Below are 111,506 nucleotides of genomic sequence, written 5' to 3'. Positions count from 1 at the left end.
TTCCTGCTGTCGGATCGCATCGACCTGATGAAGGACACCAATGTCGTCAACGTCTCGGCCGACGACGTCTTCGTCAGCGTCACCATCGAGGAGAAGCAGGCACTGGTCGGCACCAGCCGGCTGCTGCTGATGTTCGGCGCCAAGGACGGCCAGTTGAAGCAGTGGACCGTCACCGATCCGCAAGGATACGACACCACGATCGCGGTCTACAATCTGGATTCGAGCAAGAAGCTCGATCCCGGTATGTTCAAGATCGATTTCACCAATTACGGCCCGGCGCCGGGTTGAATGCCGTAGGGTGGGTTAGCCGAAGGCGTAACCCACCACCGTTTGTCTCCGCGGAAAGCAAGTCGGTGGATTACGCTTCGCTAATCCACCCTACAATTTGCCGCCCATGCTAAGACGCATCTCTCATGCGTTTTTCCCTGACAACCTGGAACATCAATTCGGTGCGGCTGCGCATCGATCTGGTCGCGAAGTTTCTCAAGAGCGCGCGGCCGGACGTGCTGTGCCTGCAGGAGACCAAGTGCATCGACGATGCGTTTCCACTGAAGCGCTTCAAGCGGCTCGGCTATGAGCACGTAGCACTGAACGGGCAGAAGGGCTATCACGGCGTCGCCATCGTCTCGAAGATTCCATTCGAATCGACTGATATCCGCACCTTCTGCGACAAGGTGGATTCGCGTCACATCTCGGTGTCGTTCGGCGAGAAGGCCAATATCGCAAGGCCGCTGGTGGTGCATAATTTCTACGTCCCCGCCGGCGGCGATATTCCCGATCCCGCGCTGAACGAGAAGTTCGATCACAAGCTCCGTTTCCTCGACGAGATGAAGGCGTGCGAGCCGCTGCATCCGCGCGGCGAGGATCGCCACATCCTGGTCGGCGATCTCAACGTCGCCCCGCAGGAGAACGACGTGTGGTCGCACAAGCAGCTTCTGAAGGTGGTCTCGCATACGCCGGTCGAAACCGAAAAGCTGGAGGCCGCACTGGCCGCGGGCGAATGGGTCGACGTCGCACGCGACCGGATTCCGATGTCGGAAAAAGTCTACACGTGGTGGAGCTACCGCTCCGCCGACTGGACCGTCGGCGACCGCGGCCGCAGGCTCGACCACATCTGGGTCTCGCGCGCGCTGAAAGACGCGGTCAGCGATTTCACGATCCTGCGCGACGCGCGGAGCTGGGAGCGGCCGTCGGACCATGTCCCGGTGACGGTGACGCTGGAGGTGTGATCGTCATTCCGGGGCGCGCGTAGCGCGAGCCCGGAATGACAGCGGAGAGACTCACGATGTCAGCTTCGCACCCGCCATCAGGATATCGCTGGCAATCTGGCTGGAGCGGATCGCAAATTCATCGCGCAGCCGAACCGCAGCGGCCGGATCGCTTTCGAGCACGCGCTGGAACAAGCTGCGCGCGACGCGGATGACGGAGGAATGCTCCAGCGCGATCGCGCTCGACGGCCGTTTCATCGGCACAACCAGCGCGAGCTCGCCGATCAACGCTCCGGGACCCGCGATCATCTCGGCGCCTGCGCCGTCATCAACCCGGAAGGCGCCGCGCTGGACCACGAAGCCGGCATCGGCGTCGTCGCCGAGATTGAACAGGGTATCGCCGCGGACGAAGTTGCGCTGCTCGGAGCCGATCGCCAGCATGCGCAACGAGGCGTCTCCCAACAGGCGCAGTGTCGGGACTCGCTCGAGAAGCGCTACGTCGTCGTCGATTGACATTCAGATCCGAGGCTCAAAGGCATGCGATCTAAAACGATTCGCACGCCCTTCGAGCGTATCACGGCACCAGCTTGTAGCCACCGGCTTCCGTAACCAGGATTTCCGGGTTGGCGGCGTCCTTCTCGATCTTCTGGCGAAGGCGGTAGATGTGGGTTTCCAGCGTGTGGGTGGTGACGCCGGAATTATAGCCCCAGACCTCCTGGAGCAGGGTCTCGCGCGAGACCGGCATCTGGCCGGCGCGGTAGAGGAAGCGGAGAATGGCGGTCTCCTTCTCCGTGAGCCGCACCTTGCGCGCATTGGCGGCGGTGAGCATCTTGGAGCCGGGCCGGAAGGAGTAGGGGCCGACCGAGAACACCGCGTCCTCGCTGGCCTCGTGCTGGCGCAGCTGGGCGCGGATGCGGGCCAGCAGGACGGCGAAACGGAAGGGCTTTGCGACATAGTCGTTGGCGCCGGATTCGAGCCCCAAAATCGTATCGGAATCGGTGTCGTGCCCGGTCAGCATGATGATCGGGGCCTTGAAGCCGCCTTTGCGCAGGGAGCGGACCACCTCGCGGCCGTCGGTGTCGGGCAAGCCGACATCCATCAGGACCAGATCGGGGGAATTGGCCTTTGCGGCGCTGGCGCCCTTGGCGCCGGTATCGACGGCGGAGGCTTCGAATTCTTCGTGCAGCGATAATTGCTCCACCAACGTATCGCGCAGATCGGTATCGTCATCCACGATGAGGATCTTGCGGGCATTGGCCATAGGGGGTCATCCTTTTGGAGTCCGACTCGGCGCGCATGCATGCTGCACCCAATCGGGAGGGGAAGTTTAGGGGTCGCCGTTATTATTGTTGTTCGTGTTGAAGTAGTGGGCTGTTACCGATTCACAAGCCGGAAGCACTCTAACTCAGAATAGCAGGCCGGTTCGATGAATGTCCTGTAATGAATTCGACATTGCACGTTCACATGAAAAATAAAGCAGCTTCAGCTAGTTACGTCACCAATCGACGGGCCGGACCGCTGTCCGCGATCCGCGTTAAGCCTGCGGCCGGGAATCCGCGCCGGGGATGGCTGTCGGCAGGAACGCTGACCATTCCGGTGGCACTGGGCCGGGGCGGCATTCTCGCCAACAAGCGCGAAGGTGACGGCGGCACCCCGAGGGGCAGCTTCCGTCCCAAGCGCCTGTGGTGGCGGGGCGACCGGCACAGCCGGCCGCGGACCTTCCTGCCGGCCCGGATCATCACCGGCGAGGACGCATGGTGCGAGGACCCCAAAGACCGCCATTACAACCGGGGAATCCGGCTCGGCGCGGGGCAGGGCGGCGACCGGCTCAAGCGGGCCGACCATCTCTATGACTTCATTGTCGAAATCGACCACAATACCAGGCCGCGCATCGCCGGCCGTGGCAGCGCGGTGTTTTTGCACTTGGCCCGCGACAATTTCGGTCCGACCGCGGGCTGCGTCTCGATGACGAAATCTGCGATGCTGCAATTGCTGCGGCGATTGGGACCAGAAACAAAAATCATCATCGGGTGAGGGTACATGCTCGACAGGGATCAGATCGCAGCCGCCGCGCGCGTGCTCGTCCAACATTGGCGCGACGGCACCAAGCTTGACGCGCTGGAGCCACGGCTGCGGCCGCAGAGCCGCACCGAGGGCTACGCCGTTCAGGCAGCGCTCGAAACATCGTCGCCCGGGACATTGTTCGGCTGGAAGATCGCGGCCACGAGCGTATCGGGACAGAAGCACATCAACGTCACGGGGCCGCTGGCCGGTCGCATCATGAGCGACACTGTGGTCGCCGATGGCGGCACCGCGTCGATGAAGGGCAATCAGATGCGCGTCGGCGAACCGGAGTTCGCCTTCCGCATGGGACGCGATCTGCCGCCGCGCGCAACGCCCTACACTGTCGACGAGGTGCTCGCCGCCGTCGAGACCTTCCATCCTGCGATCGAGATTCCCGATTCGCGCTTTGCCGATTTCGCCAGAGCGGGCGAGGCGCAGCTGATCGCCGACAACGCCTGCGCGCATCTGTTCGTGCTGGGTGCGGCGACGACTGCGAATTGGCGTGCGATGGATCTCGTCGAGGAACGGCCACAGATCACGCTGCGCGGCGAGCGCCATGTCGGCCACGGCAAGAACGTGCTCGGCGACCCCCGCGCCGCGCTCGCCTGGCTCGCCAACGAGTTGCGCGGCCTCGGACTCACCTTGCGAGTAGGGCAGGTGGTGACCACAGGCACGTGTCACCCGCCGCTGCCGATCCAGGCCGGCGATCATTTCGCGGCGGACTTCGGCGTGCTCGGGAAGGTGTCGGTGGGGTTCGCATGAAGTAGCTTTATGCTCCGCTGTCGTCCCTGCGTTCGCAGGGACAACAATCACCTGTGCCCAAAAATCGCACTCCCCACGCGGACATGGGTGGCACCCAGCATGATGGCGTTGGCGAAATCTGCGCTCATGCCCATCGAGAGATTGGTCAATCCGTTGCGCGCGGCGATCTTGGCGGTCAGCGCGAAATGCGCCGCCGGCGGCTCGTCGACCGGCGGGATGCACATCAATCCGGAGATGGTCAGCCCGTAGGTGTCGCGGCAGCTGGCGAGGAAGGCGTCGGCCTCGCCAGGAGCGATGCCGGCCTTCTGCGGCTCCTCGCCGGTGTTGATCTGAACGAAGAGTTGCGGGTGCTTGTTCTGGGATTCGATCTCCTTGGCTAACGCCTGGCAAATGCTCGGGCGGTCGACCGAATGGATGGCGTCGAACAGCGCGACCGCCTCTTTCGCCTTGTTGGACTGCAGCGGTCCGATCAGATGCAGCGCGATGCCCGGGTAAACGGACGTTAACGCAGGCCACTTTCCTTTGGCCTCCTGCACCCGATTCTCGCCGAACACGCGCTGTCCGGCGTCGATAACCGGGATAATTGCATCCGCGTCGAAAGTCTTGGACACCGCGATCAGCGTCACCGAGGCGCGATCGCGTCGCGCATCACTGCAGGCGCGGGCGATTTCGGCTTCGACCGCGGCGAGCGCGTTTGGTGAATGGCCGGTTACCGGCTTGTCGTTTTCATCTGTCATGACGGCGATTGATCAAGGTCGTAACCTGGGTAAGTCCAATTTTACCGAGTTCAAGAAAGAGTTTTTGAACCCTTCGCTTTACCTTGGTGGACGGGGTGGGGTAGCGAAGATGGCAAGCGTCAGTTTCAACCGCAAACGAGCGAAACTCAAGCAGGTTCTCGGAATCCGGGCGCGCCTTGCACTGCTCGCGGTGATTCTGGTGGCGCCCTTGATGCTGGAGCGCATCCGTTCGCTGGAAGACACCCGCACGCGGCAGATCGCGCAGGCCACGGCTGAATTCAACACCGTCGCAAGACACAGCGCGGATGCGCAGCGCGAGGTGATCTCGTCGGTCGAGACCATCCTGAAATCGGAGGCCTTCATTCGCGCCTCCGCCGGCGGCGTCAGCAAGAGCTGCGACGTGCTGCGCGCCAGCCTGCCGTCGAACCTGCCCTGGATCCGCACGCTCTTGATCGCGGGCGCAGACGGGCGCATCCAGTGCGCGACCAACAACATGTATGTCGGCCTCGACCTGAGCGACCGGCCCTACTTTCAGCAGGCCCAAACGAGCGGCCGCTTCGTGCTGAGCGATTTCATCCTGTCGCGACCGGCGCAGACGCCGACCGTGATGGCTGTCTATCCGGTCTCCGCCTTCAGCGGCACATCCGACGCCGTCGTGCTCGCCACGGTCAACCTCGACTGGATGTCGAAGGTCATGAACAATCTCGGCGGCCGCGCCGGCATCACCGCCGTGCTGGTCGACAGCGCAGGCACCGTGCTGGCCGCGCCAGCCGATCAGCACAGTGCGGTCGGCCGTCCGCTCGACAACATGCCGCTGATGTCGGCGATCGCCGACAGGGCGCTGCGTTCCGACCAGGATGAAGGCTCATTGTCCTTCCTCGCCGCCGACGGCTCGCGTCGCGCGGTCAGCTACATCCGCATCTCAGGCACCAACGCCCGCCTGATCGCCAGCATCGACGAAGACAAGGTGTCGGCGGCGGTCAACCGCGACATCCGTACCGCCTATCTCCAGCTCGGTTTCGTCGTCGTGTTCGTCCTGCTCGGCGCGCTGATCGCCGCCGAGAAGCTCGTCATCAACCCGATCGAGATGCTCGCCGACATGGCCAAGCGTCTCGGTGAGGGCGATCTGTCGGCCCGCGCGGCGCGCAACCGCCTGCCGGCCGAGTTCGTGCCGCTGGCCCGCGCGTTCAACGCAATGGCGGCGCAGCTGAGCCAGCGTGAGCGCGAGCTGATCGCGAGCAACGACCGGCTGACGGTGATGGCCTCGATCGACATGCTGTCGGGGCTCAACAATCGCCGCGGTTTCCAGAGCCGCCTCGACTTCGAATGGATGCGCGCGCAGCAATATGGCAGCGACCTCGCGCTGCTGATGATCGACGTCGACCACTTCAAGCTGTTCAACGACACCTATGGCCATCTCGAAGGCGATTCCTGCCTGACCCGGCTCGGCGAATCCCTGTCCGGCATCGCCGCCGACACGATGGGTTTCGCGGCCCGCTATGGCGGCGAGGAGTTCTGCCTGCTGCTGCCGAACACCGACGTGAACCGCGCCGTCGAGATCGGCGAGCAGGTGCGCGCGGCGGTGCTGAGGCTGTGCCTACCGCACATCACCTCGGCCCACATGATCGTGACCGTCTCGATCGGCGTTGCCGCAGCGAAGCCCAACGAGGCCTTGCGTCCCGGCGACCTGATCGAAGCCGCCGACGCCGCGCTCTACGCCGCAAAACACCGCGGCCGCAACAAGGTCGTCGAGCACGGCGTTCAGGCAACCGAGACCGGCGCCGCGGACATGATGATGGCGGGCTGATCTTCAGCCAAGGCCGACGTCGTCGTCGGCACGCCCCGCAACAGGCTAACCCGCAGTCCCCGCGCGATCGAGCTCGGTCTCCGTCACCACGCGATTGCGGCCGCTGCTCTTGGCGAGATAGAGGGCGCGGTCGCAGCGCTCGATGAGATCGGCGATAGCTTCGCCGGCCCGGTATTGCGCCACGCCGATCGACACGCTGATGCTGGGCAGGACCTCTCCGGTCGAGCGGCGGGTGATCGTGCACTCGGCGAGCGCGTGCCTGATGCGCTCGGCGAGATCGGCACAGGTGGCGAGATCGGCATCCGGCAGCACCGCGATCAGCTCCTCGCCGCCATAGCGCGCCGGCAGATCCTGCTCGCGAACCTTTTCGCGCAGCACCTTCGCCATCAGACGCAACACCTGGTCGCCGACGCCGTGGCCGAAATTGTCGTTGAACGCCTTGAAGTGGTCGATGTCGAGCATCAGCATGCTGAGCGGCTCGCCCCACGCCGCAGTCGCCTGCGCCTTGCGCAGGAATTCGTCGAGCGCCCGCCGGTTTGCGAGGCCGGTCAGCGTGTCGGTCCGGGCGCGCTCCTCGGACCTCGATAGCGAATCGCGGATGACATCGAGCTCGCGGGTCTTTTCCGCAAAGCCCGCTTCCAGCCGTGTCGCCCGCGTGGCGGCCCGTGCCAGCTCGTTCATGAGCTGGGCGACCAGCGCCTTCGGATCGACGCCGGCCTTGCCCTGGTCCGCCACCTCGCTGATGACCTGCATCTGCGAATGGTTGTCGGCGATCGCGGTCGTCAGAAATTCCTTCGCGGCCCCCATGAGCGCCTGCAGCCGCTCGGACGTGTGCACCACGGCGGCGGCACTCACCTGGGGCGCGACATAGGTCTTGAACAAGTCCTGATTGGTCCTGCTGTCGAAGGGACGATTGTGGTCGATCAGGAGATCGACGGCGTTGCGCAGATCGTCCTGGCCGCCCGCGAAATACAGGAACCAAACGGCAAAATTGGCCGGGGTCGGCGCAATCCGCTGTTCGGCCATGCTCCGCATCGCCCGTCCGGCGACGGACGCGGCATAGTCGTAATCGGGTTCGTCGAAGCTGGAATCCATCGTGCTCATGCGGTCTCGTCGGGCCGCAAATTGGCATCGAGCCCTTAATCCCACCCCAACGTGGGCCCTCGTAGTTATGCGGAGACGCCGGGCAAAGTTCCAAATCGCGGCAACCCATTGACCCCTTAAGGACTTCTATGGCCTAGTCCGCCGTCTTGAGACGGCCGAACCCACGAAAACCCCAACGATTCCATGACCTCCGAACGCTATAACGCCCGCGACGCCGAACCGCGCTGGCAACGCCTCTGGGACGAACAGGCGATCTTCGTCTCCAAGAACGACGATTCGCGGCCGAAATACTATGTGCTCGAGATGTTCCCCTACCCGTCCGGGCGCATCCATATCGGCCATGTCCGGAATTATACGCTCGGCGACGTGCTGGCCCGCTTCATGCGCGCCAAGGGGTTCAACGTGCTGCATCCGATGGGCTGGGATGCCTTCGGCCTGCCGGCCGAGAACGCCGCGATCGAGCGCAAGGTCGCGCCGAAGGCCTGGACCTACGACAACATCGCCGCGATGAAGAAGCAGCTCCGCTCGATCGGGCTGTCGCTGGACTGGTCACGCGAATTCGCGACCTGCGACCCCAGCTACTACAAGCACCAGCAGAAGATGTTTCTGGACATGCTCGCCGCCGGTCTCGCCGAGCGCGAGAAGCGCAAGCTGAACTGGGATCCGGTCGACATGACCGTGCTCGCCAACGAGCAGGTGATCGACGGGCGCGGCTGGCGCTCCGGTGCCGTCGTCGAACAGCGCGAGATGAGCCAGTGGGTCTTCAAGATCACGAAGTACTCGCAGGAGCTGCTGTCCGCGCTCGACGGGCTCGATCGCTGGCCCGACAAGGTGCGGCTGATGCAGCGCAACTGGATCGGCCGCTCGGAAGGGCTGCTGGTCCGCTTCGCGCTGGATGCGGCGACGACGCCCGCCGGCGAAAACGAGCTGAAGATCTTCACGACGCGCCCGGACACGCTGTTCGGCGCAAAGTTCATGGCGATCTCGGCGGATCATCCGCTGGCGCAGGCAGCCGCCGCGAAGAACCCGAAGCTTGCGCAATTCATTGCCGACATCAAGAAGATCGGCACCGCGCAGTCGATCATCGACACCGCGGAGAAGCAGGGTTTTGACACCGGTATCCGCGCGGTCCATCCGTTCGATCCGACCTGGAAGCTGCCGGTCTATGTCGCCAATTTCGTGCTGATGGAATACGGCACCGGTGCGATCTTCGGCTGCCCGGCGCATGACCAGCGCGACCTCGATTTCGTCAACAAATACGGCCTCGGCAACATTCCGGTGGTCTGCCCCGAGGGCCAGGATCCCAAGACGTTCGTCATCACCGACACCGCCTATGACGGTGACGGCCGCATGATCAATTCACGCTTCCTCGACGGCATGACCATCGAACAGGCCAAGGACGAGGTCGCCAGACGGCTGGAAAGCGAGCTGCGCGGCAATGCGCCGGTCGGCGAGCGTCAGGTGAATTTCCGGCTGCGCGACTGGGGCATTTCGCGCCAGCGCTATTGGGGCTGCCCGATTCCCGTCATCCATTGTCCGAAATGCGATGTGGTGCCGGTACCGGATGCCGACCTGCCCGTGGTGCTGCCGGAGGATGTGAGCTTCGACAAGCCGGGCAACGCGCTCGACCATCACCCGACCTGGAAGCACGTGACCTGCCCCAAATGCGGGGCTAAGGCCCAGCGCGAAACCGACACCATGGACACCTTCGTGGATTCGTCCTGGTATTTCGCGCGCTTCACCGATCCCTGGAACGAGAGCGCGCCGACGACGCCCGCGGTGGCCAACCGGATGCTGCCGGTCGACCAGTATATCGGCGGCGTCGAGCACGCGATCCTGCATCTGCTCTACAGCCGCTTCTTCACCCGCGCGATGAAGGCGACCGGGCACCTCGCACTGGACGAGCCGTTCGCCGGCATGTTCACGCAGGGCATGGTGGTGCACGAGACCTATCAGAAGGCCGACGGCACCTATGTGCAGCCGGCCGAGGTCAAGGTCGAGGTGGGCGGCAATGGGCGCCGCGCAACGCTGCTGACGACGGGCGAAGACATCCAGATCGGTCCGATCGAGAAGATGTCGAAGTCGAAGAAGAACACGGTCGATCCCGACGACATCATCGAGACCTACGGTGCGGACGTCGCCCGCTGGTTCATGCTGTCCGACTCCCCGCCCGACCGCGACGTGATCTGGAGCGACGAGCGCGTCCAGGGCGCCTCGCGTTTCGTGCAGCGGCTGTGGCGGCTGGTGAACGATTCCGTCGAACTCGGCAACGCCGCGCCGGCGGCCCGGCCGGCCAGCTTCGGTCCGGACGCGACGGCCCTGCGCAAGGCCGCCCATGCCGCGCTCGACAAGGTCACCACCGGGATCGAGCGGCTGCACTTCAACGTCTGCCTGGCCCATATCCGCGAATTCGCCAATAGCTTCTCGGAGATCCTGCAGCGACCCGGGCAGCCGGCAGGCGATCTCGCCCCAGATCTGGCTTGGGCGATCCGGGAAGCCAGCCAGATCCTGGTCCAGCTGTTCTCCCCGATGATGCCGCACCTCGCTGAGGAGTGCTGGCAGGCTCTCGGCCAGACCGGGTTGGTTTCAGAGGCCAATTGGCCGCAAATCGAACGCGATTTGCTGGTCGAAGACAGCGTGACCCTGGTGGTCCAGGTTAACGGCAAGAAGCGGGGTGATGTCACAGTTGCAACAGCGGCCCAGAATCCGGAAATCGAGGCTGCCGTTTTGGCGCTCGATGCGGTAAAGCTGGCCCTGGACGGCAAGCCCGTCCGCAAGGTGATCATCGTCCCCAAGAGGATCGTGAATGTTGTCGGCTAGGATCCGCATCGCAGCCCGCTTGCTGGCGGTCGCCGCCTTGGCGGCGCTGACGGCTGGCTGCTTCCAGCCGATGTATGCCGAGCGCGGCGACGGCACGCCCGGCTTGCGCGAGAAGCTGATGGGGGTGGAGCTGCCCCCGATCAACAAGCCCAATGCCTCGCGCGAGGCCCGCGTCGGCGTCGAAATCCGTAACGCCCTGGCCTTCAAGCTTTACGGCAGCGCCACGGGCATGCCGCCGACCCACAAGCTGGAAATCCGCTTTACCACCAGCCGTTCCTCGCTGATCGTCAGCGCCACGACGGGACTGCCGACCAGCGAAAATCTCGGCATCGACGCCCAGTACAGGCTGGTCGAGGTTGCCACCGACAAGCCTGTCATGACCGGCACGACCTTCTCACGCGTGTCCTACGACATGCCGGGGTCCTATCAGCGCTTCTCCCGCACCCGCGCCGTGCGCGATGCCGAGGATCGCGCCGCCAACGAGATCGCCGAGAACATCACCACCCGGCTCGCCTCGTTCTTCACGGCAGGCACCTAAATTTGCTCCCTCATTTCCGGGCTTGACGACATCGCGAGCCGGGCAATGACGTCCTTGAGGCCCGATGGTTGCGCTGCGTGGAAAAGAGATCGACGCCTTCCTCGCCCGCCCCGATGCGGGCCGTCCAATCATCCTGCTCTACGGTCCCGATGCCGGCTTGGTGCGTGAGCGCGCAGACGCGCTGATCGCCTCTGCCGTCGATGATCCCAACGATCCATTCTCGCTGGTCAAGCTCGACGGCGACGAGCTCTCCGCCGAGCCCTCGCGCCTCGTCGACGAAGCCATGACGGTGCCGCTGTTCGGCGGCCGCCGCGCCATCCGCATTCGCGCAGGCTCGCGCAGCTTTGCCAGCGGCATCGACACCCTGGCCGAAATGAACGTGAGGGATTGCCGCATCGTGATCGAGGCCGGCGAGCTGCGACCGGAATCGCCGCTGCGCAAGGCCTGCGAGCGCGCCAAGGCAGCCGTTGCGATCGGCTGCTATCCCGACACCGAGCGCGACCTTGCCAAGTTGATGGAAGACGAGCTCCGCATCGCAAATTTGCGCATCGCGCAGGATGCCCGCGCGGCGCTGATGTCCTTCCTCGGCGGCGACCGCCAGGCCTCGCGCAACGAGCTGCGCAAGCTGGCCCTCTATGCCCATGGCAAGGGCGAGATCACGCTGGACGACGTGATGGCGGTGGTTGCGGACGCGTCCGAGCTCAAGCTCGACCCGATCGTCGACGGGGCCTTTGCCGGCCGGCCCGACATTGTCGAGACCGAATTCGCCAAGGCCATGATCGCCGGCACTTATCCCGGCGTCATCATCTCCGCCGCGCAGCGCCAGGCTGCGTGGCTGCACAAATCGGCGCTCGCGATCGCCGACGGCCAGCCTGCTTCCGCCGTGCTCGACGGCGGTTATCCGCGCCTGCATTTCTCACGCAAGCCAGCGGTCGAAACGGCACTGCGCAATTTCAGCGTGGCGCGGCTCGCCGCCATCATCGAGCAGCTCGCGAGCGCGGCGCTCGACACCCGCAAGCAATCGACGCTGGCCGCAGCCATCGCCCAGCGCACTCTAATGGCGATCGCCGCGAACGCGAAGCGGCGGGGATAGCCGCTGTCTCGTGCCCCGGACGCAGCGCAGCGCTTCTTGGCGGTGCGCTGCAGAGCCGGGGCCCATGCGTCTGCGATTTCGTTCTTGGCTATGGGTCCCGGCTCTGCGCAGCAACGCTGCGCGTTGCAGCGCGTCCGGGACACGAGAACGGCGAGCACTGCACTCGCAATGACGGAAACCTACAGCGCGCCCTTGGCCAGACGCTTCATCACCTCGTCGAGCTGATCGAGGTTGCTGTAGCTGATCTGGACCGAACCGCCGGGATCGCGGTGATTGACGGTGACCTTGAGGCCGAGCGCGTCGCTGACACGCTTCTCGAGATCGATCGTATCGGGGTCTTTTTCCTTGCCCCCGGTGGCGCGCGCCTTTTGCGGCTTGCGCTCCGGCACGCCCTCTTCATGTGCGAGCGCCTCCGCCTGGCGCACGTTGAGGCCCTCCTCGACGATGCGCTTGGCAGCCGCGAGCGGATCGGGCACGCCGATCAGCGCGCGGGCGTGACCGGCGGTCAGCTCGCCGGTCGCGATGAAGGCCTGCACTTCGGCTGGCAGCTTGGTAAGCCGCATCATGTTGGCGACGTGGCTGCGGCTCTTGCCGACGACTTTTGCGATGTCTTCCTGGCTGCGTTTGAACTCGTTGGCGAGCGCGTGATAGCCCTGCGCCTCTTCCATCGGATTGAGATCTTCGCGCTGCACGTTCTCGACGATCGCGAACTCCAACGCGTCGCTGTCGCTGATGTCGACCGGGACGATCGGCACTTCATGCAGGCCGGCCATCTGCGAGGCGCGCCAGCGCCGCTCGCCGGCGATGATCTCGAAGCGATCCTGCGCGCCCTTCACCGGGCGCACCACGATCGGCTGGATCACACCATGCTGCCTGATGGACTCGGAGAGCTCCTTCAGTTCGGTGTCCGAAAAGGTGCGGCGCGGATTACGCGGATTGGCCTTGATGAACTCGATCGGCACCTTGCGCTGCGCGCGCGGCCGATCGACATGCTGAGCCTCGCCACCGACATCACCGATCAGACTTGCAAGACCCCGGCCCAGTCGCGAACGCGCTTCGTCGGCCATCGCCAGCTCCCTTGGATTCACGCTGCAGCACTCCAGAACTGAATTGTCGTAGGGTGGGCAAAGCGAAGCGTGCCCACCAGTTGTCTATGTGCGTAAGATGGTGGGCACGGCGAAGGCGCCTTTGCCCACCCTACGGCACCGTCAATGCGTGACGCGCAGCTCGCGCTCGCGCTGGATCACTTCGGTGGCAAGCCGCAAATAGGCTTCGCTGCCGACGCATTTGAGATCGTAGACCAGCACCGGCTTGCCGTAGGACGGCGCCTCCGAGATGCGGACGTTGCGCGGGATCATGGTCTTGTAGACCTTCTCGCCCATGAACTGCCGGACGTCGGCGACGACCTGATTGGAGAGGTTGTTGCGCGAGTCGAACATGGTCAGCACGATGCCGTGGATCGACAGATTCGGATTGAGCGTCGAGCGCACCTGCTCGACCGTCTGCAAGAGTTGCGACAGACCTTCGAGCGCGAAGAACTCGCATTGCAGCGGCACCAGGATCGCGTCCGACGCCGCCATCGCGTTGACCGTGAGCAGGTTGAGCGAGGGCGGGCAGTCGATCAGCACATAGGTGTAGTCGGCATCCGGCGAGACGTTGTTGTTGAGCGCGCCGATGGCGTCGCGTAGCTTGAAGGCGCGGCCGGGCGTGGTGCCGAGCTCGAGCTCAAGACCGGAGAGATCCATGGTCGAGGGCGCGATGTGCAGCCGCGGCACCGCGGTCGACACCACAGCTTCACGCAGGCCGGCTTCCCCGATCAGCACGTCATAGGTCGAGCAGGAGCGGTTGCGGCGGTCGATGCCGAGGCCGGTCGAGGCATTGCCCTGCGGATCGAGATCGACGATCAGGACCCGCTCGCCGATCGCGGCGAGTGCCGTGCCGAGGTTGATCGCTGTGGTTGTTTTTCCCACACCGCCCTTCTGATTCGCCAGCGCCAGGATGCGCGGGTGGCCGTGCGGGACCTCGGAAGTCTGCTCTTGCTGCGGCTCGTCAATCGCGCTCATCGAAATTCCCCACTCGGCCCCTGACGCCTCACCCGCGCCGTTCGACGGACATCAGCTCGACGATCCACCCGTCGCCAGTACGGCTTTTGTGGAGCTGCGGCTGAATATTCCAATATTTAGCGGCTTCGGTCAATTCAGCCTCTACATCTTGACCCTTGAGAAACAGCGCCTTTGCGCCCTGGCGCATCAGCGGCTCCGCAAAACCGATGAGTTGATGTAGCGGAGCCAAGGCACGCGCGGTGACGCAATCGACGGGGCCGGTGATTCTATCCACATTATCCCCGATCTCAGCCAGATGTACGACTCCCGGAGATGTGGTGACGCGGACCGCTTCGCGCAAAAACGCGGCCTTCTTGGCGATTCGCTCGACAAGATGAACGCTAGCGCCTGGAGTCCCTGCCATGGCGCAGGCAAGCACGACGCCGGGGAAGCCGCCGCCGCTACCGAGGTCGGCCCAGCGCTTTGCGGACGGCGCGAGATCGACGAGCTGAAGCGAGTCGGCGATGTGCCGGGTCCAGAGCTGCGGCAAAGTCGAGGGAGCGACCAGGTTGGTCTTGGCCTGCCACTCCCGGAGCAACGCGATATAGCGGTCAAGCCGTGCTTCCGTTTCATGTGAAACAGGCGCGAGCTTCAGCGCCTCGCCCTTGTCCGCGGCAATGACGGAGTCGAGCGCCTGATCGTTGGCGCTGGCCTTGTCGATCTTCGGCTTGGCCGGTCCAGGGTCAGGTCGACGATCCGCGCCCTCGCCTGTTCCGGGTCGTCGCGTTAGCGGTCTGTCGCCGCCCGGTCCGCGCTGTTTCACGTGAAACGCCTATGCGATTGCTTTGGAGGTCTTCCGGGCCTCGCGGCGGAGATAAGCTGCAAGGATCCCGAGCGCGGCCGGCGTCATGCCGTCGATCCGGCCAGCCTGCCCGACGGTGAACGGCCGTGCCTTCTCCAGCTTGGCGCGGACCTCGTTGGAGAGCCCGGGCACCTGCTGATAATCGACCTCCAACAGGACCAGCCCCTCGTCCCGCCGGAAGGCTTCGACGTCCGCGCTCTGGCGCTCCAGATAGACGTCGTACTTGGCGTCGATCTCGAGATGGGTGGCGATGACGGGGTCGATCGCGGACAGCTCCGGCCAGATTGCCCGGACCTCGCTCCAGCCGATATCCGGATAGGCCATAAGCGAGAATGCGGACCGGCGCTGCCCATCCCGGTTCAGGGACAATCCGTGCTTGATCGCCTCGTTCGGGGTGATCGTCAGCGACTTCGACAGTGTTCGAGCCGCATTCAAAGCGTCCATCTTGGCGCGGTGATGCCGGATCCGCGCATTCCCGACGCAGCCGAGCGCGATTCCCTTCTCGGTCAGACGTTGATCGGCATTGTCGGCCCGCAGCGTCAGCCGGTATTCGGCCCTGGAGGTGAACATCCGATAGGGCTCGCTGATCCCGCGGGTGACGAGGTCGTCGATCATCACACCAAGATAGCCGTCCGCGCGGTCGAACACAGTCAGTGCGCCACCGCTCGCAGCCAGCGCCGCATTCAAGCCGGCCACGATGCCCTGCCCGGCGGCCTCTTCGTACCCGGTGGTGCCGTTGATCTGTCCGGCCAGGAACAGGCCGCGCAGGCGCCTGGTCTGCAGGGTCGGGTCCAGCTCGCGGGGATCAATGTGGTCGTATTCGATGGCATAGCCCGGCCGGACCATCTTCACCCGTTCCAGGCCGGGAATGGTGGCAAGGATCGCGAGCTGGACCTCCTCGGGGAGCGAGGTCGAGATGCCGTTGGGATAGACGGTGCTATCGTCGAGACCCTCCGGCTCCAGGAAGATCTGGTGGCCGTCGCGGTCGCCGAAGCGGACGATCTTGTCCTCGATCGAGGGGCAATAGCGCGGGCCGGAGCTCTTGATCTGGCCGGAATACATCGGCGAGCGATGGACATTGGCCCGGATCACCTCATGGGTCGCAGCCGTGGTCCGGGTGATGCCGCAATGGATCTGCGGCGTCGTGATCCGCCTGGTCATCACCGAGAACGGCTCCGGCGGTTCGTCCCCGGGCTGCATCTCGACCGCCGACCAGTCGATCGTGGCGCCGTCGAGGCGCGGCGGAGTGCCGGTCTTCAGCCGTCCGAGGGTGAAGCCGGCGCGCTCGAAGGAGGTGGAAAGACCCATCGCGGGCGCCTCATCGACGCGGCCGGCTGGCCAGTTCTTCTCTCCCAGATGAATGAGACCGCGGAGGAAGGTGCCTGTGGTGACAACCACAGCCCCTGCCCGAAGCTCTCGACCGTCGGCCAGGCGCAGACCGGTGACGCGGCCGTCGACCACGATCAGTTCGTCTGCCTCACCTTCGATGACCGAGAGACCCTCGGTCTGCCCGATCGCGGCCTGCATCGCGACGGCATAGAGTTTTCTGTCCGCTTGAGCTCGAGGGCCGCGAACCGCAGGACCCTTCCGCCGGTTCAGGACACGAAACTGGATGCCGCCGGCATCGCCCACGCGACCCATCAGGCCATCCAGCGCATCGACTTCGCGAACGAGATGTCCCTTACCAAGGCCGCCGATTGCGGGATTGCAGGACATCGCGCCGACGGTGGAGAAACGATGCGTCACCAGAGCCGTCGCAGCGCCCATCCGCGCAGATGCAGCCGCGGCCTCACAGCCGGCGTGGCCGCCGCCGATCACGATGACGTCGAAGCTCTCTCGCTCTGTTCGCATGAATGGACTTCTAGCTCAGAGGCCGCTGGGCCGGAAGTGGAAACTAATGAAGCGGATGTTTCACGTGAAACACCGATCCTGGCCGGGGGGCAATTTTTGCGAAAACAACCCCATGCACAGTAGGACGGGCATTGAATCGTCTCGCGTTTCACGTGAAACGAACTCGGGCCTCACGGCGGAAAAGACGCCCGTTGGGACCCGCAAGAGCACGTTCAGTCCTCGCGAGCGCAGCTAGTAACCCCCGGCCTTCCACGGCGGCGATCCGGATTCCTCGCGCCAGGACTCCTCGTCATGATGAGGTGAGCGCGACCGACCTTGCACTCGCGGACTGAAAGACCCTCAGTTGGTCCCGCCACCCGTCCGAGTAATGTTTCACGTGAAACAGCGGCGAATCCAAGACGGCGAAAGAGCCCGAGTCCTGCGTGCGCTGCGCTATCCGCCCAAGCCGGGTTCCCAAACAGGGACCAAGCGATGGATGTTTCACGTGAAACAAAGGAATGGAACAAGCGCTAGTTCTACACTCAAGAACTAGTCCTACTTTCCGATGCAAAACTTCTGAAAAATCGCGCCCAAGACGTCCTCGACGTCCACCCGGCCAAGCAGCCGGCCCAAGGCATAGGCCGCTGCGCGCAGCTCCTCGGCCGCGAGCTCCTCGCCGTCTTCTACAAGGTCCAGACTCCGGCGCAAGCTCTCGGATGCCCGGCTCAACAGGTCCCGCTGGCGAGCCCGGGTCACGACTGCGCCCTCGGTGGCTCCGAAAAACTCGGAAGCGAATTTCACCAACGCATCGACCAGCTCCGGGATGCCGTCGCCACGCCCCGCCGAGATCCCGAACTCACCGCTCGGTCTGGTACCGCCAGCCATGAGATCGATCTTGTTACGGACGATCCAGACCGATCCCTCTGACCGATCGCTGTCTCCGGATTTCCAAAGGGAGCGCATCGCGTCCGGATCGACGGCTTGCTCTCCCTCCATCAGCCACAGCACGAGGTCGGCATCCTCGGCCCGAGCTCGCGCGCGGCGAACACCCTCCTGCTCGACCGGATCGTCCGTCTCGCGAATACCGGCGGTATCGATGATCGTTACGGGATAACCATCGAGATCGAGCTGGACCTCGATCACGTCACGCGTGGTGCCGGCATGCGGCGAGACGATCGCGACCTCGCGACGTGCGAGCTGATTGATCAACGTCGACTTGCCGACATTGGGCTCGCCGGCGATGGCAACCACGAGGCCGTCACGCAGGCGTTCAGAATGTCCCTGTGCCGCAAGGACTTTTGTGATTTCACCGTGCAGCGTTTCGATCGCCTTGATCGCCGGCGCCCTCAACTCCGCCGGCACATCGCCTTCATCGGAAAAATCGATGCCGGCTTCGATCAGCGCCGACGCCTCGATGACGCGCTCACGCCAGTCGCGCGCGCGGTCACCGAGCAGGCCTTGTAGCTGCCGCAGCGCCTGGCGACGCTGGCGGTCCGTGTCGGCGTGGATGAGATCGTCGAGGCCCTCGGCCTCGGTGAGATCAAGCTTGCCGTTCTCGAAGGCGCGCCGCGTGAACTCGCCCGGCTCGGCGGCCCGAATATTCGGAATTACAGCAATCTCGGCAAACAGCACCGACAGCACGGCGCGGCCGCCGTGAACGTGGAATTCGGCGACATCCTCGCCGGTCGCGCTGGCCGGTCCCGGAAACCACAGCACGACCGCATCGTCGATCGGCTGGCCCGCGCCGTCACGAAGCAGCCGGCGACTGGCCTGCCTCGGTGCCGGCAGCTTCCCCGCCAAGGTCGTCAGTGCCAGGCCGGCTTGCGGGCCTGAGACGCGCACCACGGCGATCGCACTCGGCGTCCGGCCGGACGATAACGCAAAGATGGTCTGGTCCCGCGGATGCATTGACCTATTTGTCCGGCCGGCGAAGAAAAGGCAAACGGCCCGTTCCTGGACCACGGCGGGCCGTTTTGCTGCGCCCTTGCTGCAGCAAAGATCATACTGCAATGCAATATGATCCCCGCCATTCTGCTGCAAAAACCTCCCCGCCTGAGGAACATCTGCAAAATTTTATCAAGAATTATGTAGCCATATCAGCATCTTCTTGGAAAATCGGATCCACCCTTCCCCACGGTTGCATGCTGCGCCTTCGCTGCAGCAGGCCGCACAACGAAAAAGGGCGCCCGAAGGCGCCCTCTAACTTATTGCTGCACTGCACTCAGGTGTTCATGGAGTCGAAGAACTCCGAATTGCTTTTCGTCGAGCGCAGCTTGTCGAGCAGGAAGTCGATCGCATCCATCGTGCCCATCGGGTTGAGGATGCGGCGGAGCACGTACATCTTCTTGAGCACCTGCGGATCGGTGATGAGCTCCTCCTTGCGCGTGCCGGAGCGCGAGATGTCGATCGCCGGGAAGGTGCGCTTGTCCGAGACCTTGCGGTCGAGGATCAGCTCCGAGTTACCGGTGCCCTTGAACTCTTCGAAAATGACTTCGTCCATGCGGCTGCCGGTATCGACCAGCGCGGTCGCGATGATGGTCAGCGAGCCGCCCTCCTCGATGTTACGGGCGGCACCGAAGAAGCGCTTCGGCCGCTGCAACGCGTTGGCGTCGACACCGCCGGTCAGCACCTTGCCGGATGAGGGAACCACGGTGTTGTAGGCGCGGCCGAGGCGGGTGATCGAATCGAGCAGGATCACGACGTCGCGGCCGTGCTCGACCAGGCGCTTGGCCTTTTCGATCACCATTTCGGCGACCTGGACGTGACGCACCGCCGGTTCGTCGAAGGTCGAGGAGACGACCTCGCCCTTCACCGAGCGCTGCATGTCCGTGACTTCTTCCGGACGCTCGTCGATCAGCAGCACGATCAGATAGCATTCGGGGTGGTTGTGCGTAATCGAGTGCGCGATGTTCTGCATCAGCACGGTTTTACCCGTGCGCGGCGGCGCCACGATCAGCGCGCGCTGGCCCTTTCCGATGGGCGCGACAATGTCGATCACCCTTGCAGAAAGGTCTTTTCGCGTCGGATCGTCGATTTCCATACGGAAACGCTGGTTCGGAAACAGCGGCGTGAGGTTGTCGAAATTGACCTTGTGCTTGGCCTTTTCCGGGTCCTCGAAATTGAGTGTGTTGACCTTCAGCAGCGCGAAATAGCGCTCGCCCTCTTTGGGGCTGCGGATGTGGCCTTCGATGGTGTCGCCGGTGCGCAGGCCGAAACGGCGGATCTGCGACGGCGAAACGTAGATGTCGTCCGGGCCCGGCAGATAGTTCGCATCGGGCGAGCGGAGAAAGCCGAAGCCGTCGGAGAGAACCTCGACGACACCCTGGCCGACAATGTCGGTCTCGGCGAGCGCGAGCTGCTTGAGGATGGCGAACAGCAGTTCCTGCTTGCGCATCGTGCTGGCATTCTCGACCCCATTCTCCTCCGCAAACGAGACGAGCTCGGCCGGGGTTTTGGACTTGAGGTCTTCGAGTTTAATTTCCCGCATTGGGGTGGTCCTGTGGGGTAACCTTGGGAGGGGGTGCGAGGAGGCTCTGAAATGCGGACGCGTGAAGATAAGGTCCGCAGGTCTGGCAAGGTTAAGTGCCGATGAGGCTTCAAACCTGATGCGGTGTCCGGCCTCTGGAAAGCTCAGACACAACCACATCCGCCTGCGTTGGGTGGGATATCGACAATATAGAAAATCGCTCGCCACTCCGCAAGCCGAAGCGCTGAGCGTTTCGTCGTGCTGTGCCTAGAACGGCTTCACGATCACCATCACGACGATGATGATCATCAAAATGGTCGGCACCTCATTGATTATCCGATAGAATTTCTGGGTCCGCGAACGCCGGTCGGCGGCGAAGTCCTTGACCCAGCGGGAAAAAAAGCCGTGGACCCCCGACATCGCCAGGACCATTGCCAGTTTTACGTGCAGCCAGCCGAATGAAAACCAGTGGCCGGACCAGGCAAGGTAGAGCCCGGCGAGCCAAGTGACGATCATGGCGGGGTTGATGATCGCCTTGAGCAGCCGGCGTTCCATGACCTTAAACGTTTCCGACTGCTTCGAGCCGATCTCGGCCTCGCAGTGATAAACGAACAACCGCGGCAAATAGAGCATGCCCGCCATCCAGGCGATGACCGCGATCACATGCAGCGCCTTGATCCAGAGATAGACGTCTTCGAACATTTTGGGCGCCCGGGGTTTCTACCAGCGAATGGAACTGGGGATAGTAAGAACTCGTTAAGGTCTCACCTGCACACATAGTCCATCTGGAGCGCCCCTTCTCCAATAAAGAATCTTAGATTCTTAAGGTTTGAGTCTATGTGACCGTGAATTGGACTCACAAGATTCCGTCCGCACGTTCGCGCTCGTTTGTTCACATCCATCAACATATCCCCGGCAGCTCTGGCGGTTTGCGATAAGTCAGCCAGCTTCAAAGGCTTGCGTGCTTCTGTCGGCAGCTTATTAAGGGGGTTGTCCGCGTCATCCCGTTTCCCTCCTGACGGGCCGCTGAACTTATGCCAGCGGGCAGTGGTGTGAAGAAAATCGGCACTTGTCCCGCCCTCGGTGTCGCGCATCCCTTTCCGAGGGGTTAAGGTCCACAGAAATCCACAAACCACACCGACTCCATACAAAGGGATTTTGTGCCGACCTCGAACAATTATTTCCATCTGCATCTGGTGTCCGACTCAACCGGCGAGACGCTGATTACGGTGGCGCGCGCCGTCGCTGCGCAATACGCCAACGTCACCCCCGTCGAGCATGTCTATCCGCTGGTGCGCAGCCAGAAGCAGCTCGACCGCGTGCTCGACGAGATCGAGGAGGCGCCGGGGATCGTGCTGTTCACGTTGCTGGAGAAGGATCTGGTTGCCCGCCTCGAGGACAAGTGCAAGGGCATCAACGTTCCGAGCCTGTCGATCATCGGTCCGGTGATGCAATTGTTCGAGGCTTACCTCGGCGCTGCGACCACGGGCCGGGTCGGCGCCCAGCACGTCCTCAATGCGGAATATTTCAAGCGCATCGACGCGCTGAACTACACGATGATCCACGACGACGGTCAGCATGTCGAAGGTCTTGACGATGCCGATGTCGTGCTGGTCGGCGTGTCCCGCACCTCCAAGACGCCGACGTCGATCTATCTGGCCAATCGCGGCATCCGCACCGCCAACGTGCCACTGGTGCCCGGCATTCCCGTGCCGGAGCAGCTGGGGAAGCTGACGCGGCCACTGGTCGTCAGCCTGCATGCGACGCCGGAGCGCCTGATCCAGATTCGTCAGAATCGCCTGCTCTCGATGGGATCCGATTCGGGCAACGAGACATATACCGACAGGCAGTCGGTGACCGAGGAGGTCGCGTTTGCGCGCAAGCTCAGCGCCAAGCACGATTGGCCGCTGCTCGACGTCACGCGTCGCTCGATCGAGGAAACCGCGGCGGCGATCATGAAGCTCTACAGCGATCGCCAGCGCAACCGGCCTTCCGGATAGTCCTTGCGATGGGTCTGTGGCTCGGCAAACATCCGTTGATCCTGGCCTCGCAAAGCAGCGCCCGGAAAATGCTGTTGGCCAATGCCGGGCTGGAGTTCAAGGCTGTTACTGCCGATATCGACGAGCGCGGCATTCAATTGGCTTCGGCGCTTTCAAATCCGCGCGAGATCGCTCTGCTGCTGGCGCGCGAAAAGGCCAAAGCGATCTCGGCCAGCTATCCCGGGAGCTACGTGATCGGGGCCGATCAGACCCTGGCTCTTGGCAACCGTCTTTTCAACAAGCCGGCGGGCCGGCCGCAGGCATTGGCGCAATTGCGCGATCTCGCCGGCAACAGCCACGAGCTGAATTCCGCGGTGGCCGTGGCGCATGATGGCCAGATCGTTTTCGAAGACGTCTCGGTTGCCCGCATGACCATGCGCGAGATGACCGAGGACGAGCTTTCAATCTATCTGGACGCTGCCGGCGACGCCGTCACCACCAGCGTCGGCGCCTATCAGCTTGAAAGCCTGGGCATCCATCTGTTCGAGCGGATCGAGGGCGATCATTTCACCATTCTTGGCCTGCCGCTGCTGCCGCTGCTTGCGTTCCTGCGACGCGAACGGCTAGTTGCCGTGTGAATGGCAGACATGTGAATAACAGACTTGGCTGGACGCTGATGCGGATCCTGGGACTGACCGGCTCGATCGGGATGGGAAAATCCACCACCGCGAAACTATTCGCAGAGGCTGGTGTGCCCGTCTACGATGCCGATGCCGCCGTGCATCAGCTCTATGAGGGTGAAGCGGCGCCCGCGATCGAGGCCGCCTTTCCCGGCACCACCGTGTACGGCAAGGTGGACCGGCCAAAACTGTCGGCGCGCGTCGTGCATGATCCCGCTGCCATCAAGCACCTCGAGCAGATCGTCCATCCCATGCTCGGCGCGTCCCGGCAAAAGTTCTTCGCCGAGGCGGAAGCCGCCAAGGCGCCGGTCGTGGTGCTCGACATTCCGCTGCTGTTCGAGACCGGTGGCGAGAAGCGCGTGGACGCCGTGGTCGTGGTCTCGACCTCGCCGGAACTCCAGCGTGAGCGGGTGCTGGCGCGCGGTACCATGGACGAAGCCAAGCTCGATGCGATCATCGCCAAGCAGACGCCCGATGCCGAGAAGCGCAAGCGGGCCGATTTCGTGGTGGATACGTCACACGGACTTGAACCGGTGCGCGCGCAAATCGCCCACATCCTGGCCGAGGTGGTTAAGATGCCGCAGCGGCGAGCCTGATTCGCCGCCTCAGACGGCTCTCAAGACACCGATCTCAAGGCATGCGCGAAATCGTTCTCGATACCGAAACCACTGGCCTCGATCCGCTTCGCGGCGATCGTCTGGTCGAAATCGGCTGCGTCGAGATGCTCAATCGCATGCCGACGGGACAGACCTACCACGTCTATATCAATCCTGAACGGGACATGCCGGCGGAAGCCTTTGCGGTGCATGGGCTGTCGGCCGAATTTCTGTCGACCAAGCCGCTGTTCCACGAGGTCGCCGATGCGTTCCTGGAGTTCATCGGCGATGCGCCGCTGGTGATCCACAACGCCTCGTTCGACATCGGCTTCATCAATGCCGAGCTCGACAAGATCAAGCGCGCGGCGATTCCGCGCGAACGGTTGGTCGATACGCTGCTGCTGGCGCGCCGCAAGCATCCCGGCGTGTCCAACAGGCTCGACGATCTCTGCTCGCGCTATGCGATCGACAACTCACGCCGCACCAAGCACGGCGCGCTGCTGGACGCCGAGTTGCTGGCCGAGGTCTATGTCGATCTGGTCGGGGCGCGGCAGTCGCAGCTGCTTCTGGCGTCGGAGGCTCAGGAGATTCGCGTCAATGCGGCTGGCGATGCGCCGCGGCGGCAACGGCTGGTGCCGCTCGCGCCACGGGTTTCCGATGCCGAGCGCGAGGCCCACCGGGCCTTCATCGCGACGCTCGGCGACAAGGCGATCTGGAACGAGTTTTTGCCCGCTCCAGCTCCTCCGGCTGGTTAGGCTTGGCCTATGCTTGGCCGCTCGTCGGGGCGGCCATTTGCCGCTCCATGTTCTGACGATAGAGACCGACGAAGTCGACCGGGTCCAGCATCAGGGGCGGGAACCCGCCGTCGCGCACCGCCGTCGCGATGATCTCGCGGGCAAACGGGAACAGCAGGCGGGGGCACTCGATCATGACCAGCGGATGCAGATTTTCCTTCGGCACGTTGGCGATGCGGAACACGCCGGCATAGGCGAGCTCGAACGAGAACATGATCTTGCCCGCGGTCTCGGCCTTGCCCTCGACCGACAACGTCACCTCGAACTCCTGTTCGCTGAGGTTGTTGGCGCTGACATTGATCTGGATGTTGATCTGGGGGGGCTGGCTCTGCTGCTGGAGCGAGCTGGGCGCGTTCGGATTCTCGAACGAAAAGTCCTTGGTATATTGCGCCAGCACGTTGAGCTGGGGAGCCTGGGCCGCCTCGGGAGGGGTGCCGTTACCGTTGGTCATGAGATTCTCTCCTTACCCGATTTGGGCTGAATTTCGCGGCGGTTGGCTAACATAGGGCCGCCTCATTCCACAAGGACGAACGGTCCCGGAGGCGGGATTGCGGCCGCGCCGCAACTGCCGCGTTGATCCGGCCTTTTCCGCTAAACTGCGCCTTAAATGATTGAAGATGCGCGATTTCCGGACAGGATCGGGTTTCCCCTTAAGCATAAAACGCGCTACACTCGGTGCTGTGCCAAAAGGCGCCATTGGCCCGGCAAGATTTCGTGCCTACATCCCACGGACCTGACGCGGCCCTAAAATGGTGATGTAGACTTGCCGTTCCCGTATGGAACGGTCTACTGGCCGGATTGATTTTCCCGGCGACGACCCCAAAGCGTGGACCCAGAGCAAAGACCAGAAAGCGAATCCGACGTGGACATCTACACCATTATCTTCCTGGCGCTGGCGGTCTTCATCTTTCTGCGGCTGCGCAGCGTGCTCGGGCAGCGGACCGGCAACGAGCGGCCGCCGTTCGATCGGACCGCCGCCCGCAATGCGCTCGGGAGTGCCCAGGACAACAACGTCGTGACCATGCCGGGCAAGGTGATCGACCAGGCCCCGCTGGCGCCGACGGCCGAGCCGACCCCGCCGTCCGACCGCTGGAAGGGTCTGACCGAGCCGGGCACCGCGCTGGCGCAGGGCCTGGATGCCATCGTCGAGAAGGATTCCACGTTCGACCCGCGTCATTTCATCTCGGGCGCCAAGGGTGCCTACGAGATGATCGTGCTGGCCTTTGCCAATGGCGACCGCCGCGCGCTGCGCGACCTGCTGTCGCCAGACGTCTATGAGAGCTTCGAGGCCGCAATCAAGGAACGCGAGACGAAAGAGCAGAAGACCGAGACCCGCTTCGTTTCGATCGACAAGGCCGAGCTCGTTGGCGCCGAGCTTCGCGACCGTACCGCCCAGCTCACGATCCGCTTCGTCTCGCAGATGATCTCGGCCACCCGAGACAAGGCCGGCAACATCGTCGACGGCAGCGCCGACACGGTTGCCGACATCACCGACATCTGGACTTTCGCCCGCGACATCACCTCCCGCGATCCGAACTGGAAGCTGGTTGGCACCGGAAGCGCGAATTAAGGTCTTTCTGAAGACCGGCGCGACCGCGCTTTGCGCAGGCGTCGTCGCGCTGTCCTCGTTTTCGCTCGGCGCCGAAGCGGCGCGGCGCCACTATCGCAGCCATCACCATCATCTGCCGCAATTGCCTGCCGCTCCGCCGCGTGCCTTGCCCTATCCGCAGCTCCCGCTGCCGTTCGAAATTCCGGGCGCGCAATATCTGCCGCTGGCCTGGGCGGACGTGAAGGGCTGGAGCGATGACAATCACCTCGCGGCGTACAAGACGTTTCGCGCCAGCTGCAAGCCGATCAATGCACAAACCGGAGCGACTGAACCGAAGGCCGAATCAAAAGCAATTGGAGGTTCGTTGAGCGAACCTTGCCGGGTGGCGAAATCGCTCGAGCTCGGCGACGACGCCAAAGCAAAGACCTTCTTCGAGGAGAATTTCGCGCCGCTGCGAATTTCGCGCCTGGGCGAGCCCGACGGCTTCGTCACCGGCTATTACGAGCCGGTTCTGGAGGGATCGCGTACGCAGACCGACGTCTTCAACGTGCCGGTCTATCGCCGCCCCTCGAATCTGTTCGTGCGCGGCTACAAGCAGGATTCGGTCAGCCTGCCCAACAAGGGTCCGGTCTATCGCAAGATCGGCCGCCGCAAGCTGGTACCCTATTACGACCGCGGCGAGATCGAGGACGGCAAGATCGCCGGCCGCGGGCTGGAGATCGCTTGGTTGAAGGATCCGACCGACCTGTTGTTCGCGCAGATCCAGGGCTCGGCACGGATCAAGTTCGACGACGGCGGCACGGTCCGGCTGAATTACGACGCCTATAACGGCTATCCCTATACCGCCGTCGGGCGCGTCCTGATCGAGCGCGGCATCATTCCGAAGGAAGAGATGTCGATGCAGAAGATCAGGGAGTGGATGGCGCAAAATCCCGACGGTGCCAAGGATCTGCGTCGCCAGAACCGCTCCTACATCTTCTTCCGCGAGGTCAATCTCTCCGACAAGGAGGAGGCGGTGGGCGCGCAAGGTATTCCGCTGACGGCGGGACGCTCGATCGCGGTCGACAAGGCGCTGCATGTCTACGGCACGCCGTTCTTCATCGAGGGCGAGTTGCCGATCGATTCCGAACGCTCGAAAACACCGTTCCATCGGCTGATGATCGCGCAGGACACCGGCTCGGCTATCATCGGTCCCGCGCGCGCCGATCTCTATTTCGGCGCCGGCGCGGATGCCGGCCGCGTCTCCGGTCGGCTGCGCCATCCCATGCATTTCGTGATGCTGGTGCCGAAGGGTCTCGATCCCTCGGCGCGAGCTGCGCGGCTGCCGGTGCCTGATCCGCGCCCCTCGGAGAAGATCGCAAAGCTGTTTCCGCAAACCGATCCCGGGAAGGAAACGGCGAAGCCGGCCGCCGCGTCCGGCCCCGCGGAAACCAGGAGCGACACGGTCGCCATCGCGGGTCCAGTCCCGCTGCCGGCGCCACGTCCGGTGATCGAGGCCGATCGCGAACCGCAGCGGCCAGCGAAGAAGCGTCCCCATCGGCAGCAATGAAGCGATCGTCCCGTCCGCCCGTGCTGGAGCCTCGCCCCTCGCCGCGCCGCCGCGCGCTGAGCGAGGAGGAGCGCGCGCTGTGGGAGGGCGTTGCCAAACAGGTGAAGCCGCTGAGGAAGCACCGCGCGGCGAAGGCGCATGCCGCTCCGCGCGCCGAGCCTTCGCCCGCAACACCGGTCATGCGGCCTGCGTCATCGCCACGGCAAGTTGCCGCTGCACCAGCGCCGCCGCGCGCCGCAAAACCGGCCGTCCCGCCCCTGGCGCCGCTCGGCAAGCGCGAGCGGACGAAACTGTCGCGCGGCCGCAGCGAGATCGAGGCGCGGCTCGATCTCCACGGCATGACCCAAACCCGCGCGCATCGCGCCCTGACCGGCTTCCTGCACCGCGCCCATCACGACGGCCTGACCTTCGTGCTCGTCATCACCGGCAAGGGCCGCAGCGGCGGCGAAAGCGGCGTGCTGCGCCGTCAGGTGCCGGAATGGCTGAGCCTGCCGGAATTCCGCAGCTTCGTCGTCGGCTTCGAGACGGCCCATATCGGCCATGGCGGCGAGGGCGCGCTGTATGTGCGGATCAGGCGGGCGAGGGGGTAGGAAATCAGCCGAGGACCGGGCTCCCTTTGCCTCTCCCGCTTGCGGGAGAGGTCGACGCGCGGAGCGCGCGGCGGGTGAGGGTTCTCTCCTCTTGGGGATTCCCGCTGCGGAGAAAGCCCTCTCCCCGACCCTCTCCCGCAAGCGGGAGAGGGAGCACACCGTCTAGAACGGCCGGACGATTCCGACGCGCGGGATCAGCGTGATGATCAGGCCGAAGACGTTGGTCTTCCGATCCTCCGCCGGAATCAGTGGCGTCTCCCGCGCAGCCGGCAGCATCTTCACGGCGTGCAGGATCAGGAACATGCAGACCGCCCAGTTCGAGATCCAGCGCGAATAGTCGAACACCATCGCGAACATCACGAGGTAAGCGAGGCTGACCCCGATCAGCGCCGCGAGCACGAGGCGGCGGTGCGTCTCGCTTGCGAGCGCGCCGATCAGGTTTGCGAAGAAGCGCCACAGCGGCGTGTGCAGCCAGATCAACAGCGCGAACACGGGCACGCCGAGGATGTTGTGCGGCAGGCGGCCCCAGGTGTCAGAGACCTCTTTGGCCAGCGGTTGGTACCAGATATAGGCGAATTGCAAGAGATCCGTGCGGGACGGATCGGCCATCCGCGTTTTCAGGTACGCAACGAAGTCGGCTTCAGGGATCGGCATCGTTCCCAAAAACTGTGCGGCGAAGAACAGCGCGGAGACGATGGCGAGGGCGACGATGCCGAAGGCGACATTGCTGCGGTTGAGTCCGCAAGCGAGATAGTGCCTGATCACCACGATGGTGACGATCGTCGGCACATACATCAGCAGATGAATGTGGTGGATCAGGACGAGCACGATCGAGAACAGTGCTGCCGTTGCCACGAACAGCAATGAGCCAGCCGGCATCAGCAGCAGGACGAGCGCCAGCGCACAGCCATAGATGTCGAAATGGCCGAGCGTGTGCATGAAGTTCTTCAGGAAGAACGGCGAGCCCGCGATGAAGACGAACAGCGGCAGCGTTTTCGCGGTGAAGCCAAAGCTCTTCTGAAAGAGCCTTGCGTAGAGGGCCAGCGTCACCAGCCACGTCACCCCACCGATCGCGAACACCGACCAGACCGGCACCTTGTCCGTGAACACCGCGACGATGGCCCCGATCAGTGCGCGCTTGATGAAGCCGAAATGGTAGTCGACCAGGAGATGGATATAGGGGACGTAAGGCGGCAGCTGGATCTTGTGGACGAACACGCCGACGATGACCGCCGCGTTGATCGCGAGCAGGAGCCGCCAGGGATTTTGCAGGATGCGTACGGTCACGCCGCATCAATAGCGTGACCGCTCCAAATTACAAAATGAACCGGCTCAGATCGGCGTTCTTGGCGAGGTCGCCGACGTGCTTCTGCACGAAATCCGCATCGACCCTGACGGTCTCGCCGCTGCGGTCGGGGGCGGTGAACGAGATCTCGTCCAGCACCCGCTCCATCACGGTCTGCAGCCGCCGCGCGCCGATGTTCTCGACGGTGGAATTGACGGCGACCGCGACGTCGGCGAGCGCGTCGATGGCGCCGTCGGTGACGTCGAGCGTCACGCCCTCGGTCTGCATCAAGGCGACATATTGCTTGATCAGCGAGGCCTCGGGCTCGGTCAGGATGCGGCGCATGTCGTCGCGGGTCAGCGCCTGCAACTCGACGCGGATCGGCAGGCGGCCCTGCAATTCCGGCAGCAGGTCCGACGGTTTGGCGACGTGGAAGGCGCCGGACGCGATGAACAGGATGTGGTCGGTCTTGACCGCGCCGTGCTTGGTCGAGACCGTGGTGCCTTCGATGAGCGGCAACAGATCGCGCTGCACGCCCTCGCGCGAGACGTCGCCGCCGGCACGGCCTTCGCGCGCGCAAATCTTGTCGATCTCGTCGAGGAACACGATGCCGTTGTTCTCGACCGCGTTGATCGCCTCCTGCGTCAGCTGATCCGTGTCCAGCAGCTTGTCGGATTCCTCGTTGACGAGAATCTCGTGCGAGTTCTCAACCGTCAGCCGCCTTGTCTTGCTGCGGCCGCCGAGCTTGCCGAAGATATCGCCGATCGAGATCGCGCCCATCTGCGCGCCCGGCATGCCGGGGATCTCGAACATCGGCATGCCGCTGCCGGACGATTGTGTCTCGACCTCGATTTCCTTGTCGTTGAGCTCGCCGGCCCGCAGCTTCTTGCGGAAGGATTCGCGCGTCGCGGAAGAGGCGTTGGCTCCCACCAGCGCATCGAGCACACGTTCCTCGGCGGCGAGCTGCGCGCGGGCGTGCACGTCCTTGCGCTTCTTCTCGCGAACCTGGGCGATCGCGACCTCGACGAGATCGCGCACGATCTGCTCGACGTCGCGGCCGACATAACCGACCTCGGTGAATTTGGTCGCCTCGACCTTCAGGAACGGCGCATTTGCGAGCTTGGCGAGCCGCCGCGCAATTTCTGTCTTGCCGACGCCGGTCGGGCCGATCATCAAAATGTTCTTGGGCAGCACCTCTTCGCGCAAGGAGCCGGTGAGCTGCTGCCGCCGCCAGCGGTTGCGCAGCGCGATCGAGACGGCGCGCTTGGCATCAGCCTGGCCGACGATGAAACGGTCGAGTTCGGAAACGATTTCACGGGGAGAGAAGTCTGTCATGGGACCTTAGCTAGGGTCAGATGCGGGGTAGGACAAGCCGGATTTTGCGTCAGATGATGGGCGGGCCGGATTGCCATTGCTTTACGGCCTCGATCGGATGGATCAGCATCAGGATGTTGAGTGTCAGATTGTCGCGAATGTGCAGCGCCAGCATGATCTCGAAGGCAAGTCCGAGCAGGATCGTCACGCTGACAGGCAGCACGCGTGCGGCGAGGAACCCCAGCATCATGGCCAGATTGTCCGAGACCGAATTGACGATGCTGTCGCCGAAATAATCCAGCGAGATCGTACCGGCGCGGTAGCGCTCGATGATGAAGGGCGAGTTCTCGACGATCTCCCAGGCGCCTTCGATCAGCATGGCGATGATCAGTCGCGCCGGCCACGACAAGGACAGGAACGGCATCCGCACGAACAGAAGCCAGGTAAGGCCATAGAACAGGAAGCCGTGCAGGACGTGCGAGAAAGTGTACCAGTCGGCGATGTGCTGGGAATTCTCCGAGCTGTTCACCACGCCGTGCCACAGCTTGACATAGCCGCAGGTGCAGATCGGCACGCGCCCCATGCCGAACAGGATGGCGGCCTGCAGCGCCAGCAGCAACAGCGCGATGCCGACCCAGGTGGCTGGGGGGATCGTCGTCTTGATGCTCTGAGGCGCGAGGGTCATGAGGGGGCCGTCTCGCAGTCCAAGCGGCGGTGCGCTCCCTCTCCCGCTTGCGGGAGAGGGTTGGGGAGAGGGTGCCTCCACATTGGGACAGCCCCCAAGAGGCGAGAGCCCTCACCCGGCGCTACGCGCCGACCTCTCCCGCGAGCGGGAGAGGTTACACCGAATCCTGAGCGCCGCCGTTCGATCACAGCTCTAGCCGGTCGCCAGCGCTTCGACGGTCAAATTCCGGTTGGTGTAGACGCAAATATCCGCAGCGATATCCAGCGACCGGCGGACGATGGCCTCGGCGTCCTTGTCGGTGTCGAGCAGCGCCCGTGCCGCCGCCAGCGCGTAATTGCCGCCGGAGCCGATCGCCATGACGCCCGCCTCGGGCTCCAGCACGTCGCCGGTGCCTGTCAGCACCAGGGAGACGTCCTTGTCGGCCACGATCATCATGGCCTCCAGCCGGCGCAGATAGCGGTCCGTGCGCCAGTCCTTGGCGAGTTCGACCGCGGCCCGGGTCAGCTGCCCCGGATATTGCTCGAGCTTGGCTTCCAGGCGCTCGAACAGGGTAAAGGCGTCGGCGGTCGCGCCGGCAAAACCGCCGATCACGTCGCCCTTGCCGAGTTTCCGGACCTTTTTGGCGTTGGACTTGATGACCGTCTGACCGATCGAGACCTGACCGTCGCCGCCGACCACCACCTTGCCGCCCTTGCGGACCGTCAAGATCGTGGTGCCGTGCCAGCCCGGCGAGCTGTTTTGGGAAGCCTGCATGAATGATCCTCGCTATCCGCCTGATTTAGGCGGTCCGGCGCAGGCGCACAACGGGCCGTTCCGGGCCGAATTTCGCTCACCATAGGTGGAAGTGCCGGCCTGCCAAGGCGATCCCGCGGTAGCGAAGGCGTCATTTGGCTGTTAAAAGACCGGCGTTTTCGGCCCCGAGCCAATGAGAGCTAGTTTCAATGCGCACCGCGACGATCAAGCGCAAGACCAAGGAAACCGAGATCGAGGTCACCGTGAACCTCGATGGCACCGGCGCGGCTGATATCGCGACCGGCATCGGCTTTTTCGACCATATGCTCGATCTCCTCGCCCGCCATTCCCGCATCGACCTCACGGTCAAGGCGGTCGGCGATTTGCACATTGATTATCACCATACCACCGAAGACACCGGCATCGCGCTCGGCCAGGCGGTCAGGCAGGCGCTCGGCAACATGGCGGGCATCACCCGCTATGCCGGCGTGCACATGCCGATGGACGAGACGCTGTCGCGCGTGGTCATCGACATCTCGGGCCGCCCGTTCCTGGTGTTCAAGGCCGACTTCCCCCGCGACAAGATCGGTGAGTTCGACACCGAGCTGGTGCGCGAGTGGTTCCAGGCCTTCGCCATGAATGCCGGCGTGACTCTCCACGTCGAGACCCTATATGGCGATAACAGCCACCATATCGCCGAGTCCTGCTTCAAGGGGCTGGCTCGGGCGCTGCGCACCGCGGTCGCGATCGATCCGAAAGCGGTGGGAGAGATCCCGTCGACCAAGGGCTCGCTCGGCGGCTGACGTCTTTCGGCCGGCGGCACGCGCCGCTTGCGGTATCACTGAATTCCTGGAAACGGGGCATCACCATGCCTGTCTATACAATTCATGCTCCCTCCCCCGCCGGAGCCGATCTGCGCGCGACCGACAAGTTCGTGTTCGTGCGCGACGGATTCCATTTCTGGGCGATGATCTTCGGTCCGCTCTGGCTGCTGTGGAACAGGCTGTGGCTGGCGCTGATCGGCTATCTGGTCTTCGTCGCCGCGTTCAACGCGGGGCTGTCCAGCCTCGGTGTCGGGCGCGCTTCGATCTTCTTCGCCGATGTCATCGTCGCGCTCCTGACGGGCTTCGAGGCCTCGAGCCTGCGCCGCTGGACGCTGTCGCGCGGCAAATGGCGGCAGCTCGACGTGGTGGTCGCCGATGACGAGGACACCGCCGAGCGCCGCTTCTTCGAGCGCTGGAGCCAGAAGCAGCGCGGCATCGTCAACGATCAATGGGCCGTCGACCGCGGTGGCCCGCCACCGACCCGCAGCGTGCCGGGTCAGCAATTCTCGAACCCGCCGCCGATTCCGGCCGGTGGCATCATCGGGTTGTTTCCAGAACCGGGAGGGTCAAGATGAGCGTCGCCATCATCGATTACGGTTCCGGAAATCTGCATTCCGCCGCCAAGGCGTTCGAGCGCGCCGCGCGCAGCCTCGAAAATCCGCAAAAGGTTTTCGTGACCAGCGACCCAGATCAGGCCTACGAGGCCGACCGACTGGTGCTGCCGGGCGTCGGCGCCTTCGCCGATTGCCGGCGCGGGCTGGATGAAGTCAACGGCATGGTCGAAGCAATCACGGAAGCGGTGCGGGTCAAGGCGCGGCCGTTCTTCGGTATCTGTGTCGGCATGCAACTGATGGCGAGCCGCGGCAAGGAGCATGTCATCACCGAAGGTCTGAACTGGATCGGCGGCGACGTCGAGAAGATCGCGCCGCGCGACGAGAGCTTGAAGATTCCGCACATGGGCTGGAATACGCTCGACGTCCTGCGCGAGCACCCGGTGCTGGAGAGGCTGCCGCTCGGCCCCAAAGGCCAGCACGCTTATTTCGTGCACTCCTACCACCTCAATGCTGCCAACGAGGCGGACGTGCTCGCGCGCGCCGACTATGGCGGGCCCGTCACCGCCATCGTCGGCAAGGACACCGCCATCGGCACGCAGTTTCACCCCGAGAAGAGCCAGCGTTTTGGATTGGCCCTGATCTCGAACTTTTTGCGATGGAAACCGTGATTCTCTTTCCCGCGATCGATCTCAAGAACGGCCAGTGCGTGCGCCTCGAGCAAGGCGACATGGCGCGCGCGACCGTGTTCAACCTCAATCCGGCCGCCCAGGCGCAGAGCTTCGTCGAGCGGGGTTTCGAGTATCTCCACGTCGTCGATCTCGACGGTGCGTTCGCCGGCAAGCCGGTGAATGCCGAGGCCGTCGAGGCGATGCTGAAGACGATCAGGATTCCGGTGCAGCTCGGCGGCGGCATTCGCGATCTCGAGACCGTCGAAGCCTGGCTCGACAAGGGCATCACCCGCGTCATCATCGGCACCGCCGCGGTCCGCGATCCGGAGCTGGTGAAGGCTGCCGCGAAGAAATTCCCGGGCCGCGTCGCGGTCGGGCTGGATGCGCGCGACGGCAAGGTCGCGGTCGAAGGCTGGGCCGAGACCTCGCAGGTGACGGCGCTGGAGATCGCGCAGCGTTTCGAGGATGCCGGCGTTGCCGCCATCATCTTCACCGACATCGCGCGCGATGGCCTGCTCAAGGGCCTGAACCTCGACGCGACCATTGCGCTGGCCGACGCCATCTCTATTCCCGTCATTGCCTCCGGCGGCCTCGCCTCGATCGAGGACGTCAAGGCGATGCTGACGCCGCGGGCGAAAAAGCTCGCCGGCGCGATTGCCGGCCGCGCGCTCTATGACGGCCGGCTCGATCCGGCCGCCGCCCTCACCTTGATCCGCAACGCGCGCGCGCCCGGGAGCTGAACATGTTCAAGGTGCGCGTGATCCCCTGCCTCGACGTCAAGGACGGCCGCGTCGTCAAGGGCGTCAATTTCGTCGATCTCCGGGATGCCGGCGACCCCGTCGAAGCGGCGATCGCCTATGACGCCGCCGGCGCCGACGAGCTCACCTTCCTCGACATCACCGCGACCCATGAGAACCGCGGCATCATGCTGGACGTGGTCCGGCGCACGGCGGAAGCCTGCTTCATGCCGGTGACCGTCGGCGGCGGCGTGCGTGAGGTCAATGACATCAAGACGCTGCTGCGCGCCGGCGCCGACAAGGTCTCGATCAACAGCGCGGCGGTGTCACGGCGCGAGTTCGTCAAGGAAGCGGCCGAAAAATTCGGCGAGCAATGCGTGGTGGTCGCGATCGATGCCAAGCGGGTCAAGCGCGCCGGCGGCGGCGAGCGCTGGGAGATCTTTACCCATGGCGGCCGCAATTCGACCGGCATCGACGCCATCGAATATGCCCAGGAAGTGGTCTCGCTCGGCGCCGGTGAAATCCTGCTGACCTCGATGGATCGCGACGGCACGCGGCAGGGATTCGACATCCCGCTGACCCGGGCGATCGCCGACAGCGTTGCCGTGCCCGTGATCGCCTCGGGCGGCGTCGGCAATCTCGATCACCTCGTCGACGGGATCCGCGACGGCCACGCCACGGCCGTGCTGGCCGCCTCGATCTTCCATTTCGGGGAATTCACCATTCGCGAAGCCAAGGAGCACATGGCCCGGCGCGGACTGGCCATGCGCCTCGATGCCTGACGACTCCCGTTCATAAAAGTGCTACATGAGGTAGCGGGGAATGGTCTCCATGGCCAAGTGTGTTGCCAAGTGTTCTGACAAGCGTGTTTCCGAGTAATTCCGATGCCGCGTTTCACGATCCACGATCTGGCCGAGACCATCGACGTCCGCGCAGCGGCCGGCGGCGAAGCGTCCTATACCCGCAAGCTTCTCGACAAGGGCGCCGAGCATTGCGCCAAGAAGTTCGGTGAGGAAGCAGTCGAAACCGTAATCGCAGCAGTCGAAAACGATCGCGCACATCTGATCGCTGAAGGTGCCGATCTGCTCTATCACTTCCTTGTGCTGCTCAAGTCCCGCGGCGTAAAGCTGGAAGAGGTGGAAGCCGCGCTCGACAAGCGAACGAATATGTCGGGGTTGGAAGAGAAAGCGTCGCGTAAGGGCTGACATAGCCCCAACGGAGAAGGTCGCGTCATGGATATCCGCGCACCCGAGCAGCAATATAATCCGTACCGCATCTATACGCGCCAGGAGTGGGCGCGTCTGCGCGACGATACGCCGATGACGTTGGAGCCGGGCGAGTTCGACCGGTTGCGCTCGCTGCACGATCGCCTCGATCTCAAGGAAGTCGAGGACATCTATCTTCCGTTGTCGCGCCTGCTCTCGATCTATGTCGACGCGATGCAGCGCCTGTATTACGCCGAGCGCCAATTCCTTGACATCCGCGACCGCAAGGTGCCCTACATCATCGGCGTCGCCGGATCGGTCGCGGTTGGGAAATCCACCACGGCTCGTGTGCTTCAAGCGCTGCTGGCGCGCTGGTCGCCCCGGCCGAAGGTCGAGCTGATCACGACCGACGGATTTCTCTATCCCAACGCGGTGCTCGAGCGGCAGGGCATCATGCAGAAGAAGGGCTTTCCGGAGAGCTACGACCTGCCGCTGCTGCTCAGCTTCCTTTCCGACATCAAATCCGGCCGCCGTCACGTGCGCGCCCCGGTCTATTCACATCTGACCTACGACATCGTGCCGAGCCAGTGGGCCGAGATCGATCAGCCCGACATTCTGATCGTCGAGGGCGTCAACGTGCTGCAGACCGGCAAGCTGCCGCGCGACGGCAAGGCGGTGCCCGTCGTCTCCGACTTCTTCGACTTCTCGGTCTATATCGACGCCGACGAAGCGGCGCTGCGGCAATGGTACATCAAGCGCTTCCTGGCGCTGCGGGACACCGCGTTCACCAACCCGAAATCCTATTTCAATCGCTACGCGCTGCTGTCGGACGAGGAAGCCACCGCCACGGCGATCGCAATCTGGGAGCGCACCAACCTCGCCAACCTCGAGGACAACATTTTGCCGACCCGCCCCCGCGCGACGTTGATCCTGAAGAAGGGCGCCGACCACACGGTGGAGAGCGTGGCGCTCAGGCGGCTGTAAGCGCCGCGGCGGGCGGGGCCCCAGCGCATTCGCGCAGGAGTGTCTTTTATTGCAGACCGGCAAAAGGTATTGAGTTATGACCTTCGAAAACGCGAGGGTTCGATGGTTGATCGTCTCAGAAGCGCTGCGGAACAACTCGAAGCACCGACCTGCCCGGATTGCCATGTCGAGATGCGGTGGTACCGTTCGGAGCTGCTCGCGGACGAGCCGGTTCCGGTGATCGCGCATCTGTTCGTCTGCCCGCATTGCAAGCGCGCGGCAAAGACCGACACGATATTCGAGGACACTCAGGGGCCGCCCGAGAAGCTCTCCGCGCCGCGCTTCATAGCCTACGCCGCGTAGCAGGTCATTTGCGGACTTCCCGTTGCTTTTTCGAGCGGACGAAGACCTGCCAGGCCGTCAGGAACATGGCGGCGACGAGTGGGCCGATGACGAAGCCGTTCGCCCCGAAAGCCGCGAGACCGCCCAGGGTGGCGAGCAACACAATGTAGCTCGGCATCCGGATCGACTGTCCCACCAGGATGGGGCGGAGAAAGTTGTCCGCGAGGCCAATCACGAAAGTGCCGAAAGCGAGCAGGATGATCCCCTTCGTGACGGGGCCGGCCACAAGCAGATAGAGTCCGACCGGAGCCCAGACCAGGGCGGAGCCGAGCACGGGCAGAAGTGAAAGTAGCGCCATGATGGCGCCCGCCAGCAGCGGCGCAGTCAGGCCGAGCAGCCAGAAGATCACTCCGCCAAGCGCGCCCTGAATCAGGGCAACCAGGATGATTCCCTTGATCGTCCCGCGCACCGCGAGGGTGAACGCATCCATGATCTCGGCGGTGTGGCTCGCCCGCAGCGGCACCGCGCCGCGGATGCGCAGGTTCAGCTCATCCCCGTCGCGCAGCAGGAAGAACAGCACGTAGAGCATCACGAGCACGCTCGCGACAAACTCAGCCGTGAACTGACCTATGTTGAGCGCGTGCCCCGCCAGCTGCTGGCCGGCCGGGACCACCAGGCTCGACAGGCGTTCTTTCAGGGATGTCAGATCGATGCCGGCCAGGCGATCCGACATCGACACGGCCCAGTCCGGCAGCGCGGCTTTCAGTTGCTGTAGCGGATGAGTCAGATCGATCTCGCCGGTCTGAACGCGCTGAACCACCTCGCCACCTTGGTCGACGAGCGAAGCGATCACGACCCCGATGGGGATCAGGACCATGACGACCACGACGATCACGGTGAAAAGTGCGGCGAGATTATGCCATCCCGGCAATGTTTCCAGGCACCGTCGATAGAATGGCGCGAAAATGATCGCCAGCAGCGTGGCCCACAGCAATGCGCCGGAAAATGGCCAAAGCACCCAGCCGAACGCGATGGAGATGACGCCAAGCCAGACCAGGAATGAGCGGTCTTCCGATGTTTTCACGTGTCGCCGGTCCTCCAGTCGCACCCATCGGGACGTTGGTATCACAGGACGGAGGCGGAGCGGCAAGTCACGCTCCGCCTCCGTCGCACCGGCCGCCGCGTTCGGTCACTTGCCGGTCTTCGCTGTCCAATCGGCGATTTTGATGCGTCCAGCAAAGGTGGCGGAGCCCGAGGAGCCGGCCTTGTAGACGAAAGCTTCTCCTTCCTGCACGTCGCCGGCCTCCTTACCGAAGGCATCGGCGATGTTGGTCTTGTGGGTGACCAGGAAGGTGTTGGTTCCGGCACTCGGCGGCGCGTCGACGAGCTGACGCACAGCCTGTCCGGCCTTTGCATTGGCACCGGTCGGGTTTGCCATTCCCGATGCGCTGGCGTTGCTGCTGTCCGTCAAGGCGTCAACCGGCTTGACCTCGCGGCCGGTGATCAGTTTGCCGGCCTCGATCGCGCGGTTGAGCCGGCTGGTATAGACATCGCCGATCGGGATCGCACGCTCCTTCACGGCCGTCCCAATCTGTCGTGCCATGTCCCTGCCCTTGTCGCTGAGCTGGCGCTGCGCGCTCATGTCGTCGAACTTGAAGGGGTAAACATCCTTCTGGCTGTCGTCGGTGGCGGTGTGCCGAAAGATCAGGACAAAGCCGCCTTGCTTGAGCGAGGCGATGAGCTCCGGCGTATCGGCTACGGCGGGGCGGGACATTCCAGCGAGAAAAACAACGAGTGCGAGGCGGCAAAGCACGTTCATGCGCAAAGTCCTTCGTTGCAAAACGCCCCCAGCTATGGTGACGCGCAATGCGGCCGATTTCAATTATCGATTGTCGCCGCGATGAAGGTTCCCGCGAAATTCCGGATCAGACGGCCAGCCGCCGTGACGCCGCAAGACCTGCCAGCGCTTCGTCCAACTTGTCGCGATCGAGCGGCTTGATCAGGAATCCATTCATGCCTGCCTCGAAGCAGGCATAGCGATCCTCCACCAGAGTATTGGCGGTGAGTGCGAGGATCGGCGTGTGGTGGCCGCCGGTCGCGGCCTCATGCGCGCGGATGCGCTTGGTCGCCTCGATGCCGTCGAGCTGTGGCATCTGGATGTCCATCAGCACGAGATCATAGGGCGTGCCGGCCGATGATGCGGCGAGCCAGGACTCCAGCGCGGCCTCGCCGTGCACCGCGATGACGACGCGATGGCCGAGCTTCGTCAGCAGCGAGCGCATCAACAGCGCATTGATCTCATTGTCCTCGGCGACGAGGATCGACAGGCCTTTCGAAGCGGCCGCGCCGGCGGCGTCAGCCGGCGGTTCCGGCGCGAGATCTGGTGAGGCGACCTCCGGCGTCAGCGCGAGGCGCGCAGCGAGCGAGGCCGCCCGCAACGGCTTCACCAGAAAGCCGGTGAAGGCCGGCGACAGCTTTTCATGGCGCGAGCCCGACGTCAGCAGCACGAGACGCTGCAGCGCATGCGCACGGGCCATTTCGCCCAGCTGGTCGGCCGCGGCGGGGCCGACCGCACGATCGATCAGCACCGCGTGCCATGAGCGTTCCGGCAGCAGCGCTTCGGCGACCGCCACATCCGCAACCATGCAGGTCTGGCCACCCCAGCGCTCGAGGCGTCGCGCGATCAGCGAGGCCTCGATGCCGTCGGCGACGAGAAGCATCGACTTGCCGGCGAGGTCGGGGCTTGGAAAGGCCGTCTGCCCCGCGCTGGCTTGCGACGGCGGTAGCGGCACCGCGATCTCGAAGGTCGAACCTTTGCCCGGCTCGCTCACGAGCGTGATCCGGCCGCCCATGCGCTTGACGATGCGCTCGCTGATGGAAAGGCCAAGCCCGGTGCCGCCATAGGTGCGGGCGATGCGTTCGTCGGCCTGCTCGAATTCGCGGAAGATGCGCTGCTGCGCCTCCGGCGCAATGCCGATGCCGGTGTCGCGGACCAGGAAGCTGATCTCGTTCGGCCAGATGCCTGGCTCGACGATCAGCGCGACGCCGCCGATGCTTGTGAACTTGATGGCGTTGCCGGCGAGGTTGAGCAGCACCTGGCGCAGCCGCGCGGCATCGCCGACCACCTCGAGCGGCAGGCGTTCGTCGACATAGGCGGCGATCTCGAGCGACTTGGCCTGCGCGCGCGGCGCGAGCAGCTCGGTGATCTCCTCGATCAGGGTCGAGAGCGCGAAGGGACGCTGTTCGAGATCGAGCTTGCCGGCCTCGATCTTGGAATAATCGAGCAGTTCCTCGATCAGCGCCATTAAGGCTTCGCCCGAGGTTTTCACCGCTTTGGCATAGGTCGCCTGCTCCTGGGTCAGCGTGGTGTCGAGCAGGAGGCCGCCCATGCCGATGATGCCGTTCAGGGGGGTGCGGATTTCGTGCGAGGCCATCGCGAGGAAGCGCGATTTGGCACGGTTGGCGGCGTCGGCCTGGTCGCGCGCGTCGGACAGGGCGCGTTCGGTCTCGGTGCGGTCGGTGACGTCGCGCCCCACGCTCTGCAATTCGGCGGGCTGTCCGGCATCGAGGCGGACATAGCTTTCGCGCCAGGCGATCCAGCGCGCGCCGAGCGGGGTTGCGATCTTCTGGTCGTGGATGCGTGTGCCGCTGCTCTCGCGGGCGCTGTCGCCCTGCTCCAGCAGGTCGAAATCGAAACGCGTGCCGACCAGCGCGCTGCGCGCCTGTGCTGCCAGCGTGCAATAGGCGTCGTTGGCAAAGGTGATGCGGCCATCGGTAGCGCGCAGCACGATGAGGTCGCCCTGCTGCTCGAACAGGCTGCGGGCGCGTTCTTCCGCTTCCTTCAGCTCCCAATTGCGATCGATCAGCGCCTCGTTGTGGGCGGCAAGCGTACGCAGCCGCTTGTTCACGAAGCGCAGGCGCATGCTCAGCGTCGCAAGACCGAGGCAAGCGAGCGCGAACAGGAAGCTCGCGCCGATCGCAAAGGTGTAGGGATCGTAACCGGAGTTCTCGGACCGGCTGCCGGACACGAAACCGTAGGCGCCGCCGAAGGTCGCCGAGAAAATCATGAAGGAGCGGATCGCGAAGGCGATACGGGGATGCTGTCGCCTGAAGCGGCGCATGCGCACCTTGATCCGGAACGTCCGACCCATCGCCACCGACCCCGACTCTTTTTGTGGAATCCTGCCACCCGCCGGCTGCGACGATGTCGCGCCGACCTTGCGAACAGCTTGAGGCTTTGGCGTCGCCTCCAAACAGGGTTGACGAGGTGTTAACGCCTCAAGATCCCGGCGCGCGTCAGAGCGAAGCGGCCTGAAGCGGGAGCGGGCGATGGCCGCCATGGGCGCCGACGATCAGCGCCGCGGCCTCGCGCTGCGAAAACGACTTCGAGCGCACATAGATGCGGTAATCCGCCGGACCCTCAGTGGAGAGATAGATCACCTGGCCGCCATCGACGGGCTGAGCGGCAATCGAGACCAGGCGCGTCGAGGGATTGGCCTGGCAGGACTCCGGCTCGGACCCGAGACCGTCGTCGACCACGACAAAGTCCGCGGCGTCGGCATCGTCGGTGATCTGAACCCGCACCGTGGCCCGGGCGGGATCTTCGGTGAAGGCGACATGGACGCCGGCGGTCCAGAACAGCGAGGTGAGCTCGATCGAGGTTTCGCCGAGGGCGATGCAGGGATGCGAGACCGATCCGATCTCCGAGCGCGCGAACACCGCAGCCGCCAACAAGGGAACAACCGAGGCCAGGATCTTGAAACGCAACATGACGCTCTACTCGCCGGGCCCGGTACGGGAACTCAGTGGGCCTTATGGTTTGCAGAGCGTAAAGGAAACTCGTTACCGCCGGGTTGATGGCGTGGAATGATCAAGCCAGCTGCCGCACATCCTCCGCGAGTGCGCGGTAGGACAGCGCTTCGGCCAGATGCAACCGGCCGATCTTGTCGGCGCGATCGAGGTCGGCGAGCGTGCGCGCCACCCGCAGCACGCGGTGATAGCCGCGCGCCGACAGCCGCATGGTTTCGGCGGCTTCGCGCAGCAGCTTCTGGCCTTGCGCGTCCGGCTTTGCGATCTCTTCCAGCACGGAGGCCGGGGCTTCGGCATTGGTGCGAACCTTGGGCAGGCCGGCATCGGCATAACGCGCGAGCTGGATGTCGCGCGCGGCCGCCACACGGGCGGCGACTTCGGCGGAGCCTTCCGCCGGCGGCGGCAGGATCAGATCGGCGGCGGTCACGGCGGGAACTTCGATGCGCAGATCGATCCGGTCCATCAGCGGGCCGGAGATGCGCGCCTGGTAGTCGCCGGTGCAGCGATCGAGGCGGCCGCGCTTGCAGGCATAGCCGGGCTCGAAGGCGTTGCCGCAGCGGCACGGATTCATCGCTGCGACCAGCATGAAGCGCGCGGGGTAAGTGACGCGATGATTGGCGCGCGACACCGCGACCTCGCCGTTCTCCAGAGGCTGCCGCAGCGAATCCAGCACGCGCGGATCAAACTCCGGCAATTCGTCGAGGAACAGCACGCCCTGATGCGCCAGCGAGATCTCGCCGGGTTTTGCGCGCATGCCGCCGCCGGTGAGCGCGGCCATGCTCGCGGAATGATGCGGCGAGCGGAATGGCCGCCGCGCGGTCAGCGCGCCGTCCTTGATCTCGCCGGCCACGGAGGCGATCATCGAGACCTCCAGCAGTTCGCCCGGCGACAGCGGCGGCAGGATCGAGGGCAGCCGCGCCGCCAGCATCGATTTGCCGGCGCCGGGCGCGCCGATCATGAGCAGATGATGGCCGCCTGCGGCCGCGATCTCCAGCGCCCGTTTGGCGCTTTCCTGACCCTTGATGTCGCGCAAATCGAGTGTGGAGGCGGCGGGCTCGTGCACCTTCGGCGACGGCCGCGACAGCACCTGCGTGCCCTTGAAGTGGTTGGCGATCTGGATCAGCGAGCTTGCCGCGATGATCTGGATGTCCGGGCTCGCCCACGCCGCTTCGGAACCGCACGAGGCTGGGCAGATCAGCCCTTCCTCGCGCATATTGGCGCCGAACGCGGCGGGAAGAACGCCGGCCACGGGCGCGATCGAGCCGTCGAGACCGAGCTCGCCGAGCACGGTGAAGCCGGTCAGTGCATCCGGCGGGATCGCGCCGATCGCCGCCATCAGCCCGAGCGCGATCGGTAGATCGTAATGGCTGCCTTCCTTCGGGAGGTCGGCCGGCGCCAGATTGACGATGATCCGGCGCGCCGGCAGCGCCAGCCCCGAGGCGATCAGCGCCGAGCGCACCCGCTCGCGCGCCTCCGACACCGCCTTGTCCGGCAGGCCGACGATCGCGAACGCCGGCAAACCGGGCGCGACCTGCACCTGCACGTCGACCGCACGGGCCTCGATCCCCTCAAAGGCGACGGTGGAAACCCGCTGAACCATGCTCAAACCAGCCTGCCCCTTTTCACAATTAGGGGTAGCATAGCCGGCCACCTTGCGCAAGAACAATACGGGAACGATCCTGCGCGGCGACCAATCCTCTAACCAATCGTAAACGCCACGCCGACACTACGCCTCGAATGCAACCGGCTCCACTCAGCACATCCCAACAATTGTCAGCTACTCCTACGCTTGCGGGATGGGCCGTGGTCAACGGGTGAACAGTTCAAATGCTTGCAAATCGCCGGAGAAGCGAACGTCGGATGTGCAGCCGGCTCGCCAAGATCCATTTTGGCGCGGGCTCGCTGCCGCGGGACTGCACGATCACCGATATTTCGGATGGCGGCGTGAAAGTGGTAGCGGAATTCCTGGAAGTGCCGCCGCAATTCACCATCATCTTCGCCCCCGACTATTCCCGCCAGTGCCGCCTGCGCTGGCGCATCGGCTGCGAATTCGGTGCCGAGTTCACCGACTGAGCTCTCGCAGGCCGCTTCCTTAACGGGACTTTAGCGTTAATCGGTAAGCATCTCTGATCTGTTGCCGAGTGATCAGAGTATGTCCAAGCGTTCGCCCCTCGCCTCTCCCCCGGCGAGATTGCTGTTTCCCGCCTTTCTCGCCCTAGCCCTCGGCGGCTGCCAGACCGCGGGCATCGAGGATGTGACCGGCGCGCTTGGTGTCAGATCGGAAACGGCTGCCAAGGCCGACGCCAGGCCCGAATTGGACGCGTTGCGCGAGCGCTATCGCGCCAAGCCCAGTGATCCCAACGTTGCGCTCGCCTACGGCAAGGCGTTGCGCGAGAGCGGCCAGCGCGCGCAGGCGGTTGCGGTCATGGAGCAGGCGGTGCTCGCCCATCCCAGCAACAAGGCGCTGCTCGCCGGCTACGGCCGCGCGCTCGCCGACAGCGGCAGTTTCCAGCAGGCCTTCGACGTCCTCAGCCGCGCGCACACGCCCGAGGATCCGGATTGGCGCATCCTGTCGGCGCAGGGTGCGGCGCTCGATCAGCTCGGCCGTAACGAGGAGGCGCAGCAATATTATGCCGCGGCGTTGAAGATCGTGCCGGACGAGCCGACCGTGCTGTCCAATCTCGGCCTGTCCTATATGCTGGAAAACAATCTGCCGAAGGCCGAGCAGGTGCTCGGCCGCGCTTATCAGCGCAATCAGAACGATGCGCGGATCCGCGCCAATCTCGCGCTGGTGCTGGGATTGCAGGGCCGTGAGGCCGAGGCCGAAATCCTCGTCAAGGCAGATTTGCCGCCGGACCAGGCAGCCGCCAAGGTCGCGGCGCTGCGGCAGTTGCTGGCGAAGAAGCAGCAGCAGCGGGCGGACAAATAATCCGCCCCTTTCTGTGTACCCTTATGACGCCTTGCGATGCGGCGCGGAGTTGCGGCTTGACCTGCCCTTCAGCTTCTTCAGCAGCGGCCCGAGCAGCGAGCGCTTCGGCTTCTTGACCTCGCCGCGGCCGGCGAGGCGGTTCGCCATGTTCTGGAACAGCTCGGTGGTGCGGTGGCTCTTGGAGACCTCCGCGATCATCTGGCCGTTATTGGCCGCGGTCGAGAACAGTTTCGAATCGAACGGGATCACCGCGATCGGTTGGCTTTCCATGGTCTTGGCGAACGATTTGACGTCGATCTCCGCGCGCTTGTGCATACCGACCTGGTTGATGCAGTACAGCGGCGGCCGGTCGTTCGGCCGCGCCGCCTTCAGCACACTCAGCATGTTCTTGGTGTTGCGCAAATTGGCAAGATCCGGCTCGGCCACGATGAGGATGTCGTCGGCGTTCACCAGCGCGCGCCGGGTCCAGCCGGACCATTGGTGGGGGACGTCGAGCACGATGCAGGGCGTGGTCATGCGCAGCGTGTCGAACACGGCGTCGAAGGCTTCGGCGCCGAAATCATAGACGCGGTCGAGCGTGGCGGGCGCCGCGAGCAGGCTGAGACGCTCGGTGCATTTGGAGAGCAGGCGCTCCATCAGCGCGGTGTCCGGCCGGTCCTGCGACAGCACCGCGTTGGCGATGCCCTGCACCGGGTCCTGGTTGTAGTCGAGGCCCGCGGTGCCGAAGGCGAGGTCGAGGTCGATCACGACGGAATCGAGCGCGAGGTCACGCGCGATGGTCCAGGCCAGATTGTGCGCGACGGTGGAAGCGCCGACGCCGCCCTTGGCGCCGACCACCGCGATGACGCGGCCGGTGATGATGGCCTCGGAGGCCGAGAACAGGCTGCAGATCGAGCGGACGACGTCGAGGGTTTCGACCGGTCCCACCACATAATCGTTGACGCCGCGGCGCACCAGCTCGCGATAGGGCGCGGTGTCGTTGGGATTGCCGATCACGACCACGCGGGTGCCGGGGTCGCAGACGCCGGCGAGGTCGTCGAGTCCCTCGAGGATGTCGCGGGTGCCGTCGGATTCGATCACGATCACGTTCGGCGTCGGCATCGTTTCATAGACTTCGATCGCCGCGGCAAGGCCGCCGTCCTTGGCGGTGAGGTGCGCCTTGGCCAGCCGGCGGTCCTGCCCCGCCGCGGTCACCGCGGCGAGCGTCTTCTCGGTCTCGCAAAAGGCCTGCACCGAGATGCGGGGAACCGGCGCAATGTGTTCCTCGGGGTGCTGCGGATCGTCCGCTTCTTCGTCGTGGATAACGGTCATTTGCCTGTGTCGCTGAGCTTGGCCTTGTCGGATTCAGAATTGGGAGTCGAGATCGCAGTGCCCTTGCGATAGCGGTCAAAGGCGATGTCGCGCCGCGCGGTATAGGCCGGCGTCTCGGATCGCGGCTGCTCGAGGTCGGCCGGATTGTCGATCATCGCGGCGAGATTGCGCTGGCTGGCGCAGCCGAGATTGAAGTAGGGGCGGTTTTCGTTGTAGCCGGGATCGAGGATCGAGGGGCCGAGGTCTTCCGGCCACAGCCCGCAGGGGCCGGCCACCGCGGCCATCTTCGAATAGCTCAGGCGGATGGTGGGCAGCAGCCCAGGATCTTCGGGACGGTAGGGATGCTGGACGATGGCACGCGACGGCACGCCGCCGGATGCGAGCACGGAACGGATTTCCTGATAGGTCGCGGCCGCCGCGCGCGAATTCGAGCTGTCGACGGGAACGTCGACGACGACGGAGCCGGTGCCCTCGCGCACCCAGTCCCGGGCGATGCCCGCGACGTCCGAATGCTGCGGGGGCGACAGGCCACCCCTCGCCTTGCCGACGAAGATCACGATCGACTTCTTGCCTTCCTGCACCGCGATCGGGTGGCGCTGGCGATAGTCGGTCGGCACCGTCTGGGTGACGATCTCGCCGGTGGTGTTGCAGGCGCCGAGCATGACGGAGAGCCCCGTCAGTGCCAGCGCGATCTGCAGCTTGCGACGTCGATCGGCAGATGTTGTCGTCATCGCCTCATCCCCTCTTGCCCGAATCCTGCCCGTTCCCCAGCCGTCCGTTCGCCTCAGTCGATGATGAAGCCGAAATCGCCCGGCGTGCCGGCGATCGGGTCGACACGGCGCGCGACGCCATAGAGGCGGTTCATGCGGCCGAGCAGTGCGGTCTGCGCATCCGAGGCCGGCGCGAAGCCGTCGTCGGGCCGCGCCAATTCCTTCTGGGCGACCGCGCGCACCACGTAGGGCGTCACGATCACCATCAGTTCGGTCTCGTTGTTGACGAAGTCCTGGCTGCGGAACAGTGCGCCGATGATCGGCACCTGGTCGATGCCGGGAAGGCCGTTGATCGCCTGCTTGGTCTGCTGCTGGATCAGGCCGGCCATCGCCATCGAGCCGCCGGAGGGAATCTCCAGTGTCGTCTCGGCGCGGCGGGTCTGGATCGAGGGGATGGTGATCGAGTTGCTCGAGGTCGAGGACACCGCCTGCGTCAAGGTGATCGAATTCGTATTCGACAACTCCGAGACCTCGGTCATCACGCGCAGGCTGATGCGGCCTTCGCTGAGCACGACCGGGGTGAAGTTCAGCGAGATGCCGAACTTCTTGTAGGTGATCTGGGTGGTACAGACGTGGGTGACGGGATCGCAGGAATAGCCTGCTGGAATTGGGAATTCGCCGCCGGCGATGAAGGTGGCGGATTCGCCCGAGATCGCGGTCAGGCTTGGTTCGGCGAGCGTGCGCATGACGCCGGCGCTTTCCATCGCGCGCATGGTGGCGCTGACGGTGGCGATGCCCTTGGTGACGCCGGAGACACCGAGCCCGTTGCTCCCGACGATCGGCCCGCCCGAGACCGAGAACGGGTTGGAATTGTTGAAATTCACCACCGCGGTGCCAGCGTTCAGGCTGGCGCTGAGATCGACGCCGAGCTGCTTGACGATGTCGCGGCGCACTTCTCCGACGACGACCTTGAGCATCACCTGGTCGCGGCCTCGCACGACGATGTTGTTGACGACCTTGTCCGAACCGCCGACCAGCTTTGCGGCGACGTCGCCGGCCTGCTGGGCCTCGACCGGGCTCGACACCGATCCGGTCAGCATCACGCTGTCGCCGACGCCTTCGATCTGAACGCCCGGCAGCGACTGGCGCAAGGCCGCGCGCATGCCGTTGAGATCGCGCTTCACTGCGATGTCATAGGCGGCGACCTGCTGGCCGTCGGCGGTGAAGAACACGACGTTGGTCTGGCCGACCTGACCTCCGATGATATAGGCGCGCTGGGCCGAGCGGATGACTGCATTGGCGATCTTGGGATCAGCTACCAGCACGTCCTTGACCTCGCGCGGCAGGTCGATGACGACGGATTTGCCGACGCCGAGCGAGAGAAAACGCGTCCTCGTCGGCGCGATCGTCGCAACCGACGACACGCCGAGATCCGGTGCCTGCATCGGCGCCTGGTCGCCGACCGGCGCATCCCCCGCACTGACGAGGTCTGGGGCCGCGAGCAGCCCCAGCATCAGCATCGTCCCCGTCCAGAACGAGCGCGTGCGCTTCCCCCGAAGGCGCAGGCCCGTCCGATCATCCCCGTAGTTCATGCGATTCCCACCATCACTTCTGTGACGTCAATTGCCGTGCCTGCACCCCGTAACGGATCACGTTCACGCCGCCCGCACGCTTGATCCCCTGGTCCTCAGGCGTGCCGTCCACTGCGTTGGCATCGACGATGCTCCGCAGCGCGAGCTGGAGCGTGCCGCCCTGGCGCGCGGCTGCGAGGACTGCGACCTGGTCGGGCCGGAGCTCGAGCGTGACGGTCTTGCCGACGACGGCGTTCTGGCCGTCCTTCTCCTTCGGCGCCTGATCGATCGCGAGCACGCGGATATTGGTCAGGATGACCTCGGACAGGACGAGGTCGTTGCCGCCGGTCGGACCATTGTTGTTGTTGGCGCCGTCGGGGTTCTTCAGGCGGCGGGTCAGGACGATGTCGACGCGGTCATTCGGAAGGATGAAGCCGCCGGCGGCGGTCTCGGCTGAAATCTCGGTGGAAACGGCGCGCATCCCGGCGGGCAGGATCGCGGCCATGAAGCCGGAGCCGTCGGCCTTGACCAGCTTCTGCTCGCGGATCGGCTCGCCCTGCATCAGCGGGACGCGGGCGATCGAGCCGGCGATCTGGGTCTGCGCCTCGGGCCTGCTGTCGCGGCGGATGAAGGCGCTGCTCGCAGTTGCCGCAGGCCAGGCTTGCCATTGCAGGTCCTCGGGCTTCACGGCCTGCCCGAGCCCGATGTCGGACTTGGCGACGAGGACCTCGACGGTTGGCAGCTTCTCGGCGGCGGGCAGGACGGGCGCGGGCTTGTTGTCGAAGCCGCTCGCCAGATAGGCCGCGACGCCGCCGGCGCCCAGCGCGATGACGAGAACGACGATACGTGCGGTGTTCATACGCTTTTACTCATACGCGGGGCACTCGAACCGCACGTGGCGGGTTCCCCGACGTCGATGAGTAGGTTGTAAAAGTATAAGGGGTGTTGCGAGGCTGAACGCGACGGCCAGCCACGATGCTGGTTCTCGGCAGATGGTGAACGAGGCGTTATTCGGTCGGCCAGCGGCCCCGTAGATTCACGCAGTGCGGCAAGTTCGTTCGAATGACACGCACGGCATCATGGTGAATGGGCGGTTAGCGATGAGGGCGGTTGCGTGCCGCCGGGATCGCAGCTGCGCTCCACGACGCCCGGCGTTCGCCGGGGCGACGTTGAGGAGAGTTCGCGCTCTCCTCAACGCAGTCATTGCAGAGTGCTACTACTTTCTCTTCTGCTCGATGACGTCCCAGACTTTCGCCGCGACGTCTGGCCCGCCGAGGCGCGCGATAGCGCGGATGCCGGTGGGCGAGGTCACGTTGATTTCGGTGAGGTTGCCGTTGATGACGTCGATGCCGACGAACAGCAGGCCGCGCTCGCGCAGCGCCGGGCCGACGGTGGCGCAGATCTCGCGCTCGCGCGGGGTGAGTTCGGTCTCCTGGGCCGCGCCGCCGCGCACCATGTTGGAGCGGAGGTCGTCGGCGGCCGGCACGCGGTTGACCGCGCCGGCGAACTCGCCGTTGACCAGGATGATGCGCTTGTCGCCGTGCCTCACCTCGGGGATGAATTGCTGGATCACCCAGGGCTCCCGGAACGTCACCGAGAACATGTCGTACAGCGAGCCGAAATTCATGTCCTGCGGCATCACGCGGAACACTGCCGCGCCGCCATGGCCGTGCAGCGGCTTCATGACGACGGCACCGTGCTTGTCGCGGAAGGCGTTGATCTCGTCCAGGTCGCGCGAGATCAGGGTCGGCGGCATCAGCTGCGGAAAGTTCATCACGAACAGCTTTTCCGGCGCGTTGCGCACCGAGGCGGGATCGTTGACCACCAGCGTCTTCGGATGGATGCGCTCCAGAAGATGCGTCGAGGTGATGTAGGCGAGGTCGAACGGCGGGTCCTGGCGCAGCAGCACCACGTCAAAGCCGTTCAGCGCCTCGCGCCTGGGTTCACCGAGCGTGAAGTGATTGCCGGGCTCGTCGCGCACGGTCAGGAGCTGAACCGGCGCCACGATCTCCTCGCCGACCATCGAGAGCTTGTCGGGCGTGTAATAGGACAGGCCATGGCCGCGCTTCTGCGCCTCCAGCAGCAGCGCAAAGGTGGAATCGCCCTTGATGTTGATGCGGGCGATGGGGTCCATCTGGACGGCGACGTTCAGTTTCATGGTCTGCCTTTCAGGTCGAGGCGTCGAATGCCGCCAACACATGGCGCGGAAGTCGCTTCGGCGCAATCAGCATGGCGTCGAATCGCAATTCGAATTCGGCATGCTCGGGATGCGCGACGAGCCAGCCTTGCGCGGCATTGATGATGCGCTGCTGCTGGCGCGGCGTCACGGCGAAGGCGGCGTCATCCAGCGTGGCGCGCGCCTTGACCTCGACGAAGGCGATCAGATTGCGGCGGCGCGCCACGATGTCAATCTCGCCATGCGGGGTGCGGTAGCGCTTGGCGAGGATACGATAGCCCTTGGCCATCAGATAGGCGGCTGCGCGGCTCTCTGCGGAGATGCCGGTATGGAACGCGGCGACGCGCTCGGGCGAGGCGACCTTCGGTTCCGCCGGGACCTCAGTCTTCACCATCGCCGCCCCTCAGGTCTTTGGCGAGCTCGAGCGCGCGGGCATAGACCTCGCGTCGCGGCCGGCCCGAGAGTGCGACCGCGTGCGCCACGGCATCCTTGACGCTGTGCGCGGCAAGCTGCTCGCGCAACAGATCGTCCAGCGCATCCGATGTCAGCATCTCGGCGTCGGCCGCCGGCGGAGCGATCACCAGAACGAACTCGCCGCGCGTCTCCAGCGTATCGGCTTCGCGCGCCAGCTGGCTCAACGGTGCGCGCGAGATCTCCTCGTGCAGCTTGGTCAGCTCGCGGCAGATCGCGGCCTCGCGCGTACCCATGATCTCGGCGAGCTCTGCGAGTGTGTCCTGCACGCGGTTTCCGGAGTCGAACATCACCAGCGTGGCGTCGATGCGCGCAAGCTCCGTCAAGCGCGCCTTTCGCGCGGCTGACTTCGCCGGCAGGAAGCCTTCGAAAAAGAAGCGGTCGGTCGGCAGTGCCGCGACCGACAGCGCCGCCAGCACCGAGGATGGGCCAGGCAGGGCATAGACCGCATGGCCGGCGGCGCAGACCTCGCGCACCAGCTTGAAGCCGGGATCGGAGATCAGCGGCGTGCCGGCATCCGAGACCAGTGCAATCGAGCCACCCTGCCCCAGCGCCTCCAGGATTTTCGGACGCGCGGCTTCCGCATTGTGCTCGTGATATTGCTTGAGCTGCGCCGCGATGGCGTAGCGCTCGGTCAGGCGCCGCGTGATTCGGGTGTCCTCGCAGGCGATGACGTCGACGCCGGCGAGGGTCTGGAGCGCCCGCAACGTGATGTCGCCGAGATTGCCGATGGGGGTTGCGACCAGATGCAGGCCCGGTGCCGCCTTCGGCGCCGCAAGGCGATGGGCATCGATGGAGAAACCGCGCGAGGCGGCGTCTTGAGCTTCAGGCGTATTTATCGGGGCCGGCTTTGCGCGCATAATGAAGTCAACTTAGGCACGATCCGCAGGGCTGGGAACCGGCTCGCCGAAAAAGATCGTGCCGAGGTGAGGGGTGGGGAACGGACGGGAATGTGATCGATTCAGGATCGCGTCGAGAGGCAGTGAGGGCTCTCGCGCCATATTCGCGACCGAAACACCGCCTTGATGCTGAATGAGCGAGGGCAAACAGCTGCTGGAACAGGAAAGCGGCCGCGTTAAGCGGCTATTATCCTTTTGTTTCGGTTAACTATTTGCCGACAATATGCCTGAATCCGCGGCTTGTGTCGTGGAAAGAATATCGTGACCGGCCGGCGCCGGCGGGTCAGAAGAGAAGCTGCATGGTGGGCCCGCGTTATCCAAAATCTCCCGTTCCGGGGCCCCTGATGTCAGGGGCGACCCGCCGGAGCGCGCTCGGCCTGCTGCTCGGCGCGCCCCTGCTGTCGGCCTGTGCCGGCGTGCAGCAGAGCCTGAGCCAGTTCTCCAGCCCGTTCTCGAGCTCGACGCCGCCGGCTCAGCCGGCAGGTCCCCCGCAACAGGCAACGACCGCGGGCACCGGCGGCGTCAAGGTCGCCGTGATCCTGCCACTCTCGGCCGCCGGTAATGCCGGCCTTGCCGCGCAATCCATGCGCAACGCCGCCGAGATGGCGCTGGCCGAGTTCCAGAACCCGAACATCCAGCTGCTGATCAAGGACGACAATGGCAGCCCGCAAGGCGCGCAGGCTGCCGCGCAGCAGGCTGTCGACGAAGGCGCCGAGATCATTCTGGGACCGCTGTTCGCGCAATCGGTGCCGGCGGTGGCGCAAGTCGCGCGCACGCGCGGCATCTCGGTGATCGCGTTCTCGACCGATTCCAGCATCGCCGGCCGCGGCGTCTATCTGCTTTCCTTCCTGCCGGAGTCCGACGTCAACCGCATCGTCGAGTATTCCGCCAGCGTCGGAAAGCGCTCCGTCGCCGTGCTGGTCCCCGACAATGCCTATGGCAACGTCGTCGAGGCCGCGGTGAAGGCGGCCGTGCCACGCCGTGGCGGACGCATCGTCGCCTTCGAGAAATACGGCGCCGATCGCGCCACGCCGGCGCGCACCGTGGCGCAGCAGCTCGGCAGCGCCGATGCGCTGTTCATCGCCGATGACGGCGATGCCGTGGTGTCGGTCGCAGATGCGATGACGGCGGCGGGCGCCAACTTGCGCAACATCCAGCTGCTCGGCACCGGCCTGTGGGACAATCCCCGCGTCTATGCCAATGCAAGCCTGCAGGGCGGCCTCTACGCCGCGCCAGATCCGGCCGGCTTTCGCGCGTTCTCCGGCCGCTACCGCACCAAATACGGCGCGGAGCCGATTCGCACCGCGACGCTGGCCTATGACGCGGTCGCCCTCGTCGCCGCGCTGGCGCGTACGCAAGGCACCACGCGCTTCTCGTCTGACGTGCTCACCAATCCGTCGGGATTCGCCGGCATCGACGGCCTGTTCCGCTTCCGCGCCGACGGCACCAATGAGCGGGGGCTCGCGGTGATGAAGGTGACGCAGGGTGGCGGCGTTGCGGTCGCGGGATCGCCGAAGAGCTTTGGGGCGTAGGTGGTTCACCTCTCCCGATTGCGGGAGAGGTCGGCGCAAAGCGCTGGGTGAGGGTTCTTTCCTCTAGGGGATTGTCCCGTTGCGGAGACACCCTCTCCCCACCCCTCTCCCGCAAGCGGGCGAGGGAGCGCACCGCCGACTTGGCTTAGACTTACGCCGCGAGATCCGCGACCACCGCATCGAGCACCGGAAATCCACTGCTCGTCACGCGCAGGCGGCCCGTCGCATCGACCGTGATCGCGCCCTCCTCGCGCAGCAGCGCGATGCGCTTGGGGTCGAGCGGGCGGCCGGAGAGAGCTTTGTAACGCTCGGGGTCGATGCCCTCGGCCAAACGCAATCCCATCAGCAGGAATTCGTCGGCGCGCTCTTCGCTGTTGAGGAGATCGTCGGTGACGACACCATGGCCGTTGGTCTCGACCCGCATCAACCAGGCCTCGGGACGCTTCTCGGTGGCGATGGCATGCCTGATGCCGTCGATGTCGAGCCGGCCGTGGGCGCCCGGGCCGATGCCGGCATATTCCTCGCCGCGCCAGTAAACCAGATTGTGCCGGCACTCGGCGCCGCGCCGCGCGTGATTGGAGATCTCGTAGGCGGGCAGACCGAGCTTGTCGCAGGTTTCCTGCGTGACGTCGTAGAGCGCGCGCGCGACTGCTTCGTCCGGCGTCTTCAGCTTGCCGGCCTGGTGCAGGCCGAAAAACGGCGTGCCTTCCTCGATCGTCAATTGATAGAGCGACAGATGCTCGGCGGCTTCATCGATGGCGAGGCGCAATTCATCGGCCCACATCGCCGGCGTCTGGTCGGGGCGGGCGTAGATCAGGTCGAACGAATAGCGGTCGAACGAGCGGCGCGCGATGGCGACGGCGTCGAGCGCCTCGCGCGCGCTGTGCATGCGGCCAAGCGCCTTCAGCGAGGCATCGTCGAGCGCCTGCACGCCGAGCGAGACACGGTTGACGCCGGCTGCGCGATAGCCGGCAAAGCGCGTGGCCTCGACGCTGGTCGGATTCGCCTCAAGCGTCACTTCGACGTCGCCGGCGACGGTCCAGTGCTTGCCGATGGCATCGAGCACCGCGCCGACGGTTGCCGGCTGCATCAGCGACGGTGTGCCGCCGCCGAGAAAGATCGAGGTGACCTCACGGCCCGGCGAGCGCTGCGCGGTCGTTTCGATCTCGCGTGCGAAGGCGGAAGCGAAGCGCGCCTCGTCGATCGCGGCGTGGCGGACGTGGCTGTTGAAGTCGCAATAGGGGCACTTCGACAGGCAGAACGGCCAGTGCACGTAGACGCCGAAGGCTTCGGATTCTTGTTGTGACGCGTTTTCCTGGCGCGAACCGGTATCCACTTCGCTCGAAAACGGTCTAGCGCGGCTCAAGGCAGATCTCCGCAAGTTTCACGAAGGCGCGGGCGCGATGCGACAGGCCGAGGCCGAGCGGCGGCAGGCCGTGCTTCTCGATGCTTTCCATCTCGCCGAAGGTGCGGCTGTGGCCGTCGGGCAAGAACATGGGGTCATAGCCGAAGCCGGCGGTGCCGCGCGGCGGCCAGACCAGCGTGCCGTCGGCGCGCGCCTCCACCTCTTCGAGATGATCGTCGGGCCAGGCGACGCAGAGCGCGGAGACGAAGTGGGCCTTGCGCTTGTCCGGTGTGGTCGCGCCGCGCTCCTGCAACAGGCGCTCGATCTGCGCCATCGCCGCGTTGAAATCCTTGGTCGGGCCGGCCCAGCGCGCGCTGTAGATTCCGGGTGCGCCGTCGAGCGTGTCGACCACGATGCCGGAATCGTCGGCAAACGCGGGAAGCCTGGTCGCCTGCGCCGCCGCGATCGCCTTGATCGCGGCATTGCTGCGGAAATCGTTGCCGGTCTCGTCGGGCTCGTCCAGGCCGAGTTCACCCGCGGACACCGCCTCGATGCCGTAAGGCGCCAAAAGCTCGCGCATCTCGGCGAGCTTGCCGGGATTGTGGGTGGCGATGACCAGCTTTCCGGTGATTCGGCGGTGCATGAGCTTATTGACTACGCGACAGCCAGTTTCTGCAAGTCCACCAGACGCGCGATGCCCTTCTGGGCCAGCGCCATCAGTGCCAGGAACTCGTCCTGCGTGAACGGTTCGCGTTCCGCGGTGCCTTGCACCTCGATGATGCGGCCATCGCCGGTCATGACGAAATTGGCGTCGGTCTGGGCTTCCGAATCCTCGGCGTAGTCGAGATCGAGCACCGGCGTGCCGTTGTAGATGCCGCAGGAGATCGCAGCGACGTTGTCGCGCATCACGTTGGCCTTGATCATGTTGCGCGCCTTCATCCAGCTGATGCAGTCGGCGAGCGCGACCCAGGCGCCGGTGATCGAGGCCGTGCGCGTGCCGCCGTCGGCCTGGAGCACGTCGCAATCGACCGTAATCTGACGCTCGCCGAGCGCTTCGAGATTGACGATGGTGCGAAGCGAGCGGCCGATCAGGCGCTGGATCTCGACGGTGCGGCCGCTCTGCTTGCCGGCGGCGGCCTCGCGGCGCGTGCGTTCGGAGGTCGCGCGCGGCAGCATGCCGTATTCGGCGGTGACCCAGCCGCGGCCCTGGCCCTTCAGCCACGGCGGCAGGCGATCTTCCAGCGTGGCGGTGACCAGCACATGGGTGTCGCCGAATTTCACCAGGCAGGAGCCTTCCGCATATTTGACCACGCCGCGCTCCAGCGTCACGGGGCGCAATTCGTCGGGCGCACGGCGGCTTGGCCGCATGGGAAATCCTCCAAAACTCGTCGGTGTAGGGCTGTTCGCGGTGCTTGTAGGTGGGGTGAGGGTATGCGGCAAGGGGAAAGGACAAGGCTTTTTCACCCTCCGGTTCTCCGCCCTGCAATCGCGACGCTTGTCAGAACCCTCCCGGATGGACAGATTACATGCGTCTGACAGGAGTTACCGTCTGTGGCCCATCACGATCCGATCCATCTGATCGCGCCGCGCGCGGGCCTCGCCCAGCTCAACGAGCGTTCCCGCGACATCTTTCGTCAAATTGTCGAAAGTTATCTCGCGACCGGTGAACCCGTGGGCTCGCGCAATATCTCGCGCCTGATCGCCATGCCGCTGTCGCCGGCCTCGGTCCGCAACGTCATGGCCGATCTGGAACAGCTAGGCCTGATCTATGCGCCCCACACCTCCGCCGGCCGGCTGCCGACGGAACTCGGCCTGCGCTTCTTCGTCGATGCCCTGATGCAGGTCGGCGACCTCAACGAGGCCGAGCGGCAATCGATTCAGAGCCAGCTCACCTCCGTCGGCCAGGCGCACTCGGTCGAGGCGGCGCTGGACCAGGCGCTGACGCGGCTGTCGGGCCTGACCCGCGCTGCCGCGGTGGTGCTGACGCCGAAATCCAATGCGCGGCTGAAGCACATCGAATTCGTCCGGCTGGAACCGGAAAAGGCGCTGGTGATCCTGGTCGGCGAGGACGGCCAGGTCGAAAACCGCGTGCTGTCGCTGCCCCCCGGAGTTCCCTCCTCGGCGATCACCGAGGCCGGCAATTTCCTCAATGCGCGCATCCGCGGCCGGACCCTGGCCGAGGCCCGGCTCGAGCTCGAGACGGCGCTTGGAGAGGCCCGCGCCGAGCTCGATCAGCTGGCACAGAAGGTGATTTCCGCCGGAATCGCCAGCTGGTCCGGCGGCGAGACCGAGGACCGCCAGCTTATCGTCCGCGGCCACGCCAATCTGCTGGAAGATCTGCATGCGCTGGAGGATCTGGAGCGGGTTCGGCTCTTGTTCGACGATCTCGAGACCAAGCGCGGCGTTATCGACCTGTTGGGGCGCGCCGAGACCGCCGAGGGCGTGCGCATCTTCATCGGCAGCGAGAACAAGCTGTTTTCGCTGTCGGGGTCCTCCACCATCATCTCGCCCTATCGGGATGCCGCCGGCCATATCGTGGGCGTTTTGGGTGTAATCGGGCCGACGCGGCTGAATTATGCCCGCGTGATCCCGACCGTGGACTACGCCGCCCGCATCGTCAGTCGCCTGCTGGGAGGCTGACCGGCGTTTGATCCGTTCACGGGCGCTTGATTTTCGGCGCCCGAAGCACGATATCCGGGCCAGAAAAAGTCCCACGCGACTTCAAAACCAGACCAATTCGAGAAATGAGCCGATGACCGATCGAGACCGGCAACCCGAAGACACGACTGCTGCGACCGGCGAGCCCGTGGTGTCGAAACCCTACATCATGCCCGACGATCCCGAGCCCGGCTCGGTCGAAACGTTGCAGAAGGAAGCCGCCGAGGCGCGCGACCGCATGCTGCGGACGCTGGCCGAGATGGAGAATTTGCGCAAGCGCACCACCAAGGAAGTCGCCGACGCCCGCCTCTACGGCATCACCGGCTTTGCCCGCGACGTGCTCGACATTGCCGACAATCTCCAGCGCGCGCTCGATGCCGTTCCACCCGAGGCCCGCGCCACGGCCGATCCCGGCCTGACCGCGCTGATCGAGGGTGTCGAGCTCACCGAGCGTTCGCTGCTCAACGCGCTGGAAAAGCACGGCGTGAAGAAGCTGGATCCGCAGGGCCAGAAGTTCGACCCGAACTTCCACCAGGCGATGTACGAAGTGCCTGATGCGTCGGTGCCATCAGGAACCGTCGTGCAGGTCATGCAGGCCGGCTACACGATCGGCGAGCGCGTGCTTCGCCCGGCCCTGGTCGGCGTCGCCAAGGGCGGCGCGAAGCCCGCGCCGGCCGCCAACACCAATGAGCCGAACAGCGCGGCGAACTGATCGATCCTCATGGTGAGGAGGCGCGTTAGCGCCGTCTCGAACCATGTAGGCCAGGCTGCCGCAGCGGGGCCTTCATCCTTCGAGACGCGCGCGAAGAAGCGCGCTCCTCAGGATGAGGGTCTTGCAGTTGTTCGCGCCGATTACGCGCTCACCGCGATATCCGCAGACTGAATCCGCTTCACGCCGGCCTTGGCCATATCGGCCCAGGCTTTGGCGAGCGATCCCTGATTGTCGATGCCGCGGCAGGCGTCTTCCACCACATAGACCTCGAAGCCCGCCTTGCGCGCGTCGAGCGCGGTCCAGGCGACGCAGAAATCCGTCGCGAGGCCAGCGACGAAGACGCGCTTGATCTTGCGGCCCTTGAGATAGCCGGCAAGGCCCGTCGAGGTCTTGCCGTCGGCTTCGAGAAAGGCCGAATAGCTGTCGACGTCCTTGTGAAAGCCCTTGCGGATGATCAGCTCGGCGTGCGGAATCGCGAGGTCCTTCGACAGCGAAGCGCCGTCGGTGCCCTGCACGCAATGGTCGGGCCACAGCACCTGCTTGCCGTAGGGAAGGTCGACGGTCTCGAACGGCTTCTTGCCGGAATGCACTGACGCAAACGAGATATGGCCCGGCGTGTGCCAGTCCTGCGTCATCACCACGTTGGCAAACGCCTTCGAGATCTTGTTGATGACGGGCACCACTTGCTCGCCCTCTTTCACCGCGAGGCTGCCGCCGGGCAGGAAGCAGTTCTGCACGTCGATCACGAGCAGCGCGGATGCATCGTCCGGCTTGATCGATGCCGCTGCAAAGAGTGCCGTTGGCGCGAGAGTCGCAAGCGCCGTCGTTCCAAGCATTGCGAGGACTTGCCGTCGATCCAGCATCGTTGCCTCCCTTCAGGGTGATCCAACGGGAGCGAAGCCTAGTTCCGTTCGTACACGAACAGAAGCCGGAAAATGCGGCCGGCATTGGGGAGGGTTGGCCTGACAAGCCCACAGCACCGTCATCCCGGGGCGCGCAAAGCGCGAGCCCGGGATCCATAACCACAGGGAGAAGTTTGGCGAAGACCTTTTTGCAACCGCGAGATCACGCGGTATGGATCCCCGCCTCCGCGGGGAGACACCGAATGTGTTTCGCGCCTCAGCCCTTCGGCTGAATCCCGTCGCGCACGGCGCGGAAGCGGGTGAAGGCGGCCGGCCACTGGTCGCGCGGGGCGCTGGCGACGATGCGCAGCGAGGCGCCGCCGGTCGAGAAGCGGATCCACTGCACCACGGTGACCGGGACCTTGTCCTTGCCGCTGACGCCGTCGATCCGGGTCTCGAAACCCTGCTGGCCGTTGATGCGGATCGGCTCGGACATGGTGACGCGCGATTCGCGCACGCCGGGGATCTGCAGCGCCGCCTCCTGGGCGAAGCGGGCGCGGTCGTCGGCCTGCTGCGGCGTGGCGCCGATCACGCCGAGGATCATGAACGGCTTCGACTCATAGCCGGTACTCTCGTCGCCGTCGGCCAGGATGATGCTCGCGCCCGGCGCCAGCGTGCGGATGTCCTTGAATTCGGCGAGATCGGTGATCTTGAACGGCATCAACCCGATCTGCTCCTCTGCCGAGACCTGCTTGCGGGTGGTGGCGCTCGCGAACATCTGCCGCACCGCCTCATCCGAGTAGATCTTGGTCGCATTCTCCGGCACTTGCACCGCGACATAGCCGGAGAAGCCGGCGCCCGGCACGATCATCGAATATCGCTTCACCGGGGTGTCGCCGGCCTTGCCGCTCTCGGTGGTGAAATAGGCGAGGCCTGCGGGTGTCTCGATCTTGTCCTGCTTGACGCCGCCTGTGCCGGCCGGATTGGAATTGAAGGCGCTCGCGACCTCGCCATAGGCCGCCGGCGGCAGCTCGGTGATCAGCACCTTGACGTTGCCGTCCTCGCTCTCGAAGCCGGGAAAGGTTTTTGCCGTGCTGAGGCCGACCAGCGGCACCATGCCGAGGCGCAAGCCGGGTGGAAACACGGCGTCGGCGGCGAGAGCCTGAAACGCGGAGGCTATCAGGAGGGCGAGCGCGGCGAGGGGACGGATCAGCTTCATGGGCACTCTGATTGGTTCACATTGAGGCCGTTCGATGGTCGGCGACCGGGCCGCTTTGTCGCGTGGAGCAGCCATGGCGGCTGCCCGGCCGGTCCGCCTTTTACCGGGTTTGGGCTTGCGGCAACCGGGCGGGCGGGCTTGCGGTAGCCGGGGCTTGCTGACGCCTGAACCTGTTAATAATTCCTCACCCGCAAGGGCGGTGGAGCCCGGATATCATCATCCAAAACCCAATGTTTTCACGGCAGAAACGTCGCTTCGGTCCTTGCGGGCCCCTCCCCCCCTCCTATATGAGCCTCAATCATCGCAATATCGCGGATGTTTGATCTTAGGGGGTTTCGGTCGGGTGCCTTCTGGGCCCAGCCAACCTGCCGCAAAAACAAGGATACAGGACCATGGGAAAGGTCATTGGGATCGATCTCGGCACCACGAATTCGTGCGTCGCCGTGATGGATGGCAAGAACGCCAAAGTCATCGAGAATTCCGAAGGCATGCGCACGACGCCTTCGATCGTCGCCGTGACGGACGACGGTGAGCGCCTCGTCGGCCAGCCGGCCAAGCGCCAGGCCGTTACCAATCCCGAGCGCACCTTCTTCGCGGTGAAGCGCCTCATCGGCCGCCGCTACGACGACCCGATGGTCGAGAAGGACAAGAAGCTCGTCCCCTACAAGATCGTGAAGGCTTCCAACGGCGATGCCTGGGTCGAGGCCGACGGCCAGACCTACTCGCCCTCGCAGGTCTCGGCGTTCATCCTGCAGAAGATGAAGGAGACCGCGGAAGCCCATCTCGGCCAGAAGGTCGATCAGGCCGTCATCACCGTTCCCGCCTACTTCAACGACGCCCAGCGCCAGGCGACCAAGGACGCCGGCAAGATCGCGGGCCTCGAAGTTCTGCGCATCATCAACGAACCGACCGCGGCTGCGCTCGCCTATGGCCTCGACAAGACCAAGGCCGGCACGATCGCCGTGTACGATCTCGGCGGCGGCACGTTCGATATCTCCATTCTCGAAATCGGCGACGGCGTGTTCGAGGTGAAGTCGACCAACGGCGACACCTTCCTCGGCGGGGAAGACTTCGACATGCGTCTGGTCGGCTATCTCGCCGACGAATTCCAGAAGGAGCAGGGCATCAACCTGCGCAACGACAAGCTCGCGTTGCAGCGCCTGAAGGAAGCCGCTGAAAAGGCCAAGATCGAGCTGTCCTCGACGACGCAGACCGAGATCAACCTGCCCTTCATCACCGCGGACCAGACCGGCCCGAAGCATCTGACGATGAAGCTCACCCGCGCCAAGTTCGAAGCGCTGGTCGACGACCTCGTCCAGAAGACCGTCGAGCCCTGCCGCAAGGCGATCAAGGACGCCGGCCTCACCGCCGGTGAGATCGGCGAAGTGGTTCTGGTCGGTGGCATGTCGCGCATGCCGAAGGTCCAAGAAGTCGTGAAGCAGCTGTTCGGCAAGGAGCCGCACAAGGGCGTCAACCCGGACGAGGTCGTGGCGATCGGCGCTGCGATCCAGGCCGGCGTGCTCCAGGGCGACGTCAAGGACGTGCTGCTGCTCGACGTCACCCCGCTGTCGCTGGGCATCGAGACGCTTGGTGGCGTGTTCACCCGGATCATCGAGCGCAACACCACGATCCCGACCAAGAAGAGCCAGGTGTTCTCGACCGCCGAGGACAGCCAGAACGCGGTCACCATCCGCGTCTTCCAGGGCGAGCGTGAAATGGCGGCCGACAACAAGATGCTCGGCCAGTTCGACCTGATGGGCATTCCGCCAGCTCCGCGCGGCATGCCGCAGATCGAGGTGACTTTCGACATCGACGCCAACGGCATCGTCAACGTCTCGGCCAAGGACAAGGCCACCGGCAAGGAGCAGCAGATCCGCATCCAGGCCTCCGGCGGCCTGTCGGAAGCCGACATCGAGAAGATGGTCAAGGACGCCGAGGCCAATGCCGAGGCGGACAAGAAGCGCCGCGAGGCCGTGACCGCGAAGAACGAGGCGGATGGTCTGGTGCATTCGACCGAGAAGGCTTTGGCCGAGCACGGTTCGAAGGTCGGCGAGACCGAGCGCCGCGCCATCGAGGATGCCGTCGGCGACCTCAAGGAAGCGCTGAAGGGCGACGATGCCGAGGCGATCAAGGCCAAGACCCAGACGCTGGCCCAGGCTTCGATGAAGCTCGGCGAGGCCATGTACACGCAGCAGGCCGAGGCCGATGCCAAGAGGGACGCGGCCAAGGACGACGTCGTCGATGCGGAGTTCACCGAAGTCGACGACGACAAGAACAACAAGAAGTCCGCCTGATCCCCAAGAGGGTGATGATGCGGACGGCTTGGACCCCACACGCTCTACCAGCCTCCCCCTTCGCGGGGGAGGCCGCCGCGTCGGGACGGACGGGCGGGTCGCCCGTTACGATCGATCAGTTCCCAGCCGTTATGCTGAACGCCGCCAGGCGGCCCTCTGCCGCCAGGCAGAAGGCTGCCTATATCTTCGCGTGGCGCCGTCGTTTTGCTCCGACTTGAATCGCGATTGGATAGACCGAGTCCCACATGTCCACGTCCACCAAGCGCTGCTATTACGAAACCCTCGAAGTCGAACGCGATGCCGACGAATCCGTCCTGAAATCGTCGTTCCGCAAGCTGGCAATGAAGTTTCACCCCGACCGCAATCCCGGGGACGACACCAGCGAAGTCAAGTTCAAGGAAATCAACGAGGCCTACGAGGTCCTCAAGGACAAGGACAAGCGCGCGGCCTATGACCGCTACGGCCATGCCGCCTTCGAGCAGGGCGGCGGTGGCGCCGGCTTCGGCGCGGGCTTCGCCTCGTCCTTCTCCGACATTTTCGAAGATCTGTTCGGCATGGCCGGGCAGCGCGGTCGCGGCGGCCGCGAGCGTGGCGCCGACCTGCGCTACAACATGGAAATCACGCTCGAGGAAGCCTTCGGCGGCAAGACCGCGCAGATCGAGATTCCGGTCTCGGTCACCTGCGAGGCCTGCTCGGGCATCGGCGCCAAGGCCGGCACCAAGCCGAAGACCTGTTCGACCTGCGGCGGCGCCGGCCGCGTGCGGCAGTCACAGGGCTTCTTTACGCTGGAGCGGACCTGTCCGGGCTGCCAGGGCCGCGGCCAGATGATCGAGGATGCCTGCCCGTCCTGCTCGGGCCAGGGCCGCGTCACCCGCGAGCGGAATCTTTCGGTCAACATTCCCCCGGGTGTCGAGGACGGCACGAGGATCAGGCTCGCCGGCGAGGGTGAGGCGGGTGTCCGCGGCGGCCCGCCCGGCGACCTCTACATCTTCCTGTCGCTGACCCAGCACCAGTTCTTCCAGCGCGACGGCGCCGATCTGCATTGCCGTGTCCCGATCTCGATGGTGACGGCCGCTCTCGGCGGCGAATTCGAGGTGCCGACCATCGAGAAGGGCAAGACCAAGGTGAAGGTGCCGGCCGGGACCCAGTCGAACCGCCGATTCCGCATTGCATCAAAAGGCATGCCGGTGCTGCGGTCGCGCCAGATGGGCGACATGTATGTTCAGGTCGTGGTCGAGACCCCGCAGAACCTCACCAAGAAACAGCAGGAATTGCTGGCCGAGTTCGAAAAGCTGTCCAGCGGCAACACCCAACCGGAATCCGAGGGCTTCTTCGCCAAGGTCAAGGATTTCTTCGGTAATCGGGCGAGTTGACTCGGCTTGACCGTATCGCCTTCGGCCTATACGTCTTTATGACCATTTTCTGACACGCGTTCCTGCGGTCCCGTCCGGTCCTGACATGCCATTGCCATCGTCCGCGCGTGCGTTGAAGAAGCCTCGTCTCGACGACGAGGTGCGCTTTCTCAGATCGTGGATCGAAAAGCCCCTGCACATGGGCGCGGTCATGCCGTCGGGCAAGCTGTTGGCCCGGACCATGGCCCATTACGTCGATGTCGATTCGGACGCGCCCGTGGTCGAGCTCGGACCCGGCACCGGCGCCATCACTTCGGCGCTGGTCGAGCGCGGTGTCGATCAGAAGCGTCTCGTCCTCGTCGAATATAATCCCGGCTTCTGCGCGCTGCTGCGCGACCGCTATCCGCAGGCCAAGGTGGTGCAGGGCGATGCCTATCGCCTGCGTGACACGCTGTGGAACGTCCTGAGCGCGCCGGCCTCCGCGGTCGTCTCCGGCCTGCCGCTGGTGACAAAACCGATGCTGACGCGGCTGCGGCTGATCCGCGACGCCTTCACGGCGCTCGCGCCCGGCGCTCCCTTCGTTCAGTTCACCTATGCCGTGGTGCCGCCGATCCCGAAATCGCTGCCCGGCGTGTCCACAGAGGCGTCGGAACGGATCTGGATGAACCTTCCGCCCGCCCGCGTCTGGGTGTATCGCAAGGACTAATTCCGCCGGCTACCTCTCATGCGCGGCGGGCTTGTATCGCCGAACGCATGGAAGCGGATGCCCGCACCCAAAATTCTGGTCATTCCCGGCTCGCTGCGCACCGGTTCGCACAATGCGAAGCTGGCGGCAGTCGCCGCCTATGAATTCGCCCGGGCCGGCGTGGACGTCACTCGCATCTCGCTCGCCGATTTTCCGCTGCCGATCTATGATGGCGATCTCCAGGCCAAGTCCGGTGTGCCCAAGCATGCGGTCAATCTCAAGCGCATGATCGGCGCGCATCATGGCGTGTTGATCGTCTCGCCGGAATACAATGCCTCGGTGCCGCCGCTGCTGAAGAACGCGATTGACTGGGTCAGCCGCGTGCAGGATCCACACGAGGCGCGCGGCGAAGTGTTCCGCAACCGGGCCTTTGCCCTTGCCGGCGCCTCGCAGAGCCGGCTCGGCGCGACCCGCGCGCTGCAGGCGCTCAGGCTGATCCTGACCTCCTGCCAAGCCAACGTGATTGCCGGCCAGCTCACGCTCGCCTTTGCCGACCAGGCCTATGACGATATGGACAGGCTCAAGAACGAGACCGACATCGCCGCGTTGAAGGAGCTGGTGGCGCAGTTGATCGACATTTCCCAACGCATGATGTGAGGTGACATGACGCCAGCCGAGATCGCCCCCAAGGACCGCCTGATCGTCGCGCTCGATCTGCCCAGCGTCGATGCCGCGCAGGCGACCATCAATCGTCTCGGCGACAGCGTCACCTTCTACAAGATCGGCTATAGGCTCGCTTATGCCGGCGGATTGCCGCTGGTTGGCAAGCTCGCCGACAAGGGCAAGAAGGTCTTTCTCGATCTCAAGCTGCACGACATCGGCAACACCGTGATGCAGGGCGTCGAGAGCATCACCAGGCTTGGCGCCACCTTCCTTACCGTGCACGCCTATCCGCAGACCATGAAGGGCGCGGTCGAAGGCCGCGGCAATTCGAGCCTGAAGATTCTCGCCGTCACGGTGCTGACCTCCTACAACGAGGACGATCTGCATGCGGCCGGCTATCGGCTCGGTGTCTCCGAACTGGTCGAGGCGCGCGCGCAGCAGGCGCAGGTGCTTGGCATCGACGGCCTCGTCTGCTCGCCGGAAGAGGTCGGCAACCTGCGCAAGATCGTCGGCCACCAGATGGGCCTCGTCACCCCCGGTATCCGGCCGGCAGGTTCGGCGACCGGTGACCAGAAGCGCATCATGACGCCCAGCCGTGCGATCACGGCCGGCGCCGATTATCTCGTCGTTGGGCGGCCGGTGCTGGAAGCCGCCGACCCCAAGGCCGTCGCAGAGGCGATCCATGCCGAGATCGTGCAGGCGCTCGGTTAACACAACCAACAACAGGGAGAAGAACGATGGCAAAAGGCTACTGGATCGGACGTGTCGATGTGAGCAGTGACGAGGGCTACAAGCCCTACGCCGTCGCCAACGGTCCGATCTTCAAGAAATGGGGCGGTCGCTTCGTCGTCCGCGCCGGCAAGTTCACCACCGTCGAAGGCGCCAGCCGCTCCCGCAACGTCGTGATCGAATTCCCGGACTACGAGACCGCGATCGCCTGCTACAATTCGCCGGAATACCAGGCCAACATCAAGGTGCGCCAGCCGCACTCGATCGCCGACCTCATCGTCATCGAGGGCTATGACGGCCCGCAACCCTCGGACGGCTGAGGCACGGTCTCGGGCCTGCATGGTTCGAGACGCCCGCTTTCGCGGGCTCCTCACCATGAGGGTCTGATATCTCGCCGCGAAACGAGACCTCATCCTGAGGGCCCGCCGGAGGCGGGCGTCTCGAAGGATGGCCGCAGGCGACCTGCCTGACCCCCTCGGTTGCCGGAACTGCGTGCCCCCGCTACAACGGCCCTGAGAGGATCACACCATGTCCGACATGCGCCTGATTGTTGCTGGAGCCGGTGGCCGGATGGGCCGCGCGCTGGTGCGGGCGATTGGCGAGAGCAAAGGCGCTTTGCTGGCGGGCGCGCTTGAGATGCCGGGCTCGGAGCTGCTCGGCAAGGACGCCGGTGTGCTCGCAGGCCTGCCGGCCAACGGCATCAAGCTCTCCGCCGACCTATGGGCGATGTCGAAGGAGGCCGACGGCATCCTCGATTTCACCGTGCCGGCCGCGACCATCGCCAATGTCGCGATCGCGGCCGAACGCGGTATCGTGCATGTCGTCGGCACCACCGGATTGTCCGGCTCCGACAATGCCGTGATCAAGAGCGTCACCAACCGCGCCGTCGTGGTGCAGTCGGGCAATATGAGCCTCGGCGTCAACCTGCTTGCCGCAGTGGTCAAGCGCGTTGCCAAGGCGCTCGACCAGAGTTTTGATATCGAGATCGTCGAGACCCATCATCGCATGAAGGTCGACGCGCCATCCGGCACTGCGCTGATGCTGGGACAGGCCGCCGCCAGCGGTCGCGGCGTCACGCTCGATGAACATTCCGAGCGCGGCCGTGACGGCATCACCGGCGCGCGCAGGCCGGGCAATATCGGTTTCGCCTCGTTGCGCGGCGGCACCGTCGCCGGCGATCACAGCGTCACCTTCCTCGGGCCCTTCGAGCGCCTGACGCTGTCGCATCAGGCTGAGGACCGCATGCTGTTCGCCCACGGCGCGCTGAAGGCGGCGCTGTGGGCGCACGGCAAGAAGCCGGGGCATTACTCCATGGCCGACGTGCTCGGCTTATCTGACATTTGAACGAAACGGAAAGCAGTCGATGAGTGAACGTCTCCTCGTGCTCGTGCGCCACGGCCAGAGCGAATGGAATCTGAAGAACCTGTTCACGGGGTGGAAGGATCCCGACCTCACCGAGCTCGGCGTCAAGGAAGCCACGGAAGCCGGCCGCAAGCTGAAGGCGCAGGGCCTCGTGTTCGACGTCGCCTATACCTCAGTGCTCACGCGCGCGCAGCACACGCTCGATCTCATTCTCGGCGAGCTCGGCCAGAAGGGCTTGCCGACGACGAAGAACCTCGCGCTGAACGAGCGCGACTACGGCGATCTCTCCGGCCTCAACAAGGACGACGCCCGCAAGAAATGGGGCGAGGACCAGGTGCTGATCTGGCGCCGCTCCTACGACGTGCCGCCGCCCGGCGGCGAAAGCCTGAAGGACACGCTCGCGCGCACGCTGCCCTATTACGTGCAGGAGATCCTGCCCGGCGTGCTCAACGGCAAGCGCACGCTGGTCGCCGCTCACGGCAATTCGCTGCGCGCGCTGATCATGGTGCTGGAAAAGCTCTCGCCGGAGGGCATCCTGAAGCGCGAGCTGGCAACGGGCGTGCCGATCATCTATCGGCTCAACGCGGATTCGACGGTGGCGTCGAAGCTGGATCTGGCGGGTTAGGCGAGATCTCGTAGGGTGGGTTAGCGCAGCCTAACCCACCATCTTTGCCGCAACGGAAACAGAAGAGGTGGGTTACGCCTGCGGCTAACCCACCCTACGACATCGGCCTTACTGCATCCCCAGCTGCCCGGCTTCCCAGCCCAACATCGCCTGCTTCCTCGTGATGCCCCAGTGATAGCCGGTGAGCGTGCCGCTCTTGCCGAGCGCGCGGTGGCAGGGCACGACGAACGAGACCGGGTTCTTGCCGACCGCCGCGCCGACGGCCCGTGAGGCCTTCGGGCTGTTGATGTTGCAGGCGATGTCCGAATAGGACACCGCGCGTCCCATCGGGATCTTCAGCAGCGTCTCCCACACCCGCACCTCGAAATCGGTGCCGATCATCACCACGCGCAACGGCTGGTCGGGCCGCCACAGCCTGGTGTCGAAGATGCGAGCGGCGAGCGGCGCGGTGCCTTCGTGGTCTTCGACATAAAGGGCGTTCGGCCAGCGCCGCGTCATGTCGGCGAGCGCCAGCTTCTCCTCACCGTGATCTGCGAAGGCGAGGCCTGACAGGCCACGGTCGGTCGCAATCACGATCGCGGTGCCGAACGGCGAGGGGTGAAAGCCGTAACGCAAGGTCAGGCCGGCGCCGCCGTTCTTCCATTCACCCGGCGACATGGCTTCATGGGTCACGAAGAGATCGTGCAGCCGGCCCGGTCCCGATAATCCCGAGTCGAGCGCGGCGTCGAGGATGCTCGCGGAATCCCGCAGCAATCCCTTGGCGTGATCGAGCGTCAGCGCCTGCATGAAAGCCTTCGGCGTGATCGAGGCCCAGCGGCGGAACAGATGGTGCAGCTCATCCGGCGTGACCCCGGCGGCATCCGCCATCGCCTCGATGGTCGGCTGCGCGCGCCAGTTCTCCGAAATGAAGGCGATCGCCCGGCGCACCGAATCATAGTCGCGCAGCGCGGCGTTCTGGGGGCCCGGCTTGGTCAGGCGCTGGTCATGTATGGCGAGTGTCATCATGACCGGAAATGTAGGGGAGGGACGGCTGGGAAACCACCCGATTTCCGACTGTACTCAAGTCACCGGATTGTAGGTCGGGCCGCGTCGGGCGGCATTCAGGGCGCCAACCAAGGCTTTGTAGAAACTCGCCTTTTCCTCAGGCCCGAGAAAGCCGGCGATGCGCAGCCGGCGACTGCGCGAGATCAGATAGAGGTGCTCGATGCCGTATTCCTCGTCGACCTCCTGGTCGAGCCGGACCCAGAGCGGATTGAAGGTCCATTCCGAGACCTGGCCGCGATGGCTGACGCGTCGCACCCGCAGCTCCGAGGGCGTGACCAAGATCTCCTCGCTGGCCCGCGCCGCGCGAAAATTGGCCTTGAAGGCCCACCAGATCACGAGAACGTCGAGGCCGAAGAAGCCGAACACCGGCCAGGCACCCATCATCAGGAAGACGAGGCCCGTGACGAAGCTGACCACGCTCAGGAACAGCATCACGGCGAGGAAGCCGGTGCGGTTCAGCGAGCGATGCGGCGTCAGCAGCGCGGAGAAGATCTGCACGTCGCGCGGATCAGGATCGCTGCGCTCAATTTCGTTGCCTGTGCTCATCGTCCCTCAGTATATCCCGATCATGGCGAAAATCACCCGCAAGCCGGCTCCGCGCAAGGCGGATGTGCCGAAGAAGAAGGCAAAGGCGGTCGTCGCGAAGCCCAACGCGCCCGCCAGGAAGACGCTCAGGGCGATAAAGCGCTGGACGCCCGCCGAGGTCCACGAAGCCTTCAGCCGCTTTCGCAAGGCCAATCCGGAGCCGAAGGGCGAGCTCGAGCACGTCAATCCGTTCACGCTGCTGGTCGCCGTGGTGCTGTCGGCGCAGGCAACCGATGCCGGGGTCAACAAGGCGACGCGCGCCTTGTTCGAGGTCGCAGATACCCCGCGGAAGATGCTCGATCTCGGCGAGGAGCCCTTACGCGAGTACATCAAGACTATCGGTCTCTACCGCACCAAGGCCCGGAATGTGATCGCGCTGTCGGCCAAGCTGCTCAGCGAATTCGGCGGCGAGGTGCCGCGCACGCGTGCCGAGATCGAATCGTTGCCGGGTGCGGGACGCAAGACCGCCAACGTCGTGCTCAACATGGCCTTCGGCGAGCACACCATGGCGGTCGACACGCATGTCTTCCGCGTTGGTAACCGTACGGGGCTGGCGCCGGGCAAGACGCCGCTGGAAGTCGAGCTCGGTCTCGAAAAGGTGATTCCGGCCGAGTTCATGCTCCATGCCCATCATTGGCTGATCCTGCACGGCCGCTATACTTGCCTCGCGCGCAAGCCGCGCTGCGAAGTTTGCCTGATCAACGATCTCTGCCGGTGGCCGGAGAAGACGGTGTGACGGCGGTGAGAGCAGAGCGTCTCGGGGTGATATCGTGAGTCAACAGGAACAAGTCCCGCCCCCGGCTGTCGCCGCAACGCCGGCCCCGTCATCGAAGCCGACACAGCGGCCGGCCGCTTCGCTGTGGAGCCGGTTCGCGCTCCCGCTGTTCGCCGTGATCGTCGCGCTCGGCTTCGTCGCGCTGGCGACGCTGCGCTTCGACGAATGGGTCGGCAATGCGGTGATCCAGACCACCAATGATGCCTATGTGCGCGCCGAGCTGACGCGGCTGTCGAGCCGCGTCGCGGGCGAAGTTCTGACCGTCGCCGTCACCGACTTCCAGCGCGTCAAGTCCGGCGATCTCCTGGTCCAGATAGATCCCGCCGATTACGAGGCCCAAGTCGCACAGGCCGACGCCAATGTCGCCGCCGCGCAGGCAACCCTCGACAATCTGGCCAACCAGATCGAGCTGCAATATGCGACGATCGCGCAGGCGCAGGCTGCCCGGCTCTCGGCCGAAGCCATTGAGGTCGAGGCACGGCAGGAGCAGGAGCGCCAGCAATCGCTGTCGCAGACCGAATCCGGCACGCGGCAGAGGTTCGAGCAAGCCGTCGCGGCTTACGCCAAGGCGCAGGCCGACGTGCGCGCGAGCCGCGCCGTGATCGCGGCCCAGCAGCACCAGCTCGAGGTCCTGCAAGGCACCCGAAAGCAGCGCGCCGCCGACGTCGCGGCTGCCAAGGCGACGCTGGCGGGCGCCAAGCTCAAGCTCGGCTATACTAGGATCACAGCGCCGTTCGACGGCGTCGTCGGCGAGCGTCAGGTTCAGCCCGGGGACTACGTCAACATAGGCACCAACCTCATCAACGTGGTTCCGCTGCCGCAGGTCTATGTGATCGCGAACTACAAGGAAACCCAGCTCACGCACGTGGCGCCCGGGCAGCCTGTCGAGATCACCGTCGACAGTTTTCCGCGCGAGATGCTGCGAGGCAAGGTCGAGCGCATCGCGCCGGCGACGGGCTCGCAGGTCGCGCTGCTGCCACCTGACAACGCCACCGGCAATTTCACCAAGGTGGTGCAGCGCATCCCCGTGCGCATCCAGTTCGACGACGGCCAGCAACTCACGGCGCGCCTGGTGCCGGGCATGTCGGTGGTCACCCGCATCGACACCAGGGACGGCAATGGCGGAAAATGACGACGCCGATCGCGGACCGCTCTCGCGCGGCGGCGTCGCGCCGCAGCCGCTGTTCGCCGTGGCGGCGGTGCTGCTCGGCTCGTTTCTCGCCAATTTCGACAGCCGGCTGACCACGGTCGGCCTGCCCGACCTGCGCGGCGCGTTTTCGCTCTCGTTCGACGAGGGCGCCTGGCTCTCCACCGCCGGCATCGGCTCGCAGATCTTCATCGCGCCCGCGGTGGCCTGGCTTGCCACCGTATTCGGCCTGCGCCGCGTGCTCGGCATTCCGAGCCTGGCCTATGCGTTGATCTCGCTGATCATTCCGTTCGTGCACGACTATCCGACGCTGCTCGCGCTTAGCGTCGTGCACGGCCTCTTGCTCGGCACCTTCGTGCCGGCGACGCTGATGATCGTGTTCCGCAACCTGCCGATCCGCTGGTGGCTGCCGGCGATCTCGATCTACTCGATCCGCGTCGGTTTCGCACTGGACACCTCGACCTCGCTGGTCGGATTCTATGTCGAGCATCTCGGTTGGCAATGGCTGTACTGGCAGGGTGTCGTGATCGCGCCGCTGATGGGCCTGATGGTGTATCTCGGCACGCCGAACGAGCCGGTGAACCGCGCGCTTCTGCGCGAGGCTGATTGGGGCGGCATGCTGCTGCTCGGCGCAGGGGTTGCGATGGTCTATGCCGGGCTCGATCAGGGCAACCGGCTCGACTGGCTGGGTTCGGGCACGGTGATGGCGTTGCTCGCCAGTGGCGCGGCCTTGCTCGCGGCCTTCCTGATCAACGAGTCGCTGGTGCGGCAGCCCTGGGCGCATGTGAACGTCTTGTTCTCGCGCAATATCGGCTTGGGACTGGTTCTGATCCTGCTCTACACGCTGACCAGCCTGTCCAATGCCTCGCTGGTGCCGAACTTCCTTGCTACCATCACCCAGCTCAGGCCGGAGCAGAGCGGCGTGCTGCTGCTCACCTATGGCGCGCTGCCGATGTTCGTGCTGGTGCCGTTCTCGATCTGGCTGCTGCGACATTTCGATACGCGGACCGTGGTGATCGCTGGATTTGCCTGCTTCGCCGCCGCCAATCTCTGGGGCACGCAGCTCACCCATGACTGGGCGCGCGAGGATTTCGTCGGCATCGTGCTGCTGCAGGCGATCGGGCAGGCGCTGACCTTGTTGCCGCTGATCATCACGTTGTTGTCGAACTCCGACCCGAGCCGCGCTACCTCGTTCGCCGCCTATATCCAGATTATGCGGCTCGGCGGTGCCGAGATCGGCGTAGCGCTGATGGGGACGTGGCTGCGCGTGCGCGAGCAGGTCCATTCCTTCTATCTCGGCCAGAACCTCGGCGTCGGCGATCTCGATGTGGTCCGTATCCTGAAGCAGCTTACCGATCAATTCGCCGCCCATGGAACAGGAACGGCGCAAGCCCGCGCGGTCGGAACGCTCGCCGGCTTCGTGCAGCGCGAGGCCAATGTGCTCGCCTATATCGACGGCTTCTGGCTTTGCTTCTGGCTCGCGGTGGCCGCCCTCGGCGTCGTCGCACTGATCACCCGCGCGCCGCCCGGTCCGTTCACGCCGGCGCCGTTCGGCTTCGCCAAGACCGTGCTGCGGAAATGCGGCGTGCAGGTGACGTAGGGCGCGTCACCGCATCTGCCGCGACGGCTCGATCAACTCGGGCCGCGGGCCGGACAGACGCTTGTGCATGTGGACCATGAAGGCCATGCCGAAGATCGGCGTCGCCAGGTTGACGATCGGGATCGAGACGAAGGCGGCGATGAACAGGCCGGCAGTGAAGATGGTGGCGGCATTGTCGCGCCGCATCGCCTTGGCCTCCTCCGGTGAGCGGAAGCGCATCGCGGCGAGCTCGAAATATTCCCGGCCGAGCAGCCAGGCGGCGGCGAGGAAGAAGACCAGGAAGCCGGCACCGGCGAACAACACCAGCGGCAAGGCGATCAGATAGACCACGATCGTCAGCAGGGCGGTCCTGACGCCTTCGAGAATCGCCTGGCCCACGGGCAGCGCCACGCCCGGCCGCTCGGCCGGGTAATGCTCGCGCTCGACGATGTCAGCGACGTCGTCGACGAACAGGCTCGCCACCAGCGAGGTGATCGCGGGCATCAGGAACACGCCGCCGAACACGACGCCGAGGCCCGCCGCGATCGAAACGATCCAGGACAAGACCTCGATAGAGGTGTGCCAGCCCGGCCCAAGCAGGCCTTCCAGCCAGACCTCACCAGAGGTCGCAAACCAGCTCAGCAGCCGTTGCAGGCCGATCGCCAGAACGGTGATCAGCACGAGCGCAAGACCGATCGACCGCCACAGGATCGAGCGCATCGGCGGCGAGATCAGTTGCGACAGCGCCTTGATGGCGGCATCCAGCATGGGGGACCCTCGGTGGTGAATGACTTGCGAGAGGTAGACACCGATTGCCGCTTCGGCAAGGGAGGATGGTTGCCTTGGACACCGCCGTGTCCCGGACGCGGCGCGGCATGAAATGACGCGCTGCTGAGCCGGGACACGGGAGCTTGAGGCGAGGTGGGCCTCGGCTCTGCACCGCACCGCTACTGGACGATGCTTCGCATCGCCAGGGAAGCGTTGCCCTGCGTCCGGGGCGCGCAGCGCCTCAGCTACCCGTGCCGGTGCCCGTGCTTCCGCGCCTTCGCCGGCTTGCCCTCCCCGGTCGGGATCATCACCACGCGGCCGTAGCGGACTCCGCGTTCGGCGATGATGTGGTCGGCGAAATGCTTGACCTCGTCGGCCGACCCCTTCAGCGCCGTCATCTCCATGCAATTGTTGTCGTCGAGATGGACGTGCAGGGTCGCCAGCGCGAGGTCGTGGTGGCCGTGGAATTCCTGCACCAGCCGTTTCGAGAGATCGCGCGCGGCGTGGTCGTAGACATAGACGAGGCCGGCGACGCATTGGCCGGTCTGCGCGGTGTCCTCGGTGCTCTGCTGCAGGCCGGCGCGGGCGAGATCGCGGATGATCTCGGACCGGTTCTGATAGCCGCGCGCCTCAGCCGCTGCGTCGATTTCCGCCAGCAGATCGTCCTCGATCGTGATCGTAATTCGCTGCATCAGATCCCCTTCGTACGTCTCGCCTGTGTCCCGTGAACCGTAGCCCGGATGGAGCGAAGCGCAATCCGGGACGGTGCCAATATGCGGGCAAGACCCCCGGATTTCGCTTGCGCTCCATCCGGGCTAGGCGGTGTCCTCACAGCCGCGTCGCCCGCAGCCGCAGCGCATTTCCAACCACGCTCACTGAGGACAAGGCCATCGCCGCCGCGGCGACGATCGGCGAGAGCAGCAGGCCGAAGGCCGGATAGAGGATGCCGGCCGCGATCGGGATGCCGGCGGCGTTGTAGATGAAGGCAAAGAACAGGTTTTGCCGGATGTTGCTCATCGTCGCCTGCGACAGCTTTCGCGCACGGACGATGCCGACGAGATCACCCTTGAGCAGTGTGATGCCGGCGCTCTCCATCGCGACATCGGTGCCGGTGCCCATGGCGATGCCGACTTCGGCGGCGGCCAGCGCCGGGGCGTCGTTGACGCCGTCGCCGGCCATCGCGACGATCCGGCCGGCCCTTTGCAGCCTCGAGACCACCGCGCTCTTCTGATCCGGCAGCACCTCGGCCTCGACATCGGCGATGCCGAGCCGGCGCGCCACGGCCTCCGCCGTCGTCCGGTTGTCGCCGGTCAGCATGATCACCTCGATGCCTTCGGCCGCGAGCGCCTTCAGCGCCTCCGGGGTCGAAGCCTTGACCGGATCGGCGATCGCGAACAGGCCGGCGAGCCGGCCATCGACGGCCATGTTGATCACCGTGGCCCCGTCCTGGCGCAGCCGTTCGGCCTCGGCGTGGAGTGTCGTCGTGTCGATCCCGAGCGAGGTGAGATATCCGGCATTACCGAGCGCGATGGTCTTGCCGTCGACCTTGCCGGTGGCGCCCTTGCCGGTCGGCGAGTCGAATTGCTCGACCTGGCCGAGGGCAAGCGGCTTCTCCTTGGCCGCGCGCATGATCGCGTCAGCCAAAGGATGCTCGCTGGCGCGCTCCACGCTGGCCGCGAGCCGGAGGATGTCGTCTTCCACAAAACCGGATGCCGGCACGATCGCGACCACCTTGGGCTTGCCCTCGGTCAGGGTGCCCGTCTTGTCGACCACCAGCGTGTCGATCTTCTCCATCCGCTCCAGCGCCTCGGCGTTCTTGATCAGCACGCCCGCTTGCGCGCCGCGGCCGACGCCGACCATGATCGACATCGGGGTCGCGAGGCCGAGCGCGCAGGGGCAGGCGATGATCAGCACGCTGACGGCGGCGACCAGGCCGAAGGCCAGCCGCGGCTCTGGTCCGAACCAGGCCCAGGCGCCGAAGGCGACGATCGCGACGAAGATGACGGTGGGCACGAACCAGCCTGCGACCTGATCGGCCAGCCGCTGGATCGGCGCGCGCGAACGCTGCGCGTCGGCGACCATCTGCACGATCTGCGACAACAGTGTCTCGCGGCCAACCTTGTCGGCGCGCATGACGAAGCTGCCGGATTGGTTCAGCGTGCCGGCGATGACCTTGGCGCCGGCCTCCTTGGTGACGGGCATCGATTCGCCTGTCACCAGGGATTCGTCGAGCGAGGAACGTCCTTCCAGGATGCTTCCGTCGACCGGCACCTTCTCGCCGGGGCGAACGCGCAAGCGGTCGCCGGCGTGAAGCGTGTCGATCTCGACCTCGTGCTCGCTGCCATCGGCGTCGACGCGCCGCGCGGTCTTGGGCGCGAGCTGCAACAGCGCCTTGATCGCGCCGGAGGTCGCATCGCGGGCGCGCAGCTCCAGCATCTGGCCGAGCAGCACAAGTACGGTGATGACCGCAGCCGCCTCGAAATAGACGGCAACCGCACCTTCATGGCCGCGGAAATTGGCAGGAAAAATCTGCGGCGCGACCGTGCCGATGATGCTGTAGACATAGGCAACCCCTGTGCCCATCGCGATCAGCGTGAACATGTTGAGGTTGCGCGTCAGCAGCGATTGCCAGCCGCGAACGAAGAACGGCCAGCCGGCCCACAGCACCACAGGTGTGGCGAAGGCGAGCTGGATCCAGTTCGACAGGGTTGGATCGATCCAGTTGTGAGGACCGGCGAGATGACCGCCCATCTCCAGCACCACGGCCGGTAACGCGAGCGCGCCGCCGATCCAGAACCGCCGTGTCATGTCGGCGAGCTCCGGGTTGGGACCGGTGTCGAGGCTCGCCACTTCAGGCTCCAGCGCCATGCCGCAGATCGGGCAGCTGCCGGGTCCGACCTGGCGGATCTCCGGATGCATCGGGCAGGTGTAGATCGTGCCCGCCGGCATTTCGGGTTCGGGCAGCTTCTCCTTGGCGAGATATTTGGCTGGGTCAGTGGCGAACTTGGTGCGGCAGCCGGCCGAGCAGAAATGGAAGGTCTCGCCGTGATGCGTGAGGTGATGCTTCGAGGTCGCGGGATCGACGCTCATGCCGCAGACGGGATCTTTGACCTTGGTCGCGGTGTCACCGAGATCATGAGTGTGGCCGGACTGATCGCCGTGCCCGCCGCAGCAGGAGGAGGCCGCGGGCTTGTCGGCCGGCGTCGCCGTGTTGGTCGAACAGCCGCATCCGGCGTGAGCGGTTGCGTCGTGATGATGCCCGTGTTCGGGGTTGTTCATTGTCCTGCTCCAGCGGTGTCCAGGTCTTGCAACCCATACCCGGTAGGGGTATATAGACCCCATGCGCAAGGACATCAAGGCATCCGTCGGAAAACGTCTCGGCCGGATCGAGGGCCAGGTTCGCGGCCTCTCGAAAATGGTAGAGGAGGACCGCTACTGCATCGACATCGTGACGCAGATCTCGGCGGTGCGTGCCGCGCTGCGCCGGGTCGAGGAGGAGGTCCTCAAGGACCATGTCGCCCATTGCGTCGAGCACGCGATATCGAGCGGCGACAAGGCCGACCAACGCGCGAAGATCGCGGAGCTGATGGCGGTAATCGGACGGGCGGAGAGGTAGCTCTCGTCATTGCGAGCGCAGCGACGCAGCGAAGCCATCCGGACTGTCTCCGAGGACACAGTCTGGCTTGCTTCGTCGCAAGCGCTCCTCGCAATGACGGTTGCGCAGGCGAGATCGCGCTACGACAGCTGGGCTTAAGCTGCGATCTCGCAAGCCTGTCCGCGGCGCCGCGCGCGGTACATCGCGAGTTCGCTCAGCTGTACGAAATGCTCGGAGAAGGCGGCGCTCGCCTCCGCAAGGCACGCGCTCACTTGCTCAGCCGGAATCTCACTCGGCGCCTCTTCGTCAACCGCTTCAGGAACGAGCGGCGGCGCCATGAACGTTTCTGGAAACACACTGAATGAGCCTGCTACCTCCTCGAGCGGCTTCTGCTTGTCGGCCCAGTGCAGCGCGGTGTAATCGAACCCGTGCACGATGGTGGGTTTGACGACTTCGAAATAGGGCGAGATGTCGAAGTCGCGGGGCATGTAGAGCGAGGAATCGCGGATGTGCAGGATCTCGCGGCGGGCGGCGCGGCTGCCGGCCTTGGTGATCTTCGGCAGGATCGGATAGCGCACCGCGTCGAACGCCTGTGCGATCAGCGCCGAGCAGATGATCTTGGTCGGATCGCCCGAGCCGATCGCGATCATGCGTCGCCGCCAGCGCTGCGGCACCGGCAACGGGAACAGAAAACGCATGAGGTCGACGATGTTCTTGGTGTCGTAGCCGAAGCCGATGCGGTTGATTGCATAGCGGCACACCGTGGTGCGGTCCTCGTAGGACAGCCCGACCGGGCGGCAAACGCGGGTGTGATACGGGAAATATTTCGACAGCGGCGCAGAGGTGACGCCTTCGCCGATATTGGCCTCGATCAGCACATGAGGTTCGCCGTCGGGCTCTTCGGCGCCCTCGACCGGGCCGACATAAAGCGCGGCATGCGACCACGTCGACTGCGTAAGATATTTGATGATGCCGGAGATGCGGTTGTTGCCCTCGACCAGCAGCACGTCGCCGGGTTCGATGACGCCGCGCAGGTGCTCCGGGTCGCTCGGCGTGAACGGCTCGTAGCCCGGCACCTCCTTGGAGAGGTACGCGGCAATCAGCTTGCCGACTGAATCCAGGACCGTCCCCATTTCCAACTCCCCCCACGGCCTTTTGCGGCCGTCTTTTTCCCTTCTCTATCATGGTCTAAACCTGTTGCAATTCGGTTCATCACTCCGTGACATCAAGCACGATTGATTCACCATGATGGTTGCCGTGCAACATCAGATGCGGCAAGGTTCTCTGACTGTTCCCGTTCGCCGCAAGTCCTCGGAAACCATGTCATGACAATCACGCGCCGCGGCTTCCTTGTCGCGTCGGCAGGCCTTGCCGCAATGCCGGTCCTGCGTGCAACCGCCGCACCCCTGCCGCGCGAGGCCGACATCGTCGTGATCGGCGCGGGGGCTGCGGGAATTGCCGCGGCGCGGCGCATCACGGCGACGGGCCGCAAGGTCGTCGTGGTGGAAGCGGCATCACAGATCGGCGGCCGCTGTATCACCGACAGCACGACCTTCGAGATGCCGTTCGACCGCGGTGCGCGCTGGATGCACAATCCCGACACCAATCCGATGATCCGGCTGGCGCGCAGCGTCGGGCTGGACGTGCTGCCGGCGCCAACGGGCCAGAAGATGCGCATCGGCCGCCGCAACGCGCGCGCGGGCGAGACCGAGCAATTCCTGGCGGCACTGGTGCGCGCCAACCGCGCCATCGACGATGCCTCGCGGGCCAAGCTGGATACGTCTTGCGCGTCCGTGCTGCCGAAGGATCTCGGCGACTGGGCGGGCGCGGCCGATTTCATGCTGGGCGCGGGCTTTGCCGGCAAGGACCTGAAGGAACTGTCCGCGATCGACAAGGGACGCGCGCAGGATCGCAACGCAGCGATCGCCTGCCGTCAGGGCCTGGGTACGCTGATCACCAAGCTGGGCGAGCAGTCGCCCGTGGCACTGTCGACGCCGGCGAGCCGCGTCGCCTGGAACAACCGCGACGTCAGCGTGGAGACGCCAGCGGGGAAGATCGCCGCGCGCGCCGTCATCGTCACGGTCTCGACCAACGTGCTGACATCGGGCGCGATCAAGTTCACGCCCGACATTCCCAAACGCACGCTGGATGCGGCCTCGAAGCTCGGCCTCGGCAGCTATGATCGCATCGTGATGCAATTGCCGGGCAATCCGCTCGGCCTGTCACGCGACGATATCCTGATCGAGCAGAGCAATTCGACGCGTACGGCGCTGATGTTCGCCAATATTGGCGGCTCCTCGCTGTGTTCGATCGACGTCGGAGGCGCATTCGGCCGCGATCTCTCCGAGCAGGGCGACAAGGCGATGGCCGCCTTCGCCAGGGAATGGATCACAAAATTGTTCGGTAGCGAGGCCGCGGCTGCCGTCGGGAAGACCAGCGCGACCCGCTGGAATGCCTCGCCCTATGTCATGGGCGCGATGTCGGCGGCGTCCCCCGGCGGCCAGCTGTCGCGAAGAATCCTGAGCGAGCCGATCGGCAATGTCTTCCTCGCGGGCGAGGCCACGCACGAGACGCTGTGGGGCACCGTCGACGGCGCCTGGGAAAGCGGTGAGCGCGCCGCGGACGCAGCTTTGCGCAAGATCGGTGCGCTCAAGCAAGAGCCCGCTGACGTGCCGACGCAGTCGACTAAGAAACGCCGCGTGCCGCGACAGTAGGCGGGGATTTAGCGCAGCACGCCGTCCAGCACCGGCAGTCCCGCGATCACCGCCATCGCGATCAGCGCATAGCAGATCGCACGAAACACTTTCTCGCTCGCGCGGCCGAACAGCGAGGCGCCGAAGGCGACGCCGATCGCGTAGACCGGGCCGACGATCAGCGAGAGCACGAGCGATTCACGGCTGATCAGGCCTGTCGTCGCGTAGCTGACCAACGAGAAGAAATCGGACGCGCCGAAGAACAGCACGATATTGGCGCGCGCGACGATCGGTGCGATCGGCCGGCCGAGCCAATAGCCGACGATCGGAGGGCCGCCGGTCTGCGCAAGACCGCTGCAGAAGCCCGAGAGGCCGCCGATGCCGACCGAGAGCCAGGCGTGATCCTTGCCGCGATAGCGCCAGCCCGACAGCAGCAGGAGCAGCAGCGCGGCGACGAAGCACGAGATGATCCAGCGCGTGGTGACGGGTTCGAGCACGCTGAGGAAATAGGTGCCGACGGGAACGCCGACCAGCGCGCCCAGCACGATCACCGCGGTGGCCTTGCGATCCGCCTTCCGCCATGCATCCGGAAGCAGCGGCGCCGCCGCGATGAAATCGATCACAAGAAGCAAGGCGGCGACGAGCCGCGGCGCGGCGATGCTGCTCGCCAACGGCATGAAGATCAGCGCGGAGCCGAAGCCGGAGAAGCCGCGCGCAGTACCGGAAACGAACGCGACGGCGCAAAGCGCCATCGCGATGCTGAGGCTGACGTCCTTCGGAAGGAAGTCCGCAATACTCATCCCCGCAGCGTGCCGCCGGTCTTCTTCGTGACCTCGGCCACGATCTTTGCGGCGACGGCCTCGATCTCCTGATCGGTCAGCGTCTTCTCGCGCGGCTGGATCGTCACGGCGATGCCGATCGACTTCTTGCCGTCGTCGATGCCCTTGCCCTCGTAGACGTCGAACACGTTCACGGCGGTGATCAGCTTCTTGTCGACCCCCTGCGCGGCCCGCACGATGTCGCCGGCCTTCACGCTGCGATCGACGATGAAGGCGAAGTCGCGTGTGACAGGCTGGAATGCCGAAAGCTCGATCACGGGCTTGGCGCGGGTCGGCTTCTTCTTCGCCTCGGGGATGCGGTCGAGGATCACCTCGAACACGACAAGCGGACCGTCGGCGCCGAGCGCCTCGAGCGCTCTGGGGTGCACCTCGCCGAAATGGCCGAGCACGTTCTGCGGCCCAATCTGGATCGTGCCGGAGCGACCCGGATGCAGCCATGCGGGGCCGCCGGCGACGATCTGCAGCGCCTGCATCGGCGCGCCGGCGGCTGCCAGCACGGCCAGCGCATCCGCCTTGGCGTCGAACACGTCAGCCTGGGCCGAGCCCGACCAGTGCCGCCCCAAGCCTTCCGAGGAGGCAAAGCCGCGACGCACGCCGCCTGCGGCCAGGAACTGATCCTGCGGGCGGTCGCCCTTGAACACCTGGCCGACCTCGAACAGGGCGACATCGCTGACGCCGCGATTGGCGTTGGCTTGTGCGGCCGCGATCAGGCCCGCGAGCAGCGTCGGGCGCATGTCGGAGAGATCCGCCGCGATCGGGTTTGCGACTTCGAGCTCGCGCTGACCGCCGCCGAACAGCTTTGCCGCGGACTTCGTGATGAACGACCAGGTCACCGCTTCGATGACGCCGCGGCTTGCGAGCGCACGCCTCGCGCGCCGGGTTCGCTGCTGAAGCGCCGTCAGCACCGGCTTGCGCGCGTCCTCACCCCGGTCGAACGGCGTCATCGGCACCTTGTCGACGCCGACAATGCGGACGATCTCCTCGACAATGTCGGCCTTGCCGTGCACGTCGGAGCGCCACGAGGGCACCGCCACCTTCACGACCGGGCCGGGGCCGGCCATCATGAAGCCGAGATGAGTCAGGATACGCTTCATCTCGGGTTGCGGCACCTCGATGCCGGAGAGGCGCTTGACCTCGGTGAGAGGAAAATCGATCACGCGGTCCTCGCCGAAGGCCTTGCCGGCCACGACGGTCTCGGACGGCGTGCCGCCGCACATCTCCATGACGAGCTTGGTCGCCAGCTCCAGCCCCGGCACCATGAAGGCCGGATCGACACCGCGCTCGAAGCGGTAGCGCGCGTCCGAATTGATGCCGAGCTTGCGGCCGGTCTGGGCGATATTGATCTCGTTCCACAGCGCCGATTCGATCAGCACGTCGGTGGTATCATCGTCGCAGCCCGAAGCTTCGCCGCCCATGATGCCGGCGAGCGATTCGACGCCGTGCTCGTCCGCGATCACGCAAACGGCGGGATCGAGATTGTAGGTGCGGCCGTCGAGCGCGAGCAGCGTCTCACCGTCACGCGCGCGGCGGACGACGAGATTGCCCTTCACCTTCCTGGCGTCGAAAACGTGCAACGGACGCGCGCGGTCGTAGGTCATGAAGTTGGTGATGTCGACCAGCGCGTTGATCGGACGCAGCCCGATCGCGGTCAACCGCTTCTGCAGCCATTCCGGCGATGGGCCGTTCTTGACGCCACGCACGAGGCGGAGCGCAAATCCCGGACACAGCGTGGCGTCTTCGACCGTGACCTGCACGGGACAAGGGAATTCGCCCTTGATCGGCTTGATGGTCGGATCCTTGAACTTGCCCATGTCGGCGGCGGCGAGGTCGCGCGCGATGCCATGTACCCCGGTGCAGTCCTGGCGGTTAGGCGTCAGATTGATCTCGACCACGGGATCGCCGAGGCCGGCCCATTCGGCGTAAGCAGCGCCGATCGGCGCGTCCGCCGGCAATTCCATGATGCCGTCATGGTCGTTGGAGATTTGCAGCTCGGCCGCCGAACACAGCATGCCGCGGCTCTCGACGCCGCGGATGGTGCCGACGCCGAGGGTGATGTCCTTGCCGGGAATGTAGGTGCCGGGAGGCGAGAACACGCTGACGAGACCGCTGCGCGCATTCGGCGCGCCGCAGACGACCTGCACCGGTGCTGCGCCGTTACCGGTATCGACCATGCAGACCCGCAGCCGATCCGCATTCGGGTGCTGCTCGGCCGAGATCACCTTCGCAATGGTGAACGGCTTCAGCGCCTTCGCCTTGTCCTCGATGTTCTCGACCTCGAGCCCGATCATGGTGAGCTTGTCGGCGAGTTTTTCCAAGGGCTCGTCGGTCTCGAGATGATCCTTCAGCCAGGAGAGGGTGAATTTCACGAGCTCAGCCCTCCGGCAAGCGTTGGCACTTCGAGCGGCTTGAAGCCGTAATGGGACAGCCAGCGGACGTCGCTGTCGAACAGCTGACGGAGGTCGGCGATGCCGTATTTCAGCATGGCGATGCGGTCGATGCCCATGCCCCAGGCGAAGCCCTGGTACTCGTCGGGATCGATGCCGCAGGCGCGCAGCACATTCGGATGCACCATGCCGCAGCCGAGAATCTCGAGCCAGTCCTCGCCCTCGCCGAAGCGGATCTCGCCCTTGTCGCGGCGGCACTGGATGTCGACCTCCAGCGACGGCTCGGTGAACGGGAAGAACGACGGGCGGAAGCGCATGTTGATGTGGTCGACCTCGAAGAACGCCTTGCAGAACTCGTGCAGGATCCATTTGAGGTGGCCGAGATGCGAGGTCTTGTCGATGACGAGGCCTTCGACCTGGTGGAATTGCGGCGTGTGGGTCGCGTCCGAATCGATGCGGTAGGTGCGGCCCGGGCAGATCACGCGGATCGGCGGCTTCTGGCTCAGCATGGTGCGCACCTGCACCGGCGAGGTGTGGGTTCGCAGCAGCATGCGCGAGCCGTCCTCCTTCGGATGGAAGAAGAACGTGTCGTGCATCTCGCGCGCCGGATGGCCTTCCGGAAAGTTCAGCTTGGTGAAGTTGTAGTCGTCGGTCTCGATGTCGGGACCTTCGGCCACCGAGAATCCCATGTCGGCGAAGATCGTGGTCAACTCGTCCCAGACCTGGCTCAGCGGATGGATGCGGCCGGCTTCCGTCGGCGCATCGCGCAGCGGCAGCGTGACGTCGACGGTCTCGGACGCGAGACGCGCATCGAGCGCCGCCGATTTCAGCACGTCGCGCCGCGCGGCCAGCGCCTGAGTGACCTCGTCCTTGGCCTGGTTGATCGCCGCGCCCTGCGTCTTGCGCTCCTCCGGCGACATCTTGCCGAGCGTTGCCAGCAGCGCGGAAATCGAGCCTTTCTTGCCGAGGGCTGCGACACGCACGACTTCGAGCGCGGCCTCGTCGGCAGCGGTGGCGATGTCGGCGATGATCTGGGCTTGGAGCTGGGCAAGATCGGTCATGGCAATCCCTTTTGGCCAGGATGCTGAGCCGATGATCCTAGCCCGTCACACCCGGCATTGCGCCGGGCTTCCACGTCGGAGAAGTGTTTGCGCGAGAGATGACGGCCGGGGCAGTCGGGCGCGGAAACGCGCCTCTGCCCGGGCCATCACAAGCGGAACGCTACGCAGAGCACAATGCAGGACGGCTCACGCCGCCAGCACAGCTCCGGCCGCATTACGCCGCGAGCGCGGCCTTGGCCTTCTCGGCGATCGCCTGGAACGCCGCGGGCTCGCTGATCGCGAGATCCGACAGCACCTTGCGGTCCACGGTGATCCCGGACTTGGCCATGCCGTCGATAAATCGGCTGTAGGTCAGGCCGAACGGACGGACGGCAGCATTGATGCGCTGGATCCAGAGCGCGCGGAAGGTCCGCTTCTTGCGCTTGCGGTCACGGAAGGCATATTGCATCGCCTTCTCGACCGCCGGCTTGGCGGCGCGGATGGTGTTCTTGCGGCGGCCGTAGAAGCCCTTGGCGGCCTTGTAGACTTTCTTGTGCTTGGCGTGGGCGGTCACACCGCGTTTGACGCGAGACATGACGAAATCCTTCAGAGATGACTTTGGTTATCGGATTGCCGCGCAAAAGGCGGCACGGTCGGCAATGATCGGGGACGCGATCAGGCGTTCGGCAAGAAGTACTTCTTGACGTTGTCGCCGTCGGTCTTGAACAGCACCGCGGTGCCGCGCAGCTGACGGATCTGCTTCTTCGTCCGCTTGATCATGCCGTGACGCTTGCCGCGATGGGCGAACATCACTTTGCCGGTGGCAGTCACCTTGAAGCGCTTTTTAGCGCCCGATTTGGTCTTCAGCTTGGGCATTTGGCTCTCCTAATGGCACAGGGATCCGCCCGCGAAGGCGGCTGGCCGTCAAAAATGCTCGTTAGAGCGTTGATTGTGCTCAAGTTTCACGAACAAGCGCGAAACCCGCACGGACACCGCCACGGCAGCCCTTAATCAGCCGGGCGATGAAGGCCGGGCTTATGACAGAGAACGGGCGAATTGGCAACGATGAACCGGCGGAACCTACCGGCCGACTATTCGGTGCTGGTACACTATGTCCAAACCGTGTCGCCCGGAGCAGGACCAAAATGGCCTATTCGTCCCTAGCGCTGTTCTCTTCGACTGATTTCGCCCGCCCGCGCCGTCTCGCGCTGCTCGCCGTACTCGCCACAGTCGCGCTGCCATCGACCGCCGATGCCCGCGTCGGCGGCTATGACGGCATCTGGAATGTCACCTTCGCCACCAGCCGGGGCAATTGCAGCTCCGGCTATAGCGTCCCCTTCACGGTAACGGGCAGCCGTGTCTCCTCCGCGGGCGGCGGCCGGGTCTCCGGTACGGTCAAGCGCGGCGGTGCCGTGGCGGTCCATGTCTCGGTCGGCGCCTCCCATGCCAGCGGCGGCGGCCGGCTCGCCGGCGTGAATGGCACCGGCTCATGGAAGGGCATCATTTCCGGAGACCAATGCAGCGGCACCTGGCAGGCGACAAGGACGTAGCGGCGCAGCTCGCCCAAACAAAACGGCCCGCCGGAAATCCGTACGGGCCGTTGAAATCTCTATCTTAACAAGCTGGCGTCAGCGCGGCGCCAGCACCATGACGACCTGGCGGCCCTCGAACCTGGCGTCCTGCTCGACCTTGGCGAGCTCGGCGACGTCGGTCTTGATCTTGTCGAGAAGCTTGGTGCCGATCTCCTGGTGCGCCATTTCGCGGCCGCGATAGCGCAACGTGATCTTGACCTTGTCACCTTCTTCGAAGAACCGCTGCATCGCGCGCATCTTAACTTCGTAATCGTGGTCGTCGATCATCGGGCGGAGCTTGATCTCCTTGATCTCGACGATCTTCTGCCGCTTGCGGGCTTCGGCGGCTTTTTTCTGCGCGGAATATTTGTACTTCCCGTAGTCCATGATCTTGCAGACGGGAGGGCTGACGTTCGGCGAGATCTCGACCAGATCCATGCCGGCTTCCTGGGCCATGCGGATAGCCGCAACGGTCTCGACGGTGCCTTTGTTGTCACCGGCCTGATCGATCAGCTGGATCTGCGCATTGCGGATATCATCATTGATGCGCGGCCCGTCTTTGCTGGCAACGGGCGGGGCTTTATTGGGACGGCGAATGGGTTGTTCTCCAAAGTTGTGAAAGAGGCGGCTACTTTGCAGGAAGACACGTTTGCCGGCAAGCAATTCGCGCGTGCGGGCAACGAAAAACCCTCAAATGCGAGGTATTTCGGTCACGCCTGGGCACGCTGACCGACATAGACACCTTGCTTCCGTTCCGCAAGCGTCCCAAAGGGACAATGCCGGTCTCCGGCGCTGCCGAATACGACCCGATAGCTCAAACTGCGCAGCCAGGGTAAACGTTCCATGACCCACGCAATTCCCGATGCCGTGCTCGACTTCATCGATGTGGGCGAGGGCCCGTCAGCACGCAGGATCGCGGTGCGCAGCCGGCGCGGGCAGGGGCCCGGGCTGCTCTGGCTCGGCGGATTCAAATCGGACATGCAGGGCAGCAAGGCGCTGGCATTGGACGCCTGGGCACGGGATCACGGCCGCGCCATGGTCCGGTTCGACTATTCCGGTCACGGCGAATCCGGCGGCGATTTCGCTGACGGAACCATCGGACGCTGGCTGGAGGAGTGCGTGGCGGTGTTCGATCGGTTCTGTGATGGCCCGCAGGTCCTGATCGGCTCCTCCATGGGCGGCTGGATGGCGCTGCTGCTCGCACGCGAGATCAGGAAGCGTTCTGGCGCGGCCGCGCTCGCGGGCTTGGTGCTGATCGCGCCGGCGCCTGATTTCACGGAAGAGCTGATGTGGAAGAATTTCTCGCCCGCGGTGAAGCAGGAGATCGAAACCAAGGGCCTCTGGCTGCGTCCGTCGGAGTATGGCGACGGCTCGCCCTATCCGATCACGCGGAACCTGATCGAGGAGGGCCGCAACCATCTCGTGCTCGGCAGCGCCATCGATCTCGGCTGCCCGGTCCGCATCCTGCAGGGCGCGAAGGATCCTGATGTGCCCTGGCAGCACGCTTTCGCGCTGACGCATCGCCTGCCGGCCGACGACGTCGTGCTGACCATGATCCAGGACGGCGACCACCGCCTCTCCCGCCCGCAGGACATCGCACGCATCCTTGCCGCGGTGGCGGAGATCGGGTGAGAGTGTCGTACTCGCTGTCATTGCCCGCGAAAGCGGGCAATCCAGTATTCCAGAGACGGTCGTGCTTAAGCCGAGAAGCCGCGGCGTACTGGATGCCCCGCCTTCGCGGGGCATGACCGAGAACGCGTAGGGAGAAACGTCAATGACCACCACCGCCATGCTGCGCGCCTTCTGCGACGCTGTCGAACAGCGCAACGGCAAAGCATTCGCCGAGCTGTTCGCCGAGGACGGCGTCTATCACGACGTGTTCTACGGCGCCTTCGAAGGCCGTACCAAGATCGCTGCGATGATCGACGACTGGTTCTATCGCACGGCGACCGATTTCCGCTGGGATATGCATGATCCCGTGTCGGACGGCACCACGCTCTATGCCCGCTACACCTTCAGCTATCGTTCGACCCTGCCGGAAGCTGGCGGCGCGCGGGCGATGTTCGAGGGCGTTGCGATCATGACGCTGCGTGAGGGCAGGATCGTGAGCTATCATGAGGTCGCCAATACCGCGCCGGCATTCGTCGACCTGAGGTTCGCGCCGGAAAGAATTGCGAAGATCGTGGCCAAGCAGGGCGCGGAGCTGAAGGCGCGGCCGGAGATGCTGCGGCATCTTGCGTAGACGACAAACTACCGCTTCGACGGATTCGCCATCGGCTTGCGCTGCGCCAGCGCGGCCACCGTCGCGGTGCCGATCGGGCCCTGTTCGTCGTAGAGCCAGCATTCGCCGATCGCGACGCCGTCGGTGGCGTGATGGTTCACCACCTCGAATCCGATCCAGTTCGTCACCGGCAGGCGGTGCAGATAGATCGTCACGTCGCTGTTGATGTAGCCGAGCCCGTTGTCGCCGGCATTGGCAAACGGGCTGGCGAAATCGGCGCCGGTGGCGACGTGGACGAACGGCGTCATCGGCACGCCCGCGACGAGTTCCCGTACCTCGCTCATCCAGAGTTTTCTCGGACCGAGCGAGCCCATATGGCCGACGATGGGGCGCGTCGTCCATTTGCCGTTCATGCCGAGCCTGGGATCGGTGGGTTTTGGAATGTCGGCCGGCTTCGGCACGTCCCAGTTCGGCGGCGACCAGACATTGCCGTCAGGATTCTGCGTCTTGCGCAGCAGCTGGCACGAGGCGCGCGCCATGCTGACTCCGCCGGAGACGAATTCCGCCTCGACCACGCGGATGCGCAACCCGTCGCGCACCAGGCGTGTCGTCACCTCGATCGGCTTGTCGATGGTCGGCAGCCGAAACATGTCGACGGTCAGCCGCGCCGGCATCAATTCGGGACCGGAATGGCGCTCCTCGATGGCAAAGCCGAGCAGCCCGACGACGACGCGTCCGTGCAGCGATTTCGGATCCCACGGACCATTGGCGGCTTCCGTCGGATGGAATGTGTCGCCGTCGCGGGTGAAGAAAGGCAGGTTTGTCATGGCCCGCGACTTTGCGGGAACGCGCGGGGAAATCAAGTCTAGGAAGCGGCCTGCCACTCCTCACGAACACTCTCGTCGTGCTCGCTCGCGATGGCGTTCGTCTTGATCGCCGCAAACTCCTCCGGCGACACCAACTGCCGCAGCGTCCACACCGCAGCGCCGCGCACCAGCGGACTCGCGTCGTCGAGCAATCGCAGCGCCTCTGCCGCCAGCTCCACGTCACCCGAGTTGCCGATCGCGATCAACACATTCCGCAAGAAGCGGTCGCGGCCGATGCGCTTGACCGGCGACTTCGTGAACAGCGCGCGGAACGCGGCATCGTCGAGGCGTGCGAGTTCGGCAAGATCAGGCGCACGCAGCTCGTCGCGTGCCGCGAGCTTGGCCTCGCGTCCCTCCCGCGCGAATTTGTTCCAGGGACACGCCGCGAGGCAATCGTCGCAGCCGTAGATTCGGTTGCCGATGGCTTTGCGGAATTCGTGCGGGATCGGTCCCTTGTTCTCGATGGTGAGATAGGAGATGCAGCGCCGCGCATCGAGCTTGTAAGGCGCGGGAAACGCCGACGTCGGGCAGATGTCGAGACAGGCCCGGCACGAGCCGCAATGATCGATCTCGGCCTCGTCGCGCGGCAGCACCAGCGTGGTGTAGATCGCGCCGAGGAACAGCCACGAGCCGAATTCGCGCGAGACGAGGTTGGTGTGCTTGCCCTGCCAGCCGAGACCCGCGGTTTGCGCCAGCGGCTTCTCCATCACCGCCGCGGTGTCGACGAACACCTTGACGTCCGACGGCGCGGTTGCGACCAGCCAGCGCGCCAGCGCCTTCAGGCGCTTCTTGATGAGATCGTGATAGTCATCGCCCTGCGCATAGACCGAGATCGCCGCGCGTGTGCGTTGCTCGAGGATCGCGAGCGGATCGGAATCGGGGCCGTAATTGACGCCGAGCATGATCACCGAGCGAACGTCAGCCCACAGCCCGCGCGGATCGACCCGGCGCTCCGGCTGGCTCGCGAGCCAATCCATGTCGCCATGGCTGCCCGACGCGATGAATTCGAGGAAGTATTTTCCGGCGCTCTCGATCGTGCCCGGCGCGGTGATGCCGATGCAGTCGAAGCCGAGCGCACGCGCTTGCTCGTCGAGAGCAGCACGCAGCCCAACAGTGTCGGTGCTGGATCTAGCCACCAATATGGTCCACGCTCGTCATGGCCGGGCTTGTCCCGGCCATCCACGATCTTGCTTGGCGTTCATAGAAAGTGAAAGAACGTAGATGCCCGGGACAAGCCCGGGCATGACGACCTTCATCAGAAATCCAGGTCCACATAGGTCCGCGACGCCGGCACGCCGGCCAGCCATTCGCTCAGCAGCGGACGGAACGACGGACGGGACTTCACCCGCGCGTACCACGCCTTTGCCGCGTCGTCCTCGCTCCATGGCACGTCGCCCAGATAGTCGATCGCCGAGAGATGCGCCGCGGCGGCGAGATCCGCGTAAGTGAGCCGGTCGCCGGCGAGGAAATTACGCGTCTGCGCCAGCCAGCCGATATAGGCCAGATGATAGCGCACATTGGCCTTGGCGGCGCGCATCACGTCGGCCGAAGGCGCCCCGCCACCGTTCTCCTCGCTCATGAAGCGCTTGTAGATGCGCTCGGTGACGAGTGGGTGCGAGACCTCCTCGAAGAACTTTTCGTTGAACCAGGCCATCAGCCGGCGGACCTCGACGCGCTCGGAGATCGTCTCCGGCATCAGGCGCTTCGGCCCCATCTCGGCGCCATAGGCCTCGTCGACATATTCGGCGATGATCGCAGCGCCCGGGATCGGCGGGTGCTCGTCGTCCACCATCACAGGCGTCGTGCCCGCCGCGTTGAGCAACAGAAACGCCTCGCGCCGCTCCCAGCTGCGCTCTTCGACCAGCTTGATGTCGAGCCCGTATTCGCCCGCGATTAGGCGGATGAAACGCGAATGCGGACAGAACGGATGATGAAACAGCGTAAACATGAAGCCTTTGACTATGTGATGGTGCTTAAGATTCCATCAATGTTTGTGCGGCGCCACACTAGTCCTTCAAAACCGCGAGGCAAGGGCGTGATTTCGCATTTTGCGATTGCGGCATGGGGGCGAATAGGCGAGAAGAGCCCCGCTTTTCCAGCCGAAATGGACCGTAAATATGTCAGACGCAATACGGGCAGTGATCCTCGGCATCATCGAGGGTGTGACCGAGTTCCTTCCCGTGTCCTCGACCGGCCATTTGCTGCTCGCGGAACGCTTCTTCCATCTCGGCGAAGGTGCCTTCTGGGATTCGTTTACGGTTCTGATCCAGCTGGGTGCGATCCTCGCGATCGTCGGGCTGTACTTCAAGAAGCTCTGGGATGTCGTGATCGGCTTCTTCACGGGCGACACCTATTCGCGCCGCTTCGTGATCGGTGTGCTGGTGGCGTTTTTGCCCGCCGTCATCGTCGGCCTCGTCGCCGGCAAATACATCAAGAGCGTGCTGTTCAATCCCTGGGTCGTCTGCTTCACGCTGATCGTCGGCGGCGCCATCCTGCTCTGGGTCGACAAGCTCGACCTCAAGCCGCGCGAGCATGACGCCACCAGGTTTCCGCTGTTGATGTATCTCTATATCGGCATCGCGCAGTGCGTGGCGATGATCCCCGGCGTGTCGCGTTCCGGCGCCAGCATCGTCGCGGCGATGTTCCTCGGCGCCGACAAGCGCGCTGCGGCGGAGTTCTCGTTCTTCCTCGCCATCCCCACCATGATCGGTGCGTTCGCCTACGACTTCTACAAGAACCGCTCCGAGATGACGATGGACCACATGGGCGTCGTCGCGATCGGTTTCGTGGTGTCGTTCATCACCGCGATCATCGTGGTCAAGACGTTCCTGGAATATGTCACCCGGCACGGCTTCGTGGTGTTCGCGTGGTGGCGCGTCATCGTCGGCACCCTCGGCCTGATCGCGCTGGCGCTGGGGCGTTAAGCATTTCTGATCGGGGCTACGCCCGCATCACGTCTGCAACGCAAAATAAGCTTTTGGTCGCTAGTCAGTTTCCTACGCCGGGCGGCGCGCGCCCGGCACAGGAGCTGAGCCATGACCCTCGTCAGCGGCTGGGGCCGTTTCCCGGTCGTCGATAGCGATGTGCTGCGCCCGCGGTCGTTCGCGGCGGTCGGCGAAGCCGTCTCGGCCGGCACCATCGCGCGCGGCAACGGCCGAGCCTATGGCGATGCCGCGATCGGCGCCGCGCGGACCGTGACGATGACCGGCTTCGACCGGGTCAGGTCGTTCGATCCGGCAACCGGTCGCATCCGTCTCGAAGCCGGCGTTCTGCTGTCGGACCTGATCGACACCTTCGGCCCGCGCGGCTTCCTGCCCTTCGTCGTGCCGGGCACGCGCTTCGTCTCGATCGGCGGCGCCATTGCGGCCGATGTGCACGGCAAGAACCATCATTGCGAGGGCGGCTTCGGCCGCTACGTCGACAGCCTCCTGCTGCGCACCGGGCAGGGCGAGGTCATCGAGGCCTCGCGCGACGAGAATTCCGACGCCTTCTTCGCGACGGTCGGCGGCATGGGCCTGACCGGCATCATCCTCGAAGCGACGATGCGGCTGCGGCGGGTCGAGACCGGCTGGATCCGCGAGCGGGTGATCTCCGCGTCCGACCTCGATGCCGCGATGCGCGCGCTCGAGGCGGGCGACGCCGCGACCTATTCGGTCGCCTGGATCGACTGCGTGGCACGCGGCCGCGATCTCGGCCGCTCCCTGATCTATCTCGGCGAGCATGCGGACAGAGGGGAACTGGCGGAAGGCGCCGATGCATTTCCGGTCGGCAAGGACTCTCGCCTCAGCGTGCCGGTCGACCTGCCGTCGATCGCATTGAACCGCATCAGCGTCCGCGCCTTCAACGAGCTCTATTACCGCATGGGCGCGCGCCGGGCCGGCGGCAGCCATGTGGTCTCGCTCTATCCGTATTTCTTTCCGCTCGACAGCGTCGGTGACTGGAATCGCATCTACGGCAAGCGCGGCTTCCTTCAGCATCAATGCGTGATCCCGCAAGCCGGCGCGCGCGCCGTGCTCGGCGAGATCCTCGATCGGGTCGCGCGGCGCGGCGACGCCTCCTTCCTCGCCGTGCTCAAGAAGCTCGGCCAGGGCAACGGCATCCTGTCGTTCCCGCTGCCCGGCTACACGCTGGCGCTGGATTTCCCGGTGAAGGGCGACATCCTGAATTTCCTCGACGAGATCGATCGCCTGGTCGTCGCCGCCGGCGGCCGGCTTTATCTGGCGAAAGACGCCCGCCAGTCGCGCGCGACCTTCGAGGCCGGCTATCCTGCCCTGCAGCGTTTCAACGCGATCCGCAAATCGCTCGATCCCGCCGGCAACATCCGATCGAAACTTTCACAACGTCTGTTCGATGAGGTCTAGGCCGTGACGTCACGCAAATCCGTATTGGTGCTCGGCGGCTCCTCCGACATCGGCCGCGCCGCGGCGCGCGCCTTTGCCAAAGCGGGATACGATGTTGCCCTTGCCGGCCGCGACGTTGCCGCGCTGGAGCCAGATGCCGCCGATCTGCGCGCGCGTTACAATGTCGAGGTCGGCCTCCACAAATTCGATGTGCTCGACACCGCCGCGTTCGAGAGCTTTGTCGGAGCTCTTCCCGCGCTGCCCGAAATCGTCATCTCCATCGTCGGCCTGCTCGGTGTGCAGCAGGATGCCGAGAGCGACCTCGTCCACGCCACCGCGATCATGCGCTCGAACTACGAAGGGCCCGCGCTGATCCTCGGCCTGTTCGCCGAAAAATTCCTGGCGCGCGGCAGCGGCACGATCGTCGGCGTGTCGTCCGTGGCCGGTGATCGCGGGCGGGCCTCGAACTATGTCTATGGCTCGGCCAAGGCCGGCTTCTCCGCCTTCCTCTCCGGCCTGCGCGCCCGCGCCAGCCGTGGCGGCGTGCATGTCGTCACCGTCAAGCCCGGCTTCGTCCGCACCAGGATGACGGAAGGCATGAAGCTGATTGGCCCTCTGACCGTCGAAGCACCGGTGGTCGGCGATGCCATTCTCCGCGCGGTCGAGAACAAGACCGACGTCATCTATGTCAGCGGCAAATGGCGCCTCGTGATGCTGATCATCAAGACGCTGCCGGAAGCGGTGTTCAAGAAGTTGAAGTTTTGAGGTTCTTGCGGCTTGCACACAGTCTCGTCATGCCCGGCCTTGTGCCGGGCATCCACGTTCTTGGCATCCGCGTTTAGCAGAGACGTGGATGGCCGGGTCAAGTCCGGCCATGACGGCGGAGAGAGTGGTGCTTCACACGCCCATCCGCTGGAACTGGCCCTGGGGGCGGAAACGCCAGAGATATTGCGGGGCGATCGCTTCCAGCGAATCGGGGGTGATACCGAGCCCTTCCAGCGTGAGGCCGGCGGCCTTCGCCGCATCCGACACGACGTTGTCGTGCTCCAGCAGCGTGACCTGGTCCGGCGTCAGCTTGAACGCGCCCGGCGCGAATTGCAGGAAGGCGGCCTTGAAGCGGGCGAGGCCGAACGGCAGCGGGATCAGCATCCGCTCGCGGTCGATGATCTCCAGGATGGCCTCGATGATCTCGCGCATGGTCAGCACTTCCGCGCCACCGAGTTCGTAGGTCGCGCCCGCCTTGGCCTTGCCGTCGACAGCGTCCGCGATCGCGGTGGCGACGTCGCCGACATAGACCGGCTGCATCTTCGTCTCGCCGCCGATCAGCGGCAGCACCGGCGACATCCGGGCCAGCGCGGCGAAGCGGTTGGTGAACTGGTCCTCGGGCCCGAAAATCACGGAGGGACGGAAGATCGTGGCCGAGGGCACCGCAGCCAGAACCGCCTGCTCGCCGGCGGCCTTGGCGCGCGCGTAGGCCGAGGGCGATTCCGCATCGGCGCCGATCGCCGAGACATGCACCATTCGGGCGCCAACGGCCGCGGCCGCCTTGGCGACGGTCTCGGCGCCCTTGGCCTGGACGGCGTCAAAGCTCTGCGCGCCGCCCTCGGCAAGGATGCCGACCAGGTTGATCACGACATCCGAATCACGCACCGCCGCCTCGACCGAAGCCGGATAGCGCAGATTGGCTTGAATGGTGTGGACCTGCCCGACCTTGCCCGAGGGCTGGAGGTATCCGGCCAGTTCCGGCCGCCGCACCGCGGCCCGGACCCGGTAATCCCGCCGGCACAGCGCGCGGACCACATTCCGGCCCAAAAATCCCGATCCGCCGAAAACCGTGACGAGCGTTTCCAGATTCGATGCCATGGGAGCCGTTCCTGCGGAAAAGAGTGCGTCGTGTCAGGCTTGTATCGGGCCGGTTTGCGATGCGCAATCGGCATCCCGAACCCGGCTTGAAGCATGAATTGACAACGGCGTCACCGAACCGTAGTAACCGCCTCCGTGCCCCAAACGGCATGCCCAGGTGGTGGAATTGGTAGACGCGCTGGCTTCAGGTGCCAGTGGCTTAACGGCCGTGAAGGTTCGAGTCCTTTCCTGGGCACCACCTCCCACTCAGGCGATTGAAATCGCTTTTGCAGGGAATTTGAGCTGCTGACCGGTACACAAAACCGAGGCACGGCGTTCAAGGCGTACCGAATGGCCTACATCGCTCGTCGGGTCGGCTCGGATCGCAGGCGATCTGGAGGCGGCTGGCTTCAGTCGCTCAGGCACGCGCCGACAGCCGTTGCCCGGATGCTAGGTGAGCTATGAACGACGTCCACCGCGCTCGCGGCCGAAGCCGTCGTCGCGATGTGGGAAAACGTCGGCAAAGCTGATGACCCCAAGAGCCTAAGAGGTCTCAGTGCTCGTTGACCGCAGCGCCGAGCTTGATCAGGCTCAGCGAGCGGTTCGCGGTCTCGCGCAGGCGGCAGTAGCTCGCGTCGCCCGGGTACATGCCGGGCTCGACTTTGTCGAAGACCGCGCAGAAGCGATCACGTGACGCGGCGAAAGTTTTCTGGGATTCCTCGACCGCCTTGATCACGTCGGTGAACCCGCCGGCCTTAACCTTCTTTAGCGCCTCACTGGTTTTCTGCGTCCAGACGGCGAGTTCGCGCGCCGCGCAGGCTTTCCATTTGGCGACGTCGTCATTCTCGCCCTTTGCCGCTTTGATGCAGGGGTCGGCGACGAGCCCGACGCACGCGCCGCCGAAACCGCCGGTTTTCTCCGCGGTCTTCAGGCAGGCATCGATCACCGCAAGGTCAGCTGGCGCGGTGCCTTGGGCGAAAGCCATCGATGCGAGCGGGAGGCTTGCGGCGAGCATCGCGGCGGCAAGTCTGAGCTTCATTGGAGGTCTCATGCGCCTTGACCTGACTTACGAGATTTTCGACCAATAGGTGATACTTGCAACTTTGGTCATCGTAGGCCCAGCGTTGGTTCACCTGAATGTGGAACAGGAGCTACGGTGACGAATAGTGACGGCGGGACCGGATAAGGCACGCACCGGCTATCAAGCGTCCCAACGCGCAAGAGCGCCGTGGGCGGCGTCCTGGTCGTCACGGATGCGATGCACGGTCTGCCGGCTCAGGCTGGTTGCGCGCGAGATGTCCCCGATACGCGACCCCGCGCCAGCCGCCGCCGCCCGTCACACCACGCTTTGACCCGCCCGCTCCGCCACCGCCCTCTGCACGAAATACATCGCGACCAGCGTGATGATCGTCGTCGCGACGACGACGTAGCCGATCCGGTCGAAATGGAGCAGCGAGCCGTCGGGCGCTTGCGCGATGATCGCGCCGGCGAGGACCGAGCCGAGGCCGCCGGAGAGTTGTTGCAGCGAGGCGCTGACCGCGCTGAAGGAGCCGCGCTGGTCGGGATCGGGGATTGCCGACATCAGGGCCTGCGATGGGATCATGCGCGAGAAGATGCCGACGAACATCAGCACGTTGACGGTGATCGCGGTCACGAGCGAGACGTGACCGAGATGGGTGTAGATCAGCACCATGATGACGGTCATCACGCAGCCGAACACGAAGGTCGGATATTTGCCGAACGCATCGCTCGCCCGGCCGACCAGCGGCCCCGTGACGATGCTGAACAGGCCGGAGACGAGATAGATCGTCGGCAGATGCGTGATGTCGATGCCGAGATTGTGCACGGTGAAGGCGCTCGAGAACGGCATCAGCATGTAGCCGCCGGTCGCCAGCAGCGTCGTGACGAAGAAGGCCAGCGTGTAGCGCGGCTCACCGATCGTCGCGACCAGATGGTGGAACGGGTTTCTATCCTGCTTCAGCTTCAGATGCGCGTCGACCGGCTCCATGGCGAAGGCGATGATCGCGATCGCGGCGATCGACACGATGACGATCGCGATGAAGCAGACATGCCAGCTCCAGTGATTGGCGAGGAACAGTCCAGCGGGAATGCCGAGCACCTGGCTCGCGGCGAACGCGGTCTGGATGAATCCCATCACGCGGCCGCGCAAATGCAGCGCGAACAAATCGGTGACGATGGCGAGTACCACCGCGCCGATCACGCCGCCGAACAATCCGGTCACGATCCGGCCGAGCAGCAGCACGTGGTAGTTCGGCGCGGCGGCGCACAGCATGGTGCCGAGCGTGAAGCCGACATAGAAGAACAACAGCAGGCGCTTGCGGTCGAAGCGATCGGCAAAGCCGGCGGCGAGGATGCCCGACAGTCCGGCGCTGAAGGCATAGGCCGACACCGCGACGCCGAATTGGGTGGCCGTGATGTCGAGCGCGGGCATCAGGATGGCGCCGAGCGGCGACATAATGATGAAGTCGAGGATGATCGTGAACTGCGTGAACGCGAGCAGCGCGATGAGGAGCGCCTGGTAGCGCGAGAAACCGCGCTGGCGTTCCGAAGGATCGTTGATCGGCGCGGCGAGCGTCTGTTCGGTCATGGACACCTGGTTCAAGGTAATGGGATGAGGGAAACTGGCAGATGGGGTGGGCGGGGACGATTTCCATCGGGCGCATGGCTCACATCATGGCGGAACACGAACGTCACCCGAGGTTGTGGGATCCGCGCAACAGCGGGGTAGACCCGGTGAATCCACCACAGGCTTGCCTGCCCGATTAAGCCGCCTTTAGCGAATGTCCCCTAGGCTCGCGACCGTCCATTTCCCTGCTCCCCGGCCGGATGCCGGTCAGTTTGCGGCAAGTCAGAGCGTTTTCGGATGGAGCAGCCTGCCCGGCAGTACGATCCTGGCGTGCCCGAGCCGTTGCCCACGGCGGCGGCCGCGCGGACGCTCGTCATCGATCTCGAAGGCGGACTGCTGCGGTCAGAGCTGCTGATGGAGGCGCTGTTCTCCAGCCCCGGCCGCCTGCTGGCCCGCTTCGGCGCCGGCGGACGCCCGGGCATGGCGGCGCTCACCGATATCCTGGCGGGCGCCGAGATCGACTACGCCCGTCTGCCCTATGATCCCGACGTGCTGAACCAAGCGCTGGCGGCGCGGGCGCGCGGCGAGAAGGTCTACCTGGTCGCCGGCCGTTTTGCCGATCATGCTGCCGGTATCGCGGCGCATCTCGGCTTCGACGGCGTGGTCGCGTCGGCCGATCTGGCTGCAGGCGAAGATCTGCCGTTCGATCGTGGCGCCATCGCGCGCATTGCCGCGCGTAGCCGCGGTCGCGTGAGCCTCAAGACCTGGGCCAAGGCGCTGCGCGTCTATCAATACGCCAAGAACACGCTGGTGTTCGTGCCTGTCATCACCGCGCATCAGTTGAATTTTGCCAGCTTCGGCTCGGCGCTGCTGGCGTTCCTGGCGTTCTCGGCCTGTGCATCCGGCGCCTATCTGATGAACGACCTGCTGGATCTCGCCGCCGACCGGCAGCATCCGACCAAGCGCCATCGCGCGCTCGCCGCCGGAGATTTGCCGATCTCGTCCGCGCTATCGGCGATCCCCGTATTGTGGCTGTTCGCGGTCGCAGCCTCCCTCTGCATCTCGCCGCTGTTCCTCGCCGTGCTCGGCGCCTATCTCGCCACCACCATCGCCTATTCGCTCGTGCTCAAGCGCAAGATGCTGGTCGACATCGTCACGCTCGCCGGTCTCTATACGCTTCGCATCGTTGCCGGCGCGGTCGGCGTCGGCGTGGTGCTGTCGGAATGGCTGCTGATCTTCTCGCTGTTCGTGTTCACCTCGCTGGCGCTGATCAAGCGCTTCAGCGAGCTCAGCATGCGCGAGAGCGCGGGCCTTTCCGATCCCTCCAATCGCGACTATCGCGTCACCGACCTGCAAATCATCGCCGCGATGGCGGCGGCGAGCGCGATGAACGCGGTGACCGTGTTCTCGCTCTACGTCTCCTCGTCCGCGGTGACGCCGCTCTACAGCCGTCCCTGGATGCTGTGGCTGCTCAATCCGCTGCTGCTGTACTGGTTCGGCCGCGCCCTGATGATGGCGCACCGCCGCGAGATGCCCGATGATCCGATTCTGTACGCCTTCCGCGACGGCCCCAGCCGCATTGCGGTTGCGGCGATGATCTGCATCATGCTGGCGGCGATCTGAGCGAAGCCCGTGCTTGCGCGGCCCGCCGGCAATGGCTACATCGCGGGCAATCCGAATTCGCCATTGCGACGACGTAACCGAATAGACCCGAGGTTTTGACACGCCATGACCGTACGCCTGCATCGCGGCGACCTGCCCGACCTGTCCCGCTACACCGGAGCGGTGGCGATCGACACCGAGACCATGGGGCTGAACCCGCACCGCGACCGGCTCTGCGTGGTGCAGCTCTCGCCCGGCGACGGCAGCGCCGACGTGGTGCAGATCCCCAAAGGCCACACCGACGCGCCGAACCTGAAGGCCCTTCTGGCCAATCCCGCCATCACAAAAATCTTCCACTTCGCGCGGTTCGACGTCGCGGTGCTGTACCAGACCTTCGGCGTCATGACCGGCCCGATTTATTGCACCAAGATTGCCTCCCGCCTGATCCGCACCTACACCGACCGCCACGGCCTGAAAGACCTGGTGCGCGAGGTGCTCAATGTCGATCTCTCCAAGCAGCAGCAGTCCAGCGATTGGGGTTCCGACAGCCTGACCGAGCCGCAGCTCGCTTATGCCGCTTCCGACGTGCTGCACCTGCATGCCCTGCGCGAGCGGCTCGACGCCATGCTGGTGCGTGAGGGCCGCACCGCGCTGGCCAAAGCCTGTTTCGACTTCCTGCCCACCCGCGCCCTGCTCGACCTCCAGGGCTGGGAGGAGGAGGACATTTTCGCGCACTCCTGAGCCGATCTGGAGGGAGTTGCCGCCCCGTTTCGGACACTTTCGTAACGGCCTGTCGCCAGCTGCATATCTTGCCGGCGCCGGGTACAATGCACCGTCGACCCGAACAGGCTTAGCAGGCACCCTCTTAGCAGGCACCCTGGAGATCAGGTGAATTCGGCCCACAATCCCACCTACGACGCCGCGCTTGCGGCGAAGTTTGCCAGCGCGGCGCGCCACAGCCGCCTGGTGCGGATTCTGCGGGTCTCGGTCCCGGCGACGGTGATCGTCGCCATGGCCGTGATCATCTACATCGCGTTCTTCAACAAGTTCAGGATTCCGGAGCTGCCGCTCACCGTCGAGAACATGGTGGTGTCGGGCACCAAGATCACGATGGAATCGCCGCATCTTTCCGGCTTCACCCCGGACCAGCGGCCCTACGAGCTCTGGGCCAAGACCGCGACGCAGGACGTCACCGATCCCGATCATGTCGATCTCAAGGACCTGCGCGCCAAAGTGCTGATGGAGGACCAATCGACCCTGTTCCTCGATGCCCGCACCGGCCGCTTCGACAACAAGCAGCAGCAGCTCGATTTGCACAAGGATATCTTTCTGCGCACCTCCAGTGGCTATGAGGCGCGGCTGAACTCGGCCTTCGTGGACATGGGCAAGGGCACGGTCTCCTCGGACGAGCGCGTCGACGTCAAGCTGACCAACGGCACGCTGACCGCGGACAAGCTGCGCATTACGGAAGGCGGCGACGTCATCCGTTTCGAGGGCAATGTGGTGATGCATCTGGACAAGCTGGATGACCCCGCCGCCGCGCAGCCTGCGCCGGTCGAGCCTGCGCCGTCGGCCAAGTCTAAGAACAAATCTGCCAATTCAAAGTGATTTTCATGATCAGGTCTTTTCCGCGCAACCACACGCGCAATGTCATCGTCGGTGCGGCGGCACTCGCCGCCACTGTCGCGCTTGCTGCAGCCGGCGCCGCATTTGCGCAGAGCACGATGCAAGGCGTCCCCAACGCGATGCAGGGCTTCTCGCAGAACCGCGATCAGCCGATCCAGATCGAAGCCGCCTCGCTCGAGATGCGCGACAAGAAGAAGGAGGCGACCTTCGCCGGCAATGTGAAGGTCATCCAGGGCGACACCACCATGACCTCGAAGACGCTGGTGGTGTTCTACGAGTCGGGCGGCGACAAGCCCGCCACGCCCCAGCCTGCAGCCAAGGCGACCAAGGGCGCGCCGATACAGTCGGCGCAGCCGGGTCCCGGCGGCAGCTCCTCGATCAAGCGTCTGGAGGCGCGCGGCAATGTCGTGGTCACGCAAAAGGACCAGGTGGTGACCGGCGACACCGCCGTGTTCGACACCAGGACCAATCTCATCACCATGCTCGGCGGTTCCGGCCAGGTCGTCCTGACCCAGTGCAAGAACGTGCTGCAAGGAGACCGATTGGTGGTCGACATGACCACAGGCGTCTCACGAGTGGAATCGGACAGCGGCAAGGTACGCGGCCTGTTCGACCAGAACAGCAAATGCGGAACGCAGGGCGGCGCCGGCGCAGGTCCACCCCTGCAATTGCCTGGCGCAACTAAACCGAAATGAATTCAACGGCTTGGTTCGAATGCTCCCGAACCGAGGTTGAAGCTTGGCCGGTGAGACTGTATCTAGCGCGCAGGGCTTTCGAAGCGGGGTCCGCCGCTTTTCGGGCGTGTTTCACTGGGCATGAGACATCCCTTCACTCAAGCTGCATCGGCGAATCGAATGGCCGGTGTGGCAGATCGCGCGAATTCGCGCGGGATCGTCGCGAAAGGCTTAGAAGGCGGGGATGGTCGATCTCTTCAGCATGTTCCGTCGGCGCCCCGCCAAGCGCGGCCGGCCAGGATTTGCGCGCCAGGACATCACCGCGCTCGGTGACGGCGTCGGCGGGCTCGTGCCCAGCCCTGTCAGGGATAAGCCGCCGATGGCCCGGGACCAGGCGATCCATGCGCCCGATCAGTTCCAGGGTGACTATCAAGGCGATTATCAAGCCGAGGCACCGCGTCCGCAGGCCGTCCACCCGCTGAGGGGCTCCGCCAAATCGAATGGCGCCGGCGGGCCGCAGCTCCTGAAGCGGCCGGGTTTCCTGGCTGTGCATAGCGTGGAAAAGTCCTTCGGCAGCCGCCAGGTGGTGCGCGGCGTCAGCATCTATGTGCGCCGCGGCGAAGCCGTTGGCCTGCTCGGTCCGAACGGCGCCGGCAAGACCACCGTGTTCTACATGATCACCGGCCTGATCAAGGCCGATCGCGGCGCCATCGAGCTCGACGGCCACGACGTCACCAAGCTGCCGATGTATCAGCGCGCGCGGCTCGGCATCGGCTATCTGCCGCAGGAGGCCTCGATCTTCCGCGGCCTCACCGTCGAGCAGAACATCCGCGCCGTGCTCGAAGTGGTGGAACCCTCGCGCAAGAAGCGCGAACAGCAGCTCGACTCGCTGCTCGACGAATTCAACATCACGCGGCTGCGCAAATCGCCGTCGATCGCGCTGTCAGGCGGCGAGCGGCGCCGTGTCGAGATTGCGCGCGCGCTGGCGACGCGTCCGAACTACATGCTGCTCGACGAGCCCTTCGCGGGCATCGATCCGATCGCGGTCGGCGACATCCAGTATCTGGTCCGCCATCTCACCAATCGCGGCATCGGCGTCCTCATCACCGACCACAATGTCCGCGAGACGCTCGGCCTCACCGATCGCGCCTACATCGTCTATGCCGGTGAAATCTTGACCGAGGGGAGCCCGGATGAGATCGTCGCCGATCCGGATGTGCGCCGCCTTTACCTTGGCGAGGAATTCCGCCTCTAGCCCGTTTTTGCGTTTCGTCAAGGCGTGTACATCGGTCTCGGACTAGGATAAGCAAAAATCGGACCAATTTTTTGGGAACGGTTCTTGCTTCATGGCGCTCACGCAGAGATTAGAGTTCCGTCAATCGCAGTCGCTGGTCATGACGCCGCAGCTGATGCAGGCGATCAAGCTGCTGCAATTGTCCAATCTCGATCTCACGACCTTCGTGGAAGAGGAACTCGAGCGGAATCCGCTGCTGGAGCGGGCCAATGACGAGGCCCCTGCGGGCGAGGCCCCGGCCGAGTCCGGCCAGTACGGCGATAACGACGATTTCGGTGGCAGCCACAGCGACGAGCCGGGCGGCGGTCCGGGCGAGGCGTTCGAGCCCGGCCAGGAAGAATGGATGAGCAAGGATCTCGGCACCCGCGCCGAGATGGAGCAGACCCTGGACACGGGCCTGGACAACGTCTTCTCCGAGGAGCCGGCCGAGGCCGCGGCACGGAACGCCCAGGACGCCGCGCCGACCACCTATACGGAATGGGGCGGCGGCGCCTCGGGTGACGAAGACTACAATCTCGAAGCCTTTGTCGCAGCCGAGACAACGCTCGGCGACCATCTCGCCGAGCAACTCTCGGTGGCCTTCACCGGCCCCGCCCAGCGCATGATCGGCCAGTACCTGATCGACCTCGTCGATGAGGCCGGCTATCTGCCGGGCGATCTCGGCCAGGCTGCCGAGCGTCTCGGCGCGACGCAAGCCGACGTCGAGGGCGTCCTTGCCGTGCTGCAAAAATTCGACCCGCCCGGCGTCTGCGCGCGCAATTTGAGCGAATGCCTGGCGATCCAGCTCCGCGAGCTCGACCGCTACGATCCCGCCATGCAGGCCCTGGTCGAGCATCTCGATCTCCTGGCCAAGCGCGACATCGTGGCGTTGCGCAAGATCTGCGGTGTCGACGACGAGGACATCGCCGACATGATCGGCGAGATCCGCCGCCTCAATCCCAAGCCCGGCATGAAGTTCGGCTCGGCGCGTCTGCAGACCATGGTGCCGGACGTCTATGTCCGCCCGGGTCCCGACGGCGGCTGGCACGTCGAGCTCAACAGCGACACCTTGCCGCGCGTGCTGGTCAACCAGACCTACTATTCCCAGCTGTCGAAGAAGATCGGCAAGGACGGCGACAAGTCCTATTTCACCGATGCGCTGCAGAACGCGACCTGGCTGGTCCGCGCGCTCGACCAGCGCGCCCGCACCATCCTGAAAGTCGCGACCGAGATCGTGCGCCAGCAGGACGGCTTCTTCACCCACGGCGTGGCGCATCTGAGACCGCTCAATCTGAAGGCCGTTGCCGACGCCATCCAGATGCACGAATCCACGGTGTCGCGCGTCACCGCCAACAAATACATGGCGACGAATCGCGGCACCTTCGAGCTGAAATATTTCTTCACGGCGTCGATCGCCTCGGCCGATGGCGGCGAGGCGCATTCAGCGGAAGCCGTGCGGCACCACATCAAGCAGCTGATCGATTCGGAGGAGCCCGCGGCAATCCTGTCGGACGACACCATCGTGGAACGCTTGCGCGCCTCGGGCATTGATATTGCCCGCCGCACGGTCGCGAAGTACCGCGAAGCCATGCGCATTCCTTCCTCGGTGCAACGCCGCCGCGACAAACAGAGCGCTCTTGGTAACGTTCTCTCGACCGCATTGTCCGATCGCTCCCGCAACACCGAACCGGCCTGATTGCGCTGGCGCGAAATCGCGCTACTCTCATCTCCCCCATCGCGAACGATCCAAGCTGGGCACTTAAAACCAGGCGAGGCATCCCATGACTCTGAGAATTTCGGGAAAGAGCATCAGCGTCGGCGAAGCCCTGCGCGGCCGCGTTGCCGACCGCACCGACGAGGTGCTTCGCAAATATTTCGACGGCAATTATTCCGGCCACATCACGCTGAGCAAGGACGGCTTCGGCTTCCGCACCGACTGTGCGCTGCACCTCGATTCGGGAATTTCGCTGGAAGCAGATTCAAACGCGCCGGACGCCTATGCCAGCGCCGATCAGGCGCTGCTGATGATCGAAAAGCGGCTGCGTCGCTACAAGAGCCGGCTCAAGGACCGTTCCGCGCGCAAGAACCACGTTGCTTCGGAAGCGCTCGCCGGGATGGATGCTACCAGCTACGTGCTGGAGGCCCCGGCAGAGGGTGAGGACGAGGACGAAGTCACCGGCTACAGCCCGGTGATCATCGCCGAGGCGACCACGGCGCTGAAGCCGCTGTCGGTCAGCGAAGCCGTCATGGAACTCGACCTCAGCGGGGCGCCCTGCCTGGTCTTTCAGCATGGCTCCAGCGGCCGGGTGAACATTATTTACCGCCGGGCTGACGGCAATGTCGGCTGGATCGACCCGCCTGGTGCGAAACCGGACGGCGAGGCGGGTGGTTAGGCGAAACCGGAACCCCGTATGATCCCCGGGCCTTAACAATGACCGTGGCAAAGCCGCACGCGGGAGTTGGCACCGGGATTGCGTTGGAGTAGAAGCGCCCCACATCAGGATCGGGGCTAAGTCCCCCACCTGCTTCACCTTCTCGCGCCGGCCCGGCGTGGTTTCTCTCCAAGCCGGCCAATTCGGAACCTGACGGTTTAATTCACCTCGGAAACCCTCCATGCCGATTACCGATCTGGTCGCACCCGAGGCGATTCTCCCGGCATTGAAGGTCAACAACAAGAAGCAGGCCCTGCAGGAGCTCGCGGCCAAGGCCGCCGAGCTGACCGGGCAGAACGAGCGCTCGGTGTTCGAGGTGCTGCTGCAGCGTGAGAAGCTCGGCACCACCGCGGTCGGCTATGGCGTCGCCATTCCCCACGGCAAGCTGCCCAAGCTCGAGAAGATCTTCGGCCTGTTTGCGCGGCTCGACCGCCCGATCGATTTCGAGGCGATGGACGGCCAGCCGGTCGATCTGGTGTTCCTGCTGCTCGCGCCCGAAGGCGCCGGCGCCGATCACCTCAAGGCGCTCGCCCGCATCGCCCGCCTCCTGCGCGACCAGGACATCGCCAAGAAGCTCCGCGCCTCGCGCGACGCCCAGGCGATCTATTCGGTGCTGGCGCTGCCGCCGGCGACCGCGGCGTAATTTCTTCACTGACTACGAGAGCGCTCGCAACGACGCGCGAGAACATCATCTCTCAAAATGAAAACGGGCACGCCTTCGCCTGAAGGCATGCCCGCTTGAAACCCTAATCGTGCGACGCGCGTGCGCTTAGTGCACGCTCACCGCTTGCAGCTCGTTGCTCCAGGCATTCGCAACCGCCGCTTCGCGGCTGTCGGTCAGCATGATCGGCGTGCCGTCGGCGGCGTGGAGCGCGAAGAGCTTGAGGCCCGGCGCGATCTTCGGCGCTTCGGGAAACAGGCCCGGCACGTCTTCCGAGCGGATCTGCTTCACATAGGCGATATGGCCTTCGCCGAGGGTTGCCAGCGTCTCCGGCGAGACATTCTTGGCTTCGTATTCGAACGCAACGTGACCTTCACTCATGGTCTCGACTCCTCTGGAACACTAAGCGGTCGAGTCCGCTACTCGTTCCATTATTCGTGCTCATTGATAGCGATTGTCTTAACGATCCTCTCCGGTTCAGGCCGGGCCAGATCGATCGACAACAGCCCGTTCTTCAGATCCGCACCCAGCACCAGCATCCCCTCCGCCAGCACGAAAGTGCGCTGGAAGTGGCGCGCGGCGATGCCGCGATGGATGTATTGCCGGGTCTTGTCGTCCTGCTGACGCCCGCGGATCACGAGCTGGTTTTCCTCAATGGTTACATCGAGTTGGTCGCGCGTGAATCCGGCGACCGCCAGCGTGATACGCAACCGCTCGGGCTGGCCGTCCGCGCCGCCGCACCTCTCGATATTGTAGGGAGGGTAGCCGTCGGCGCCTTTGACGACGCGATCGAGCACGCGCTCAATCTCGTCGAAGCCCAGAAGGAACGGACTGGATAACGTGGGAACACGAGACATAGTTTACAAAGTCCTCGCAAAGCGACTTTGGTGCATCAGGGCCCGTAGTGGCACCCCTTGATCAGCAATATGGGCATATCCCTGTGGTGGTTCAAGGATGTAGCGGGAGCGCTTGTGGATGAGCGACGGCCCGCCGTCGCCCGAAAGTGCTCCGGTCCGTCGTGCCCGTGACTGTCCCGGCATGACGGATCTCAAGACTGAATTCTCTCAGCGAAAACAAAGCCCCTTCTACTGTGCATGGGGTTGTTTTCGCGTTTTTTAGTTGGGGGGCTCGGAACCCTCAGGCTTCAAGCCGCGTGCGGCCGTCACCGCTGAACAGATGCAGCTTGTTGCGCAGCGCCGCGACGCGGATTTTCGCGCCGATCGCGGGAGCCTCGGTGCCGGGAATGCGAACGATGATCTCGCCGGGCGGCAGCTCGCCGGGCGTGGCGGCGACGCGCTGCTCTTCCTGCTCGCGCGAGCCGTAGATGAACGTTTCGGCGCCGACGCGCTCGATTGCCTCCACGGTCAGCGGCAACGTGACGCCGCCGTCCGGGGTCTGGTCGGTGATGACGAAATCTTCCGGGCGGATGCCGAGGATGCCGGCGTCAGCCGCCGCGCCACCGAGCTGCGATCTGATCTCCTCGGGGCGCGTCGACATCAAATTCATCGGGGGCGCGCCGATGAAGGAGGCGACGAAGGTCGTCGCGGGCTTCTCGTAGATCGCCAGGGGATTGCCGACCTGCTCCACCTGACCGCCGTTCATCACGACGAGAATGTCGGCGAGCGTCATGGCTTCGAGCTGGTCGTGGGTGACGTAGATCGACGTGGTGTTGAGCCGGCGCTGCAATTTGCGGATCTCGACGCGCATCGCGATGCGGAGCTTGGCATCGAGGTTCGACAGCGGCTCGTCGAACAGAAACACCTTCGGCTGGCGCACGATGGCGCGGCCCATGGCGACGCGCTGGCGCTGGCCGCCGGAGAGCTGGCGCGGCTTGCGCTCCAGCATCGAGGTGAGCTCGAGCACGCGCGCGGCTTCGTCGACGCGGGACTTGATCTCGGCCTCCTTCATGCCGCGGTTGCGCAGGCCATAGGCCATGTTGTTGAAGACGCTCATATGCGGATAGAGCGCGTAGTTCTGGAACACCATCGCGATGTCGCGATCGGCGGGCTCGATCTGGTTGACGACACGGCCGCCGATGTCGATCTCGCCGCTCGTGATCGTCTCGAGCCCTGCGACCATGCGCAGCAAGGTGGACTTGCCGCAGCCGGAGGGCCCGACCAGCACGCAGAACTGTCCGTCGCCGACATCGACGTTGACGCCCTTGATGGCTTCGAAGCCGCCGGGATAGGTCTTGCGGACGTTGCGCAGGGTGACGTTAGCCATGGGTTGCACCGGCGAATAGCGAATAAGGAGTGGCGAATGGGGACTGGTTAGCACGCAAGGCGGACGTAGCGACCCCATTCGCTACTCGCCACTCACCATTCGCCATCTTCACTTTTCCGTCTCGACCAGCCCGCGCACGAACAGTTTTTGCATCACGACGACGACGAACACCGGCGGCAGCATGGCCAGCACGGCGGTCGCCATCACGATCGGCCATTCGGTCAGCGCGTCGGTGGTGGTGATCATCTTGCGAATGCCGACCTGAATGGTCTGCATGTCGTCGCGGGTCGTGATGAGCAGCGGCCAGAGATATTGATTCCAGCCGAGGATGAACAGGATCACGAACAGCGCTGCCATGTTGGTGCGCGACAGCGGCAGCAGCGTATCCCAGAAGAAGCGCAAGGGACCTGCGCCGTCGATGCGCGAGGCTTCCAGCAGTTCGTCCGGCACCGTCATGAAGAACTGGCGGAACAGCAGCGTCGCGGTGGCCGAGGCGATCAGCGGCAGCGCCAAGCCCGCATAGCTGTCGAGCATGTGCAGGTCGGCGACGATCTTGTAGGTCGGATAGATGCGGACCTCGACCGGGAGCATCAGGGTGATGAAGATGATCCAGAAGATCGGCATCCGGAACGGAAAGCGGAAATACACGATCGCATAGGCCGAGATGATCGAGATCGCGATCTTGCCGACTGCGATCAGCAGCGCCATCACCAGCGAGTTCAGCATCATGTTGCCGACCGGCTCGCGGGTCGAGCCGCTCGTGCCGACAAAGATGGTTTGATAATAGGTCTCGAAGAAATGACCGCCCGGCAGCAGCGACATCTGTCCGTTCGCGATCAGCGCGTTGTCCTGGGTCGAGGCGATGAACGCGATGTAGACCGGGAAGGCGACGATCGCGATTCCGATCCAGAGAATGACGTGGGCGACGTAGCGCCGAAAGCCCTCTTCCTCGACCATCAGTAGGTCACCTTGCGTTCGACGAAGCGGAACTGGATTCCCGTCAGCACGATGACCATGACCATCAGGATCACCGATTGCGCCGCGGAGCTGCCGAGATTGCCGCCGAGCAGGCCGTCGGAATAGACTTTGTAGACCAGCGTCACCGTCGAGGTGCCGGGACCGCCGCGGGTCATGGTGTCGATGATGCCGAACGTGTCGAAGAAGGCGTAGACGATGTTGACGACCAGCAGGAAGAAGATGGTCGGCGACAGCAGCGGGAAAGTCACGGTCCAGAACCGGCGCATCGGACGCGCACCGTCGATCGCGGCGGCTTCGAGCACGCTTTTCGGGATCGCCTGCAGTCCGGCGAGGAAGAACAGGAAGTTATACGAGATCTGCTTCCAGGCGGCGGCGAGGATGATCAGCGTTGCCGCCTGGTCGCCGTCGAGCAGCGGATTCCAGTCGACCCCGATCGCGCGCAAATAGCGTGCGATGATGCCCAGCGAGGGATGCAGCATGAAGATCCAGAGCACGCCAACGACCGGCGGCGCCACTGCATAGGGCCAGATCAGGAGGGTGCGATAGAGCATCGAGCCGCGCAGCGGCTTGTCCGCCATGACGGCGAGCAGCAGCGCAAAGGACAACGACGAGACGGCGATCGCGAAGGAGAAGAAGAAGGTCCGGACGATCGCCTCGAAATAGGCGGGATCCCTGAACAGCTCGATGTAATTGTCGAACCAGACGAAGGTGGTCGAGAGACCGAAGGCGTCCTGCAGCAGGAAGGACTGGATCACGGCCTGTAAGGCCGGCCAGTAGAAGAAAATCAGGACGATCGCGAGCTGCGGCGCAACCAGCGCGTAAGGCAACAGCTTCGATTGAAAAATGGCTTGCTTTTGCATGGTGCCCCAGAGCGGCAGGCCGGGTGGCCGGCCTGCCGCTCATCGCCTTACTTCACGGCGGTCTTTTCGAACTGACGCAGCATCGTGTTGCCGCGCTCGACGGCGGCATCCAGCGCCTGCTTGGCGGTCTTCTTGCCGGCCAGCGCCTGCTCGATCTCTTCCGACCAGACGTCGCGCAGCTGCACCATGTTGCCGAGGCGCAGGCCGCGCGAATTCTCGGTCGGCTCCTTGTTGGTCAGCTCGAGCAGCGGGGTCTCGAGATAGGGCTGGTCCTTGTAGAAGCCCTCGGCCTTGGCTTTCTCATAGGCTGCCTTGGTGATCGGCAGATAGCCCGAGGCCTTGTGGATGTAGACTTGGCGATCGGTGTCCGAGAGGAAGGTCAGGAATTTTGCGACGCCCTTGTATTCGTCGGCCGGCTTGCCGCCCATGACCCAGAGCGAAGCGCCGCCGATGATCGAGTTCTGCGGGGCGCCCTTGACATCAGGATAATACGGCATCGGCACCGCGGTGAAGTTGAACTTGGCCTGCGCCTTGACGTTGCCGAAGAACGCCGACGAGGTCAGGTAGATCGGACATTCGCCCGACGTGAAGCGGCCTTCGCCGGTGTTCGTGCGGCCGGCATAGTCGTAGGTCTTGTCCTTCTGGAGCTCGACCAGCTTCTCGAGATGCTTGACCTGGAGCGGTCCGTTGAACTCGAGCTTGGTGTCGAAGCCGTCGAGGCCGTTGGCCTTGCTGGCGAGCGGCACGTTGTGCCAGGCGGAGAGCTGCTCGAGGTTGACCCAGGTAACCCAGGAGCCGGAGAAGCCGCAGGTCGGATGACCGTTGTCGTGCAGCTTCTTGGCGGCGGCGAAGGTTTCGGGCCAGGTCTTGGGGATCTCGACGTTCGCCTTCTTCAGCTCGTCGAGATTGACCCACATCACGGTCGACGACGAGTTGAAGGGGAAGGACAGCATCTCGCCCTTGGACGTCGAGTAGTAACCGGTGATGGCGGGCAGGTAGATCTTGGGATCGAACTTCTCGCCGGCGTC

At 64.7% G+C, this 111,506-nt stretch carries 112 protein-coding genes and 1 tRNA gene (2 of these 113 running past the window's edge); 56 read left to right on the top strand and 57 right to left on the bottom strand.

What is annotated here, in order from left to right:
- Window positions 1-288 carry the final stretch of an outer membrane lipoprotein carrier protein LolA gene (locus CIT39_RS01065; protein ID WP_094975964.1) on the top strand. 468 nt of this gene lie to the left of the window's left edge, so the window shows 288 of its 756 coding nt (coding positions 469-756); the start codon falls outside the window, past its left edge; its stop codon occupies window positions 286-288.
- A gap of 125 nt (window positions 289-413) precedes the next feature.
- Window positions 414-1,229, top strand: coding sequence for an exodeoxyribonuclease III (gene xth, locus CIT39_RS01060; RefSeq protein WP_094975965.1), 816 nt, complete (start codon window positions 414-416; stop codon window positions 1,227-1,229).
- Between the two features lie 51 nt (window positions 1,230-1,280).
- Here the strand turns inward: xth and CIT39_RS01055 are convergent, their stop codons facing one another.
- Both CIT39_RS01055 and CIT39_RS01050 read right to left on the bottom strand, forming a co-directional pair.
- Complete coding sequence (locus tag CIT39_RS01055) at window positions 1,281-1,724, bottom strand: cyclic nucleotide-binding domain-containing protein (protein ID WP_094975966.1); 444 nt, start codon at window positions 1,722-1,724, stop codon at window positions 1,281-1,283.
- A 58-nt stretch (window positions 1,725-1,782) separates the two neighbouring features.
- Window positions 1,783-2,469: a response regulator transcription factor gene (locus CIT39_RS01050; RefSeq protein ID WP_008142830.1), complete on the bottom strand. Its 687-nt coding sequence runs from the start codon at window positions 2,467-2,469 to the stop codon at window positions 1,783-1,785.
- 203 nt (window positions 2,470-2,672) lie between these two features.
- Between CIT39_RS01050 and CIT39_RS01045 the strand changes: the two genes are divergently transcribed.
- Window positions 2,673-3,242 (top strand): L,D-transpeptidase family protein, encoded by a 570-nt coding sequence (locus CIT39_RS01045; protein ID WP_162308951.1) that lies wholly within the window; start codon window positions 2,673-2,675, stop codon window positions 3,240-3,242.
- A 6-nt stretch (window positions 3,243-3,248) separates the two neighbouring features.
- Entirely contained in the window at window positions 3,249-4,034 is a 786-nt protein-coding gene (locus CIT39_RS01040) for a 2-keto-4-pentenoate hydratase (protein WP_094975968.1), read from the top strand.
- A gap of 47 nt (window positions 4,035-4,081) precedes the next feature.
- On the opposite strand, the gene CIT39_RS01035 is transcribed toward CIT39_RS01040, so the two are convergent.
- The gene (locus CIT39_RS01035) at window positions 4,082-4,771 is read right to left on the bottom strand and encodes a YggS family pyridoxal phosphate-dependent enzyme (protein WP_094975969.1); all 690 of its coding nucleotides are present in this window, start codon (window positions 4,769-4,771) and stop codon (window positions 4,082-4,084) included.
- A 109-nt stretch (window positions 4,772-4,880) separates the two neighbouring features.
- Here CIT39_RS01035 and CIT39_RS01030 point away from each other — a divergent pair, with 109 nt between their 5' ends.
- Window positions 4,881-6,578, top strand: coding sequence for a diguanylate cyclase domain-containing protein (locus CIT39_RS01030; RefSeq protein WP_094975970.1), 1,698 nt, complete (start codon window positions 4,881-4,883; stop codon window positions 6,576-6,578).
- 45 nt (window positions 6,579-6,623) lie between these two features.
- On the opposite strand, the gene CIT39_RS01025 is transcribed toward CIT39_RS01030, so the two are convergent.
- Window positions 6,624-7,673, bottom strand: a complete 1,050-nt coding sequence (locus CIT39_RS01025; protein ID WP_244607644.1) for a GGDEF domain-containing protein — start codon at window positions 7,671-7,673, stop codon at window positions 6,624-6,626.
- Window positions 7,674-7,865: 192 nt separating this feature from the next.
- Between CIT39_RS01025 and leuS the strand changes: the two genes are divergently transcribed.
- The 3 genes from leuS (at window position 7,866) to holA (ending at window position 12,133) form a co-directional block, all read left to right on the top strand.
- Window positions 7,866-10,502 (top strand): leucine--tRNA ligase, encoded by a 2,637-nt coding sequence (gene leuS, locus CIT39_RS01020; RefSeq protein WP_094975971.1) that lies wholly within the window; start codon window positions 7,866-7,868, stop codon window positions 10,500-10,502.
- Entirely contained in the window at window positions 10,489-11,040 is a 552-nt protein-coding gene (gene lptE, locus CIT39_RS01015) for an LPS assembly lipoprotein LptE (RefSeq protein WP_094975972.1), read from the top strand. Before leuS ends, lptE begins: the two co-directional genes overlap by 14 nt.
- A 64-nt stretch (window positions 11,041-11,104) precedes the next feature.
- A complete protein-coding gene (holA, locus tag CIT39_RS01010; protein WP_094975973.1) occupies window positions 11,105-12,133 on the top strand; it encodes a DNA polymerase III subunit delta in 1,029 nt (342 codons plus the stop codon).
- A 179-nt stretch (window positions 12,134-12,312) separates the two neighbouring features.
- Here holA and CIT39_RS01005 read toward each other — a convergent pair whose 3' ends face one another.
- The 7 genes from CIT39_RS01005 to hemJ all read right to left on the bottom strand — a co-directional run bounded on the left by CIT39_RS01005 (window position 12,313) and on the right by hemJ (window position 21,035).
- A complete protein-coding gene (locus tag CIT39_RS01005; RefSeq protein ID WP_162308832.1) occupies window positions 12,313-13,200 on the bottom strand; it encodes a ParB/RepB/Spo0J family partition protein in 888 nt (295 codons plus the stop codon).
- A 141-nt stretch (window positions 13,201-13,341) separates the two neighbouring features.
- Window positions 13,342-14,196: a ParA family protein gene (locus CIT39_RS01000; protein WP_094975975.1), complete on the bottom strand. Its 855-nt coding sequence runs from the start codon at window positions 14,194-14,196 to the stop codon at window positions 13,342-13,344.
- A 28-nt stretch (window positions 14,197-14,224) separates the two neighbouring features.
- Window positions 14,225-14,998 carry a 16S rRNA (guanine(527)-N(7))-methyltransferase RsmG gene (gene rsmG / locus CIT39_RS00995; protein WP_094975976.1) on the bottom strand — a complete coding sequence of 258 codons (774 nt, stop codon included), beginning with the start codon at window positions 14,996-14,998 and terminating at the stop codon, window positions 14,225-14,227.
- Window positions 14,999-15,007: 9 nt separating this feature from the next.
- Complete coding sequence (mnmG, locus tag CIT39_RS00990; protein ID WP_094975977.1) at window positions 15,008-16,888, bottom strand: tRNA uridine-5-carboxymethylaminomethyl(34) synthesis enzyme MnmG; 1,881 nt, start codon at window positions 16,886-16,888, stop codon at window positions 15,008-15,010.
- Between the two features lie 534 nt (window positions 16,889-17,422).
- A complete protein-coding gene (gene mnmE, locus CIT39_RS00985; protein WP_094975978.1) occupies window positions 17,423-18,775 on the bottom strand; it encodes a tRNA uridine-5-carboxymethylaminomethyl(34) synthesis GTPase MnmE in 1,353 nt (450 codons plus the stop codon).
- A gap of 313 nt (window positions 18,776-19,088) precedes the next feature.
- Window positions 19,089-20,354: a transcription termination factor Rho gene (gene rho / locus CIT39_RS00980; protein ID WP_008133567.1), complete on the bottom strand. Its 1,266-nt coding sequence runs from the start codon at window positions 20,352-20,354 to the stop codon at window positions 19,089-19,091.
- Window positions 20,355-20,600: 246 nt separating this feature from the next.
- A complete protein-coding gene (gene hemJ / locus CIT39_RS00975) occupies window positions 20,601-21,035 on the bottom strand; it encodes a protoporphyrinogen oxidase HemJ (RefSeq protein WP_094975979.1) in 435 nt (144 codons plus the stop codon).
- A gap of 458 nt (window positions 21,036-21,493) precedes the next feature.
- Between hemJ and CIT39_RS00970 the strand changes: the two genes are divergently transcribed.
- Genes CIT39_RS00970 through dnaQ form a run of 4 tightly spaced genes read left to right on the top strand, consistent with a single transcriptional unit; the run spans window position 21,494 to window position 24,343 of the window.
- Window positions 21,494-22,333, top strand: coding sequence for a pyruvate, water dikinase regulatory protein (locus tag CIT39_RS00970; RefSeq protein WP_094975980.1), 840 nt, complete (start codon window positions 21,494-21,496; stop codon window positions 22,331-22,333).
- Window positions 22,334-22,341: 8 nt separating this feature from the next.
- The gene (locus tag CIT39_RS00965) at window positions 22,342-22,950 is read left to right on the top strand and encodes a Maf family nucleotide pyrophosphatase (protein ID WP_094975981.1); all 609 of its coding nucleotides are present in this window, start codon (window positions 22,342-22,344) and stop codon (window positions 22,948-22,950) included.
- A gap of 38 nt (window positions 22,951-22,988) precedes the next feature.
- The gene (gene coaE, locus CIT39_RS00960; protein ID WP_094975982.1) at window positions 22,989-23,588 is read left to right on the top strand and encodes a dephospho-CoA kinase; all 600 of its coding nucleotides are present in this window, start codon (window positions 22,989-22,991) and stop codon (window positions 23,586-23,588) included.
- Between the two features lie 41 nt (window positions 23,589-23,629).
- Entirely contained in the window at window positions 23,630-24,343 is a 714-nt protein-coding gene (gene dnaQ, locus CIT39_RS00955) for a DNA polymerase III subunit epsilon (RefSeq protein ID WP_094975983.1), read from the top strand.
- Window positions 24,344-24,350: 7 nt separating this feature from the next.
- Here the strand turns inward: dnaQ and secB are convergent, their stop codons facing one another.
- Window positions 24,351-24,833, bottom strand: a complete 483-nt coding sequence (gene secB, locus CIT39_RS00950; RefSeq protein WP_094975984.1) for a protein-export chaperone SecB — start codon at window positions 24,831-24,833, stop codon at window positions 24,351-24,353.
- Between the two features lie 411 nt (window positions 24,834-25,244).
- On the opposite strand from secB, the gene CIT39_RS00945 reads away from it, so the two are divergent.
- From CIT39_RS00945 to CIT39_RS00935, 3 genes are read left to right on the top strand one after another with little or no spacing between them, the layout of a single operon-like run.
- On the top strand, window positions 25,245-25,952 hold the full coding sequence (locus CIT39_RS00945; protein WP_094975985.1) for a Tim44/TimA family putative adaptor protein: 708 nt from the start codon (window positions 25,245-25,247) through the stop codon (window positions 25,950-25,952).
- Window positions 25,930-27,480, top strand: coding sequence for a murein transglycosylase A (gene mltA / locus CIT39_RS00940; protein WP_162308831.1), 1,551 nt, complete (start codon window positions 25,930-25,932; stop codon window positions 27,478-27,480). The genes CIT39_RS00945 and mltA overlap by 23 nt, the downstream gene beginning before the upstream one ends.
- Window positions 27,477-28,070 (top strand): Smr/MutS family protein, encoded by a 594-nt coding sequence (locus CIT39_RS00935; RefSeq protein WP_094975986.1) that lies wholly within the window; start codon window positions 27,477-27,479, stop codon window positions 28,068-28,070. Before mltA ends, CIT39_RS00935 begins: the two co-directional genes overlap by 4 nt.
- A 162-nt stretch (window positions 28,071-28,232) precedes the next feature.
- Here the strand turns inward: CIT39_RS00935 and CIT39_RS00930 are convergent, their stop codons facing one another.
- The 4 genes from CIT39_RS00930 to hslV form a co-directional block, all read right to left on the bottom strand.
- A complete protein-coding gene (locus tag CIT39_RS00930) occupies window positions 28,233-29,357 on the bottom strand; it encodes a hypothetical protein (RefSeq protein WP_094975987.1) in 1,125 nt (374 codons plus the stop codon).
- 28 nt (window positions 29,358-29,385) lie between these two features.
- Window positions 29,386-30,690 (bottom strand): ATP-dependent protease ATPase subunit HslU, encoded by a 1,305-nt coding sequence (gene hslU, locus CIT39_RS00925; RefSeq protein ID WP_094975988.1) that lies wholly within the window; start codon window positions 30,688-30,690, stop codon window positions 29,386-29,388.
- Between the two features lie 49 nt (window positions 30,691-30,739).
- A complete protein-coding gene (locus CIT39_RS00920) occupies window positions 30,740-31,354 on the bottom strand; it encodes a DUF2585 domain-containing protein (protein WP_094975989.1) in 615 nt (204 codons plus the stop codon).
- Window positions 31,355-31,546: 192 nt separating this feature from the next.
- Window positions 31,547-32,107, bottom strand: coding sequence for an ATP-dependent protease subunit HslV (gene hslV, locus CIT39_RS00915; RefSeq protein WP_094975991.1), 561 nt, complete (start codon window positions 32,105-32,107; stop codon window positions 31,547-31,549).
- Window positions 32,108-32,295: 188 nt separating this feature from the next.
- Here hslV and hisB point away from each other — a divergent pair, with 188 nt between their 5' ends.
- The 8 genes from hisB to CIT39_RS00875 all read left to right on the top strand — a co-directional run bounded on the left by hisB (window position 32,296) and on the right by CIT39_RS00875 (window position 37,400).
- Window positions 32,296-32,889, top strand: coding sequence for an imidazoleglycerol-phosphate dehydratase HisB (gene hisB, locus CIT39_RS00910; protein ID WP_094975992.1), 594 nt, complete (start codon window positions 32,296-32,298; stop codon window positions 32,887-32,889).
- A 65-nt stretch (window positions 32,890-32,954) separates the two neighbouring features.
- The gene (locus tag CIT39_RS00905) at window positions 32,955-33,485 is read left to right on the top strand and encodes a DUF2628 domain-containing protein (protein ID WP_094975993.1); all 531 of its coding nucleotides are present in this window, start codon (window positions 32,955-32,957) and stop codon (window positions 33,483-33,485) included.
- A complete protein-coding gene (gene hisH / locus CIT39_RS00900; protein ID WP_094975994.1) occupies window positions 33,482-34,132 on the top strand; it encodes an imidazole glycerol phosphate synthase subunit HisH in 651 nt (216 codons plus the stop codon). Before CIT39_RS00905 ends, hisH begins: the two co-directional genes overlap by 4 nt.
- The gene (hisA, locus tag CIT39_RS00895; RefSeq protein WP_094976999.1) at window positions 34,129-34,872 is read left to right on the top strand and encodes a 1-(5-phosphoribosyl)-5-[(5-phosphoribosylamino)methylideneamino]imidazole-4-carboxamide isomerase; all 744 of its coding nucleotides are present in this window, start codon (window positions 34,129-34,131) and stop codon (window positions 34,870-34,872) included. The genes hisH and hisA overlap by 4 nt, the downstream gene beginning before the upstream one ends.
- A 2-nt stretch (window positions 34,873-34,874) precedes the next feature.
- On the top strand, window positions 34,875-35,651 hold the full coding sequence (hisF, locus tag CIT39_RS00890) for an imidazole glycerol phosphate synthase subunit HisF (RefSeq protein WP_094894083.1): 777 nt from the start codon (window positions 34,875-34,877) through the stop codon (window positions 35,649-35,651).
- A 102-nt stretch (window positions 35,652-35,753) separates the two neighbouring features.
- Window positions 35,754-36,074: a phosphoribosyl-ATP diphosphatase gene (locus CIT39_RS00885; protein WP_094975995.1), complete on the top strand. Its 321-nt coding sequence runs from the start codon at window positions 35,754-35,756 to the stop codon at window positions 36,072-36,074.
- Window positions 36,075-36,101: 27 nt separating this feature from the next.
- Window positions 36,102-37,058 carry a type I pantothenate kinase gene (gene coaA, locus CIT39_RS00880; protein ID WP_094975996.1) on the top strand — a complete coding sequence of 319 codons (957 nt, stop codon included), beginning with the start codon at window positions 36,102-36,104 and terminating at the stop codon, window positions 37,056-37,058.
- Window positions 37,059-37,160: 102 nt separating this feature from the next.
- Window positions 37,161-37,400, top strand: coding sequence for a hypothetical protein (locus CIT39_RS00875; protein WP_094975997.1), 240 nt, complete (start codon window positions 37,161-37,163; stop codon window positions 37,398-37,400).
- A gap of 4 nt (window positions 37,401-37,404) precedes the next feature.
- On the opposite strand, the gene CIT39_RS00870 is transcribed toward CIT39_RS00875, so the two are convergent.
- From CIT39_RS00870 to CIT39_RS00850, 5 genes are all read right to left on the bottom strand, one after another.
- Window positions 37,405-38,463 carry an AI-2E family transporter gene (locus CIT39_RS00870; RefSeq protein ID WP_162848683.1) on the bottom strand — a complete coding sequence of 353 codons (1,059 nt, stop codon included), beginning with the start codon at window positions 38,461-38,463 and terminating at the stop codon, window positions 37,405-37,407.
- A 105-nt stretch (window positions 38,464-38,568) separates the two neighbouring features.
- Complete coding sequence (locus tag CIT39_RS00865) at window positions 38,569-39,198, bottom strand: histidine phosphatase family protein (RefSeq protein WP_094975999.1); 630 nt, start codon at window positions 39,196-39,198, stop codon at window positions 38,569-38,571.
- A 106-nt stretch (window positions 39,199-39,304) separates the two neighbouring features.
- Window positions 39,305-41,530, bottom strand: coding sequence for an ATP-binding protein (locus CIT39_RS00860; RefSeq protein ID WP_162308950.1), 2,226 nt, complete (start codon window positions 41,528-41,530; stop codon window positions 39,305-39,307).
- Window positions 41,531-41,675: 145 nt separating this feature from the next.
- Window positions 41,676-42,149, bottom strand: coding sequence for a hypothetical protein (locus CIT39_RS00855; RefSeq protein WP_094976001.1), 474 nt, complete (start codon window positions 42,147-42,149; stop codon window positions 41,676-41,678).
- 100 nt (window positions 42,150-42,249) lie between these two features.
- On the bottom strand, window positions 42,250-43,788 hold the full coding sequence (locus CIT39_RS00850) for a YifB family Mg chelatase-like AAA ATPase (RefSeq protein WP_094976002.1): 1,539 nt from the start codon (window positions 43,786-43,788) through the stop codon (window positions 42,250-42,252).
- A 227-nt stretch (window positions 43,789-44,015) separates the two neighbouring features.
- On the opposite strand from CIT39_RS00850, the gene CIT39_RS00845 reads away from it, so the two are divergent.
- Together CIT39_RS00845 and CIT39_RS00840 are read left to right on the top strand one after the other, a co-directional pair.
- Window positions 44,016-44,261, top strand: a complete 246-nt coding sequence (locus CIT39_RS00845) for a PilZ domain-containing protein (RefSeq protein WP_091965316.1) — start codon at window positions 44,016-44,018, stop codon at window positions 44,259-44,261.
- 79 nt (window positions 44,262-44,340) lie between these two features.
- Complete coding sequence (locus CIT39_RS00840) at window positions 44,341-45,117, top strand: tetratricopeptide repeat protein (RefSeq protein ID WP_094976003.1); 777 nt, start codon at window positions 44,341-44,343, stop codon at window positions 45,115-45,117.
- Between the two features lie 21 nt (window positions 45,118-45,138).
- Here the strand turns inward: CIT39_RS00840 and CIT39_RS00835 are convergent, their stop codons facing one another.
- The 7 genes from CIT39_RS00835 to rsmI form a co-directional block, all read right to left on the bottom strand.
- Window positions 45,139-46,428, bottom strand: coding sequence for a CpaE/TadZ family protein (locus tag CIT39_RS00835; protein WP_094976004.1), 1,290 nt, complete (start codon window positions 46,426-46,428; stop codon window positions 45,139-45,141).
- Window positions 46,425-47,159 (bottom strand): CpaD family pilus assembly protein, encoded by a 735-nt coding sequence (locus tag CIT39_RS00830; protein WP_094976005.1) that lies wholly within the window; start codon window positions 47,157-47,159, stop codon window positions 46,425-46,427. The genes CIT39_RS00835 and CIT39_RS00830 overlap by 4 nt, the downstream gene beginning before the upstream one ends.
- Before the next feature lie 53 nt (window positions 47,160-47,212).
- Window positions 47,213-48,730, bottom strand: coding sequence for a type II and III secretion system protein family protein (locus CIT39_RS00825; protein ID WP_094976006.1), 1,518 nt, complete (start codon window positions 48,728-48,730; stop codon window positions 47,213-47,215).
- A 13-nt stretch (window positions 48,731-48,743) separates the two neighbouring features.
- Window positions 48,744-49,568: a Flp pilus assembly protein CpaB gene (gene cpaB, locus CIT39_RS00820; protein WP_094976007.1), complete on the bottom strand. Its 825-nt coding sequence runs from the start codon at window positions 49,566-49,568 to the stop codon at window positions 48,744-48,746.
- Window positions 49,569-49,925: 357 nt separating this feature from the next.
- The gene (gene gshB / locus CIT39_RS00815; RefSeq protein WP_094976008.1) at window positions 49,926-50,867 is read right to left on the bottom strand and encodes a glutathione synthase; all 942 of its coding nucleotides are present in this window, start codon (window positions 50,865-50,867) and stop codon (window positions 49,926-49,928) included.
- A 10-nt stretch (window positions 50,868-50,877) separates the two neighbouring features.
- Window positions 50,878-51,279, bottom strand: a complete 402-nt coding sequence (locus tag CIT39_RS00810) for a YraN family protein (protein WP_094976009.1) — start codon at window positions 51,277-51,279, stop codon at window positions 50,878-50,880.
- Window positions 51,266-52,216 (bottom strand): 16S rRNA (cytidine(1402)-2'-O)-methyltransferase, encoded by a 951-nt coding sequence (gene rsmI / locus CIT39_RS00805; RefSeq protein WP_094976010.1) that lies wholly within the window; start codon window positions 52,214-52,216, stop codon window positions 51,266-51,268. The genes CIT39_RS00810 and rsmI overlap by 14 nt, the downstream gene beginning before the upstream one ends.
- A gap of 338 nt (window positions 52,217-52,554) precedes the next feature.
- On the opposite strand from rsmI, the gene CIT39_RS00800 reads away from it, so the two are divergent.
- Entirely contained in the window at window positions 52,555-53,787 is a 1,233-nt protein-coding gene (locus tag CIT39_RS00800; RefSeq protein WP_181955129.1) for a penicillin-binding protein activator, read from the top strand.
- Between the two features lie 151 nt (window positions 53,788-53,938).
- On the opposite strand, the gene hemW is transcribed toward CIT39_RS00800, so the two are convergent.
- From hemW to rph, 3 genes are read right to left on the bottom strand one after another with little or no spacing between them, the layout of a single operon-like run.
- Window positions 53,939-55,123 carry a radical SAM family heme chaperone HemW gene (hemW, locus tag CIT39_RS00795; protein WP_094976012.1) on the bottom strand — a complete coding sequence of 395 codons (1,185 nt, stop codon included), beginning with the start codon at window positions 55,121-55,123 and terminating at the stop codon, window positions 53,939-53,941.
- Between the two features lie 16 nt (window positions 55,124-55,139).
- The gene (rdgB, locus tag CIT39_RS00790; protein ID WP_094976013.1) at window positions 55,140-55,775 is read right to left on the bottom strand and encodes an RdgB/HAM1 family non-canonical purine NTP pyrophosphatase; all 636 of its coding nucleotides are present in this window, start codon (window positions 55,773-55,775) and stop codon (window positions 55,140-55,142) included.
- 11 nt (window positions 55,776-55,786) lie between these two features.
- Window positions 55,787-56,500, bottom strand: a complete 714-nt coding sequence (rph, locus tag CIT39_RS00785; protein ID WP_094976014.1) for a ribonuclease PH — start codon at window positions 56,498-56,500, stop codon at window positions 55,787-55,789.
- Window positions 56,501-56,683: 183 nt separating this feature from the next.
- On the opposite strand from rph, the gene hrcA reads away from it, so the two are divergent.
- The gene (gene hrcA / locus CIT39_RS00780; RefSeq protein WP_094976015.1) at window positions 56,684-57,772 is read left to right on the top strand and encodes a heat-inducible transcriptional repressor HrcA; all 1,089 of its coding nucleotides are present in this window, start codon (window positions 56,684-56,686) and stop codon (window positions 57,770-57,772) included.
- 112 nt (window positions 57,773-57,884) lie between these two features.
- Window positions 57,885-58,502: a nucleotide exchange factor GrpE gene (grpE, locus tag CIT39_RS00775; protein WP_094976016.1), complete on the top strand. Its 618-nt coding sequence runs from the start codon at window positions 57,885-57,887 to the stop codon at window positions 58,500-58,502.
- Window positions 58,503-58,642: 140 nt separating this feature from the next.
- On the opposite strand, the gene pncA is transcribed toward grpE, so the two are convergent.
- Together pncA and CIT39_RS00765 are read right to left on the bottom strand one after the other, a co-directional pair.
- Window positions 58,643-59,365: a bifunctional nicotinamidase/pyrazinamidase gene (pncA, locus tag CIT39_RS00770; protein ID WP_094976017.1), complete on the bottom strand. Its 723-nt coding sequence runs from the start codon at window positions 59,363-59,365 to the stop codon at window positions 58,643-58,645.
- Between the two features lie 256 nt (window positions 59,366-59,621).
- A complete protein-coding gene (locus CIT39_RS00765; protein WP_162308830.1) occupies window positions 59,622-60,563 on the bottom strand; it encodes a hypothetical protein in 942 nt (313 codons plus the stop codon).
- 392 nt (window positions 60,564-60,955) lie between these two features.
- On the opposite strand from CIT39_RS00765, the gene dnaK reads away from it, so the two are divergent.
- From dnaK to CIT39_RS00725, 8 genes are all read left to right on the top strand, one after another.
- Window positions 60,956-62,857, top strand: coding sequence for a molecular chaperone DnaK (gene dnaK, locus CIT39_RS00760; RefSeq protein ID WP_094976019.1), 1,902 nt, complete (start codon window positions 60,956-60,958; stop codon window positions 62,855-62,857).
- A gap of 245 nt (window positions 62,858-63,102) precedes the next feature.
- Window positions 63,103-64,230: a molecular chaperone DnaJ gene (dnaJ, locus tag CIT39_RS00755; protein ID WP_094976020.1), complete on the top strand. Its 1,128-nt coding sequence runs from the start codon at window positions 63,103-63,105 to the stop codon at window positions 64,228-64,230.
- 85 nt (window positions 64,231-64,315) lie between these two features.
- Window positions 64,316-64,915 carry a class I SAM-dependent methyltransferase gene (locus tag CIT39_RS00750; RefSeq protein ID WP_027534962.1) on the top strand — a complete coding sequence of 200 codons (600 nt, stop codon included), beginning with the start codon at window positions 64,316-64,318 and terminating at the stop codon, window positions 64,913-64,915.
- A 57-nt stretch (window positions 64,916-64,972) separates the two neighbouring features.
- On the top strand, window positions 64,973-65,551 hold the full coding sequence (locus CIT39_RS00745; RefSeq protein ID WP_094977001.1) for an NADPH-dependent FMN reductase: 579 nt from the start codon (window positions 64,973-64,975) through the stop codon (window positions 65,549-65,551).
- 6 nt (window positions 65,552-65,557) lie between these two features.
- Window positions 65,558-66,268 (top strand): orotidine-5'-phosphate decarboxylase, encoded by a 711-nt coding sequence (gene pyrF, locus CIT39_RS00740; protein ID WP_094976021.1) that lies wholly within the window; start codon window positions 65,558-65,560, stop codon window positions 66,266-66,268.
- Between the two features lie 26 nt (window positions 66,269-66,294).
- Window positions 66,295-66,606: a DUF1330 domain-containing protein gene (locus tag CIT39_RS00735; RefSeq protein WP_094976022.1), complete on the top strand. Its 312-nt coding sequence runs from the start codon at window positions 66,295-66,297 to the stop codon at window positions 66,604-66,606.
- 208 nt (window positions 66,607-66,814) lie between these two features.
- Window positions 66,815-67,630: a 4-hydroxy-tetrahydrodipicolinate reductase gene (dapB, locus tag CIT39_RS00730; RefSeq protein ID WP_094976023.1), complete on the top strand. Its 816-nt coding sequence runs from the start codon at window positions 66,815-66,817 to the stop codon at window positions 67,628-67,630.
- Between the two features lie 19 nt (window positions 67,631-67,649).
- Window positions 67,650-68,273 carry a 2,3-bisphosphoglycerate-dependent phosphoglycerate mutase gene (locus tag CIT39_RS00725; RefSeq protein ID WP_094976024.1) on the top strand — a complete coding sequence of 208 codons (624 nt, stop codon included), beginning with the start codon at window positions 67,650-67,652 and terminating at the stop codon, window positions 68,271-68,273.
- A gap of 108 nt (window positions 68,274-68,381) precedes the next feature.
- On the opposite strand, the gene CIT39_RS00720 is transcribed toward CIT39_RS00725, so the two are convergent.
- Complete coding sequence (locus CIT39_RS00720; RefSeq protein WP_094976025.1) at window positions 68,382-69,278, bottom strand: methylated-DNA--[protein]-cysteine S-methyltransferase; 897 nt, start codon at window positions 69,276-69,278, stop codon at window positions 68,382-68,384.
- A 54-nt stretch (window positions 69,279-69,332) separates the two neighbouring features.
- Window positions 69,333-69,863: a DUF2244 domain-containing protein gene (locus CIT39_RS00715; RefSeq protein WP_094976026.1), complete on the bottom strand. Its 531-nt coding sequence runs from the start codon at window positions 69,861-69,863 to the stop codon at window positions 69,333-69,335.
- A 22-nt stretch (window positions 69,864-69,885) separates the two neighbouring features.
- Here CIT39_RS00715 and nth point away from each other — a divergent pair, with 22 nt between their 5' ends.
- The 3 genes from nth to CIT39_RS00700 are packed head-to-tail and all read left to right on the top strand — an operon-like array spanning window position 69,886 to window position 73,424.
- Complete coding sequence (gene nth, locus CIT39_RS00710; protein WP_162308829.1) at window positions 69,886-70,638, top strand: endonuclease III; 753 nt, start codon at window positions 69,886-69,888, stop codon at window positions 70,636-70,638.
- A 34-nt stretch (window positions 70,639-70,672) separates the two neighbouring features.
- On the top strand, window positions 70,673-71,809 hold the full coding sequence (locus CIT39_RS00705; RefSeq protein ID WP_094976027.1) for an HlyD family secretion protein: 1,137 nt from the start codon (window positions 70,673-70,675) through the stop codon (window positions 71,807-71,809).
- Entirely contained in the window at window positions 71,796-73,424 is a 1,629-nt protein-coding gene (locus CIT39_RS00700; RefSeq protein ID WP_094976028.1) for an MFS transporter, read from the top strand. Before CIT39_RS00705 ends, CIT39_RS00700 begins: the two co-directional genes overlap by 14 nt.
- Before the next feature lie 6 nt (window positions 73,425-73,430).
- On the opposite strand, the gene CIT39_RS00695 is transcribed toward CIT39_RS00700, so the two are convergent.
- The 3 genes from CIT39_RS00695 to CIT39_RS00685 all read right to left on the bottom strand — a co-directional run bounded on the left by CIT39_RS00695 (window position 73,431) and on the right by CIT39_RS00685 (window position 77,450).
- A complete protein-coding gene (locus tag CIT39_RS00695) occupies window positions 73,431-74,171 on the bottom strand; it encodes a sulfate transporter family protein (protein ID WP_094976029.1) in 741 nt (246 codons plus the stop codon).
- Window positions 74,172-74,416: 245 nt separating this feature from the next.
- On the bottom strand, window positions 74,417-74,863 hold the full coding sequence (gene nikR, locus CIT39_RS00690; protein ID WP_094976030.1) for a nickel-responsive transcriptional regulator NikR: 447 nt from the start codon (window positions 74,861-74,863) through the stop codon (window positions 74,417-74,419).
- Window positions 74,864-74,999: 136 nt separating this feature from the next.
- On the bottom strand, window positions 75,000-77,450 hold the full coding sequence (locus CIT39_RS00685) for a heavy metal translocating P-type ATPase (RefSeq protein WP_094976031.1): 2,451 nt from the start codon (window positions 77,448-77,450) through the stop codon (window positions 75,000-75,002).
- 61 nt (window positions 77,451-77,511) lie between these two features.
- On the opposite strand from CIT39_RS00685, the gene CIT39_RS00680 reads away from it, so the two are divergent.
- The gene (locus CIT39_RS00680) at window positions 77,512-77,787 is read left to right on the top strand and encodes a metal-sensitive transcriptional regulator (RefSeq protein ID WP_018645028.1); all 276 of its coding nucleotides are present in this window, start codon (window positions 77,512-77,514) and stop codon (window positions 77,785-77,787) included.
- Window positions 77,788-77,921: 134 nt separating this feature from the next.
- On the opposite strand, the gene CIT39_RS00675 is transcribed toward CIT39_RS00680, so the two are convergent.
- A complete protein-coding gene (locus CIT39_RS00675; RefSeq protein ID WP_094976032.1) occupies window positions 77,922-78,899 on the bottom strand; it encodes a YiiX/YebB-like N1pC/P60 family cysteine hydrolase in 978 nt (325 codons plus the stop codon).
- Between the two features lie 192 nt (window positions 78,900-79,091).
- On the opposite strand from CIT39_RS00675, the gene CIT39_RS00670 reads away from it, so the two are divergent.
- Complete coding sequence (locus CIT39_RS00670; RefSeq protein WP_094976033.1) at window positions 79,092-80,480, top strand: flavin monoamine oxidase family protein; 1,389 nt, start codon at window positions 79,092-79,094, stop codon at window positions 80,478-80,480.
- An 8-nt stretch (window positions 80,481-80,488) separates the two neighbouring features.
- Here the strand turns inward: CIT39_RS00670 and CIT39_RS00665 are convergent, their stop codons facing one another.
- The 5 genes from CIT39_RS00665 to rpmI form a co-directional block, all read right to left on the bottom strand.
- Window positions 80,489-81,259, bottom strand: coding sequence for a sulfite exporter TauE/SafE family protein (locus tag CIT39_RS00665; protein ID WP_094976034.1), 771 nt, complete (start codon window positions 81,257-81,259; stop codon window positions 80,489-80,491).
- Entirely contained in the window at window positions 81,256-83,664 is a 2,409-nt protein-coding gene (pheT, locus tag CIT39_RS00660; protein WP_094976035.1) for a phenylalanine--tRNA ligase subunit beta, read from the bottom strand. Before pheT ends, CIT39_RS00665 begins: the two co-directional genes overlap by 4 nt.
- Window positions 83,661-84,743, bottom strand: coding sequence for a phenylalanine--tRNA ligase subunit alpha (gene pheS, locus CIT39_RS00655; RefSeq protein ID WP_094976036.1), 1,083 nt, complete (start codon window positions 84,741-84,743; stop codon window positions 83,661-83,663). Before pheS ends, pheT begins: the two co-directional genes overlap by 4 nt.
- 214 nt (window positions 84,744-84,957) lie before the next feature.
- Complete coding sequence (gene rplT / locus CIT39_RS00650) at window positions 84,958-85,317, bottom strand: 50S ribosomal protein L20 (RefSeq protein ID WP_028179126.1); 360 nt, start codon at window positions 85,315-85,317, stop codon at window positions 84,958-84,960.
- Between the two features lie 80 nt (window positions 85,318-85,397).
- Complete coding sequence (gene rpmI / locus CIT39_RS00645) at window positions 85,398-85,598, bottom strand: 50S ribosomal protein L35 (RefSeq protein WP_008143958.1); 201 nt, start codon at window positions 85,596-85,598, stop codon at window positions 85,398-85,400.
- 269 nt (window positions 85,599-85,867) lie between these two features.
- Here rpmI and CIT39_RS00640 point away from each other — a divergent pair, with 269 nt between their 5' ends.
- A complete protein-coding gene (locus CIT39_RS00640) occupies window positions 85,868-86,272 on the top strand; it encodes a hypothetical protein (protein WP_094976037.1) in 405 nt (134 codons plus the stop codon).
- Window positions 86,273-86,350: 78 nt separating this feature from the next.
- On the opposite strand, the gene infC is transcribed toward CIT39_RS00640, so the two are convergent.
- Window positions 86,351-86,890, bottom strand: coding sequence for a translation initiation factor IF-3 (infC, locus tag CIT39_RS00635; protein ID WP_094977003.1), 540 nt, complete (start codon window positions 86,888-86,890; stop codon window positions 86,351-86,353).
- A 246-nt stretch (window positions 86,891-87,136) separates the two neighbouring features.
- On the opposite strand from infC, the gene CIT39_RS00630 reads away from it, so the two are divergent.
- On the top strand, window positions 87,137-87,925 hold the full coding sequence (locus CIT39_RS00630) for an alpha/beta hydrolase (RefSeq protein ID WP_094976038.1): 789 nt from the start codon (window positions 87,137-87,139) through the stop codon (window positions 87,923-87,925).
- Between the two features lie 142 nt (window positions 87,926-88,067).
- The gene (locus CIT39_RS00625; protein ID WP_094976039.1) at window positions 88,068-88,535 is read left to right on the top strand and encodes a nuclear transport factor 2 family protein; all 468 of its coding nucleotides are present in this window, start codon (window positions 88,068-88,070) and stop codon (window positions 88,533-88,535) included.
- A gap of 8 nt (window positions 88,536-88,543) precedes the next feature.
- Here the strand turns inward: CIT39_RS00625 and CIT39_RS00620 are convergent, their stop codons facing one another.
- From CIT39_RS00620 to CIT39_RS00610, 3 genes are all read right to left on the bottom strand, one after another.
- The gene (locus tag CIT39_RS00620; protein WP_094976040.1) at window positions 88,544-89,341 is read right to left on the bottom strand and encodes an acyl-CoA thioesterase domain-containing protein; all 798 of its coding nucleotides are present in this window, start codon (window positions 89,339-89,341) and stop codon (window positions 88,544-88,546) included.
- Between the two features lie 38 nt (window positions 89,342-89,379).
- Window positions 89,380-90,516, bottom strand: a complete 1,137-nt coding sequence (gene queG / locus CIT39_RS00615) for a tRNA epoxyqueuosine(34) reductase QueG (protein ID WP_244607494.1) — start codon at window positions 90,514-90,516, stop codon at window positions 89,380-89,382.
- Between the two features lie 119 nt (window positions 90,517-90,635).
- On the bottom strand, window positions 90,636-91,328 hold the full coding sequence (locus CIT39_RS00610) for a glutathione S-transferase family protein (protein ID WP_094976042.1): 693 nt from the start codon (window positions 91,326-91,328) through the stop codon (window positions 90,636-90,638).
- A gap of 169 nt (window positions 91,329-91,497) precedes the next feature.
- Here CIT39_RS00610 and CIT39_RS00605 point away from each other — a divergent pair, with 169 nt between their 5' ends.
- From CIT39_RS00605 to CIT39_RS00595, 3 genes are all read left to right on the top strand, one after another.
- A complete protein-coding gene (locus CIT39_RS00605; RefSeq protein WP_094894142.1) occupies window positions 91,498-92,304 on the top strand; it encodes an undecaprenyl-diphosphate phosphatase in 807 nt (268 codons plus the stop codon).
- Window positions 92,305-92,415: 111 nt separating this feature from the next.
- On the top strand, window positions 92,416-93,741 hold the full coding sequence (locus CIT39_RS00600; protein ID WP_094976043.1) for an FAD-binding oxidoreductase: 1,326 nt from the start codon (window positions 92,416-92,418) through the stop codon (window positions 93,739-93,741).
- A 3-nt stretch (window positions 93,742-93,744) separates the two neighbouring features.
- The gene (locus CIT39_RS00595) at window positions 93,745-94,485 is read left to right on the top strand and encodes an SDR family oxidoreductase (protein ID WP_094976044.1); all 741 of its coding nucleotides are present in this window, start codon (window positions 93,745-93,747) and stop codon (window positions 94,483-94,485) included.
- 132 nt (window positions 94,486-94,617) lie between these two features.
- Here the strand turns inward: CIT39_RS00595 and CIT39_RS00590 are convergent, their stop codons facing one another.
- A complete protein-coding gene (locus CIT39_RS00590) occupies window positions 94,618-95,583 on the bottom strand; it encodes a complex I NDUFA9 subunit family protein (protein ID WP_094976045.1) in 966 nt (321 codons plus the stop codon).
- 151 nt (window positions 95,584-95,734) lie between these two features.
- On the opposite strand from CIT39_RS00590, the gene CIT39_RS00585 reads away from it, so the two are divergent.
- Window positions 95,735-95,821: transfer RNA gene (locus CIT39_RS00585), tRNA-Leu, on the top strand.
- 294 nt (window positions 95,822-96,115) lie between these two features.
- Here the strand turns inward: CIT39_RS00585 and CIT39_RS00580 are convergent.
- Complete coding sequence (locus CIT39_RS00580) at window positions 96,116-96,577, bottom strand: lysozyme inhibitor LprI family protein (RefSeq protein ID WP_244607493.1); 462 nt, start codon at window positions 96,575-96,577, stop codon at window positions 96,116-96,118.
- A gap of 321 nt (window positions 96,578-96,898) precedes the next feature.
- Entirely contained in the window at window positions 96,899-98,170 is a 1,272-nt protein-coding gene (locus CIT39_RS00575; protein ID WP_094976047.1) for an MFS transporter, read from the bottom strand.
- A 276-nt stretch (window positions 98,171-98,446) separates the two neighbouring features.
- Here CIT39_RS00575 and CIT39_RS00570 point away from each other — a divergent pair, with 276 nt between their 5' ends.
- From CIT39_RS00570 to ptsN, 8 genes are all read left to right on the top strand, one after another.
- Complete coding sequence (locus tag CIT39_RS00570) at window positions 98,447-99,772, top strand: UbiA family prenyltransferase (protein WP_094976048.1); 1,326 nt, start codon at window positions 98,447-98,449, stop codon at window positions 99,770-99,772.
- A gap of 105 nt (window positions 99,773-99,877) precedes the next feature.
- Window positions 99,878-100,492: a ribonuclease D gene (locus tag CIT39_RS00565; RefSeq protein ID WP_094976049.1), complete on the top strand. Its 615-nt coding sequence runs from the start codon at window positions 99,878-99,880 to the stop codon at window positions 100,490-100,492.
- 147 nt (window positions 100,493-100,639) lie between these two features.
- Window positions 100,640-101,359, top strand: coding sequence for an LPS export ABC transporter periplasmic protein LptC (gene lptC / locus CIT39_RS00560; protein WP_094976050.1), 720 nt, complete (start codon window positions 100,640-100,642; stop codon window positions 101,357-101,359).
- 5 nt (window positions 101,360-101,364) lie between these two features.
- The gene (locus CIT39_RS00555; protein ID WP_162308827.1) at window positions 101,365-102,072 is read left to right on the top strand and encodes an LptA/OstA family protein; all 708 of its coding nucleotides are present in this window, start codon (window positions 101,365-101,367) and stop codon (window positions 102,070-102,072) included.
- Window positions 102,073-102,295: 223 nt separating this feature from the next.
- Window positions 102,296-103,306, top strand: coding sequence for an LPS export ABC transporter ATP-binding protein (gene lptB / locus CIT39_RS00550; RefSeq protein ID WP_094976052.1), 1,011 nt, complete (start codon window positions 102,296-102,298; stop codon window positions 103,304-103,306).
- Window positions 103,307-103,397: 91 nt separating this feature from the next.
- A complete protein-coding gene (rpoN, locus tag CIT39_RS00545) occupies window positions 103,398-105,020 on the top strand; it encodes an RNA polymerase factor sigma-54 (RefSeq protein WP_094976053.1) in 1,623 nt (540 codons plus the stop codon).
- A gap of 85 nt (window positions 105,021-105,105) precedes the next feature.
- Window positions 105,106-105,717, top strand: a complete 612-nt coding sequence (hpf, locus tag CIT39_RS00540) for a ribosome hibernation-promoting factor, HPF/YfiA family (RefSeq protein WP_094976054.1) — start codon at window positions 105,106-105,108, stop codon at window positions 105,715-105,717.
- Window positions 105,718-105,937: 220 nt separating this feature from the next.
- A complete protein-coding gene (gene ptsN / locus CIT39_RS00535) occupies window positions 105,938-106,399 on the top strand; it encodes a PTS IIA-like nitrogen regulatory protein PtsN (protein ID WP_094976055.1) in 462 nt (153 codons plus the stop codon).
- A 126-nt stretch (window positions 106,400-106,525) separates the two neighbouring features.
- Here ptsN and CIT39_RS00530 read toward each other — a convergent pair whose 3' ends face one another.
- The 6 genes from CIT39_RS00530 to ugpB form a co-directional block, all read right to left on the bottom strand.
- On the bottom strand, window positions 106,526-106,798 hold the full coding sequence (locus CIT39_RS00530) for a BQ00720 family protein (protein ID WP_011083553.1): 273 nt from the start codon (window positions 106,796-106,798) through the stop codon (window positions 106,526-106,528).
- Between the two features lie 50 nt (window positions 106,799-106,848).
- Entirely contained in the window at window positions 106,849-107,274 is a 426-nt protein-coding gene (locus tag CIT39_RS00525; protein WP_028139463.1) for an Hsp20 family protein, read from the bottom strand.
- Between the two features lie 280 nt (window positions 107,275-107,554).
- Complete coding sequence (locus CIT39_RS00520; protein WP_094976056.1) at window positions 107,555-108,640, bottom strand: sn-glycerol-3-phosphate import ATP-binding protein UgpC; 1,086 nt, start codon at window positions 108,638-108,640, stop codon at window positions 107,555-107,557.
- 108 nt (window positions 108,641-108,748) lie between these two features.
- Entirely contained in the window at window positions 108,749-109,597 is an 849-nt protein-coding gene (gene ugpE, locus CIT39_RS00515) for a sn-glycerol-3-phosphate ABC transporter permease UgpE (protein ID WP_094976057.1), read from the bottom strand.
- Complete coding sequence (gene ugpA, locus CIT39_RS00510; RefSeq protein ID WP_094976058.1) at window positions 109,597-110,478, bottom strand: sn-glycerol-3-phosphate ABC transporter permease UgpA; 882 nt, start codon at window positions 110,476-110,478, stop codon at window positions 109,597-109,599. Before ugpA ends, ugpE begins: the two co-directional genes overlap by 1 nt.
- A 47-nt stretch (window positions 110,479-110,525) precedes the next feature.
- Window positions 110,526-111,506, bottom strand: the 3' portion of a protein-coding gene (gene ugpB / locus CIT39_RS00505) for a sn-glycerol-3-phosphate ABC transporter substrate-binding protein UgpB (RefSeq protein ID WP_094976059.1). 336 nt of this gene lie beyond the right edge of the window; only the last 981 of its 1,317 coding nucleotides appear in the window; its start codon lies beyond the right edge, outside the window; it ends in the stop codon at window positions 110,526-110,528.

It is taken from the genome of Bradyrhizobium symbiodeficiens, from assembly GCF_002266465.3.
Lineage (GTDB): Bacteria > Pseudomonadota > Alphaproteobacteria > Rhizobiales > Xanthobacteraceae > Bradyrhizobium > Bradyrhizobium symbiodeficiens.
Note: the sequence above shows the minus strand (reverse complement) of the source record. Positions and strands in the feature narration are given on the sequence as shown.

Bases quoted from the DNA above. Each gene is read 5' to 3' on its own strand.
- CIT39_RS00670 (WP_094976033.1), top strand. From the start codon at position 79,092: ATGACAATCACGCGCCGCGGCTTCCTTGTCGCGTCGGCAGGCCTTGCC.
- rpoN (WP_094976053.1), top strand. From the start codon at position 103,398: ATGGCGCTCACGCAGAGATTAGAGTTCCGTCAATCGCAGTCGCTGGTC.
- CIT39_RS00700 (WP_094976028.1), top strand. From the start codon at position 71,796: ATGGCGGAAAATGACGACGCCGATCGCGGACCGCTCTCGCGCGGCGGC.
- CIT39_RS00590 (WP_094976045.1), bottom strand. From the start codon at position 95,583: ATGGCATCGAATCTGGAAACGCTCGTCACGGTTTTCGGCGGATCGGGA.
- CIT39_RS00920 (WP_094975989.1), bottom strand. From the start codon at position 31,354: ATGACCCTCGCGCCTCAGAGCATCAAGACGACGATCCCCCCAGCCACC.
- dnaJ (WP_094976020.1), top strand. From the start codon at position 63,103: ATGTCCACGTCCACCAAGCGCTGCTATTACGAAACCCTCGAAGTCGAA.
- CIT39_RS00720 (WP_094976025.1), bottom strand. From the start codon at position 69,278: ATGATGACACTCGCCATACATGACCAGCGCCTGACCAAGCCGGGCCCC.
- CIT39_RS00840 (WP_094976003.1), top strand. From the start codon at position 44,341: ATGTCCAAGCGTTCGCCCCTCGCCTCTCCCCCGGCGAGATTGCTGTTT.
- grpE (WP_094976016.1), top strand. From the start codon at position 57,885: ATGACCGATCGAGACCGGCAACCCGAAGACACGACTGCTGCGACCGGC.
- rdgB (WP_094976013.1), bottom strand. From the start codon at position 55,775: ATGCACCGCCGAATCACCGGAAAGCTGGTCATCGCCACCCACAATCCC.
- CIT39_RS00800 (WP_181955129.1), top strand. From the start codon at position 52,555: ATGGTGGGCCCGCGTTATCCAAAATCTCCCGTTCCGGGGCCCCTGATG.
- CIT39_RS00555 (WP_162308827.1), top strand. From the start codon at position 101,365: ATGATCAGGTCTTTTCCGCGCAACCACACGCGCAATGTCATCGTCGGT.
- CIT39_RS00695 (WP_094976029.1), bottom strand. From the start codon at position 74,171: ATGCTGGATGCCGCCATCAAGGCGCTGTCGCAACTGATCTCGCCGCCG.
- CIT39_RS01040 (WP_094975968.1), top strand. From the start codon at position 3,249: ATGCTCGACAGGGATCAGATCGCAGCCGCCGCGCGCGTGCTCGTCCAA.
- nth (WP_162308829.1), top strand. From the start codon at position 69,886: ATGGCGAAAATCACCCGCAAGCCGGCTCCGCGCAAGGCGGATGTGCCG.
- CIT39_RS01000 (WP_094975975.1), bottom strand. From the start codon at position 14,196: ATGAGCGCGATTGACGAGCCGCAGCAAGAGCAGACTTCCGAGGTCCCG.
- CIT39_RS00665 (WP_094976034.1), bottom strand. From the start codon at position 81,259: ATGAGTATTGCGGACTTCCTTCCGAAGGACGTCAGCCTCAGCATCGCG.
- CIT39_RS00575 (WP_094976047.1), bottom strand. From the start codon at position 98,170: ATGACCGAACAGACGCTCGCCGCGCCGATCAACGATCCTTCGGAACGC.
- ugpA (WP_094976058.1), bottom strand. From the start codon at position 110,478: ATGCAAAAGCAAGCCATTTTTCAATCGAAGCTGTTGCCTTACGCGCTG.
- CIT39_RS00835 (WP_094976004.1), bottom strand. From the start codon at position 46,428: ATGACCGTTATCCACGACGAAGAAGCGGACGATCCGCAGCACCCCGAG.
- lptB (WP_094976052.1), top strand. From the start codon at position 102,296: ATGGTCGATCTCTTCAGCATGTTCCGTCGGCGCCCCGCCAAGCGCGGC.
- CIT39_RS00525 (WP_028139463.1), bottom strand. From the start codon at position 107,274: ATGTCTCGTGTTCCCACGTTATCCAGTCCGTTCCTTCTGGGCTTCGAC.
- dnaQ (WP_094975983.1), top strand. From the start codon at position 23,630: ATGCGCGAAATCGTTCTCGATACCGAAACCACTGGCCTCGATCCGCTT.
- CIT39_RS00520 (WP_094976056.1), bottom strand. From the start codon at position 108,640: ATGGCTAACGTCACCCTGCGCAACGTCCGCAAGACCTATCCCGGCGGC.
- CIT39_RS00875 (WP_094975997.1), top strand. From the start codon at position 37,161: ATGGTTGATCGTCTCAGAAGCGCTGCGGAACAACTCGAAGCACCGACC.
- CIT39_RS00725 (WP_094976024.1), top strand. From the start codon at position 67,650: ATGAGTGAACGTCTCCTCGTGCTCGTGCGCCACGGCCAGAGCGAATGG.
- hpf (WP_094976054.1), top strand. From the start codon at position 105,106: ATGACTCTGAGAATTTCGGGAAAGAGCATCAGCGTCGGCGAAGCCCTG.
- CIT39_RS01005 (WP_162308832.1), bottom strand. From the start codon at position 13,200: ATGGCCGACGAAGCGCGTTCGCGACTGGGCCGGGGTCTTGCAAGTCTG.
- hemJ (WP_094975979.1), bottom strand. From the start codon at position 21,035: ATGTTCGAAGACGTCTATCTCTGGATCAAGGCGCTGCATGTGATCGCG.
- CIT39_RS00625 (WP_094976039.1), top strand. From the start codon at position 88,068: ATGACCACCACCGCCATGCTGCGCGCCTTCTGCGACGCTGTCGAACAG.
- hslU (WP_094975988.1), bottom strand. From the start codon at position 30,690: ATGACAGACTTCTCTCCCCGTGAAATCGTTTCCGAACTCGACCGTTTC.
- cpaB (WP_094976007.1), bottom strand. From the start codon at position 49,568: ATGAACACCGCACGTATCGTCGTTCTCGTCATCGCGCTGGGCGCCGGC.
- coaA (WP_094975996.1), top strand. From the start codon at position 36,102: ATGGATATCCGCGCACCCGAGCAGCAATATAATCCGTACCGCATCTAT.
- CIT39_RS00810 (WP_094976009.1), bottom strand. From the start codon at position 51,279: ATGGTGAAGACTGAGGTCCCGGCGGAACCGAAGGTCGCCTCGCCCGAG.
- hisB (WP_094975992.1), top strand. From the start codon at position 32,296: ATGCGCACCGCGACGATCAAGCGCAAGACCAAGGAAACCGAGATCGAG.
- CIT39_RS00580 (WP_244607493.1), bottom strand. From the start codon at position 96,577: ATGCTCGCCGCAAGCCTCCCGCTCGCATCGATGGCTTTCGCCCAAGGC.
- ugpE (WP_094976057.1), bottom strand. From the start codon at position 109,597: ATGGTCGAGGAAGAGGGCTTTCGGCGCTACGTCGCCCACGTCATTCTC.
- CIT39_RS00685 (WP_094976031.1), bottom strand. From the start codon at position 77,450: ATGAACAACCCCGAACACGGGCATCATCACGACGCAACCGCTCACGCC.
- holA (WP_094975973.1), top strand. From the start codon at position 11,105: ATGGTTGCGCTGCGTGGAAAAGAGATCGACGCCTTCCTCGCCCGCCCC.
- CIT39_RS00570 (WP_094976048.1), top strand. From the start codon at position 98,447: ATGGAGCAGCCTGCCCGGCAGTACGATCCTGGCGTGCCCGAGCCGTTG.
- CIT39_RS01050 (WP_008142830.1), bottom strand. From the start codon at position 2,469: ATGGCCAATGCCCGCAAGATCCTCATCGTGGATGACGATACCGATCTG.
- CIT39_RS01045 (WP_162308951.1), top strand. From the start codon at position 2,673: ATGAAAAATAAAGCAGCTTCAGCTAGTTACGTCACCAATCGACGGGCC.
- pheS (WP_094976036.1), bottom strand. From the start codon at position 84,743: ATGACCGATCTTGCCCAGCTCCAAGCCCAGATCATCGCCGACATCGCC.
- hslV (WP_094975991.1), bottom strand. From the start codon at position 32,107: ATGCAGGCTTCCCAAAACAGCTCGCCGGGCTGGCACGGCACCACGATC.
- CIT39_RS00825 (WP_094976006.1), bottom strand. From the start codon at position 48,730: ATGAACTACGGGGATGATCGGACGGGCCTGCGCCTTCGGGGGAAGCGC.
- leuS (WP_094975971.1), top strand. From the start codon at position 7,866: ATGACCTCCGAACGCTATAACGCCCGCGACGCCGAACCGCGCTGGCAA.
- hisF (WP_094894083.1), top strand. From the start codon at position 34,875: ATGTTCAAGGTGCGCGTGATCCCCTGCCTCGACGTCAAGGACGGCCGC.
- nikR (WP_094976030.1), bottom strand. From the start codon at position 74,863: ATGCAGCGAATTACGATCACGATCGAGGACGATCTGCTGGCGGAAATC.
- CIT39_RS00935 (WP_094975986.1), top strand. From the start codon at position 27,477: ATGAAGCGATCGTCCCGTCCGCCCGTGCTGGAGCCTCGCCCCTCGCCG.
- CIT39_RS00855 (WP_094976001.1), bottom strand. From the start codon at position 42,149: ATGTTGCGTTTCAAGATCCTGGCCTCGGTTGTTCCCTTGTTGGCGGCT.
- CIT39_RS01030 (WP_094975970.1), top strand. From the start codon at position 4,881: ATGGCAAGCGTCAGTTTCAACCGCAAACGAGCGAAACTCAAGCAGGTT.
- CIT39_RS00620 (WP_094976040.1), bottom strand. From the start codon at position 89,341: ATGACAAACCTGCCTTTCTTCACCCGCGACGGCGACACATTCCATCCG.
- gshB (WP_094976008.1), bottom strand. From the start codon at position 50,867: ATGAAACTGAACGTCGCCGTCCAGATGGACCCCATCGCCCGCATCAAC.
- secB (WP_094975984.1), bottom strand. From the start codon at position 24,833: ATGACCAACGGTAACGGCACCCCTCCCGAGGCGGCCCAGGCTCCCCAG.
- pncA (WP_094976017.1), bottom strand. From the start codon at position 59,365: ATGCTGGATCGACGGCAAGTCCTCGCAATGCTTGGAACGACGGCGCTT.
- CIT39_RS00850 (WP_094976002.1), bottom strand. From the start codon at position 43,788: ATGGTTCAGCGGGTTTCCACCGTCGCCTTTGAGGGGATCGAGGCCCGT.
- dapB (WP_094976023.1), top strand. From the start codon at position 66,815: ATGTCCGACATGCGCCTGATTGTTGCTGGAGCCGGTGGCCGGATGGGC.
- CIT39_RS00905 (WP_094975993.1), top strand. From the start codon at position 32,955: ATGCCTGTCTATACAATTCATGCTCCCTCCCCCGCCGGAGCCGATCTG.
- CIT39_RS00600 (WP_094976043.1), top strand. From the start codon at position 92,416: ATGACCCTCGTCAGCGGCTGGGGCCGTTTCCCGGTCGTCGATAGCGAT.
- CIT39_RS00745 (WP_094977001.1), top strand. From the start codon at position 64,973: ATGCCCGCACCCAAAATTCTGGTCATTCCCGGCTCGCTGCGCACCGGT.
- CIT39_RS01055 (WP_094975966.1), bottom strand. From the start codon at position 1,724: ATGTCAATCGACGACGACGTAGCGCTTCTCGAGCGAGTCCCGACACTG.
- rsmI (WP_094976010.1), bottom strand. From the start codon at position 52,216: ATGCGCGCAAAGCCGGCCCCGATAAATACGCCTGAAGCTCAAGACGCC.
- rplT (WP_028179126.1), bottom strand. From the start codon at position 85,317: ATGTCTCGCGTCAAACGCGGTGTGACCGCCCACGCCAAGCACAAGAAA.
- CIT39_RS00885 (WP_094975995.1), top strand. From the start codon at position 35,754: ATGCCGCGTTTCACGATCCACGATCTGGCCGAGACCATCGACGTCCGC.
- CIT39_RS00860 (WP_162308950.1), bottom strand. From the start codon at position 41,530: ATGGGTCGGACGTTCCGGATCAAGGTGCGCATGCGCCGCTTCAGGCGA.
- CIT39_RS00765 (WP_162308830.1), bottom strand. From the start codon at position 60,563: ATGAAGCTGATCCGTCCCCTCGCCGCGCTCGCCCTCCTGATAGCCTCC.
- rpmI (WP_008143958.1), bottom strand. From the start codon at position 85,598: ATGCCCAAGCTGAAGACCAAATCGGGCGCTAAAAAGCGCTTCAAGGTG.
- CIT39_RS00605 (WP_094894142.1), top strand. From the start codon at position 91,498: ATGTCAGACGCAATACGGGCAGTGATCCTCGGCATCATCGAGGGTGTG.
- CIT39_RS00640 (WP_094976037.1), top strand. From the start codon at position 85,868: ATGGCCTATTCGTCCCTAGCGCTGTTCTCTTCGACTGATTTCGCCCGC.
- hisH (WP_094975994.1), top strand. From the start codon at position 33,482: ATGAGCGTCGCCATCATCGATTACGGTTCCGGAAATCTGCATTCCGCC.
- rho (WP_008133567.1), bottom strand. From the start codon at position 20,354: ATGCGGGAAATTAAACTCGAAGACCTCAAGTCCAAAACCCCGGCCGAG.
- pyrF (WP_094976021.1), top strand. From the start codon at position 65,558: ATGACGCCAGCCGAGATCGCCCCCAAGGACCGCCTGATCGTCGCGCTC.
- CIT39_RS00830 (WP_094976005.1), bottom strand. From the start codon at position 47,159: ATGACGACAACATCTGCCGATCGACGTCGCAAGCTGCAGATCGCGCTG.
- xth (WP_094975965.1), top strand. From the start codon at position 414: ATGCGTTTTTCCCTGACAACCTGGAACATCAATTCGGTGCGGCTGCGC.
- CIT39_RS00735 (WP_094976022.1), top strand. From the start codon at position 66,295: ATGGCAAAAGGCTACTGGATCGGACGTGTCGATGTGAGCAGTGACGAG.
- ptsN (WP_094976055.1), top strand. From the start codon at position 105,938: ATGCCGATTACCGATCTGGTCGCACCCGAGGCGATTCTCCCGGCATTG.
- CIT39_RS00675 (WP_094976032.1), bottom strand. From the start codon at position 78,899: ATGGGGACGGTCCTGGATTCAGTCGGCAAGCTGATTGCCGCGTACCTC.
- CIT39_RS00530 (WP_011083553.1), bottom strand. From the start codon at position 106,798: ATGAGTGAAGGTCACGTTGCGTTCGAATACGAAGCCAAGAATGTCTCG.
- CIT39_RS00565 (WP_094976049.1), top strand. From the start codon at position 99,878: ATGACCGTACGCCTGCATCGCGGCGACCTGCCCGACCTGTCCCGCTAC.
- CIT39_RS00715 (WP_094976026.1), bottom strand. From the start codon at position 69,863: ATGAGCACAGGCAACGAAATTGAGCGCAGCGATCCTGATCCGCGCGAC.
- CIT39_RS01025 (WP_244607644.1), bottom strand. From the start codon at position 7,673: ATGGATTCCAGCTTCGACGAACCCGATTACGACTATGCCGCGTCCGTC.
- CIT39_RS00610 (WP_094976042.1), bottom strand. From the start codon at position 91,328: ATGTTTACGCTGTTTCATCATCCGTTCTGTCCGCATTCGCGTTTCATC.
- CIT39_RS01035 (WP_094975969.1), bottom strand. From the start codon at position 4,771: ATGACAGATGAAAACGACAAGCCGGTAACCGGCCATTCACCAAACGCG.
- dnaK (WP_094976019.1), top strand. From the start codon at position 60,956: ATGGGAAAGGTCATTGGGATCGATCTCGGCACCACGAATTCGTGCGTC.
- lptE (WP_094975972.1), top strand. From the start codon at position 10,489: ATGTTGTCGGCTAGGATCCGCATCGCAGCCCGCTTGCTGGCGGTCGCC.
- mnmE (WP_094975978.1), bottom strand. From the start codon at position 18,775: ATGCATCCGCGGGACCAGACCATCTTTGCGTTATCGTCCGGCCGGACG.
- CIT39_RS00865 (WP_094975999.1), bottom strand. From the start codon at position 39,198: ATGAACGTGCTTTGCCGCCTCGCACTCGTTGTTTTTCTCGCTGGAATG.
- CIT39_RS00630 (WP_094976038.1), top strand. From the start codon at position 87,137: ATGACCCACGCAATTCCCGATGCCGTGCTCGACTTCATCGATGTGGGC.
- CIT39_RS00750 (WP_027534962.1), top strand. From the start codon at position 64,316: ATGCCATTGCCATCGTCCGCGCGTGCGTTGAAGAAGCCTCGTCTCGAC.
- CIT39_RS00845 (WP_091965316.1), top strand. From the start codon at position 44,016: ATGCTTGCAAATCGCCGGAGAAGCGAACGTCGGATGTGCAGCCGGCTC.
- CIT39_RS00680 (WP_018645028.1), top strand. From the start codon at position 77,512: ATGCGCAAGGACATCAAGGCATCCGTCGGAAAACGTCTCGGCCGGATC.
- coaE (WP_094975982.1), top strand. From the start codon at position 22,989: ATGCGGATCCTGGGACTGACCGGCTCGATCGGGATGGGAAAATCCACC.
- rph (WP_094976014.1), bottom strand. From the start codon at position 56,500: ATGCGGCCAAGCCGCCGTGCGCCCGACGAATTGCGCCCCGTGACGCTG.
- mnmG (WP_094975977.1), bottom strand. From the start codon at position 16,888: ATGCGAACAGAGCGAGAGAGCTTCGACGTCATCGTGATCGGCGGCGGC.
- CIT39_RS00965 (WP_094975981.1), top strand. From the start codon at position 22,342: ATGGGTCTGTGGCTCGGCAAACATCCGTTGATCCTGGCCTCGCAAAGC.